Origin of the sequence: Streptomyces olivaceus (assembly GCF_000721235.1) — a bacterium.
Classification (GTDB): Bacteria; Actinomycetota; Actinomycetes; order Streptomycetales; family Streptomycetaceae; genus Streptomyces; species Streptomyces olivaceus.
Map to the genome: position 1 here is coordinate 1 of NZ_JOFH01000029.1, position 91,194 is coordinate 91,194.

The following is a 91,194-nucleotide window of genomic DNA, read 5'->3' on the forward strand; positions in this document are numbered from 1 at the left end:
CAATGGCTGCATACCTACAATCACCACCGCGGACACACCGCGCTGAAAGGGCAACCACCCGCCAGCCGCGTCCCCAACCTCACAGGGCAATACAGCTAGTCCGCGATTGCAACGCCGATGGGGCGGTCACCCGGATTCGGGTGACCGCCCCATCGGCGTTGCGTGGTGCGCCCCGCAAGGGGCGCGGGGAACTGCGCGACCAGCCACGGACGGCCCGCAGCCGCATACGGCCGCAGCCCGGACGAACGGTCCGCGCAGTCCCCGGCGCTACAAGCGGAGCGCTTACTTGCCCTTGGCGGCTTCCTTCAGCTTGGAGCCCGCGGAGACCTTGACGCTGTAGCCGGCCGGGATCTGGATCGGCTCGCCGGTCTGCGGGTTGCGGGCGGTGCGAGCGGCACGGTGGGTGCGCTCGAAGGTCAGGAAGCCGGGGATCGTGACCTTCTCGTCGCCCTTGGAAACGATGTCGCCGACAACCTCGGCGAACGCGGCCAGCACGGCGTCGGCGTCCTTGCGGGTCACCTCGGCGCGGTCGGCCAGCGCGGCCACCAGCTCACTGCGGTTCATGTTGTTACTCCCGTGTTCTTCTTGCCGTTGAGGCGTGCCACGCGGCGGAGCCGCATGATGGGCACAGCGATGCCGATGCTGCCAGGGACCTCTGACACTCCCCGGACCCGGGTCGGTCCTCAGACCCTCGCGCCCAGGGAGGCATCCTGCCTCCACCTGCGGCGGTAAAGCCAATCCGGCACCCCCAGGAGTCGTGAGAACACCCTTGGGAGTCACACGCCGAGAGGGCCTGAGCCTTGCGCCACACTAGAGGGCGATCCGAGGCCCGTCGTCCCGCGACGCGCCGGAGGAGCGGCCCGCCGTGGTGATCCTCACCACCACGCCACAGGCCGTCTTCCCCCGTACGCGGAACCTACGCCACCACTCCGGCGGCCTTCGCCGCCTCCCGCACGGCGCCCGCGACGGCACCGGCGACCTTGTCGTTGAAGACGCTCGGAATGATGTAGTTCGGGTTGATCTCGTCCTCGGTCACCACGTCCGCGAGGGCGTGCGCGGCGGCGAGCATCATCTCGGTGTTGACCGTGCGGGACTGGGCGTCCAGCAGGCCGCGGAAGACACCCGGGAAGACCAGCACGTTGTTGATCTGGTTGGGGAAGTCGCTGCGGCCGGTGGCGACGACCGCGGCCGTCTCGCGGGCCACGGCCGGGTCCACCTCGGGGTCCGGGTTCGCGAGCGCGAACACGATCGCACCGTCCGCCATGGCGGCCACGTCCGCGCCGTCCAGGACGTTCGGGGCGGAGACGCCGATGAACACGTCCGCGCCGTGCACGGCCTCCTTGAGGGTGCCGGTGAGGCCCTCGGGGTTGGTGTTGTCGGCGATCCAGCGCAGCGCGGACTCCGGCGCGGCGTCGACCAGGTCGGCGCGACCGGCGTGCACGACGCCGTGGATGTCGGCGACGACGGCGTTCTTCACACCGGCGGCGAGCAGCAGCTTGAGGATGGCCGTACCGGCCGCGCCGGCGCCGGACATGACGACCCGTACGTTCTCGATGCCCTTGCCCACCACGCGCAGGGCGTTGGTCAGGGCGGCGAGGACGACGATCGCGGTGCCGTGCTGGTCGTCGTGGAAGACGGGGATGTCGAGGGCCTCGCGCAGCCGGGCCTCGATCTCGAAGCAGCGCGGCGCGGAGATGTCCTCCAGGTTGATGCCGGCGAAGCCCGGGGCGATGGCCTTGACGATCTCGACGATCGCGTCGGTGTCCTGGGTGTCCAGGCAGATCGGCCAGGCGTCGATGCCGGCGAAGCGCTTGAACAGGGCCGCCTTGCCCTCCATCACCGGCAGCGCGGCCTTCGGACCGATGTTGCCGAGGCCCAGCACGGCGGAACCGTCCGTCACGACCGCAACGGAGTTGCGCTTGATGGTGAGGCGGCGGGCGTCCTCGGGGTTCTCGGCGATCGCCATGCAGACGCGGGCCACGCCGGGCGTGTAGACCATGGACAGGTCGTCGCGGTTGCGGATGGGGTGCTTGGACGCCATCTCGATCTTGCCGCCGAGGTGCATCAGGAAGGTACGGTCCGAGACCTTGCCCAGGCTGACGCCCTCTACGCCGCGCAGCTGTTCGACGATCTCGTCGGCGTGTGCGGTCGAGCCGGCCGCGATGGTGACGTCGATGCGGAGCTTGTCGTGGCCGGAGGCCGTGACGTCGAGGCCGGTGACCGAGCCTCCGGAGGATTCCACGGCCGTGGTGAGCTGCGATACGGCGGTTCCGCCCGCGGGCACCTCCAGCCTGACCGTCATCGAGTAGGAGACGCTGGGCGCCGTTGCCATGGCCGACTTCCTCTGCTTTCACCGTGTAACTGGGTTGTGCCGTCCGATCGTCGCACCTACCACCGAGTACGCGGTAGCCGCCCCGGATTGCGAACTTTATGTTCGCGCCCGCTTTCGGAAAACTTCTTCCACCATACGAGAAACGGCTTGTCGAGGGAAGAGGGCACCCGCCGAAAAGGGGCGTGCGTGCCGCGTTCCGGGGGATGTCGCGGGGGCGGTCCGGAGAGATACCTGCGGGACGGGAATTGCCTTGCGGGGATCGTTTGTTACCTTGGATGTGGCACCGGCTCGATCCAAGCCCCCGGGCCCAACCATCGTCGCTACGAGCGACCACTTGCCGCGAGGCGAGCATGGCGGGTCGGTGCCACTTGACTGATCGCGGGAGGCCCGCGCCGGACGACGGCGCGGGCCTCCCGTGCGTCCGCGGCGCCCCGGGGCTCGTGTCCCCACTCCCGCGGGTCCGCCCGCGGGACCGGGCCCGCAGGCGGCCCGCGGCTCGCCTCAGTCCCGCAGCAGGTCCGGCACTCCCCCGGCGTCCGGCTCGTCCCGCTCGCCGGAGACGACGGTGAGCTGCTGGGTGGCCCGGGTCAGGGCGACATACAGCACGCGCAGGCCCGCGGGCGACTCGTCGGCGATCTCGGCCGGGGAGACGACGACCGTGGCGTCGTACTCCAGGCCCTTGGCCTCCAGGCTGCCCAGCGCCACCACCCGGTCGCCGAGCCCGGCGAGCCGGCGCCGGAACTCCTCGCGCCGGTTCATGGCGACGACGACGCCGACGGTGCCGTCGACCAGGCCGAGGAGGCGGGCGGCCTCCGCACGGGCGGTGTCGGCCAGGGAGTCCCGGACGACGGCGAAGCGCGGCCGGACGCCGGTCGAGCGGACGGCGGACGGTGACCGCGAGCCGGGCATGGCGAGGGCGAGCACCTTCGCGGCCAGCTCGGCGATCTCGGCCGGGTTGCGGTAGTTCACGGTCAGCTCGAAGCGGCGCCGCGGGCGGGTGCCCAGGGCCTCGTCGCGGGCGGCGGCCGCCTCGTCGGGGTCGGACCAGGAGGACTGGGCCGGGTCGCCGACGACCGTCCAGGTGGCGTGCCGGCCGCGGCGGCCCACCATCCGCCACTGCATGGGCGTCAGGTCCTGGGCCTCGTCGACGATGACGTGCGCGTACTCGGTGCGTTCCTGGGCGAGGCGCTCGGCGCGCTCCCACTGGGTCTCCTCGCGCTGCGGCATCAGCTCCTCCAGGCCGGTGAGCTGGTCCAGCGGGTCCGCCTCGCGCCGCTTGCGGGGGCGGGCCGGGGTACCGACGATCGCCTGCAGCTCGTCGAGCAGGGCGACGTCGTGCACGGAGTACCCCGCGCGCCGCAGCGAACGGGCCACCTTGCGGACCTCCCCCGGGTTCAGGACGCGCCGGGCCCAGCGGCCGAGGCGCCGCTCGTCCGCCATGGCCGCCAGCACGGCCCCCGGGGTCAGCTCCGGCCACCAGGCGTCCAGGAACTCCGTGAAGGGGTCCTCGGCGCTGACGTCCTCGTCGAAGGAGGAGCGCAGCTCGGCGGCGAGCTCGGGGTCGGTGTGCCGGGCACCGGCGCCGGACTTCTCCCACAGGGCGTCCAGGAGCAGCCGGCGGGCGCGGGGGCGCAGCAGGTTGACGGGCGCGGTGCCGCCGAGGACGGTGCGGCGGATGCCGGCCAGTTCCTCGGCCTCCAGTTCGAGGCGGCGGCCGAAGGCGACGACCCTCAGCAGGGTCGGCGAGTCGGCGGGCTCCAGCGCCCCGCGCGCGGCCTTGCGCAGCACCGGCAGCATGCGGGACGAGCCCTTGACGCGGGCGGTCGCCGGGGAGTCGTACAGCGTGGCGCCCTCGCCCGCCGCGTCGTCGGCCAGCGAGCCGATCGCGCGGATGGCGACCTGCCCCTCCTCGCCGAGGGAGGGCAGCACGCCCTCGGTGTACGCCACGAGCAGCGGCGTCGGCGAGACGATGAGGATGCCGCCCGCGTACCGGCGCCGGTCCTGGTAGAGCAGGTACGCCGCCCGGTGCAGGGCGACGGCGGTCTTGCCGGTGCCGGGGCCGCCCTCGACGTACGTCACGGAGGCGGCGGGGGCGCGGATCACCCGGTCCTGCTCGGCCTGGATGGAGGCCACGATGTCCCGCATGGAGTGCGTACGGGCCTGTCCGAGGGCTGCCATCAGGGCGCCGTCACCGACGACGGCCAGCTCCTCGCCGTCCAGGCGGGCCGTGATCTCGGGCCGCATCAGGTCGTCCTCGACGCCGAGGACGCGCCGGCCCTTGGAGCGGATCACCCGGCGGCGTACGACGCGGCCCGGGTCGACCGGTGTGGACCGGTAGAAGGGGGCCGCGGCGGGGGCCCGCCAGTCGATGACCAGCGGGGCGTAGTCCGCGTCCAGGACGCCGATGCGGCCGATGTGCAGGGTCTCGGCGATCTCGGCGGTGCGGTCGGGCCCGAGGGCGCCCTCGGCGGGCTCGACCGCCGTGTACGCGCCGTCCGGGCCCTTCTTGCCGTCCTTGCCGAGGAGCAGGTCGATGCGGCCGAACAGGAAGTCCTCGAACTCGTTGTTCAGGCGGTTGAGGTGGATGCCGGCCCGGAAGACCTGCGCGTCGCGCTCGGCCAGGGCACCGGGCGTGCCGACGTGGCCGCGCTGGGCGGCGTCGTGCATGAGGAACTCCGCCTCGTGGATCTTCTCCTCGAGGCGGCGGTACACCCGGTCCAGGTGTGCCTGTTCCAGACCGATCTCCCGGTCCCGTACGGAGTCCTCGCGTACGGGGTCCTCCGGTCCGGAGTCGTGCACCGGGTCGACCGCTGAGTCCTGACGTGCCTGTGCGGCCACCTGGCCCCCTTCTGACGTGCTGGGCAGCCGTCAAAAATACGCGAAGGGGGCCGCGGAAGCCACGCCGCGACTACGCGTCCACCTCCACCAGCCGCTTGCCGTCGAAGGTCATGACCTCGAAGTGGGAGATCTGGTTGGGCTCGAAGGCGGCGCCGCCGTGCACGTAGAGCGGCTTCTTGGCCTTCTCCGTGGTGGCGTCCGGTATGCCGTACCCCCACTCCGGGACCGTCCAGGAGTTGAGGGTCTCCCGCTCGCCGTTCTTGCCGACGGCGACCAGGGAGCACTTCTGGGGGCCCTTGACGTTCTTCAGCTCCAGGACCGCCTCCGTGCCCCAGGCCTTCTTCTCCAGCGCCACGGTCGCGCTGACCTCGGTGGACGGGTCGGTGGCGGTGACCCGGTCGGGCATGGCGGCGAACGCCGACTCGGCGGGGGTGCCGGTCTGCTGCTGGGAGGCCTCGGTCTTCTTGCCGCCGCCGTCGTCGCTGCCGCCCGTGGTCGCCACGGCGGCGAAGGGGCCGCCGATGATCAGCGCGGCGGCGGTGCCCACCAGGTAGAAGTTGCGGCGGCGCTTGCCCGCGCGGCGCTCGGCGACCTCGTCCACCAGCTTCTCCGACAGGCGCGGGCTCGGCTTGGTGGTGAGCGACTCGGCGATCGCGGGTGTGCCGGTGCCCGGCAGGTCCGCGAGGGCGGCCATCATCGACTCCATGCCGGCCAGCTCGTCGAGTTGCTGGGCGCACCACTCGCAGGTGGCGAGGTGCGCCTCGAAGGCCGTCGCCTCCGCGTCGTCGAGGATCCCGAGGGCATAGGCGCCGACGGTCTCGTGCTCGTTCGGCGCCGGTGATCCCTGCATGGGGACAGAATTACCCGTATCCCCCGGACCGAATCCCTGAACTCCCCCGTAGCCGCTCATCACGCCGTCACCCCCCGCTCCTCCAGTGCCAGTTTCATCGAACGCAGGGCGTAGAACACCCGGGAGCGCACGGTGCCGCTGGGTATGCCCAGTGTCTGCGCCGCCTCATTGACGGTACGCCCCTTGAAGTACGTCTCGACGAGGACTTCCCGGTGGGCCGGGGTCAGGTCGTCGAGCGCGTCCGAAAGCGTCATCAGCCACAGCGCCTTGTCGATCTCGTCCTCCGCGGGGATGACCTCCAGCGGCGACGGATCGACCTCCTGCGGCCGGGCCTGCCGGCTGCGGTGGCCGTCGATGACGATGCGCCGGGCGACCGTCACCAGCCAGGGGCGTACCGATCCGGTCGCACGGTTGAGCTGACCGGCGTTCTTCCAGGCACGGATGAGCGTCTCCTGGACGACGTCCTCGGCGCGTTGCCGGTCCCCCGCGACCAGCCGCAGCACGTACGCCAGCAAGGGGCCGGCGTGCTCGCGGTAGAGCGCGCGCATCAGCTCCTCGTCGGGTTCCGAGGACGATTGGGACATGCGATGTCGGGCCCTGGCACCACGTTCACTGGCCACGACGGAATCCTTGCGCACGCCCACCTCCGGTGTCCGGGGGATCCCCCAGTTGGTCGCTCGCCCATTCGGTACGGGCGCGAAGTGCGGGGCGTTCAAAGTGAGATGACAGTTTTCTCGCGGACGGTTCACCGAGCGGGACATGGCGGCACATACCCGCCCCTACCTCTTCACGTTTTCCCCACACGGGGCGCGCCGCCGGTCCGCGGCGCGGTTCAGCGGGCGAGGGCCGCGCGGCGGCGGTGCCTGGCGACCCGCTCGCGGTTGCCGCAGATCTCGCTGGAGCACCAGCGGCGGCGCCGGCCGCGGGAGGTGTCCACGTACACGATGGGGCAGTTGTCGCCCGCGCACTGCCGCAGGCTCGCCCGCGCGACCGGGTCGGTGAGGAGGTCCACGGCGTCCCGGGCGAGGGCGCCGAGCAGCGCCGCGCACGGTGGCGGCCCGGTCAGCTCCCGCACCAGCGCGCCGTCCCGGCCGGGCACCGCGCGCGGGGCCGGGGGCGCGGCGCGGGCGAGGTCGTTGACGCGGGCGAGCGCGAGGTCGTACGGGCCGGTGTGCGGGGGCGGCCGGTCGCGCACCAACCGCCCGGTCGCGCACCGCAGTTCGCGGAAGGCGGTGAGCCAGGCCGGGTCGGCGTGGGCCAGCGGGGTGCCGGGCGGGACGAGGCCGGCGCCGGTGATCCAGGCGCGCAGCGCCGCCACGGAGTCGAGGCGTTCGACGGGATGGGTGGTGGCGAGGAGGTCCAGGCAGCTCCGCCCGGTGTCGAAGCGCAGCTCGTACGGGTCGGTGGTCGTGCCCGGTGCCAAGTTCGCCATGTTCCTGTCACCACCTGGGCTTGCCCGCGGCCGAGGGGGTACGCGGGCCGGGGTACGGGCTGGGAGGGGAGAACGGGTGGACCGCTCCCTCTACAGTGCCTGCCCGCTCCGACGCCCGGAACCCCTCGTACCGCTCCCGGGCCACTCCGGGCCACTCCGGGCCACTCCCGGGCCGCTCCCGGACTCAGCCGCCCGCGCCGCCGGCGCCCCCGGCCGTGTCGTCCGTGTCGGTGTACTTGGCGTCCGTCGCCGGGTCCAGGGCGAGGCGGTAGCCGCGTTTGACCACCGTCTGGATCAGCTTCGGCGCGCCGAGGGACGTGCGCAGGCGGGCCATCGCGGTCTCCACGGCGTGTTCGTCGCGGCCGGTGCCCGGCAGGGCGCGCAGCAGCTCCGCGCGGGGCACGACCCAGCCCGGCCGCCTGGCCAGCGCCCGCAGCAGGGACATGCCGGCGGGCGGCACGGCCCGAAGCTCCCCGTCGACGAGCACCGCGTGCCCCCGGATCTCCAGCCGGTACCCGGCGACCGGCAGGGCGCGGGCGCGGGCCGGGAGTTCCCGGCACAGCAGCTGGACGAGGGGGCCGAGCCGGAAGCGTTCGGGCTGGACCGTGTCGACGCCGCGGGCCTGCAGCGGCACCGCGGTGACCGGTCCGACGCAGGCGGGCAGCACGTCGTGGCCGAACGCGGCGAGCAGCTCGGGCAGCATGCCGCGCTCCTCGGCGCGGCCCAGCAGGGACACCGCGGCGGGCGCGCTGGTGAACGTCAGGGCGTCCACGCCCCGCGACACGGCGGCGTCCAGCATCCGGTCCACCGGGCCGATGTCCTCAGGCGGCAGCCACCGGTACACCGGCACACCCACGACCTCGGCGCCGCCCTGCCGCAGCGCCTCCACGAACCCCGGCAGCGGCTCACCGTGCAGCTGTACGGCGATCCGGCGGCCCTCGACGCCCTGCTCCAGGAGCCGGTCGAGCACCTCGGCCATGGACTCGGACGACGGCGACCAGCGCTCGGTCAGTCCGGCCGCCCGCACCGCGCCCTTGACCTTGGGCCCGCGCGCCAGCAGCTCCACCCCGCGCAGCCGCGCCAGGAGGTCGTCACCGAGCCCCCAGCCCTCGGCGGCCTCGATCCAGCCCCGGAACCCGATGGCGGTGGTGGCGACGACGACGTCCGGTGCCTGCTCGACGATCCGCTTGGTCGCGGCCATCAGCTCGCTGTCGTCGGCGAGCGGCACGATCCGCAGCGCGGGGGCGTGCAGGACGACGGCGCCGCGCCGCTGGAGCAGCGCGCCGAGTTCGTCGGCCCGCCGGGCGGCGGTCACGCCCACGGTGAACCCGGCCAGCGGCCCGTGGCCGGACGGCCGCCGTACGTCGTCCACACCGCCGTCCGCGCCGCCCGTGCCGTCCGCGCCCTTCACGCCGTCCACGTCGTCCATCGCTCGCCGCGCTCCGATCCGTTGGCACCCACGCGCACAGTCATGTGCACACAGGCCTGTGCACCGTCACGTGCCGACCGAGCCTGTCAACGGTGCGTGACAGGCTCGGTTCCGCATCATGTCACCCGTGTTACGTCACACCTCGGCGTGGCTGAGCTGCGCCTTCGGCTCCGCCCCTGCCGCCGGGCCCGCCGCCGGACGGGTGACCGGACGCCGAAGGTATACCGCCCACGTCACCGCGTAACACACGGCGTAGAAGACCAGGAAGGCGACGAAGGCGCCGGTGCCCGAGCCGAGGGAGAGGAAGGACTGCCGGAAGGCGAGGTTGATGGCGACGCCGCCGAGCGCGCCCGCCGCGCCGATCAGTCCCATGGACGCCCCGGAGAGCCGCCGCCCGTACGCCACGGCCGCCTCGCCGGTCAGGCCCTTGCCGAGCGCCTTGTTCTGGAAGATCCCGGGGATCATCTTGAACGTCGACCCGTTGCCGAGCCCGGTGAGCACGAACAGCACCACGAACGCCGCGACGAACAGCGCGAGCGACTCCGCCGTGCTCGCCGCGACGAGGACGGCGGTGGCGGCGGCCATGGCGACGAAGTTCCACAGCGTGATCCGCGCGCCGCCGTACCGGTCGGCGAGCCTGCCCCCCAGCGGCCGGATCAGCGAGCCGAGCAGCGGGCCGATGAAGGTCAGGTAGGCCGCCTGCAGCGGGGTCCGCCCGAACTGGGTGGTCAGCACCTGACCGAAGGCGAAGCTGTACCCGATGAACGAGCCGAACGTCCCGACGTACAGCACGGACATGATCCAGGTGTGGGCGTCGCGGGCGGCGTCCTTGGCGGCGCCGGTGTCGTTCTTCACGGAGGCCAGGTTGTCCATGAAGCGGGCGGCGAGGACGGCGGCCACCAGGATCAGCGGGATGTAGATGCCCAGCAGCACCCGCGGCCCGCCGTTGGCCCCGATGATCGCGAGTGCGGCCAGCTGGATGACCGGCACGCCGACGTTGCCGCCCCCGGCGTTCAGACCGAGCGCCCAGCCCTTCTTCCTGAGCGGGAAGAAGGCGTTGATGTTGGTCATGGAGGAGGCGAAGTTGCCGCCGCCGATGCCGGCCAGCAGCCCGACGAGGAGGAAGGTCGAGAAGGACGTCCCCGGCTCCATGACGGCGAAGGCCGCGACGGTCGGCACGAGCAGCAGCCCGGCGGAGACGATCGTCCAGTTCCGCCCGCCGAAGACGGCCACGGCGAAGGTGTACGGCACCCGCACGACCGCGCCGACCAGCGTCACCACCGAGGTCAGCAGGAACTTGTCGGCCGGCGTCAGCCCGTACTCGGGCCCCATGAAGAGCACCAGCACGGACCACAGCGTCCAGACCGAGAAGCCGATGTGCTCGGAGAGCACGGAGAAGAACAGGTTCCGCCGGGCGGTGCGCTCCCCCGTCTCCTTCCAGAAGGTCTCGTCCTCCGGATCCCAGTGCTCGATCCAGCGGCCGCCAGGGAAAGTCATGACGCCTCCACGGTGCTCCACAGCTCGGTCGTTCCGAAGGTCGTCCCGAAGGTAGGGAGGACGCGTTTCGGGCCGGTGGGGCTGTGGATGACCACGAGGGAACGTTGCTCTCACCCGGCACCGGCGCGGGATGAGAGGTCGCGCCGGTCAGCCCTGCGGGTACGGGGGCTGCTGCGGCTGCCAGTGCGGGTTCTGCTGGGGAGGGGGCTGCTGCGGGGCGTACGGCTGCTGGGCCTGCGGCGGGTACGGCGGCTGCGCCTGGGGCGCCGGGTACCCCTGCGGCTGCTGCGGGGCGTACGGCTGCTGCTGCGGGTACGGCTGGTGCGGCGGGGCGTACGCCCCCTGCGGCTGGGGAGCGTACGGGGCGGACGCCGGCGGCTGCGCGTATCCGGCGGGCGTCGGCGGCTGTCCGTATCCGCCGCCGGGTGCCGGCTGTGCGTACCCCCCGGGTGCCGCGTAACCGCCCGGTGCCGCGGCGCCGAACGGGTTGCCGTGGCCCGGGAACTGCCCGCCGGGCGGCAGGTACCGCACCCGCCCCGTCTCGTCGGCCGCCGCCACGAACCCGGCCGCCTGCAGACGGGCCGCGAACTTCTCGTTGCGCGCCCGTGTGACGAGGAACCCGACGCCCACGAGCACCATGACGACGACCCAGAAGATGCCGGCCATGACGAAGTCCTCGGACTCGCCTCCCGCGCGGACGCCGAGCACGGCGCAGCCGACGGTGGCGCCGAGTACGGCGAACCCCATCCGCTTCTGGGCGTTCTTGCCGGTGAGGTCGAAGTTGATCCGCGCCTTGAGCAGTTCGAAGGCGTCCGGCACGAGCGGCGGCAGCGAGACGCCGTCGCCCGCGTTCGGGTACTGCGCCCAGTTCTGCGCGGCCCGGCTCCGGGCCTGCGGGCTGGGATCGGGCACCAGCAGCATGGTGAGCGAGCCGTTGGTCCCGCCGCCCTGCCGCGCGTCGGCGTACTCGTACCCGAACTGCTGGGCCGTGAAGGCGAGTTTGGCGAGCTTCTTCACGGACGCCATCGGGCTGGTGAGCTGGACCGGCTCCCCGCTCGCCATCAGCCCCAGCATCTTCTGCGTCTGCCGCCTGCTCATCCCGCTGCTCCCCCCGACCGGCTCACGCCACCCTGTTCACGTACGCAACCGAGGCAGTCTCGCACGGCGCGGCGAGGGCCGTCAGCCCCGGTGCGCGGCACGGCTCCCGGGTTGTCCCCGCGCCGGGCGCTTCGTGCCGTTCGGCCACAGCCGCGGCCCGCGCTTCGCCGCGAGGTCCTCGATCCAGCCGACCGCGAGCACCGCCAGGGCGATGAGGGGCCAGACCAGGGCGAACATCCAGATCGTGTACGAGCTGTCGATGGCGTGCATACCCCGTTCGCTCTGCAGGAACGGGACCCGGTACAGCAGGTCGACGAACGGGACGGTCGCCATGATCAGCAGGTTGTGCCACAGGTAGATGGTGACCGCGCGGTTGTTGGAGAGCGTCACCAGCTTGTCCCACTTCGCCAGCCGGCCCGGGAGTTCCCGCCAGGACGGGGAGTACTGGAGCAGGATCACGACGAACCCGAACGACCAGGCGGCCTGGGCGAGCGGGATGTCGTTCAGGTCCCAGCCGTCGTCGCCCTGGTGGCCCGAGGCCCACCAGAGGCCGAAGGCCATCACGAGCGCCGCGCACGAGACGGAGACGTACCTCGGGACCTGCTTCAGCATGCCGTCGTGGTGGGCGAAGCCCAGGACCCAGCAGCCGCCGTAGACCGCGAAGTCACTGATCGCGTGGCCGGTCTCGCCGGGGATCGTCACCAGGCCGGTGCCGACGACCGCCGTGAGACCGAGCGGGGCGAGCAGCGTGGGCCAGGGCGCGCGGCGGAACGCCCACAGCAGCAGCGGTGAGGCGATGACGAACCACAGGTAGGCGCGCAGGTACCACAGCGGCCCCACCGCCTGGTCGGCCCAGGAGCCCTCCAGCCAGTCCAGCGGGGCGCCCGCCTCCCAGGGGTAGGGCGGCGCACCGATCGGCACGAGGTAGTTGAAGAGCTTGACCAGGCCCCAGGCGCCGCCGCCCTGGTCGGGGTCGTCGCCCGGATTCCAGCCGCCGGCGAACAGCAGCGTCAGCGCGAGCGCCGAGAACGCCCACACGGGCGGCAGCAGCCGCCGGACCCGGCCGCGGATGACGCTCCACGCGGGGCGCTTCAGCGAGCGTGCCATCAGCGAGCCCGCGAGCGCGAACATCACGCCCATCGACGGGAACAGGATCGAGAGCCAGGCCCAGCCGAAGAGGTGGTACACCACGACGCGGACCAGCGCGATCGACCGCAGCAGGTCCAGGTACCGGTCGCGGCCGGGCTTCCCGGCGGCCGGAGCGGGCCCGGCCGCCGGCCCGGCTCCGGGTCCGGCATCCGACACGGAGCTTTGTCCGGCTTCGGGCACGGGGCCCTGTCCGGCTTCGGGCACGGGGGCGGCCGTGCGCTGCTGGGGGAAGTCGTACGGCGCTCCCGCGCTCGCGCCCGGGGTGGGCGCGTAAGGGTGGCCGTACGGGCCGGCCGGCTCCGGGTCCGCGCCCGGTCCGGTCGTGTAACCGTGGGTCATGCCACGGGCCTCCGATCGTCGCTGCTCCGCGAGCGCTGGCGCGGCACGGAGCCGCCGGGCGCCTCGACGACACCGGTGCGCCGCAGCTTCTGCCAGCGCAGCCGGCCGCCGGTGAGCGCGGTGATCCAGGACTGGAGCAGCACCACGTACATGAGTTGGCGGTAGAGGATCTGCTGCAGGGGCAGCGAGATCAGATGGGTCATGCGTTCGCGGTCGAGGCGGAAGGCGTACGCCGCGCAGACCGCCTGGATGGCGAGGACGCCCAGCCACGCCACGACCGTCTTCTCGGTCGGCCCGAAGACGATGCCGTAGAGCAGGAACACGTCGATCAGCGGGGCCAGGAGCGGGGCCAGGACCATGAAGAGGGAGACGAAGGGCAGGCCCACGCGGCCGAAGCGGCCCGAGTGGCCCTTCTCGATCACCGCGCGGCGGTGCTTCCAGATGGCCTGCATGGTGCCGTACGACCAGCGGTAGCGCTGGGACCACAGCTGCTGGACGGTCTCGGGGGCCTCGGTCCAGGCGCGGGCGTTCTCGGCGTAGACCACGCGCCAGCCGGCCCGGTGCAGCGCCATGGTGACGTCGGTGTCCTCGGCGAGCGTGTCGTCGCTCATGCCGCCGATGGGCTCCAGGGCGGAGCGGCGGAAGGCGCCGACCGCGCCGGGGATGGTCGGCATGCAGCCGAGGACGTCGTACATCCGGCGGTCCAGGTTGAAGCCCATCACGTACTCGATGTGCTGCCAGGCACCGATGAGGCTGTCCTTGTTGCCGACCTTCGCGTTGCCGGCCACGGCGCCCACCTTCGGGTCGCCGAAGGGCTGGACGAGTTCCCGGACGGTGGACGGCTCGAAGACGGTGTCGCCGTCCATCATCACGATGATGTCGTGACGGGCGTTCGCCAGGCCGCGGTTGAGCGCCGCCGGCTTGCCCGCGTTGAGCTGGCGGATCACCCGGACGCCCGGCAGCCCCAGGCCCTCCACGATCCGGGCGGTGCCGTCGGTGGAACCGTCGTCGATGACGATCACCTCCACCGGATGGTCGCTCGCCACCAGCGAACGCACCGTGTTCTCGATGCACTTGGCCTCGTTGTACGCCGGGACGAGCACCGTCACCGGTTCGGTGACCGTCCGTCCCCAGCTGAAGCGCTTGCGGCGGACCCGGCGGGCATGGACGCCGGAGAGGAGCAGCATCAGGCCGAAGCGGCCGATGACCAGGGTACCGATCACCGCCAGGCCCACCACCAGGACGTCGGTGATCTTCTCCGAGGCCTGAACCAGGAAGACCCACGCCTTGCCCTTCCACAGTTCGGCGCCGGTCACCGGCGACATGGCGCTGGGCATCTCCAGGGCCTCGGTGAGGTTGTCGAACTCGTAGCCCTTCTCCTTCAGCCCCGGCAGGAACTCGTCCAGGGCCTGCACGGTCTGGTGGCGGTCGCCGCCGGAGTCGTGCATCAGGACGATGGCACCCTTGCCGCCGTGCGGCGTGGCGCGGCGGATGATCTCGCGGACGCCGGGCTTCTTCCAGTCCTCGCTGTCGGTGTTGTTGACGACGGTGATGTAACCGCGGCTGCCTATGTACTCGGTGACCGGCCAGGACTTGTTGTCCATGGCGTCGGCGAAGGAGGAGTACGGCGGACGGAACAGCGAGGTGCGGACACCGGCCGCGCCGGTGATCGCCAGCTGGTTCTGCGACAGCTCCCAGTCGATGCGCTTCGTGGACTGGAAGGACAGGTCGGGGTGGTTGAAGGTGTGCAGGCCCACCTCGTGGCCCTCGTCGACCATGCGCTTGACGAGGTCCGGGTAGCGGGAGGCCATGGTGCCGGTGACGAAGAAGACCGCGTGCGCGTCGTGCTTCTTCAGCACGTCGAGGACGCGCGGCGTCCAGGTCGGGTCCGGGCCGTCGTCGAAGGTGAGGACGAGCCGGTGGTCGGGCACGCTCAGGCCCTCGGTGCGGCCGCCGCGGACGTCGATGACCGGGCCGCCCTCGAGGATCTTCTCCGGCACCTTGTCGGTGGCGGCGGGCGGCTGGACGCGGTGGTCGGCCAGGATCTCGCTGTGCACGTAGCCGCGCAGCATGAGCATCGCCGCCAGGGCGACCAGGACGAGCAGCGGGAGCAGCAGGCGCAACGGCAGGCGTCGGCGGAGGCCGCCACGGGCGCTGCGCGCGGCCCCGTGACGGCGGGTGCGGGATGCCATCAGAGGGTGTTCTCCGGGGACAGGGAAAGGGACTGGTCGCTGACGCCGTTGGCGTTGGTGCCGCCCGCGCCGGCGTCGGTGCCGGTGGGGTCGCCGGTGGGCGCGGTCGGGTCGGTCGAGGCGTCGCCGTCGCCCGTGGGGGCGGACGGTCCGGTGGAGCCCGGCTGCTCCGACGACGACTGCCCCGGGTCGGGGTCGGTCCTGCCGGTGCCGGCGCTGCCGCCGGGGTCCGGGTCGGTGCCCCCGGCCGCCGGGGACTCGGGGCCGGTACTGGTACCGGGCTGCCCGGTGGCTCCGCCGGTCGCGCCGGACGTACCGGCCGCGGGGGTGTCGGAGCCCGGCGCGGTCGTCACGCCGGTGCTCGCGGAGGGGTCGTCGGCCGGCGCGGTGGCGGTGCCGGTGGCGGAGGGCTGCGCCGACTCCGAGGGCAGCGGGGTGGTGTCGACCTGGCCGGCCGGCTTGCCCTCCTCCTGACCGGGGACGGGCAGCCAGGGCGCGTCGGAGTTGCCGGAGAGCAGCGTGGAGACGATGACGACGGCGTAGACCGCGCAGGCGATGCCGACGAGGATGCCGAGGCGGCGGTAGAGGCGGCTGCGGCGGCCGGAGGAGTCGACGAAGACCGGGCCGTCGGAGGCCTCCGGGCCGGCCTTGCCCTTGCGGTGGCCGCTGTCGGCCCGGCGGATCACTCCGTCGCCCAGCTGGACGGCGTCGAGCTGGACCGTCACCTCGTGCGGGTCGTGGGTGTGGTCACCGGCGTCGGCGCCGGCGTCCTCGTTCGCGCCCGGGTCCTGCTGCCAGGGGTCGCGCAGGGGGGCGGTGCCGGGGCCGGCCGTGGGGATGACACGTGTGGGCGACGCCGAGGCGACCGGTGCGACCGGTGCGACCGAGGGGAGCACGTCCGTGCGGTCGCCCTCCGGGGGGACCGGGGGGACGTGAGAGTCCTGGGGGGCCTGACGGGTCTGACGGGTCTGACGGGTCTGACGGGTCTGACGGGTCTGACGGGCCAGGGAGACCTGGGGCAGTACGTCCGTACGGTCGGCGTCCGGAGCGGCGCTGACGCCGGTGGCGGCAACTGCGGCGGTCGCGGCGCTCCCGACGGAGGAGCCGGTCCCGGCCGGGAGTATCTCGGTGCGGTCGGTCGCGGCCGGGAGTACCTCGGTGCGGTCGCCTGCGGTCGGGGCGGCGTTCGGGACGCGGCCGTCCTGGCTCGGGACCGGCCGCGTCGGGGCGGACTGGCTCGGCGCGGGCCGGCCCGGGGCGGAATCGCGAGGTGCCGCCGTCCCGTTCGGGTCGCTTTGCTGCGGTATACGCCGACGCGAGGCATCCTGCCCCGGCTGCCGCGGTATGAACCGGTCCGCGGCGGCGCCCGGTTGGCCGGGTCGATCCGCCCCCGCACCGGCCCGGTCGGTCTGTCCCCACGTTATGCGGCCCCGGGCCATCGGGTCGGGAGCCGCGTGCCGGGGACGGGTCGCGTGGCCGGCGGACGCGGGGGTTCCGGTATCGACTGCTCCCCCGACGCCCCAGCCTGCCGCGTCGCGGTCGCCGCGAGGGTCGTGGTGGTCGCGGTCGTCGCCTATTCGGGAGCCGTGGGCTTCCGTCTCGTCCGCGTCGGGAACGGCGTGACGGCGCGTGGGACGACCCGGACTCCCGAACCACCCGGCGCCGTCCGCCCCGGACTCCGCCCCGGCACCGGTTCCGGAGGAGCCACCGGACGGCGTTCCGCTCATCGGGGGCTCCCCTGCGGGGAAGGCACGGGTCGCCGGGAACGCATCGGTGACGTCGGCATCCTGTCTTGCCTCCGGGAGATCACGAGCCCCGGACTCGGCTGCGAGCCACTCCGGTTGGGCGTCTTTTTGCCATTTCTTCACGCGCGCGCACTTCCCCCCACGGAACACTTCCGGGTGCGCATACGACTCCGAGCACCCGTCGGCCGAACCGCCCCTCACCTGGTTCGAGCGCCCCCTGTATCACACCGTGCTCAGGGAGAGAATGTAGCGCACGCGGAGGTTGTGTGGTGGCCGCGTGTCATTTGTGGACGGACATCACAGCCGCGTCGGTGGCCGGAATCCACCCCCCGGCGGGGAACCTGAGCCAGCTCTTTTCGGCCGCGACCTGGGAAGTCGCCAGGCGCAGCACCTCCAGGGCGGGATGCACCAGCCCCTTTCGCCAGACCAGGGAGACCGGCGACAGCGGCACGGGATCGACGAGCGGACGCACCACGGTGGAGGCCATGGCCGGAAAGCTCACCACGGCCAGGATCGGGTTGCGCGTCTTGTCCATGATCCGCTGGAACTCCTCCTCTCCGACCGCCAGCGGAAGGGGTGGCGCCACGTCGATGCCCCGTCCCTCGAACAGGCGATGCGCGAGGTCCGTCCACTCCGGCGTGCGCGGGTTGCCCGCCCCGGCGTACACCGTCTCACCGGCGAGTGCGGAGAGCGGCACCTCGGTGAGCCGGGCCAGCGGGTGGTCCTCGGGCAGTACGACCGCCATGGGTTCGTAGCGCACCGGCTGGTGGCGGAGCCCGGCCCGCAGCGCGGGGGCGAGCCCCGCGAACCGGCCGAGGGAGGCGTCGAGGCGGCCCGCGAGGAGTTCGGCGGCGGCGTGGGCCAGCCCGCTCTCGTACCGCGCCATCAGCTCCAGCTCGGGCGCGAGTTCGCGGGCCCGCTCCAGCACCAGGCGGCCGGTGACCAGTCCCGGGGAGTTGAGGTCGACCAGCAGGGGGCGGGCCTGCCCGAAGGCGGCCAGGAGGTCGTCCTGCGCCTGGAGGACGCCGCGGGCGTACGGCAGCAGGCGCTCGCCGTCGGCGGTGAGGGTCACCTGCCGGGTGGTCCGGAGGAACAACTCCGCGCCCAGTTCCCGCTCCAGGCGCCGCACGTCCCGGCTGAGCGCCTGCTGAGCGACGTACAGCCGGGCGGCGGCGCGGGTGAAGTGCAGGTCCTCGGCGACGGTGACGAAGGCGCGCAGGAGGCGGGGGTCGAGGTGGGCAGGCGCGGGCATCCGGCGAACTTACAACGCAGGTGTGTGAATGGCGAGGGAGCAGGTGTTGGACCCCTCGGCCGCTGCGGGAGGACGGTGAACGCATGCCGCAACCGATTCCCGCCCACTCCTCCCGCACCCCCAGCCGCTCCGCCCTCTCTGCTCCCTCCCGCCCCTCCCTGCCCTTCCGTCCCTCCCGGCCCTTGCCGACCCATGCGACGTCCACCCCGGCGCACACCCCGGTCCTCACCGTCACCGCCGACGCCCTGGTCGTCGCCGACTTCGGCCCCCGCACCCGGCGCCCGCGTCGGCCGCCCGGCCCGTACCGGCGGCTGCTCGCCACGCCCGGCGCGCGGGCGTTCACGGCAGGGAACCTCCTGGCCCGGCTCCCGGCGGGCATGTTCAGCGTCAGCGCGGTGGTGATGATCGCCGGCACCCGCGGCTCGTACGCCCTCGCGGGTGCCGTCACCGCCACCGGGCTGGCGGCGACGGCGCTGGCCGCTCCGTGGACCGCGCGGCTCGTGGACCGGTACGGCCAGGCCAGAGCGGCGCTGCCCGCCACCCTGGTCGCCGCCCTGGGCTCGCTCGCGCTGCTGCTGTGCGTGCGCTGGGACGCGCCCGCCTGGACCCTCTTCGCCGCGTACGCCGCCACCGCGACGACGCCCAACACCGGCGGCATGGCCCGCGCCCGCTGGGCGCACCTGCTGAAGGGCGACTCGGGGGCGCTGCACACCGCGAACTCCTTCGAGCAGGCCATGGACGAGCTCTGCTTCATGCTCGGGCCGGTCCTCGCGGCGTTCCTGTGCACGGGGCTGTTCCCAGAGGCGGGCACGCTCGTCGCCGTGGTGCTGCTGGTGACCGGCATGCTGCTGTTCACCGCGCAGCGCTCGACCGAGCCGCCGGCCCGGCCCCGGCCGAACGCGAAGGCACCTCTCAGGACTCCCGGCATCCCGGCGCTGCTGGTGGTGTGCCTGGCGACGGGCGGCGTGTTCGGTGCCACGGAGGTCGTCACGATCGCGTTCGCGGACGCACAGGGACACCGCGCGGTGGCCGGTGCGGTCCTCGCCCTCCAGGCGGCGGGTTCGTGTGCGGCGGGACTGCTGTACGGCGCGCTGAAGCCGGCCGGCCCGGCCGCCCGGCGACTGCCGTGGTGTGTCGCGGCGATGGCGGCCCTGCTGACGCTGCCCCTGCTCGCGGCGTCCCTCAGCGGCTCGCTGCCGCTGCTGGCGCTCACCCTGCTGGTCGCCGGGATGGCGACGGCCCCGACGATGGTGACCACGATGACGCTGGTCCAGCAGCGCACCCCGCGGGACCGGCTGAACGAGGGGATGACCCTGGCGGTGACCGGCCTGCTCGGCGGCATCGCCTGCGGCAGCGCGGCGGGCGGCTGGACCGTGGAGCACGTTTCCCCCGCGGCGGCCTACGCCATCCCGGTCACGGCGGCCGCGACAGCTCTGCTCCTCGCCCTGCCTTCCCCGCGGACGCCCCGGCACAGCCTCCGGGACGCCGCTCACCGGCACTGACCGGCACGGACCGCCCGGCGGACACGCACGCAGACCCCTTGGCGCGGCGGGCCTGGGGGTCCGGGCCTCCGGGGGTGCGGGTGGCGCAGCCCCCGCCTCGCGCGGCGCAGCCGCACAAAAACATCGAGGGCGACGTGGCTCGCGCTGTACGCGAGCACACGTCGCCCTCGACCTCGTGGAGATGGCGGGAATCGAACCCGCGTCCAACGGTGCGGAATCAGGGCTTCTCCGTGTGCAGTCCGCTTCGATTTTCTCAGCCCCGGAGATCACGCGGACAAGTCTCCGACGGGCTCAGTCACTGTTTGGTTTCCCTCTTCACCCCGTGACCGGGATCAAGGTTTAGTCCCCTAGCTGATGCCAGGATCCGGGTCGGGAACAGCCCCGGGCTGACACTCCCGTAGTAGGAGGCTCGCTCTGCTACCTGAGATCAGGCAGCGAGGGCGAAGGCCTGCTGGGAGGAATCGCGCTTGGTGTTGGCGATTATTTTTTTCGGCCTGTGGTTTACGAGATCATGGCCGCTTCCTCGACACGCTTCCCCTGCTTCGACAGCCGCTGTCGAAACCGATCATCCCCATGTTGATTTTTCAAACCCTCCGAGGAGGGTGCCTGCGCCTGCTGTGAGGCACAGGTGCCATCGTACGTGACCAACGCACGGACGTGCCAGCCTGTTCCCGCGGCCCGGCGCTCGGCTCAGGCCCGCTGCTTGCGGCGGATCGCGGAGATCGTCCGCTCCGCCTCGCGGCGGTCCTGCTTCTCCCTGAGCGTCTGGCGCTTGTCGTACTCCTTCTTGCCGCGCGCCAGCGCGATCTCGATCTTGGCTCGGCCGTCCTTGAAGTACAGGGCCAGCGGCACGATCGTGTGCCCGGTCTCCTGGGACTTCGCCTCCAGCTTGTCGATCTCCACGCGGTGCAGCAGCAGCTTCCGCTTGCGCCGGGCGCTGTGGTTGGTCCAGGTCCCCTGGCTGTACTCCGGCACGTGCACGTTGTGCAGCCACGCCTCGTGCCCGTCAAGCTGCACGAAGCCGTCGGCCAGCGACGCCCGCCCCTGGCGCAGCGACTTCACCTCGGTCCCGGACAGGACGAGACCCGCCTCGTAGGTGTCGAGGATCTGGTAGTCGTGCCGCGCCTTCTTGTTCTGCGCGATCAGCTTGCGCCCTTTTTCCTTAGCCATAGTGCGGTCCATTTTGGCACTACGGAGGGGTCCCGCGGAAAGCCGATTACGCGTACCGCGTGCCCGCGCCGACGCCCCCTAGCGTCCCAGTCCGCTCAGGACCGTCCGCGCCCGCTCCAGGGTGGCCGGGTCCGCCGGGTCGACCTCCAGGTCCGGCGTGATGCCCTTGCCGTCGACGCCGCGGCCGGAGGGCGTGCGGTAGTGGCCGACGGTCAGCTCGGCCACCGAGCCGCCGGGCAGCGTGCTCGGCATCTGGACCGAGCCCTTGCCGAAGGTGCGGGAGCCCAGGACCACCGCCCGGCCCCGGTCCTGGAGGGCACCGGTGAGCAGCTCGGCCGCGCTCATCGTGCCGCCGTCGACGAGCGCGACCAGGGGTCTGGCGGTGTCGCCGCCGGATGCGGCGTGCAGGGCCCGCTGGTCGCCGTCGACGTCGTACGTGGCGACCAGGCCGCCGTCGAGGAAGGCGGAGGCGGCCGTGACCGCCTCGGTGACCAGGCCGCCGGAGTTGCCGCGCAGGTCGAGGACGACGCCGGTGCCGGACGGCACCCGCGCGGCGGCCTCGCGCACCCGCGCGCCGACGCCCTTGGTGAAGGAGGCGACCCGGACGACGGTGACGCCGTCGGCGAGCGTGCGCACGGTCACGGAGTCCGCGGAGAGCCTGGCCCGGCGCACGGTCTCGGTCCACGCGCGCGTGCCGCGCTCCAGGCCGAGCCGGACGGCGGTGCCGGCGGGCGCGGACTCGGCGTCGCCGCGCAGTATGGAGACGACCTCGGTGACGGGCCGCCCGTCGACCTCCTCGCCGTCGACGCTGCGCAGCCGGTCGCCCTCGCGGATCCCGGCGTCGGCGGCCGGTGAGCCGGAACGCACCTCGGTCACCTCGATACCGCCGTCGCGCTCGCGGCGGGCGGAGATCCCGACGCCGGTGTACCGGCCGTCGAGGGCGTCCTCCAACTCCTCGTACTCGCCCCTGGAGTAGACGGCGCCCCACCGGTCGCCGCTGCGGCTGACGGCGCGCTCGGCGGCCTCCATCGGGGACTTGCCGTCGGCCATCGCCCGGGCGGCGGCCCGGGCCACGTCCTCGTGCCGGTCCGGGTCACCGGCCGGAGCGGCCGAACGGACCGGTTCCGGCTCGGACTTGCGGTCGGTCCCGGAGAACGATCCCGTGGCCGCGCCCGTGGCAAGGACGCTCGCGAACACCAAGGTCAGGGCGGCCCCGTGGCGTACGCGGCGGGGCTGACAGAACGGGTCACGGCCTGACATGCCGGTGAGTCTAGGACAACGCAAGGGGGCCGGACGGTCGCTTGACCGTTCGGCCCCCTTGGTATGTGTCACACCTTCAGGTACTTGCGCAACGCGAAGAACGCCGCCAACGCGGGCATCAGCAGACTCGTGGCCAGGATGAGCGGCAGCTTCGTCAAGACGGCGTCCCAGCCGATGAAGTTGATCAGGTTCAACTTCTCGGACAGGGCGAGTCCGTGGTCGATGATGAAGTATCTGGCGACCACAAGGAAGCCGCAGGCGACACCACCGCCGATGAGCCCGGCGACGGCCGCCTCCATGATGAACGGCGCCTGGATGTAGAAGCCGGAGGCGCCGACCAGGCGCATGATGCCGGTCTCGCGCCGCCGGCTGAACGCCGAGACGCGCACCGTGTTGACGATCAGCATCAGGGCGACGACCAGCATGAGCGCCATCACCGCGCGGGCGGCCCAGTTCATGCCGTTGAGGAGCCCGAAGAGGTTGTCCAGGATGCCCTTCTGGTCCTGCACGGACTGCACGCCCTCGCGGCCGTCGAAGGCGGTCGCGATGACCTGGTACTTCTCCGGGTCCGTCAGCTTGATCCGGTACGACTCCTGCATCTGGTCCGGCGTGAGGGAGCTGGCCAGCGGCGAGTCGCCGAACTGCTCCTTGTAGTGCTTGTACGCCTCGTCCTGCGACTCGTACGTGACCTTGTCGACGACGGCCATCTCGTCGAGGTCCGACATGACCTGCTTCTTCTGGTCCGCGGTCACCGCGCCCTTGGCGCAGTTGGGGTCGGACTCCGCGTCGCTCTTGTTGCAGAGGAAGACCGACACGTTGACCTTGTCGTACCAGTAGCCCTTCATGGTGTTGACCTGGTCGCTCATCAGCAGCGAACCACCGAACAGGGCCAGGGACAGGGCGACCGAGACGATGACCGCGAAGGTCATCGTCAGATTGCGGCGAAGACCGACACCGATCTCCGAGACTACGAACTGGGCGCGCATGGGCGTCTCGTTAAGCCTTTCGTTCCTCGTCGTCGCTGCTCGTCAGTGCTGGTAGCCGTAGACACCGCGGGTCTGGTCGCGGACGAGGCGGCCCTTTTCCAGCTCGATGACGCGCTTGCGCATCTGGTCCACGATGTTCTGGTCGTGGGTGGCCATGATCACGGTGGTGCCCGTCCGGTTGATGCGGTCGAGCAGCTTCATGATGCCGACGGAGGTCTGCGGGTCGAGGTTGCCGGTGGGCTCGTCGGCGATCAGCAGCTTGGGCCGGTTGACGAAGGCGCGCGCGATGGCGACGCGCTGCTGCTCACCGCCGGACAGCTCACCGGGCCTGCGGTCCTCCTTGCCGCCGAGTCCGACGAGGTCGAGCACCTGGGGCACGGACTTGCGGATCTCGCCGCGGGACTTGCCGATGACCTCCTGGGCGAAGGCGACGTTCTCGCCGACCGTCTTGTTCGGCAGCAGGCGGAAGTCCTGGAACACCGTCCCCAGCTGGCGCCGCATCTGCGGCACCTTCCAGTTGGACAGGCGGGCGAGGTCCTTGCCCAGGACGTGCACCTGCCCGTGGGTGCAGCGCTCCTCGCGCAGGATCAGCCGCAGGAAGGTGGACTTTCCGGAGCCGGAGGATCCCACGAGGAAGACGAACTCGCCCTTCTCGAGCTCCAGGGAGACATCCCTGAGTGCGGGGTGGCTCTGTTTGGGGTAGACCTTGGAGACGTTGTCGAATCGGATCACGGATGCACCACGGGTCGCCGGGGGTAGATGTGCGTGACCATACGCGAACCGGGGAGCCGACCGCAGTCACCGGTCGGGGTTGCGCATCAGTTGCGCGTTTTGTCCCCGCCTGGAGGGCGAGCGGGGCCCCACGGAACCTGGCACAGTGGAAGGGGGAACGTTCGCGTCGCCGCGGGCGTTGTTCATACGGAGCCGGTGGCAAGGAGGGCGAGCGCATGACGTACGACCGGTTGGTGTGCGCGAACTGTGCGGCGCCCGTCAGTGAGGGCCGGTGCCCGGTGTGCCGGGCGAACCGCGAGCGGATGCAGCAGGAGAGCTTCTTCGCCGGGCTGAATCCCGTGACGCTGGTCGCCCTGCTCGCGATGCTGGTCGCCGCGGTGGCCCTGCTGGCCCACCAGACCGCCTGAGGGCACCGGAAGCACCCACGAGACCGCCCGAGGGGCGGGAAGCGGCCTCCAGGGGCGCGGAGACGTGCCGTACGCGGCCGCCGAGGACGCCGAGGACACGGAGAGGGCCCGGAGCAGTCGCTCCGGGCCCTCTCGCTGCGTGCGCCGTGCGTACGCGGACGACTACCGTCAGGCAGCAGCCTGGCCGCGGCCGTTCATCATGCGCGGCAGCAGGCGGAAGCCGATGCCACCGGCGATCATCGTGGCGGCGCCGACCAGCAGGAACGTGGTCTCCGCGGCGCCGGTCTCGGCCAGCTCGTCACCGTTGCCCTGGGCGGCGGTGTCGGAGGCCGGGGCCTCTTCGCCGGTGTCGGTCAGGGCCGAGGAGCCCTCGTCCTGGGTGACGTTGTCGTTGCTGCCACCGTCGGGGGTGGTACCGCCGTCGCCGCCACCGGCGTTGCCGCCGCCGTTGCCGCCGTTGCCGTTACCGCCGGCGTTGCCGCTGCCGCCGTTGTCACCGGACCCGCCGTTGTCACCGGACCCGCCGTTGTCGCCGGACCCGCCGTTGTCACCGGACCCGCCGTTGTCACCGGAGCCGCCGTTGTCGCCGGAACCGCCGTCGCCGTTGCCACCGTTGTCACCGGAACCGCCGTTGTCGCCGGAACCGCCGTCGCCGTTGCCACCGTTGTCGCCGGAGCCGCCGTTGTCGCCGCCCTCGGACGTGCCCTCGGAGGCGCCGACCGAGGTGCCCTCGGACGTACCTTCAGAGGTGCCTTCGGAGGTGCCCTCGGACGTACCTTCCGAAGTACCTTCGGAGGTGCCCTCCGACGTGCCTTCAGAGGTGCCCTCGATCACGCCGGCGATGGAGCCGCCCTCGGTCGTGCCCTCGATCACGCCGGCGATGGAGCCCTCGGTGTCGCCCTCGGCGCCACCCTGGACGGTCACGCCGGTGCCTTCGTCGCCGACGTTCACGCCGATGTCGAGCGCCGAAGCGGCGCCCGCCGCGGTCAGGGAGGCGCCGGCGGCGATCACGGCGCCGGCCGCTATGCGCGCGACACGGATGCGCGTCTTCTTCGTCATGTAGTTGCTACCCCCAGTAGCCGATTGGTCGGTGAGGCGGCACTCGGGGGCCGTGATCGACGGGGGCGGCTGCAGGTGCTCAAGTCCCCCGGTTCACATGCGCCCCAGAAATACGCATGCCGCGCCTCACCCTTGCGAAAGTTCAAAGCAACGTCAAGGCCATTGCGTACGCGATGTCCGAGTACGGGACGTATGCCGGACACAAAGGGTGTGAGTGTGATGTAAAACCCAGACATCACCGGCGGAGCACGCCGGGGAACACGGGCAGAGGAAAGGCAACCGCCGCCGTACGGGCGGCAGTTGCCTTGTCGACAAAGCGGCGTCGTCGCGTGCTACTTCTCGCGCTGCTTGCGCCAGCGAATCCCGGCCTCCAGGAAACCGTCGATCTCGCCGTTGAACACGGACTCGGGGTTGCCCACCTCGTGTTCCGTGCGCAGGTCCTTGACCATCTGGTAGGGGTGCAGCACGTACGAACGCATCTGGTTGCCCCAGGAGTTGCCCCCGTCGCCCTTGAGGGCGTCCATCTTGGCCTGCTCCTCCTGGCGGCGCCGCTCCAGGAGCTTGGCCTGCAGGACGTTCATGGCCGTGGCCTTGTTCTGGATCTGGGAGCGCTCGTTCTGGCAGGAGACGACGATGCCGGTGGGGATGTGGGTGAGGCGCACGGCGGAGTCGGTGGTGTTGACGCCCTGGCCGCCGGGTCCCGAGGACCGGTAGACGTCCACGCGCAGCTCGGACTCGTCGATCTCGATGTGGTCGGTCTGCTCGACCACGGGGAGGACCTCGACGCCCGCGAAGGAGGTCTGTCGGCGCCCCTGGTTGTCGAAGGGCGAGATGCGCACGAGGCGGTGCGTGCCCTGCTCGACGGAGAGGGTGCCGTAGGCGTACGGCGACTGCACGGCGAAGGTCGTCGACTTGATGCCGGCCTCCTCCGCGTACGACGTCTCGTAGATCTCCGTCTTGTAGCCGCGCTGCTCGGCCCAGCGCAGGTACATGCGCTGGAGCTTCTCGGCGAAGTCGGCGGCGTCGACGCCACCCGCCTCGGCGCGGATGTTGACGAGCGCCTCACGCGCGTCGTACTCGCCCGAGAGCAGGGTGCGGACCTCCATCTCGTCGAGCGCCTTGCGGACGGCCGCGAGCTCGGACTCGGCCTCCGCGCGGGTGTCCGGGTCGTCCTCCTCCTCGGCCATCTCGAAGAGCACGCCGAGATCGTCGATCCGGCCGCGCAGGGCCTCGGCCTTCCTGACCTCGGCCTGGAGGTGCGAGAGCTTGCTGGTGATCTTCTGCGCCGCCTCCGGGTCGTCCCACAGGGAGGGCGCGGCCGCCTGCTCCTCGAGCACGGCGATGTCTGCCCTCATCCTTTCGAGGTCCAGGACGGCCTCGATCGACTCCATGGTCGAGGAGAGGGACTTCAGCTCTTCGGATACATCGACGACTGCCACGCATCCAGCGTAACGGCTCCGTCCACCGGTCTTCGTCCGCCCGTCGACCGCGCTTCGGACGCCGGGTCCACGGGAGCCGGACCCGCGGAGGCCGGGCGTCCGGCCGAGGCCCCGCGGGTCAGGGAGAGGCCGGTGCCGAGTTCCGCGTGTCCTGGGGGCCCGTGCCGTCCTCGTCGTCGCCCGCGGCCAGCCAGCTGCCGACGCCGACCGCCGCCACCAGGGCGACCGCGCCCGCGCCCAGGGCGAGCCGGCGGCGCCGCGCGGCGGCCCGGTTGCGGGCCGAGCCGGGGCGCGGGGCGCCGGACGCGCGCGGGGCGCGGGCCGTGCCGCGGGCACCGCCGGCCAGCTCGTCCGGGGCCGGTACCCGCATCGACGTGTGCGTGTCGCGATTGGAGTCGGCCGGCTTGGCGCCCGGCACCAACGGCACCGCTCCCCGGCGCCGTACCGGCTCCCGCGCGGGCTCGGCGGAGGCCGGGGACTCCTCGGGCGCGTCGTCCTCCTGCTCGGCGTCGGGCTCGTCCACCTCCAGCGGGCCCATGCCGGCCAGCATCGGCAGCAGCTCGCGCAGCCGGGCGCTCAGCTCGGAGGCGCGCAGCCGCGAGGCGGGTGCCTTGGCGAGGCACTGCACGAGCAGCTGCCACAGCTCGTCCGGGATGCCGGGCAGCGGGACGACCCGCTCGGTCACGTGGCGGCGCAGCACCGCGCCGGGATGTCCGCCGCCGAACGGCGTGAAGCCGGCCAGCAGCTCGTACAGCACCGTGGCCAGCGCGTAGATGTCGACCGCCGCGCGCGGGGGCAGCCCTTCGACGATCTCGGGGGCCAGGTAGTCCGGCGTGCCGATGATCTTGGTGGCGCGGGTGCGCCGCGGGGTGTCGATGAGCTTGGCCACCCCGAAGTCCGTGAGCAGGGCCGGGTGGGAGCCGCCGGGACCGAGCGGGCCCTGCATGTCGAGGAGCACGTTCTCGGGCTTGACGTCGCGGTGCACGATCCCGGCGGCGTGCGCGGCGGCCAGGCCGTCGGCGACGTCGGCGGCGACGGCCACCGCGGCCTCGGGTGCCAGGCGCCGCTCCCGGTCGAGGCGGGTACGCAGGTCGGTACCGCGGACCAGGTCCATGACCAGCGCGAGGTCGTTGCCGTCGACGACCAGGTCGCGGACGGAGACGACGTGCGGGTTCTCCAGGCCGAGCAGGGCGGTGCGCTCCTGCACGAAGCGCGAGACGAGCTCCTGGTCGGACGCCAGGTCCTCGCGCAGCAGCTTGATCGCGACCGGCCCCTCGGGACCCTCGCCCAGCCACACCGTGCCGGCGCTGCCCCGCCCGAGGATCTGGTGGGCGGTGTACCGGCTGCCGATCTTCCGTGCCAAGACTGCTCCTACCGACGCGTGTTGCGCCTTAAAGTACGCGCCCGAGGAGCCAACCTTCACCGCGGAGGCGGAAATCACCCTCCGGATGTCGACAAGTCGCCGGACTCGGCCTCAGCCGGAGCCGCCCACGTCCTTCATCCAGTCGGTCACGCTGGTGAACCAGTCGGACAGCTGGGCCCAGTAGCCCTTGCCGGTGCCGATCCAGTCCTGCAGCGGGCTCAGCTCCCAGATCAGCCAGCCGGCCACGAACAGGATGACGATGGTGACCAGGCAGCCCTTGAGGCAGCCGAGGCCCGGGATGCGCATCGGGTTGGCGCTGCGCTGCCGCGGCGGCCTGGGCTCGCGCCGGGGCGGCTGCGGCTCGGGCGCGGGCGGCGGCGCGTACCGCTGCGGCTGGGGCCGGGGCTGCTGCTGGGGCTGCGGAGTGGCGTACCGCTGCGGCTGTTGCTGCTGCCCGTAGCCGTAGCCGGACGGCGGGGCCTGCCGGGGCGGCTGCTGCGGCTGCTGCTGCGGGCGGGACACCTGCCGCTGGGGGCGGCGGCGCAGCGGGTCCTGGTTCGGGTCGAGGTACTGGACCTGCGTCTGTTCGTTGCGGTCGCGGGCGGCGCGCAGCTGGTTCTGCCAGGGGTGCGGGTCCTCGGGACCGCCCTGCTGCCCGTCCTGACCGGGCGCGCCCGGTCCGCCCGGCTGTCCCGGCGGCACCGGCGGCATGACGGCGGTCGGGTCGGCGGCGCCCCGCTGGTTGCCGGTCTGCGGCAGGACGCTGGTCGCGCCGTTGGGGTCGTAGCCGCCGCTCGGGTGCTGCGCGTTGTGCGGGAGTACCTGGGTGGGGTCGGCGGCTCCGGGCTCGCCGGGGACCTGCGCGGGCGCGGGGTCGGGGGCGAGCAGTGCGCCCACGTTCTCGGCGGCGCCGATCTGCGCGCTGCTCGCGTGCACGCCGATGCCCTCGGCGACGACGCGCAGGCCGTGCGCCAGGTTCTCGGCGCTGGGGCGGTCGTCCGGGTTCTTGCGCAGGCAGCGCTCGATGACCGTCCACAGCGGGTCGGGGACGGTGGAGGGGCGGCGCGGTTCGGCGCTCAGGTGCTGGTGCAGCACTTCGAGGGCGGAGCCGCCGCCGAACGGGGGACGGCCGGTGACCAGCTCGTACAGCAGGATGCCGGCGCCGTACACGTCGACGGCGGAGGTCTGCGGGCGGCCCTCGGCGGACTCGGGCGCGACGTACGCGGGCGTGCCGACGAACTCGTGGGTGCGGGTGAGACCGGGTGAGTCGGCGAGGCGGGCGATGCCGAAGTCGGTGAGCATCGGGTGCATCTCGCCGCCGGTCTGCTTCAGCAGGACGTTGGCCGGCTTCAGGTCGCGGTGGACCACGCCGTCGGTGTGGCTGGCCGCGAGGGCGTCCGCGATCTGGGCGGTGAGCAGCGCGGCGGCGACCGGGGTGAGCGGCCCGTTCTCCCGCAGGTAGCGGTGGAGGTCGGGGCCGTCGACGAGGTCCATGACCAGGGCCAGCAGCTCGCCCTCGACGACCAGGTCGCGGACCCGGACGATGTTGGGGTGGGTGAGCCGGAGCAGGACGGAGCGCTCGCGCAGGAAGCGCATCACGATGTCGGGGTCGCTCGCGAGCTCTTCCTTGAGGACCTTGATCGCGACGGTCTCGCCGGGCTGCCCGGCCACGGCCGCCTCGGCGCCCGCGGTCTCGCGCTGGCGGGCCCGCCAGACGGTGCCCGTGGCGCCGCGGCCGAGGGGCTCCTCGAGGAGGTACTTGCTGCCTACCGGCCGCACGTCATGCGCTCCTAGTTGCTTGCTGGCTGTTCGGACCCACTGTAGTGCCGGGCTCCCGGCACCGGGCTGCCGTCTCCGGACGGTTCCCGGGCAGGTTCGAAGGAAAGACGCTCGCCCCGGTCCCTTGGTTGCCGCTGCCCGGACGTGAACGATCTCAAGCAGACGACATTCGGTCATCCACAGGTCACCTGTCAGGCATTTTTGGGGTCAGAGCCGACCAATCAAGATCATTTGACGGCGGACGGCGGGCGCGCTGTCAGTGGCAGGTGCGAGGATGCGTGCAGTACTGGCCGACGTGCTCGTGTGGCGGTGGGGGAAGTCCGCGGTGGGGGACCGTGGTGCGGCTTCTGTCCCGGCGTGCGGGCGCCCGCGCGAAGGGACCGCTGACGGCGATGCAGATCCGGCTGACCGTCGTAGACCCGCTGGGCCCGCATGCCGCGGCGGGGGACCGCGCCGCGAGCTGCGACGTACTGGTCACCGCGCCGGCCGGCACCGCCCTGGCCGCGGTCGCCTCCGCCCTGGCCGCCGCGCTCCCCGGCGGCGAGGGCCAGCACTCCGGCCAGGTCGTGCTGTACGCGGGCGCGCAGCGGCTGGACGCGCAGCGCGGCATCCTGGGCGAGCCGCCGCTGATCGACGGCGCCGTGCTCAGTCTGGGCGCTCCCGGCGAGCCCGACGCGCACACCGAGCCGAGCGACGTACCGGCCCAGCTCCACGTGGTCGCCGGCCCCGACGCGGGCGGCGTCCACCTGCTGCACGGTGGCCAGATCCGCCTCGGCCGCTCCGCCGACGCCGACGTCGCGCTCGACGACCCGGACGTCTCCCGGATGCACTGCGCCGTGACCGTCGGCTCCGACGCCCGCGTCTCGGTCGCCGACCTCGGCTCCACCAACGGCACCACCCTGGACGGCGCCCGCGTGGGCGACCGTCCGGTCCGCTTCGCGCCGGGTGCGCTGCTGCGGATCGGCGAGTCGGCCCTGCGCCTCGTGCCGGTGCCTCCGGCGGCGGAGGTGCGGGTGACGACGGTGCCGGACGGGGAGGGACACGTACGGCTGTCCGGGGCGCGGGTGCCCCGGCCGGGCGGCGGGGACGGCGACACGGTGGCCCACGCGCGCGCGGCCGACGGGGCGGAGGGGCACACGCGCGAGGCGCCCGCCGCCCCCGCGACCGGGCGGGGTGGCGGTGGCGGTGGCGGTGGCGGTGGCGGTGGCGGTGACCAGGGGACGACTGCCGGGCCCGGCGGCCGGACCCACCACGCGTACGGCACCTCGGGGTACGCCACGGGCGCGGCACCCGCCGGCCCGCCCCAGGTCCCCGGCCAGGCCGGGGCACCCCGCATCGAGAGCCACGGCACGGGTCCCACGGCGGGACGGCCCCGCCAGGCCCCGGCCGCGGGCGAGACACACGGCGGGGGATACGACACCGGCGGCCTCGGCGCCGACGGACGAGGCGCGGGCGGACGGGGCGACGACGGCCGCGGCACGAGCGGACGGGGCGACGACGGCCGCGGCGCGGGCGGGCACGGCGGCCGGACACACGGCGGCGACGCCCCGGGCGCGTACGGTCCGGAATCCGCCGTACGCCCGGGCGGCGCGGACGCCGGTGGATACGGCGCGGGCCCGTCCGGCCCACGTGGCCCCCGGACGGGCACGCCCGCCGGGGGCGCTCACGGCGGGGCCCCGCACCACGGCGAGGCCCCGTACGGCGGGACCGTGTACGGCGGGGCAGCCGACGGTGTGCCGACCCGTGCGGACGGCACCGGGCGCAAAGGGACGCCGCTGCGCGGGACCGACGTACCGCCGGGTGTCCGCAGGCGGGGCGGGATAGGCGCCTGGGCGCGGCGGCTGACCGGGGGACGCCCGGACGCGCAGGACGCCGCCGCGGCCGGTGTGCACCCCTACGACCACGACGAGGCGCCGCCGGGACCGGCACCGTCCGGCGCCGCCGGTGCCTCGACCGCACCCGAGACCTGGCCGGACCCGGCGTCCCTCCTGCTGACGGCCCTGGGACCGGGGCCGCGGCTCTGGGAGCGCGGCCCGGGCCACCCGGAGGCGCTCACCGTGCGGCTCGGCACGGCCGACCGGGTGGCGCCCGGCGGCGACGCCCCGCTGCCGGCGGTCCCGGTGACCGCCGGGCTGCGCGAGGTCGGCGCGCTCGGGCTCGCGGGTCCGCGCGCGCGGCTCGCCGGGCTGGCCCGCTCGGTCGTGGCCCAGCTCGCCGCCCTGCACTCGGCCGACGTCCTGGAGATCGTCCTGATCAGTGCGGACCGTTCCAGGCCGCTCGCCGAGCGGTCCGCCGAGTGGTCCTGGCTGGGCTGGCTGCCGCAGGTGCGCCCGGGGCACGGCCAGGACTGCCGCCTGCTGCTCGCCCACGACCGCGAGCAGGCCGCAGCCCGCGCCCACGAACTGCTGCGCCGCCTGGAGGACCACCTGTCCGACGACGGCCGGACCGGTGCCACGCCTCTGTCCGGCCCGGCGGCAGCCGCCCCGCACCGGCCGGCCGCGTCCGGGCCCGGCGCGCGTCGGGCCGGTCCGGTGCCGGACGCGCACCCGGGCGCCACGGTCCCGCACGCGGACGCCACGGGTCCGGGCGACCAGGGCGGCATCGGCCACCGCCCCTCGTGGGCCCACCCGGACGCCGGCGCCGACCCGGCCGGCGGCTTCCCGGGGCCGTACACGGTGGTCGTGGTGGACGGCGACCCCGGCGGTGCCGACGTACGCGAGACGGTGGCGCGGCTGGCCCTGGAGGGCCCGCGGGCCGGTATCCACGTCGTCTGCCTCGCCGAGACGGCCGCCGCCTCCCCCACCTCCCCGGTGGCGCGGACGTACGAGGCGGCCTGCGCCGTGTCGCCGGTGTTCCGGGAGTGCGGTGCCGTGGCACTGCTCAGCGGCGACGTGGCGACGACCCTGCGCCTGCTGCGCGTCGCACGCACGGCCGGCGCCCCGGGCACCCCGCACGTCCCCGGCAACCCGGCCGCCGCGTCCGCCGGCCCGGTCGGGCACGGCACCCTCGCCACGGTCGACGCCGTCTCCCCCGCCTGGGCCGAACGGTTCGCCCGCGCGCTGGCGCCGTTGCGCACCGACACGGCCGCGGGCGGCGCACCCGGCGCGCGCGTGTCCGCCCCGCTCCCCCAGATGGCCCGCCTCCTCGACGAGCTGGGCCTCGCCCGCGCCACCCCCGCCTCGCTGATGGCCCGCTGGGCCGACGCGGGCGACGACCCGCAGGCCCTCGGCGGCCGCGCGCAGGCCGTCCTGGGCGCCGGAGCGCGCGGCCCCGTCGTGGCCGACCTCGCCGCGGAGGGACCGCACCTGCTGATCGAGGGCCCGCCGGGCAGCGGCCGCACCGAGCTGCTGCGGGCGCTGGTCGCCTCGCTCGCCTCCGCCGAGCGCCCCGACCGGCTCGGCATGGTCCTGATGGACGGCCGCGACGGCGTGAGCCCGGGCGCGAGCCACGGGGAAGGCCTGCGCGTCTGTACGGACGTACCGCACGTGACCACCCACCTCACCGGCAACGACCCGGTGCGCATGCGGGAATTCGCCCAGTCGCTGAGCGCCGAGCTGAAGCGGCGCGCCGAGTTGCTCGGCCGGTCGGACTTCGCCGAGTGGCACACGGGACGCGAGCTGTCCGGCCGGCTGGTCGCCCAGCGCACCCCCACGGCCGGCGCCCCCGGCCCGGCGGGCGCGACGGGGGACGGGGACATAGATTCCCCGCCCAGCTCGACCATGCGCCTGCGCCCGGGAGCGGCCCGGCGCCGGGCGTCGGCCGTACCGCCGCTCCCCCGCCTCGTCGTGGTCGTCGACGACCTGGACGCCCTCGTCACGCCGCCCCTCGGCTCCCCCGGGCGCCCCGCGGCGGGTTCGGTGATGCGGGCCCTCGAAGCCGTCGCGCGGGAGGGCGAGCGGCTCGGCGTCCACCTGGTCGCCGCCACCGCGCCCGGCGGCCGGACGGACCGGACGGAGCCCGCCCTGCGCGCGACCCTGCGCGTGCGCCTCGACGCCCCGGTGCCGGGCCCCGACGAACCGGCGCCCGGACGCGGCCGGTTGACCCGCCCGGACGGCGGCACCGCGCTCTTCCAGGGCGGCCGGGTCACGGGCCGCATCCCCCGCACGGCGACCCTGCGCCCCACGGTGGTCCCCCTGGAGTGGCACCGCATGGGCGACCCGCCCGCCCGCCGCCCGGTCCGCGAACTGGGCAACGGCCCGACGGACCTGGCCCTGCTGGCCAGCGCGTTGGAGCGGGCGGCACGGGAGGTGTCGGCGGCGGAGATGCCATCGCTGCTGTAGCACCGCGGGGGAACCCGGCCCGTCCGGCAGCACCGCGGCGAAATCCGGCCCGTCCGGCAGCACCGCGACGGAACCCCGCCCGTCCGGCAGCACCCCTGCGGAACCCGCCCCATCCGGCGTTCGCGGACGAGGCCGTCCAGGCCGCAGCGGGGTTCGACAGGGGGCGGCAGCCTCCGGGGCCGCCCGCGTCCACGCCGGTCGCCCGATCACGGTCACGACCCCGTCACGATCCCCCTGTTGACGGCGGACGCGCTCTTGCCGCCCTCACCCCCCTGGCGTACACCAGAGCGCACGGAAGAGCGCCGGACGTTCGACGACGAACGAAGAACGGGGCAGTGATGCGCACGAGCAGCACCAAGGGGACACGCAGCACACTCGGCAGGACCACCCGGGCCGCCGCCACCCTCGCCGCGGGAGCGCTCGCGCTCTCGCTCACCGCCTGCGGCGGCGGGGACGACGACAAGAGCGGGGACGACGGCAAGAACGGCGGCGACAAGCAGCAGCCCGCCTCCGTCACCCTCCCGAAGCTGGACGGCGAGAGCCTGGAGGTCGCCGCCGTCTGGACCGGTACCGAGCAGGAGAACTTCAAGAAGGTCCTCGCCGAGTTCGAGAAGCGCACCGGCGCCGAGGTGACCTTCGTGCCCGCCCAGGACCCCATCATCAACTTCCTCGGCTCGAAGGTCGCGGGCGGCGCCCCGCCGGACGTGGCGCTGCTCCCGCAGCCCGGAGCCATCAAGCAGGCCGTCGACAAGGGCTGGGCGAAGCCGCTGGGCGCCGAGGCGACCAAGGAGCTCGGCGAGAACTACTCGCAGGGCTGGCAGGACATCGGCACGGTCGACGGCAAGCCGTACGGCGTCTACTACAAGGCCGCCAACAAGTCGCTGATCTGGTACAACGCGCAGGTGTTCGCCAACGCGGGCGCCGAAGAGCCCAAGACCTGGGACGAGTTGCTGACCACCGCCCAGACGGTCTACGACTCCGGCGTCACACCGTTCTCGGTCGGCGGCGCGGAGGGCTGGACCCTCACCGACTGGTTCGAGAACGTCTACCTCTCGCAGGCGGGCCCGGAGAAGTACGACCAGTTGGCCAAGCACGAGATCAAGTGGACGGACCCGTCCGTCAAGGAGGCGCTCACCACGCTCGCCGGGATCTGGGGCAAGGCGGACTACGTCGCGGGCGGTCCGACCGGCGCGCTGCAGACCGACTTCCCGACCTCGGTGACGCAGACCTTCACCGGCGGCGACCAGCCCAAGGCGGGCATGGTCTTCGAGGGCGACTTCGCCCAGGTCAACATCGGCGAGACGGAGGCGGAGGTCGGCACGGACGCGAAGGCGTTCCCCTTCCCGGCCGTCGGCGACACCGCGCCGGTCGTCTCCGGCGGCGACGCGGCCGTGATCCTGGAGGACTCGAAGGCGGCGCAGGCGCTGGCCACCTGGCTCGCCTCGCCGGACGCGGCGTCGATCCAGGCGAAGCTGGGCGGTTTCCTCTCGCCCAACGGCGGCGTCGACTCGTCGGTGTACCCGAACGCGGTGCAGAAGAAGATCGCCGAGGCGCTGGTCTCGGCGGGCGACGACTTCCGCTTCGACATGTCGGACCAGGCCCCGCAGGCGTTCGGCGGCACCCCCGGCAAGGGCGAGTGGAAGGCGCTGCAGGACTTCCTGAAGAACCCGAAGGACGTCGCCGGCGCCCAGGAGAAGCTGGAGGCGGACGCGGCTGCCGCCTACGGAGGCTGACGCGGTGGCGTCGGCCGCGGCGGCGGGGACCTCACCGGGCCCCGCCGCCCCCAAGTCGCGCAGGAGCGTGACCGGCACCCGCAGGACCGTGGCGGCGCTGTTCCTGCTGCCCGCCCTGGTGCTGCTCGGCGCGCTCGTGGTCTACCCGATCGGGTACTCGCTGATCCGCAGCTTCTACGACCAGTCCGGCGACTCCTTCGCCGGATTCGACAACTACCGGGCGCTGTTCACGGACGACGGCATCCGCACCGCCCTGAAGAACAACGTCCTCTGGGTGGTGTTCGCGCCGACGGTCGCCACCGCGCTCGGTCTGATCTTCGCGGTGCTGACCGAACGCATCCGCTGGGGCACGGCGTTCAAGCTGGTCGTCTTCATGCCGATGGCGATCTCGATGCTGGCGGCCGGCATCATCTTCCGCCTGGTGTACGACCAGGACCCGGACAAGGGGGTCGCCAACGCGGTGTGGGTCGGGGTGCACGACACGTTCGCCGAGTCGTCCGCGTTCCCGAAGGCGCACCCGGGCCGGGAGTCGCCGCTGGAGCCGGCCGGCGGGGGCGCGTTCATCACGAAGCAGCCGGTCGGCCTCGGGGTGCCGGTCGCCCTGCCCCTCGTGGGCGTCGCCCCCGACCAGATGCCCGACTCCGCGGAGCGGGCGGCGCCCGCCGAGCCCGAGGACGGCAGGGTCACCGGCACCACCTGGCAGGACTTCACCCGCGGCAAGGGCTCCGGGACGCCGGGCGGCGTCGACGCGACCGAGCTGGGCTATGCCGGGATGCGGATCGAGGCCGTCAAGGACGGCGAGGTCGTCGCGTCGGCGGAGGCGGCCGGCGACGGCACGTTCACGCTGCCCGCCGAGGCGGACGGGGCGCTGCTCCGGCTGCCCGCCGCCAACTTCGAGGAGCCGTACAACGGGCTGAACTGGCTCGGTCCCTCCCTCGTCACCCCGGCGGTCATCGGGTCGTACGTATGGATGTGGGCGGGTTTCGCGATGGTGCTGATCGCGGCCGGTCTCGCCGGTGTGCCGCGGGAGCTGCTCGAGGCCGCCCGGGTCGACGGCGCCAACGAGTGGCAGGTCTTCAGACGGGTCACGGTGCCGCTGCTCGCCCCGGTCCTCGCGGTCGTGGTCGTCACCCTGATGATCAACGTGCTGAAGGTCTTCGACCTGGTCTTCATCATCGCGCCCGGCTCCTCCCAGGACGACGCGAACGTGCTCGCCCTGGAGCTGTACCGCAAGGGCTTCGCCTCCGACCAGCCGGGCATCGCCAGCGCCATCGCGGTGTTCCTGCTGCTCCTGGTGATCCCGGTGATGTGGTTCAACATAAGGCGACTGCGGCGGGAGGTACGGCGATGACGGCTGACGGGGTTGCCCCGGCCACCACCGCTCCACCGGAGCGCGAGAGTTCCCCCAGGGCGAGGCAGTCGCTCGGCTCCCGTCTCGCCGAGGCCGCGAGCGGCGGCCTGGTCCGGGTGTTCCTGCTGGTCGTGGGCCTGTTCTGGCTGGTCCCGACGATCGGGCTGCTGCTGTCCTCGCTGCGCACGCCCCAGGACGTGGCGGCGAGCGGCTGGTGGGAGGTCTTCACCAAGCCGTCCCAGCTGACCTTCCGGAGCTATGAGGAACTGCTGAAGAACGGGGACATCACCTCGTCCCTCCTCAACACCGTGGCGATCACGGTCCCGGCGACCGTCCTGGTCGTGATCATCGGTGCGCTGGCCGGGTACGCCTTCGCGTGGATGGACTTCCCGGGCCGCGACTGGTGGTTCCTGGCCGTGGTCGGTCTGCTCGTCGTCCCCGTGCAGGTCGCCCTGATCCCGATCGCCGAACTCTTCGGGAAGATCGGGCTGTTCGGTTCGGTCCTCGGCGTGATCCTGTTCCACGTCGGCTTCGGCCTGCCGTTCGCGGTGTTCCTGTTGCGGAACTTCTTCGCGGAGATCCCCCGGGAGCTGCTGGAGGCGGCGCGGCTGGACGGCGCCGGCGAACTGCGGCTGTTCGCACGGGTGGTGATGCCGCTCGGCGGGCCCGCGATCGCGAGTCTGGGCATCTTCCAGTTCCTGTGGGTGTGGAACGACATGCTGGTCGCGCTGATCTTCTCGGACTCCGGGAGCCAGCCGATCACGGTCGCGCTGCAGACGCAGATGCGCCAGTTCGGCAACAACATCGACGTACTGGCGCCGGGAGCCTTCATCTCGATGGTGATCCCGCTGGCCGTGTTCTTCGCGTTCCAACGGCAGTTCGTCTCCGGTGTGATGGCGGGCGCCGTCAAGTAGACGCCATGAAACCACTCTTGAGGGGGTGGGCCGGTCGCCGGCCCGCCCCCTCCTCCGTACGTGCACGTACGTGCACCGAATCCCCCCGAACGCCACGCGGAACGTAACCGAATCACTCCATTGGCCGTTGCCGGGCAGTAGGCCCGCGCCGACCGACCCATGGATGTCCCCGTGCCCAGGTTCAGTGTCATCGTCCCCGCGTACCAGGTGCAGGCGTATCTGCACGCGTGCCTGGAGTCGGTGCTGTCCCAGTCGTACCCGGACCTCGAACTGATCGTGGTCGACGACCGCTCGCCGGACGCCTGCGGCGCGATCGCCGACGAGTTCGCCGCCCTCGACCCGCGCGTCCGCGTCGTACACCTCTCGCGGAACCGGGGCCTGGGGCCCGCCCGCAACGCCGGCCTGGAGCGGGCCCGCGGTGACTACCTGGTCTTCCTGGACGGCGACGACACCCTGGCCCCGCACGCGCTGCGCGCGGTGGCCGACCGGCTCAAGGAGACCGGGGAGCCGGACGTCCTGGTCTACGACTACGCCCGCTCGTACCGGACCGGCGAGACCGTCCGCAACCGGGCCGCGGCGCACCTCACCGAGCAGGGCCCGGCACCGTTCCGGCTCGCGGACCGCCCGGGGCTGCTGAACCTGCTGATGGTGGCCTGGAACAAGGCGGTCCGGCGGGAGTTCGCCGAGCGCGCGGGCCTCGCCTTCCCGCCCGGCTACTACGAGGACACCCCGTGGACGTACCCGGTCCTGCTGTCCGCGCAGTCCGTCGCCACCCTGGACCGGGTCTGCGTCCACTACCGGCAGCGCCGCACCGGCAGCATCCTCGGCACGCCCAGCGAGCGGCACCTGGACGTCTTCGCGCAGTACGACCGGGTCTTCGCGTTCCTCGACGCGCATCCGGAGCACGCCCGCTGGCGGCCGGTGCTGTACCGCCGGATGGCCGACCACCTGGCGACGGTGTTCACCCGGCCCGACCGCCTCCCGCGTCCGCTGCGCGCCGAGTTCCTGCGCCGGGCCCGCGCCCACTGCCGCCGCTACCGGGTGCCGGGCGCCCCGGCCCCGCTGGCCGTCCGGCTGCGCCACGTCCTGCTCCGGCTGGGCCTGCGCCGCACCTGGGCGGCGCTCAGGCTGGCGTCGGCGCTGCGCCGCCGGTCGGCCCGGGGCGCGGCGGTCCCCTTGCGTGCCGTGCGCCGGGCGGCCCTGCGCCTGCACTACCGCGTCCAGCGCCTGCTGCCGCTGCGCCCGGACCGCGCCGTCTTCGCGGTGGCGGGCGGCCGGGGGTACGGCTGCAACCCGGGCGCGCTGGAGGAGGCGTTCCGGCGCCTCGCGCCGCACGTGCGCACGGCGTGGGCCGCCGAGCGCGTCCACCACCACACCGTCCCGCCCGCGACCCGCCGCCTGACCCCCGGCACGGCCGCCTACTGGACGGCCCTGGCCCGTTCCACGTACCTGGTGCACAACTCCGCCTTCGACGCGGGCCTGGTCAGGCGCCGGGGCCAGGTCCTGGTCCAGACGCAGGCCGGGACGCCCCTGGGCCGCATGGGCCTGGACCTCGTGGAGCGGCCGGCCGCCGCGGCCGGCGCCGACCTCGGGCGGCTGCTGCGCGAGACCGGCCGCTGGGACTACGTGGTCTGCGCCAACCGCCACTCCGCCCTCACCTGGGAACGCGTCCACCCCGGCGGCTGGACCGCCCTCGAGTACGGGCAGCCCCGCACCGACGTCTTCCAGCGGGCGAGGCCCGAGGACGTGGCCCGGCTGCGCGAGACCCTCGGCATCCCCAGGGGCACCGTCGCCGTCCTGTACGCGCCCGTGCACCGCGACTACCGGCGCACCCAGCGTGCCGTCCTGGACCTGGAGCGCCTCGTGCGCCGCCTCGGACCGCGCTTCACGGTGCTGGCGCTCGGCCTCCCCGGCGGCGGCGCCCCGCCCTCCGTCCGCGGGGACCGGCTCGACGCGGCCGGGGACCCGCTGCTCGGCGCCGGGGGCCGGCCCGCGGCGGACGCGGACCCGCTCTCCGGGGCCGGAATCCGCGTCACCCCGGCCGGGGGCCGGGTCGTCGACGTGGGCGGCCATCCGCACGTGGAGTCGCTCTGCCTGGCCTCGGACGTCCTGGTCACCGACTACTCCCCGCTGATGTTCGACTACGCGGGCCTGGACCGGCCGATCGTGCTGCACGCCGCCGAGCCGGAGGCGTACGAGGAGGCCCGCGGAACCTATGTCGACCTGGGCTCCTTCCCGCCGGGTCCGGTCGCCCGGGACGAGGACGAGCTGATCGGCGTCTTCGCCGGCGGCGACTGGCAGGGCGCCCGGTCGGCCCGGCTGCGGGCCGCCTTCCGGGAGCGCTTCTGCCCGTACGACGACGGGCGCGCCGCCGAGCGCGTCGTACGCCGCGTGGTGCTCGGCCAGACGCAACTGCCCCCGGTCGTACCGCTCGACGCACGCCGCCCGCCCGCCGCGGCCGTCGCCCGCTCCCCGCTGACGACGGTGCCCCGGTCCGGTGCCCCCGTACCTTCGGCGACGGCCTCTGACCGCTGCCCGTCCACCGGGAGTTAGCATGCCTGACAACTCATCGCGGCCCACTCCGGCCCGGCCGTCCACCGTGCGGCCGGCGGGGCGTCCGGGCCGTCGCCAGGGCCCGGCGGGGGGCTCCCGTCGGGCCAGGACAACGAGAGAAAGAGCAGTATGCCCCGCTTCAGTGTCATCGTCCCGTCCCATGGGGTCGCGGGGCGGCTCTCCCGGGCGCTGGACTCGATCCTCGCCCAGTCCTTCGGCGACTTCGAGCTGATCCCGGTCTGCGACGCCCCGGAGTCCACCGCGGCGGACGTCGCCCGGGAGCGCGCCGGGCGGGACCCGAGGGTGTCGCCCGTGTACTCCCCGCCGTCGGCCGGGCTGGCCGGGGCGCGCAACGCGGGCATGGCGGCGGCGACCGGCGCCTACCTGCTGTTCCTGGACGGCGACGACGTGCTCGTGCCGGGCGCGCTGACGGCCCTGGACGCCCGGCTGACGGACACCGGCGGCGTCGACGTCCTGTACTTCGAGTACGAGCGGATGCCCTGGTGGGAGGGCGAGGCGACCAACCCGGCCGCTCCGCTGCTGGCCAAGGCCCCGAAGGGCGCCTTCACCCCCGACCGCGCCCCCGCGCTGACCGGCGTGCAGCTGCCCGCGTGGAGCGCGGTGCACCGCCGTGCCTTCCTCGCCGAGCGGGACCTGGTCTTCCCCGACGGGCACTTCACGGACGTCGGCTTCGGCGCCCGGGTCGCGGCCCGCGCGGAGCGCGTCGCGGTGCTGCGCTCCGTCGTCGTACGGCACATGGCGCGGCGGCAGGGCAACCGGCTGAACCTGCCGGGCGCGCACCACGCGGAGCTGCTCGACCAGACCGAGCTGGCGCTCGCGGACGCCGCCGGGCTGGGGCTGCCGGCCGAGCGCCGCGGACCGCTGTTCGAGCAGCTGTTCGCCGCGGTCCTGAAGACGGCCACCGACCCGCGACGGCTCACCCGCGGGCAGCGCCGCGCCTTCTTCCGCCGGGCCAGCCGCCTCTACCGGCAGTACCGCCCCGCCGGTTTCCGGCCGCCGGGCGGGCGCGTCGGCGTGCAGTACCGGCTGCTGGCGTCCGGGTCCTACGCCGGTTTCCGCACCCTGCGCGCCGCCAACCGGGCCGCGGGCGGTGCCGTGGCCCGCGTGCCGCGCCCGCGGGGGCTGCGCACCCGCCTGCAGTACCGCCGCGAGCTGCGCCGCCCGCTGGACCCGAACCTCGTCGTGTACTGCGCCTACTGGGGCCGCGGGTACGCCTGCAACCCGGCCGCGGTCCACGCCAAGGCCCGCGAGCTGGCCCCGCACCTGAAGTCGGTGTTCCTCGTCGAGCGCGACCAGGCGCACACCGTGCCGGGGGACGTCGACCACGCCGTCATCGGCAGCCGGCGCTACTGGGAGGTGCTGGCCCGCGCCACGTACCTGGTGAACAACGCGAACTTCGCCGAGGGCGTCGTCAAGCGCCCCGGCAGCGTGCACCTGCAGACGCAGCACGGCACGCCGCTGAAGACGATGGGCGTCGACCAGTCGACGTACCCGGTGGTGGCGGCGGCCAGCGGCAGCTTCACCAAGCTGCTCGGCCGGGTGGACCGCTGGGACTACAACCTCTCCTCCAACCGCCACTCCACCCGCGCCTGGGAACGCGCCTACCCGGGCGGTTACGAGCACCTGGAGTACGGCTATCCGCGCAACGACGTCTACCACACGGCCACGGCCGAGGACGTCGCCCGCGTCCGGCGCGAGCTGGGCGTCCCGGAGGGCAAGACGGCGGTGCTGTACGCGCCCACGCACCGGGACTACGAGAGCGGCTTCGGCGCGGGCGCCCTGGACCTGGAGGCGTTCTGCGAGGCGGCCGGCGAGGACGTGGTGGTGCTGCTGCGCGCCCACTACTTCTACGACCGGGGCGGGAAGCGGGAGCGCACCGGCCGGATCATCGACGTGACCGCGCACCGCTCCTCGGAGGACGTGTGCCTGGCCGCCGACGCGCTGATCACGGACTACTCGTCGATCATGTTCGACTACGCCAACCTGGACCGGCCCATCGTCGTGTACGCCGACGACTGGGACGTCTACCGGGAGACCCGCGGCGTCTACTTCGACCTGATGGCGGCGCCGCCGGGACCGGTGGCGCGCACCCCGGAGGAACTGACCCGGGTCTTCGCCGAGGGCACGTACGCGGACGCGGAGTCGACCGCGCTGCGGGCGGCCTTCCGGGAACGTTTCTGCGAGTTCGACGACGGCCGGGCCGCCGAGCGCGTCGTGCGCCGGGTGCTGCTCGGCGAGCCGCCCGAGTCGCTGCCGCCCGTGGTCCCGCTCGCGGAGCGCGTCCCCGCCCCCGCCGCCACCCTCGTCAGGAGCTGACCCGCCGTGCCCCGCTTCAGCATCATCCTCCCCTGCTTCAAGGTGCAGGGCTTCCTCGGCGAGTGCCTCGACTCGGTCCTCGGCCAGTCCTTCCGGGACATCGAGGTCATCGCCGTGGACGACTGCTCGCCGGACGGCTCCGGCGCGATCCTCGACGAGTACGCCGCCCGCGACGACCGGGTGCGCGTGCTGCACCTGGAGGAGAACGCCGGCCTCGGCCGCGCCCGCAACGCGGGCATGCCGCACGCCACCGGCGACTACCTCTTCTTCCTCGACAGCGACGACACCCTCACCCCGGGCGCCCTCGCCGCCATGGCCGACCGGCTCGCGGAGGCGGAGGACCCGGACGTGCTGGTCTTCGACTACGCGCGCACCTACTGGTGGGGCGGCACCCGGCGCAACGCCCTGGCCCGCGTGCTGGCCGAGGCGGGCGACGGCACCTTCACGTCCGCCGAGTACCCGGAGATCCTCGACCTGCTGATGGTGGTGTGGAACAAGGTCTACCGGCGCGACTTCGTCGAGCGGGAGGGCTTCACCTTCCCGCCGGGCTACTACGAGGACACGCCCTGGACCTTCCCGGTCATGTTCAGCGCCGAGCGCGTCGCCACGCTGGCGCGGATCTGCCTGAACTACCGCCAGCGCCGCCAGGGCAACATCCTGTCCACCACCAGCCGCAAGCACTTCGACGTCCACGCGCAGTACGAGCGGGTCTTCGCGTTCCTGGACTCCCACCCGGACCTGGCCCGCTGGCGGCCCTTCCTGCACGCCAAGATGGGCGAGCACTGCCTGGACATCCTCTCCAAGCCGGACCGGCTGCCGCCGTCCGACAAGGAGGAGTTCTTCCGCCGTACCGCCGAGATGTTCCGCGCCTACCGGCCCGAGGGCGCCGAGACCCCGGCCGAGCTGCGCGTCCTGGAGCACGGCTACGGCGCCTACCGGCTGCGGCGGCGCTCGGGGCAGGCGTCCCGGGAGGTGCAGCGCCGCGGGAAGCAGGTGCGCGGGGCGGCCGGCACGCGGCTGCGCCGGGTGCGGACCGCGGTGAACACGCGCCGCCCGCTGGACCCGGACCTCGCGGTGTACTCGGCGTTCTCGCACCGGGGCGTGCTGGGCGACCCGGCCGCGATTTACCGCAAGGCCGCCGAGATCGCCCCGGGGCTGCGCGGCGTGTGGGTGGTGCGCGACGAGGAGACCGCGGCGCTGCTGCCGCCGGGCACCGAGCACGTGCTCCTGAACAGCCCGGAGTACCGCCGGGTGACGGAGCGGGCCACGTACTTCGTCAACAACGTCAACTGGCCCGGCGCCGTGGCCAAGCGCGAGGGCAGCGTCCACATCCACACCCACCAGGGCACCCCGCTCAAGTACATGGGCGCCGACCTCCTCGACCGCCGCGGCGCCCGGCAGAACCTGGACGTGCCGGGCATGCTGCGCCGCGCCGACCGCTGGGACCACAGCCTGGTCGCGGGCCGGTACGCGGAGCGGGTGTGGGAGCGGGCGTACCCCTGCCACTTCGCGTCCGCACGCACCGGCAGCCCGCGCAACGACGTGCTGGTGAACGCGGGCCCCGACGACGGCCGCCCGGTCCGCGCACGGCTCGGGATCCCCGAGGGCGACACCGTCGTGCTGTACGCGCCGACCCGCCGCGACTACCGCAGGGACGGGCTGGTCGAGCGGATCGACCTGGCCCGGCTCGCCGCCGGGCTGGGCGAGGGCCACACGCTGGTGGTCCGCATGCACCCGTCCCTCGCCGGCGGCCCGGTGCGCGGGCTCGGCCTGTCGGAGCTGCACCGGCGGGGCGTGGTGGTCGACGCGACGGAGGAGCCGGACGTGGCGGACCTGATGCTCGCCTCCGACGTGCTGGTCACCGACTACTCCGCCCTGATGTTCGACTACGTCCTCCTGGACCGGCCGGTCGTCCTGCACGCCGACGACTGGGACACCTACACGGCGAGCCGCGGCGCCTACTTCGACGTCACCCGGGAAGCACCCGGCCACGTCACGCGCACCCAGGGGGAGCTGGCGTCGCTGCTGGCCTCCGGCACGCACCGGGACGAGGAGTCGGCCCGGCTGCGGGCGGCGTTCCGGGAACGTTTCTGCGAGTACGAGGACGGCCGGGCCGCCGAGCGCGTCGTGCGGACGCTGATGCTGGGCGAGCCGATGCCCGAGCCGGAGCCCTCCGGCGTCCCCGGGGCGCGCGCGGTCACCACCGGGCAGGACCTGCTCTCGGCGACGTAGGACTGCCGGGGACTGCCGAAGACTGCCGGCCGGACGGTCGGTGCCGTACGGCGCGCCTTACGGCACCGACCGTCCGGCCACCGGGGAGCGGCTGACCGCGGCGGGAGGCTTCCGCCGCACGGGTGACATGGGTTGATGAGGGCGACCCGGCCGGGAACATACGCCAAATGTCCCGAATGCCCCGCCCCTCCTCTCCCACGTCGTGAGCGCCGACGTCCTCGTCCGCCGCCCGGTGCGCGGCGCGACGGCGCTGCGCGGCGGCCGCTCCTGGCGCCCCACCCCGTACCAGGTCGCGGGCTTCGCCTTCTTCCTGCTGATGACGCTGGCGTACTGGGCGGTGCCGCTGTGCTGCGACGCCGGCCAGCACGCGGCGGTCGTGGAGCGGCTGAAGGACGACCTGCTCCGTCCGCGCCACCCGATGGCCGACCTGCCGGGCGCGGGCAGCGCGTACTACTCGCCCTACGCCCTGGCGCAGGGCGTCTTCGCGCGGCTGACGGGGCTGGGCGGCTGGGAGGTGGTGCGGCTCGCCGGGCCGCTCAACCTGCTGGTCCTGCTGACCGGACTCGGCCGCTTCGTGCGGATGCTGACCGCGCGGCCGTGGGCGCCGGTGCTGGCGCTGGGCGCGATGACGCTGCTGTGGGGGACGGAACGGGCCTGGTGGAGCGGCTACCTCGGGCTGATGTCGATGACCGGCAACCTCGGCTACCCGTCGACGTTCGCGATCGGGCTCACCTTCTGGGCCTGGGCGCTGACCGGTTCGCGGGCCCGGGACGCGCGCCGGGTGCGGTACGTGGGCCCGAGCGGCCTGCGCGGGCTGCCCGGGTACGCGGGCCTGGGCGCGCTCTACGGCCTGATCCTGCTCGTCCACCCGATCACCTCGGCGGCGGCGGTGCTGGGCGCGGTGGCGCTGGTGGCCGGCTGGCAGCGCCACTGGCGCGGGCCGGTCGTCGGGCGGTGGGCGCTGACGGCCGCGACGGCGGTGGCGACGGGGGCGCTGTGGCCGTACTTCGACGTGTTCGCGCTGGCAGGCGACGGCAGCGTGGACGCGATGCACCGGGTGCTGTACCTGCGGCTGCCCGGGGAGTTCTGGCTGGCCCTGCTCGGCCTGCCGGCCCTGTGGGCGCGCGGGCGCCGCTCGCCGCGCGACCCGCTGGTGCTGATGTTCGCGCTGGACTGCGCGGTGGTGGCGTACGGCTGGTTCAGCGGCCACTACACCTACGGCCGGATCCTCGGACTCACCCTGGTGCCCCTGCAGTTCGCCCTGGCGGTGGAGCTGGCGGCGCCCCGCCCGTGGGGCCGGTGGCGCGGGGCGCTGGGCGGACTGGCGGCGGCGGGCGCGCTGCTCGGCCTCCTCACGGTCCACGCCGGGGCGGTGGTGCCGAGGGCGCTGGACCCGGTGGGCTTCGCACAGCCGCCCCAGTGGCCGGAGTACGCATGGGCGGCCCGGCACATCGGCCCCGGCGAGGTCGTGCTCACCGACGGCTACTACGCCGTGCGCACCGTCGCCGGGTACGGCCCGAACCTCGCGGCGCCCGCCTGGCCGGACGCCGCGCTGGACGAGCGGGACCGCAGGCGGCGGGTGGCCGACGTGCGGGCCTACCTCGCACCGGACTCGACCCGCGCCGAGCGCACCGCGGTCGTCCGCCGCTACCACGTCCGCTGGCTGCTGCTGACCCGCCTGCAGCGGGTGCCCGAGGAGGCGGTGGTGGTGGCGTGGAGCGACCGGACGGGCGAGGTGCTGGCGCGGGTCGGGGCGGCTCCGACTACTCGATGACGAGGTCGACCGGGATGTTGCCGCGGGTGGCGTTGGAGTAGGGGCAGACCTGGTGGGCCTGCTCGACGAGCCCCCGGCCGGTCTCCTTGTCGATGCCCTCGGGCAGCTCGACCCGGAGGGTGACGGCGAGCGCGAACCCTTCGCCCTGCTTGCCGATGCCGACCTCGGCGGTCACGGCCGCGTCGCTGACGTCGACCTTCGCCTGGCGGCCGACGACGCCGAGGGCGCTGCCGAAGCAGGCCGCGTACCCGGCGGCGAACAGCTGCTCGGGGTTGGTGCCCTCTCCGTTGCCGCCCATCTCGGTGGGGGCGCTGAGCGGCAGGTCGAGCTTGCCGTCGGAGGTGACGGCGCGGCCCTCGCGGCCGTGTGTGGCGGTGGCGGCGGCGGTGTAGAGCGCTTCCATGGGAACCGTCCCTTTCAGAGGGGGCTGCGTGCCTGACTCCACCAAGTAGAGCACACAACCAAGTAACCCACAACTAACAAGGGTTCAACTGAATAGCCCACAACTTAATGACGTACAAGAACCCTGCGGGTTACGCTGGGACGCATGACGACGCCCGCGACGGACTGGCTCCGCCTGGACCAGCAGATCTGCTTCTCCCTGAACGCCGCCTCGCGCGCCTTCGGCGGCGTCTACCGCGTGGTCCTCAAGGACCTCGGGATCACCTACCCCCAGTACCTGGTGATGCTGGTGCTGTGGGAGCACGGCGAACTGCCCGTGAAGAAGCTCGGCGAGCATCTGCGCCTCGACTCCGGCACGCTGTCGCCCCTGCTCAAGCGGCTGGAGGCGGCCGGTCTGGTCCGGCGGGAGCGCAGCGCGCGCGACGAGCGCTCGGTGGAGGTGCGGCCGACGCCCGAGGGCCTGGCGCTGCGCGAGCGGGCCGAGGAGGTGCCGCGCCGGATCGCCACGGCGACCGGGCTGGACTTCGCGGAGGTCCAGGACCTGCGCACCCGCCTCGACCGCCTCACGGCCGCTCTGGACGCGTACGGCACCGAACCGGCCTCCGCGCCGTCCTGACGGATGTGGCGCCCGGCGGGCGCCGGCGTGAAGGATCATGTCTACCCAGGACCACTGACGAGGGGACGGCCACCATGACCTGGCTGATCACCGGCGGCGCCGGATACATCGGGGCGCACGTCGTACGGGCGATGACGGCGGCGGGCGAGCAGGCGGTGGTCTACGACGACCTGGCCACCGGCATCGCCGACCGCGTGCCCGACGGCGTCCCGCTGGTGGTCGGCTCGGTCCTGGACGGCGAGCGGGTCGCCCGCGCCCTCAGCGACCACGCCGTCACCGGCGTCGTCCACCTCGCGGCGAAGAAGCAGGTCGGCGAGTCCGTGGACCTGCCGCTGCACTACTACCGGGAGAACGTCGAGGGCCTGCGCGTCCTGCTGGACGCGGTCACGAAGGCCGAGGTCCCGTCCTTCGTCTTCTCCTCCTCGGCCGCCGTGTACGGCATGCCCGACGTCGACCTGGTGACGGAGGAGACGCCGTGCGTGCCCATGTCGCCGTACGGCGAGACCAAGCTGGCCGGCGAGTGGCTGGTGCGGGCCACCGGCCGGGCCACGGGCCTGTCCACGGCCTCCCTGCGCTACTTCAACGTGGCGGGCGCGGCGAGCCCGCACCTCGCGGACACCGGCGTCCACAACCTCGTCCCGATGGTCTTCGAGAAGCTGACGGAGTCCGCGGCCCCGCGCATCTTCGGCGACGACTACGCGACGCCGGACGGCACCTGCGTCCGCGACTACATCCACGTCGTCGACCTGGCCGAGGCCCACGTCACCGCGGCCCGCGCCCTCCAGTCCTCCCCCGGACGCTCCCTCACCCTCAACATCGGCCGGGGCGAGGGCGTCTCCGTCCGGGAGATGATCGACCGCATCAACGCCCTCACCGGCTACGACCGGCCCCCGACGGTCACTCCCCGCCGCCCCGGCGACCCGGCCCGCGTCGTCGCCTCGGCCGACCGCGCCGCCGTCGAGCTGGGCTGGAAGGCCAAGTACGGCGTGGACGACATGATCACCTCGGCCTGGGCGGGCTGGGTACGCCTCCACCCGGAAGCGGCCCGCGACTAGGAGGTGCGTGCCGGGGCACGCGACCCCGGCCGGATCCACACGACGCCCCCTGGGGGTGCCGTCGCCTTCCCGTCACCCGGCCGGGGTGACCAGCTCGCGCACCCGGGCCGGGTCGGGATTGGTGTACACCCGGCCCGCCACCAGCACGGTGGGCACGGTCTCGTCGCCGCCGTCGGCCGCCCGCACCAGCGCCGCGCCCTCGCCGTCCCGCCAGATGTCGACCCAGTACATCCGCCGGGCCCGGTGCCCCAGCCGCATCCGCAACCGCAACCGCATGCAGAAGGCGCACCCCGGCCGCCAGAACACCACCGGCCGCCCGTCGACGGCACTGCGCCGCTGCGCCTCCACCGCGCCGATCGACCGCGGGAAGGCCAGCGGCGACATCACCCCGGCCAGCAGCACGAACACCCCCAGCGTCACCGCGGCCTCGAACGGGTTCCCGCCGGCGGCCGGAGCGGCCGCCGCGGCCCCGCCGACGACGAGCAGCAGGACCGGCAGGGTCCACACACGTCTCATATCCACAGCCTAGGGCGGTACCGGCCACGGCCGGCCCCGTTCCCGCAGGGGCCGGTCAGAGCGGCTGGACCGGCGGTCAATGCTTCTTGCATGTGTGACCGTGTTTCGCCCGCGGCGGTCCCGGTGCCGCGGGCGAATGTGCGGTGCCGCGGTCTGCCCGCCCTACTGCCCGGCCCCCAGCGAGTCCCGCAGGGCGAGGAAGCCGGCCCTCTCCTCCGCCACCACCGCGTGATGCTCCGCGTACACGTGGTCGAAGAGGTCGGTGGGCGCGGGATCGGGCATGGCGCGGACTCCCTCACGGACGTGCTGCGCCAACTTCTCGCCCTCCTCCGCCACTTCGGCGAAGAAGGCCTCGTCGGCCTGACCGGACCTGGTCAGGTACGCGTGCAGACGGTCGAGGGGGTCCTTGCTCTTCCACTCGGCGCGCTCGGCCTCGTCCCGGTATCGCGTCGGGTCGTCGGAGGTCGCGTGCGGCGCCATGCGATAGGTGAAGGCCTCGATCAGCATGGGGCCCTCGCCCCGCCGCGCCCGGTCGAGCGCGTACCGGGTCACGGCGAGGCAGGCCAGCACGTCGTTGCCGTCCACCCGGACCCCGGGGAAGCCCCATCCCTCCGACCTGCGGCTGATCGGGTAGGAGGTCTGCCGCGCCGTGGGCGTGGAGATCGCGTACTGGTTGTTCTGGCAGAAGAACACCACCGGCGCGTTGTTGACGGTGGCGAAGGTGAAGGCCTCCGCCACGTCCCCCTGGCTGGAGGCGCCGTCGCCGAAGTAGGAGAGGACCGCCGTGTCGGCGCCGTCCCGCATCACGCCCATCGCGTAGCCGGTGGCGTGCAGCAGCGGCGGACCGATCACCAGGGTGTACAGATGGAAGTTGTGCTCCTGCGGGTCCCAGCCCCCATTGCTCACTCCGCGGTACAGCCCGAGGAGTTGAAGGGGATCGACCCCGCGGGTCCAGGCGACACCGTGCTCCCGGTAACAGGGGAACACGTAGTCCTCGGGCCGGGTCGCCCGGCCCGAGCCGATCTGGGCGGCTTCTTGCCCCAGCAGCGAAGCCCACAGACCGAGTTCGCCCTGGCGCTGCAGCGACGTGGCCTCCGCGTCGAAGCGACGGGTCAGCGCCATGTCACGGTAGAGCCCCCGGAGTTCGCCGGAGCTGATGTCCAGAGCGTAGTCCGGGTGCTCGACCCGCTTTCCCTCGGGAGTAAGCAATTGAATCATTTCCGCCTGGGCGGGATTCTTTCCCACTTTTCGTCTCCACTGGTGTATGGGCTACTGAGGGGCGGGGGCGGGGCGAGGACCTCGTCCGGCGACTCCCGGTGTCCGTCCGGGAATTCTTCCGGACGGGCCGGCGGAAAGAGCGATGTTGACCGCGGCGGAGCGGGCGCGGCGGAGGTCCTTGTGCGGGCCGTCCTGGAGGTTCTGGTCCTGGGTGTAGGCGTGCACCGTGGTCATCAGGCCGTGCTCGACACCGAACCGCTCGTGCAGCACCTGGGCCATGGGGACCAGGCAGTTCGTCGTGCAGGAGGCGTTGGACACCACGTGGTGGACGGCCGGGTCGTAGCTCGTGTGGTTGATGCCGTACGCGAGGGTGATGCCCTCGTTCGCCGCCGGGGCGGAGATGAGGACCTTGCGCGCGCCCGCGTCGAGATGCGCGGCGGCCTTCCTGGCGTCGGTGAACCTGCCGGTGGACTCCACGACCACGTCAATGTCCAGCTCGCCCCACGGGAGCTTGCCCGGCTCACGCTCCGCCGCCGGGCGTTCGGAACGCCCCCCAGTCGGTGACCTCCGGGTCCTCCAGGGTCAGCGTCATCAGCAGCATCACCGGCGCGCTGGCAAGGAAGTGCACGGCGGTGCTGCTGCGGACGTCCGCGCCCTGGGCGAAACGCTTCTGGTAGACGGTGCCAGCGCTGAGACCGAGCAGGCCGACGAAGGACAGCACGATGGCGGTGACGGAGAAGTCCAGCGCTCCGGCGACGGCGAGCGCGACACCGGCCCCGCCGACGCCGAAGCCGAACCACTGCCGCCTGGTGATCTGCTCACCCAGCAGGAAGCCGGCCATCAACGCGATCAGTACGGGGTTGAAGCCCTGGATCAGCGCGACCAGGCCGCCCGGCAGTCCCTCGCTGATGGCCGTGTAGAAGGCACCGAACTGCACGGCCTGCATCAGCAGTCCGGTGACGACGACGTGCAGCAGCAGCCGGCCCTTCGGCCAGGGCGACTTGGACACCAGCGCCACTGCCATGAGGAGAAGGCCGGCGAGCGCGAAGCGGGAGAACGTCAGCAGCAGCGGCGGAGCGGCGTCGGTGCCGATCACCGCCGCGATGAAGGCGCTGCTCCACAGGACGACGAAGACGGCGGGGACGGCGGCGGAGCCCACCGGGGATGCCGCGGGCGCCTCTGGTGCCGGCGACGGGGGCACCTCCCCCTCCACGGTGTCGGTTGCAAGGTCGTCACGTTCCGGCACAGAAGTGGCCTCTCGCTTCAAGTAACCAGTTACAGGGGTTATCTGACGCACTGTATCGACGACACGAACAACTAGTCAATGCGGTTAGCCCTTACGCAAGACTAACCAGTTTGACCGGTTACTACGTGATGCCGCGAAGCCGTCGTCGCGGTTACCATGGCGAGATGGAGTTCGTATTCGTCAGCGGCAGCGCGTCCCTCGACTTCGTCGGCACGGTCAGGAGCCGGCGCGATGCTCCGCTGGACTCACTCACCACCCCGGGCGACCTGGCGGAGTGGACCGTCGCCTCCGGAATGCTGGACGCTCCGCCTCCGGTGACCGAGGCGGACCTGGCTTCGGCGGTGCGTCTGCGTGAGGCGATCCACCGTCTGATGCTCGCCTCGATCGGCGGTTCGCCCCTCCCGGCGGAGGACTGCGGCATCCTCAACCGCGCCACGGTCCGCGTCCCCGTGCGCCGGGAGTTGCAGCCCGACGGCACGCTCCTCAGGAGCGGCTCGGTCAGGGCCGTTCTGGCCACGCTGTCCCACGACGCCGTGGACCTGCTCACCCAATGGCCCACGCTGGTCAAGGAGTGCGCGGCACCCAACTGCACCCGGCTGTACGTGGACCGGTCACGCCGCTCCTCGCGCCGCTGGTGCGACATGATGCGCTGCGGCAACCGGGCCAAGGCCGCCACTCACCGCTCCCGGCACCACGTCTGACGCACGGCCGGCACCGGTCGCGCCCCGCCCTGCCGCCGGGGGCCGTGGAGCCGGCTCCTGCCGGCCCGCTGTCCACGGCACCCCGTGAACCGGGGAGCCGCGGCGACCACCGGAACCCGAACGTCCGACCCCCTCTCCTGGTCCACGTCAGGAGAGGGGGTCGGACGTTCAGGCCGCCTCGTTGTCCGGCCGCCGCGGACGCCCGCACCGAAGGAGGCCTTCCCCAGGGCCTTCGGGGACGGTCACAGGGCGACGAGCCCGGCCGCCGTCTCCCTGAAGCCGCACGCCTCGACGTAGAAGGCGCGCAGGTGGTCCTCGAAGTCGACGTGGAGCCACTCGCAGTGCGCGGCGCGGGCCTCCTCGGCGGCGAGCGCGACCAGCCGGGTGCCGACGCCGCGGGAGCGGCAGTGCCGGGCCACTACCGTGTCCAGGAGGAAGGCGTGGGCGCCGCCGTCCCAGGCGACGTTGACGAAGCCGACCAGCGAGCCGTCCTCCTCGGCGCATACCCAGCCGAGGCTGTGCCGCTCCAGCCGGGCCCGCCAGCCGGTCCCGTCGGCCGGGTGGCCGAAGCCTTCGGCGTGCAGCGCGTCGAGGTCGGTGTCGTCGAAGTCGGCCCGCCACCGGTACGTGATCGTCATCGTCCGATCGTAGGGTGGCGGGCTTCACCAGGAGTCGCATATCCGTGCGGGCCGTCTCCGGCACGGCTCACACTGCAGACATGGACCAAGAAGCCAGCACATACGACCTGTTACTCATCGGCGGTGGCTCCGGCGTCGGGAAGTCCACCGTCGGCCGGGAGGCGTCCGCGATGCTGCGGGACGCCGGGACCGCGCACTGCCTGATCGAGGGGGACGGCATGGACCGGATCCACCCCGCCCCGGACGGCGATCCGCACCGTACGGCGGTCACCGAGCGGAACATCGCGGCGGTGTGGGCCAACTACGCGGCGCTCGGGCAGCGCCGGCTGATCTACACCGACACCGTCAGCATCCTGGAGTCGCAGATGATCGGGCGGGCCATGGGCGGGGACGAGGTCAGGGTCACGTGCGTGCTGCTGACCGCCGAAGAGGCCACGGTGCGGCAGCGGCTCGCCGCGCGGGAGACCGGGGCGCGGCTCGGCGCCCGCATCGAACGGAGCCTGCGCACGGGGCACCGCCTGGCCCAGGAGGCTCCCGTCGGCACGGTACGCGTCCCGACGGACGGCCGGGCGGTGCAGGACGTCGCGGCCCAGGTGGTCCGGCTCGCGGCGTGGTGAGTGGCGTCGACGGTGGACGGGGACGGCGCCGGCGAAGAGGACGAAGAACAGGGCGGGTCACGTGGACGCCGGCAGGCGGGCACACGGCGCTCGACGCTCAGGCGGCGCGCTCCGCCGTCGCTCCGCCCAGCGCCAGGCGGTGGCCCCGACGCCATACCGCACGGGTGTTCAGCGTTGAGGAGAGCCGCGAGGTCGGGTCGCCGTCCACGAGCACCAGGTCCGCCGAGGCACCGGGTTCGATGCGCCCACGGTCGGTGAGACCGAACCGGTCGGCGGTACGCCTCGTCGCCGCGGTGAGCGCCTCGACGGGACTCAGCCCTGCGGCTTCGAGCAGCCGCAGTTCGTCGTGCAGGCTGGCACCGTGGGCGATGCCGGGAGCCCCGAGGTGGGCCGCGTCGGTACCGGCCAGGATCTCCACGCCGGCGGCGTGGAGCAGCCCGGCCGAGCGCAGGGCGGTGGGCAGGTGGGCGTTCCAGCCGAACTCGCGCCCCAGGTTGTCACGCCACTCCGCGTCCAGACGGGAGGCCACCCGCAGGTCGGCACCCAGGCGTGGACCGGCTCCGTCGGAGGCGCCGGAGGCGGCGACAGCCAAGGTGGAGATGACGAACATGCCCTGCTCGCGCATCCGGACGACCAGATCGTCGCTGATGACCTCGTCGTGGTGCAGGTGGGTCACGCCGTCCGCGCCCGCCTCGACGGCCACTCGTGTGGCCGCGGCGCCGAGAGCGTGGACCAGGGCCATCACCCCGCGCTCGTGAGCCGCCTCGACGACCGCGACGACGACGTCGTACGGCACCAGGGGCAGCGACGTACCGAACACGTCACCGTCCTCGACCATGATCTTGATGTAGTCCGCGCCCTCGGACAGGCGCCCGTCGACGAAGGCGGCCGCCTCGCCCGGCACGGTGGCGGTGGGCCACACCGGGTCGCCCAGGCCGCGTCGCAGCTGGTGCGGATGCCCGTCGGGATGGGCGAGGCCCCACGAGGCCGTGCGGACATCGGCCACGTCGAACTCGGCCCGTGCCTTTTTCCGCAAGGGCTCCATGGCGTCCGGCACCGACATCATGTCCAGCTCGGTCGTCACGCCGAACCTCAGGGCCGTGCGCAGACCGTCCTCGTCCGTGTGGGTGTGGGCGTCGATCAACCCCGGCAGCAGGGTCCCGCCGACGCCGTCGATCTTCTCCACACCTTCGGGGGCCTCATGGCCGACCTCGGCGATCGTGCCGTCCTCGACGACGACCACTGAGGCATCGGCCACGTGTGTTCCGGTGAAAACGCGGGTGTTCGTCACCGCGAACCGACTCATGTTTCCTCCACTGTCCGCTCGATGGCCGGTCAGGAGGGACCTGACCGACGGCATTCTCCGCACGACCGCGTCACGTCCGCCCCCATGGGCCTGGTTACGACATGTCCATGCCATGCCACGCCACGCACGGACCCACCCCGGATCGCGACACAGCGACACGGCGACATCGCGACACAGCGGCAGCGTGACATCACCGCGGACTGTATCGCTCAGTACAGAGAATGTGCGCCAGACTGTATCAGCAAGTACAAAGACTCTGTACTCCGAGTACAGAGAACGGAGGGGGCTCCATGGGACGCACACCGACCACCGCAAGAGGCCGCGCGACCCGGCGGCGCATCCTCGACGCGGCAGCGGCCCTCATCGAGCGGCGTGGCGTCGCGGCGGTGACGCTGGACGATGTCGAACACGCCGCAGGGGTGGGCCGCAGCCAGCTCTACCACTACTTCGACGGCCGGGACGACCTCGTCCGGTCCGTGGTTCACTCCACCGTGGACACGGTGCTGGCCGCACAGGAGCCGCTGCTCCTGGAGACCGACTCGCTGGCCGGCATCGACCGCTGGTTCGACGCGATCGTGGCCAACGGGACGCGGCAGGACGCTGTGGGAGGCTGTGCGATCGGTTCGCTGGCCGGCCAGCTCAGCGGCCAGGACGACCTCACCCGTCAGGCGTTCGTCGACGCGTTCGCGCGCTGGGAGGCCCCCCTCATCGCGGGCCTGCGCCGGATGCAGGAAGCGGGCGAACTGCGCCCGGACACGGACGTGACGGAGTTGGCCGACCTCACCATGGCCGCCGTGCAGGGTGGCCTCCTGCTGGCCCAGGTCCGCCGTTCGCCGGACCAGTTGCGCCTCGCCCTCCGCGGCGCGCGAGCGGCGTTGGAGGACGCGCTCACCAACGCCTGAACGGCACACCGGGTTGAGCCCCGGCAGCCCCCCTGCCTCTTCCGGCCCGCCCCGCGGTGACGACCGCCCCGCGTCAGAGCGCCTTCAGCCCCTCCGCAGTCGCCCGGGTCAGCGCGGCCAGGTAGCCCTTGGGCGGCTTGGGACCGCGGACGACCACAGAGCGCCAGTACAGCGGGCCCGAGATCAGGTCGAGCGCCAGGTCGGGGTCGAGGGAGGGGCTCAGTTCGCCGCGTTCCTTCGCCGCCGCGAGGATGCTGCTGGCCACGCCGTCCTGGCCCTCCCGCAGGGTCTTCTGCAGCGCCTCGGCGATGTCGGGATTGCGGGCCGCCTCCGCCTGGAGGTCGGGGATGATCTGCGAGGCCACCGGGTGGCGCAGGGCGCGCGACGTCACCTCGTAGAGCAGCCCGAGGTCGCCCTCCAGGGAGCCCGTGTCGGGTGCGGGCAGGCCCTGGACGGCGAGGGCCGAGACGATGTCGAGGACCAGGTGCAGCTTGGAGCGCCAGCGCCGGTAGACGGCGGTCTTGCCGACCCCCGCGCGGCGCGCGATGCCCTCGATCGACATCCGCGCGTAGCCCACCGCCGCCAGTTCCCCGAAGACCGCCGCCCGGATGGCCTCCGTCACGTCCTCGCGCAGCACCGCCGCCCCGGCGGGCGGCCGGCGGCGGCGCGGGCGCGGCTGCGGCTCGTCGGCGGCGTTGGTCGTCATGCGAGCCAAGCATAGGGCGTTACGACGAAACGGTTGCGTTCCGGCGTGACCACGGCCTACGCTCACGTCACGACGATACGGTCCCGTCCCGACGTAAGTGAACACGCACGGTCACCCAGGTGAACGACGGGCGTCGTACCTCCCCCATCTCTCCCGACACCTCTCCCGGCATCTCTCCCGATACCTCTCCCGATACCTCTCCCGGTACCTCTCCCGAGCGAAAGCAGCGGATGTGAGTCAGGTCCTCCACACACCGCCCCCGACCCCGCAGGCCCCGGCCGGCACCGTCCCCGCCAGCCACGACCTCGCGGCCCTCGCCGCCCGCCACGGCCTGTCGGTCAGCGGCGCCCGCCCCTCCCTGCGCGAGTACGTGCGCCAGCTGTGGGCGCGCCGGCACTTCATCGGCGCCTTCTCCACCGCCAAGCTGACCGCCCAGTACAGCCAGGCCAAGCTGGGCCAGGTCTGGCAGGTGATGACGCCCCTGCTCAACGCGGCGGTGTACTACTTCATCTTCGGCGTGCTGATGAACACCAAGCGCGGCGTGGAGGACTACGTCCCGTTCCTGGTCACCGGCGTGTTCGTGTGGACGTTCACCCAGAGCTCGATCATGGCGGGCACCCGGGCCATATCCGGCAACCTCGGCCTCGTCCGCGCCCTGCACTTCCCGCGCGCCGCGCTGCCGGTCTCCTTCTGCCTCCAGCAGCTCCAGCAGCTGCTGTTCTCCATGGCCGCCCTGGTCGTGATCCTGCTGGCGTTCGGCGTGCCGCCCGCCGTGTCCTGGGTGCTCGCCGTCCCGGCGCTGGTGCTCCAGTTCCTGTTCAACGCCGGGGTGGCGATGGTCATGGCGCGGGTCGGGTCCAAGATCCCCGACATGGCCCAGCTGATGCCTTTCCTGCTGCGCACCTGGATGTACGGCTCGGGCGTCATGTTCAGCATCCACCACATGACCGGCCCGGACAGCAACGTGCCGTCCTGGGTCGGCACGTTGCTCCAGGCCAACCCCGCCGCCGTCTACATCGACCTGATGCGGTTCGCGCTGATCGACAGCTTCGACGGGAGCATGCTCCCGGACCACGTCTGGGCGCTGGCCCTGGGCTGGGCACTGGTCGCCGGGATCGGCGGTTTCATCTACTTCTGGAAGGCCGAGGAGACATACGGTCGTGGCTGACACCCCCGCGCACAACACCTCCGCCGGCGGACCTTCCACCGGCAACGCCCCCGACGCCGGCGCTTCCGCCGCCGGCACCCCCGCCGAGCAGGTCCCCACCGTCGTCGTCGACGGCGTCGACATCGTCTACCGGGTCAACGGCACCGGGGCAGGCCGCGGCTCCGCGACCGCCGCCCTCAACCGCATCCTGCGCCGCAGGAAGAGCGAGAAGGCGGCCGGCGTACGCCGGGTGCACGCCGTGAAGAACGTGTCCTTCGTGGCGTACCGCGGCGAGGCGATCGGCCTGATCGGCACCAACGGTTCCGGCAAGTCGACGCTGCTGAAAGCGGTCGCCGGCCTCCTCCCCGTGGAGAACGGCCGCATCTACACCGACGGCCAGCCCTCCCTGCTCGGCGTCAACGCCGCCCTGATGAACGACCTCACCGGCGAGCGCAACGTGTACCTGGGCGGCCTCGCGATGGGCATGTCACGGACGCAGATCAAGGAGCGCTACCAGGAGATCGTCGACTTCTCCGGCATCAACGACAAGGGCGACTTCATCACCCTGCCGATGCGCACGTACTCCTCCGGCATGGCGGCCCGCCTGCGGTTCTCCATCGCCGCCGCCAAGGATCACGACGTCCTCCTCGTCGACGAGGCCCTGGCCACCGGCGACCGCTCCTTCCAGAAGCGGTCCGAGGAACGCATCCGGGAGCTGCGCAAGCACGCCGGCACGGTGTTCCTGGTCAGCCACAGCAACAAGTCGATCCGCGACACCTGCGACCGGGTGCTGTGGCTGGAGCGCGGCGAGCTGCGGATGGACGGGCCGACGGAGGACGTCCTGAAGGAGTACGAGAAGTTCACGGGCGGACCGGACAAGAAGGCGAAGGCGAAGCCCGCACCCAAGCCCGCGCCCAAGGCGGGGACGGCCGCGTGAGGGCCGACGTCCCCCGGGAGGCGTACCCGCGATTCACCCTTTTGCCCGACTAGTGCCACTATGACCGCATAGCAACCGACCCCCACAGGAGTACTCCGGGAGCGACGAAGGCAACGGCGAAGGAGTCCCCACGATGGCCGAAACGATGTCCGAGACGGCCCCCGACCTCAGCGTCGTCGTGCACGGTCCCAACGTCCAGGACCACCTGCCCGCCCTGCTGGACTCCCTGGACGCCCACCCCCTCACCGGCGTCGAGGTGATCGTCGCCGCCGTCGGGGACTGGGCGCGGGAGACGGCCGAGCGGCACGCCCCCGCCTTCACCGTGCTGCCCCTCCCGGAGGGGGCCGGCGACGCGGCGACCCGTTCGGCGGGGGCGGCCCGGGCGCGGGGCCGGTGGCTGCACTTCGTCCACGCCGCGGACGGCGTGCCCGTCGGCGCCCCGACCGCCGTCGCCCGGCACACCGGGGGCCTCCCCGGCACCGTGGACGTCCTGCTCCTCGACCACCTCCGCAGCACCTGGCACACCGTGGCCCGGCCCTCCCCCGACGGCCCCCGCCTCGCCCGCGCCGGCCGCGCCGACCTCGCCCTCGACGACCGGGCGGCCCTGCTCCGCCTGGCCCCGCTGCTCGGCAACCGCGTCGTACGGGCCGGCTTCTGGAGGGCGCACGAACGGCTGCTGACCACCGAGGACGAGCCGTTCGCCGCGTACGCCGCCCTGCTGCTCGCCGACCGCGTCGCCTGCCTGCCCCACCCCGCGTACGAGGACCGCCGGCTGCGCCCCGAGAGCCTCCCGCCCGTGCCGCCCGAGCAGCGCTACGCCCTGGTCGACCGCTACGAGACCCTCCTCGCCCTCGCCGCCGACCGGCCGGCCGTGCACGGCGTCCTGTACGACCTCATGGTCCGCGACTGCCTGCGCGCCTTCGCCCGCGCCCGGATGCCGGACGACGTGGCGCGGGAGTTCTTCCGCCGGGCGTCGGCGGCCACCCGGCGCCACCGCCCCGACGGCCACCGGCACCCGGCCGGACTCGAAGGCGTACGGCGCTCCCTGCTGGAGGAGGGCGCCTACGCGAAGTACCGCGCCCTCCAGCAGGCCAGCCACGCCCGCCGCGGGGTGCGGTCGGCGGCCCGCGCCGGACGGCGCCGGGCCGGGACACGGCTGGCCGCCCTGCGCTACCGCCGCGCCCTGACCCGGCCCGTCGACCCGCACCTCGCCGTCTTCTCCGCCTACTGGGCCCGCGGCGTCGCCTGCAACCCGGCCGCGATCGCCGCCCGGCTCGCCGAACTCGCCCCGGGCGTCCACCCGGTGTGGGTGGTCACCGCGGGCAACGCGGCCCTGCTGCCGCCCGGCACCGACCACGTCGTGCCCGGCACCCGCCGCTACTGGGAGGTGCTGGCCCGCGCCAAGTACCTCGTCAACAACGTCAACTTCCCGGACGCCGTGGTCAAACGGCCCGGCACGGTCCACCTCCAGACCCACCACGGCACCCCGCTCAAACGCATGGGCCTGGACCAGCTCCCCTACCCCGCCGCCGCCCACGGCCTGAACTTCCAGGCGCTGCTCGAACGCGTCGACAAATGGGACTTCAGCGTCTCGGCCAACAGCCACACGACCCGCATGTGGCAACGCGCCTACCCCTCCCGGCACATCTCCCTGGACCACGGCTACCCGCGCAACGACGTCTACTACACCGCTGGCGCCGCCGAGGTCCGCGCGGTCCGCGAGCGCCTCGGCATCGCGCCCGGCCGCCGCGCGATTCTCTACGCGCCCACCCACCGCGACTACGAGGCGGCCTGGAGCCCGCGCCTGGATCTCGCCGCCCTCGCCGACCGCCTCGGCGAGGAAACGGTCCTGCTGGTCCGCGCCCACTATTTCTACGAGAGCGCCTCCGCCTGGCCGGCCGCGCTGCGCCGCACCGGCCGCCTCGTCGACGTCTCCTCCTACGAACCCGTCGAGGACCTGTGCCTGGCCGCCGACGCGCTGGTCACCGACTACTCGTCGATCATGTTCGACTACGCCAACCTCGACCGCCCGATCGTGATCCACGCCGACGACTGGGAGACGTACCGCACCACCCGCGGCGTCTACTTCGACCTGATGGCCGAGGCACCCGGACCGGTCGCCCGCAGCCAGGCAGAACTGACCGAGATCCTCACCACGGACGCCTGGCACGACGAGCGCGCGGCCAAGGCACGCACCGCCTTCCGGCGCCGCTTCTGCGAGTACGACGACGGCCGCGCCGCCGAGCGCGTCGTCCGCCGCGTCTTCCTCGGCGAGGACGAACGGCTGCTGCCCCGCGTCCTGCCGGTCGACGAACGCACCCCGGCCCCGACCCCCGAGGAGGCCACCGCGTCATGAACACCGTCACGGGCCCGGCCGGGCGCACCCCGACGACCGCACCGCCCCCGCCCGCCCCCGACGTCACGGTCACGGTCATCGTCTACAACGACGCCGAACGCCTCCCCCGCGCCGTCGCCTCCGTACTGCGCCAGACCCACGCGAACGTCGAGGTCGTCATCAGCGACGACCACTCCACCGACGCGACCGAGGACGTGGCCCGCGAACTGGCCGCCCACGACCCCCGCGTGGTGTACCTGCGGCTGCCCGAGAACAGCGGCGGGTGCAGCGCCCCGCGCAACCGGGCCCTGGAGATCGCGCGGGCGCCGTACCTGATGTTCCTCGACAGCGACGACGAACTCCCCGAGCGCGCCGTCGAGATCCTGCTCGCCGCACACCGCGAACGCGACCTGGACTTCGCGATGGGCGCCGTGCACCGCATCCGCGTCGACGGCGGACGGCGCACCACCTGGATGCCGCACCTGGTGGCCGAGCGCCGCACCCTCGACGGCATCGAGGCCGACCCGCGGCTCCTCTTCGAGCACCTGTCGACCAGCAAGATGTACGCCCGCCGCTTCCTCGACCGGCACGGCCTGCGCTTCCCCGAGGGCATCCACTACGAGGACCAGCTCTTCTCGGCCCAGGCGTACTGCCTGGCCAAGACGTTCACCGTCGTCCCCGAGCCGGTCTACCGCTGGTACATCGCCCCGTACGCCGCCGCCGGGGCCGCCTCCATCTCCAACCAGCGGGACAAGCTGACCAACGTCCGCGACCGCGTCCGCGTCCAGTGCCTCATCGACGCGTTCCTGGCCGAGAGCGGGCACGAGTCGCTGCGCGAGGACAAGGACTTCAAGTTCCTCAAGCACGACTTCCGGATGTACGCCGGTGACCTGCCGTACCGGGACGACGCGTGGCTCGCGTCCTTCGCGGACCTCGTCAACCCCTACCTCGACACCCTCGCCGAGGGCGCATACGCCCGGCTGCCCCGCGCCGAGCGGGTCGTGCTCCGCCTGCTGCGCGACCGGCGCCTGTCCGACGTGCGCACCGCCGCCCGCGGCCTCGGCCACGCGGTGGCCCCGCGCCGGGTGACACCGGACGAGGCGGACGGCCGGCTCTACTGGGGCGCCGAGGTCCCGGCGACCCCCGAGGCCCGCCGCGAACTGGACCTCTCGGACCTGGAGTTGGACACCCGCCCGTTCTTCACCGCCCTGCTCCGGCACGAGATCACCGACGTCGCGCGCGGTCCCGGCGCCTCGGTCGACCTCACCGTCCGCACCTACGACCCGGCCCTGCGCCTCCCGGTCGGCCCCCGGCGCGCGGTGCTCCACCTCTCCCCGGGCCGCCGTCGCCTCACGGTGCCCTTCCGCCTCTCACCCGTGGGTCCCGGCCTCTTCGAGGGCCGCGTCCGCCTCGACCTGGGGGCGGCCCGCCTCCCCGTCCAGGGCTTCGAGGGCGTACGCCATCCCGTCCTCCGCCTCCGCCACGAGGGCCACACCCACACCGGCATCCTCCTGGCGCCCCCGGCCTTCCCGCCCCTCACGGCCCGCGTCCCCTACCGCGCCGGTACGACGCCCCACCGGGTCACGGTGTCCCCGGAGGGCCACACCCCGGGCCGCCTCCAGCTCACCTGGCACCCCACGGGCCCGACGTCCACACTCATCCGCCCGGCGCTACGCCGCCTCGCCACCCCCCGATCCCGCAGAGCAGCCCGCCTGGTATCGAACATCCTCCACTGACCCCCGGCCCCCCGACTGCGGGCAGTCGTGCCGCTGGGGCGGCACGGGTGGGCGCAGCGGCACCCCGCCAACGCGGGCGAGTGAAACCCACCCCGACGCCCGCTCGCACGCCGGGCGCCAGGCAAAGGTGCCCCGGACCACCCGGCCCGGGGCACCTCACGCAACCTCACACGACCTCACCCGGCGAAGCCGTCAGCCGTCAGCCGTCACCCATGCGTGCGCAGCAGCGTCCGCATGGTCCGCATGGCCACCGACAGGTTGGACAGGTCGAACGCCTCCGACCCCCGGATCTCCTCCAGCGTCGTCCGCGCCCGCCCGAGAATCGCCGCGTTCCTCTCCTCCCAGGCCTTGAACCGCTGCTCCGGCGTGGCCGACCCGTTGCCCACCGCCAGCACGTCGGCGGTCAGCGACGCGTGCGCCGCGTACAGGTCCTCGCGGATCGCCGCGCGGGCCATGGACTGCCAGCGGTCCGTGCGCGGCAGATCGCTGATCCGGTCCATGAGCTGGGTGACGCCGAGCCGGTCGGCGAGGTCGTAGTAGACCTCGGCGACGTCCAGCGGCTCCTTGCCCGTGCGGTCGGCCACCGACACGATGTCCAGCGTCGCGAAGGCGGAGGAGAACCCCGCCACCCGCGTGGCCGGCTCGTCCGGGACGCCGGCGGCGGTCAGCTCGTCGTAGATGTGCTGGTACCACTCCGCGTCCGCGCCGCGCAGCAGCTTCGGCAGCTGCGACCAGACCTGCTCGACCCGCTCGGCGAAGAAGTCGACCGTCTCGGCCAGCTCCAGCGGCTGCGGCCGGTTGTTGAGCAGCCACCGCGTGCCGCGCTCGACCAGGCGGCGCGAGTGCAGCCGGATCCGGGTCTGCACGGCGGCGTCGGCCTTGTTGTCCAGGGCCTCCACCGCGTCCCACACCGGGGAGGAGCGGAAGATCGCCCGGGCCACGGTCTGCGCCCGCACGATCTCCTCCAGCGAGGCGCCGGTCTCCTCGCGCATCCGGTGCAGATACGTCGTACCGCCCGTGTTGACCGTGTCGTTGACCAGGACGGTCGTCGTGATCTCGCGGCGCAGCGGGTGGCTGTCGACCTGCTCCAGGTACTGCTCGCGCAGCGCCTTCGGGAAGTAGGCGTGCAGCAGGCCCTTGAGGTACGGGTCGTCCGGCAGCGAGGTGTGCAGCAGCTCCTCGGCGACCGTGATCTTCGTGTACGCCAGCAGCACGGCCGTCTCCGGGCCGGTCAGGCCGTGCCCGGTGCTGAGCCGCTCGCGGATCTGGCGGTCCGTGGGCAGGAACTCCAGGGCCCGGTTGAGGTGGCCCTCCCTGACCAGGTGGCGCATGAAGCGCTGCTGGGCGTGGAGCATGTCCTTGGACTGGGCGAGCGCGTTGGCGATCGCGGTGTTCTGCGCGTAGTTGTTGCGCAGGACGAGCGCGCCGACCTCGTCGGTCATTTGGGCGAGCAGCTTGTTGCGCTGCTTGACGGTCATGTCGCCGTCCTTGACGAGACCGTTCAGCAGGATCTTGATGTTCACCTCGTGGTCGGAGGTGTCCACGCCCGCGCTGTTGTCGATGGCGTCGGTGTTGATCCGGCCGCCCTGCAGCGCGAACTCGATCCGGCCCAGCTGGGTCAGGCCCAGGTTGCCGCCCTCGCCGACGACCTGCACCCGCAGGTCCTTGCCGTCGACGCGGATGGCGTCGTTGGCCTTGTCGCCGACGTCGGCGTTGGACTCGGTGGAGGCCTTGACGTACGTGCCGATCCCGCCGTTCCACAGCAGGTCGACCGGGGAGCTGAGGATCGCCTTCATCAGCTCGGCCGGCGTCGTCTTGGTGACGCCGGGCTCGATGCCGAGGGCCTCGCGGATCTGCGCGTTGACCGGGATGGACTTGGCCGTGCGCGGGAAGACGCCGCCGCCCGCCGAGAGCAGTTCGGTGTTGTAGTCCGCCCACGACGAGCGCGGCAGCTCGAACAGCCGGCGGCGCTCGGCGTACGAGGTGGCCGCGTCCGGCACCGGGTCGATGAAGATGTGCCGGTGGTCGAAGGCGGCGACGAGGCGGATGTGCTCGCTGAGCAGCATGCCGTTGCCGAAGACGTCGCCGGACATGTCGCCGACGCCGACGACGGTGAAGTCCTGGCTCTGGGTGTCCACGCCCAGCTCCCGGAAGTGCCGCTTGACGGACTCCCAGGCGCCGCGGGCGGTGATGCCCATGCCCTTGTGGTCGTAGCCCGCGCTGCCGCCGGAGGCGAAGGCGTCGCCGAGCCAGAAGTTGTAGGACTCGGCGACCTCGTTGGCGATGTCGGAGAACTTGGCGGTGCCCTTGTCGGCGGCGACGACGAGGTAGGTGTCGTCCTCGTCGTGCCGGACGACGCCCTCGGGGTGGACGACCTCGCCGGCCACCATGTTGTCGGTGATGTCGAGCAGCGCCGAGATGAACGTCTTGTAGCTGGCGATGCCCTCGGCCATCCACGCGTCGCGGTCGACGCCCGGGTCGGGCAGCTGCTTGGCGACGAAGCCGCCCTTGGCGCCGACCGGCACGATGACGGTGTTCTTCACCATCTGCGCCTTGACGAGGCCGAGGATCTCGGTGCGGAAGTCCTCGCGGCGGTCCGACCAGCGCAGACCGCCGCGCGCGACCTTACCGAAGCGCAGGTGCACGCCTTCGACGCGCGGCGAGTACACCCAGATCTCGAACGCCGGGCGCGGCGCGGGCAGGTCGGGGATGGCCTGCGGGTCGAACTTCATGGAGACGTAGTCGTGCGGCCTGCCGCCGCTCGCCTCCTGGAAGAAGTTGGTCCGCAGCGTCGCCTTGATGACGGTGAGGAAGGACCGCAGGATCCGGTCCTCGTCGAGGCTCGCGACCTGGTCGAGGGCGGCGTCGACCTCTTCGAGCAGCGCGTCGACGATCTCGTGGCCGGCGCGCTGCCGCTCCGGGGCCATCCGGGCCTCGAACAGGTTGATGAGCAGCCGCGTGGTGTGGACGTTGTTGCGGAGGGTGTCCTCCATGTAGTCCTGGCTGAAGGTGGAGCCGGCCTGCCGCAGGTACTTGGCGTAGGCCCGCAGCACCATGGCCTCGCGCCAGTTCAGCCCGGCGCTGAGCACGAGGGCGTTGAAGCCGTCGTTCTCCGCCTTGCCGGTCCAGGTGGCGGCGAAGGCGTCCTGGACACGCTCGCGGGCGTCGTCGCCGAGGTAGTCGGCGCCGCCGGCCGGCGCCTTGGGCATGCGCAGGCCGAAGTCGTAGATCCAGGCCGTGGTGCGGTCCGCGCAGCGCAGCTCGTAGGGCCGCTCGTCGGTGACCTCGACGCCGAGCCGGCTGAGCACCGGAAGCACGGCCGACAGGGAGACCGAGCCGCCCTTCTGGTAGATCTTGAAACGCCGTTCCTCGGGCGCGGCGCCGACCGGCTCGTACAGGCTGAGCGCGAAGGTCTGCTCCTCGTCGAGCCGCTCCAGGTGGCCGAGGTCGGCGACCGCGGAGCGCGGGCCGTGGTCGGCCTTGTAGCCCTCGGGGAAGGCGCCGCCGTAGTGGCGCAGCAGCTCCGCGGCACGCTCCTCGCCGACCTCGGCGGTGAGTGCCTCGGCGAACCCGTCGGCCCAGGAACGGGCGGCCTCGACGAGGCGGGCCTCGATACGGTCCTTGTCGGCGTCGGACAGCTGCGGCAGCTCGGTGCCCTGCGGGACGCGGACCACGAAGTGCAGCCGGGACAGGATCGACTCGGTGTTCCACGCGGTGAAGTCGACGTTGGTGCCGCCGAGCTCCTCCTTGAGGATGTCGACGATCCGCAGCCGGACACCGGTGGTGTAGCGGTCGCGGGGGAGGTAGACGAGGGCCGAGTAGTAGCGCCCGTACTCGTCCTGGCGCAGGTAGAGCCGCAGGCGGCGGCGCTCCTGGAGGTAGAGCACGGAGGTCACGATCGGTTCGAGTTCCTCGACCGAGGTCTGGAACATGTCGTCGCGCGGGTACGTCTCCAGGATCTGCAGCAGGTCCCGGCCGTCGTGGCTGTTGGGCGAGAACCCGGCCCGGGCCAGCACCTGTTCCACCTTGCGCCGGATCACCGGCACCCGGCGGACGGACTCGGTGTAGGCGGCGGAGGAGAACAGGCCGAGGAAGCGCCGCTCGCCGACGACGTTACCGTTCTCGTCGAACTTCTTGACGCCGACGTAGTCCAGGTACGACGGCCGGTGCACGGTGGCCCGGCTGTTCGCCTTGGTCAGCACCAGGAGCCGGTGCTCGCGGGCCTTGGCCCGGGCGTCGGCGGGGAGCCGCTCGAAGGACGGGCTGACGGGGTGGCTCTCGTCGGCCGCGTGGTGCGGGTCGGAGCGCAGGACGCCGAGACCGGTGCCGGGGACGGCGGCGAGGGAGTCGTCCTCGCGCAGTTCGTACTCGCGGTAGCCGAGGAAGGTGAAGTGGTCGTCCGCCAGCCAGCGCAGCAGCTCGCGGGCCTCCTCCAGCTCCCGCGCGGGGAGGTCGTCCGGAGTGGCCTCGGTCCCCAGCTGCTCGGCGATGCGGACGGCCGCGTCCCGCATCTTGCCCCAGTCCTCGACGGCCTCGCGGGCGTCGTTCAGGACGCGCAGCAGGTCGGCGGTGATCTGCTTCAGGTCGCCGCGGTCGGTCTCGCGGTCGATCTCGACGTGGATCCAGGACTCGACGTGCGCGTCGTGCGGCAGGTCGGCGGTGGGCGGGCCGGGGAGCACCTCGGCCAGCTTGCCGGCGACGTCGCGCCGCACCACGATCTGCGGGTGGACGACGACGTGGATGCCGCGGCCCTGACGGGTCAGCTCGTTGGTCACGGAGTCGACGAGGAAGGGCATGTCGTCGGTGACCACCTCGACGACGGAGTGGCTGCAGGTCCAGCCGTTCTCCTCGACCGTCGGGGTGTGCACGCGGACGTTCGCCGTGCCCTGCGGGCGGTTCTCGGCCAGCCGGTAGTGCGAGACGGCGGCGCCGAAGACGTCGACCGGGTCGCGGTCGGCCAGGTCCTCCGGGGCGGTGTGCCGGTAGTAGCGGTGGAGGAACACGGGCAGGGACGCGTAGTCCGGGGCGCCGTCCGCGCCGTCGGGGCCGTCCGGGGTGCCCGGAGAGCCCTCGCCCGTCGTCCCAGTCGGTAGGTGCCCCCCGACCGGGCTGTTCTCAGCTACCCGCGCAGCCCTTTCGAGCAGCTCGGCCTTTGCTTCGTCCAGCTTGGTCTGCATTGTCCTCTGACTCCTGTCGCGCGCCGTTGCGTGACGTAGAAGGAAGTACGGTCTCCTGCCTTCCGGCACGACGTCGGGACCGGGGGTGTCCGGCCCTCTCCGACGCTATGCCGCAAGACGAGAGGAGCGGGGGCATATCAGCCAATGTCGCCGCACCGACCGGGTGTGACTTCGCTCTCGCCGTCACCGTCCGGGGGATGCGAGGCGCCGTACCGGGGGTCTCTTCCGCCCGGTCCCGCCCGCGAAGACCAGCGACCGCCACCCGGACACGGATGTCGTCCGTGCGCACCGGGCGCGGGGCGGAGGCACCAGTGCCCCCGCGAACTATCGCGCTGATCACGCGACAAGGCTATCCCCCTCCCCGGCCCGTCCGTCACGAGCCGCTTCTGTACAAAACCCGGCCCCCGACTTGGCCGTTCCGCACAGCTGCGGGCAGTGGCGTCCCTCACCGGAACCACCGCGCTACGACTTCACGCCCACCAACCGCTCGGCCACCCCCACCGCCTCCCCCAACGTGTCCACCACCGGCACCCCCACGTCCTCCAGACTGGCCCGACTGTGCGACCCGCCGGTGTAGAGCACCGCCCCCGCCCCCACACCCCGCGCCGCCACCGCGTCGTCCGCCGCGTCCCCGATCACGACGGTCCGGCCCGGCTCCACCCCCGCCTCCGCCAGCTCCGCGAGATGCCGCACCATGTGCTCCGCCTTGCTGCCCCCGGACGGCCCCGTCCGCCCGTCGACGCGTATGAAGTGCGTTTCGATCCCGAACGCGCGCACCAGCGGGACCAGCTCCTCGTGGCCGTACATGCTGAGGATCGACTGGCTCCGCCCCGCCGACCGCCAGCCCGCGAGCAGCTCGGCCACGCCGTCGGCCAGCCCGCACCGCCCCATCTGCGCGCTGTAGTGGCGCTGGAAGGTCGCGTCCATGACCTGCCACTCGGCGTCCGTCGGCAGCCGGCCCATCAGCCGCTCGTAGAACTTCGGCACCGGTACGCAGTACAGCGCCCGGTACTGCTCCAGCGTGATCGGCGTCAGCCCCAGCTCGGCGAAGGCCGCGTTCGTCGCCCCGATGATCGCGTCGTTGTCGTGGAACAGCGTGCCGTTCCAGTCCCAGACGATGTGCGCCCCTGTCTGCATCCCCATGCCCGAAAACGTACCCGCAGCCACTGACAGTCAGGGCACCGCCGGCGCCGACGACCCGTCAGCGCCGCGCACCCACCAGGTTCGGGATCTCCTGCGTGGCGTACCACAGCAGTTCGTGGTCCTCTGCCCCGCCCACCGTGAACTGCGCGTCGTCGTCCCCGCCGTCCGCCGCGGCGAGGGCGCCGGCCGCGGCGGTCACGTCGGTCTCCGCTTCGGCGGCGTCGACGTGCACCGCGGCCGCCTTGGCCAGCGGCAGCGGCCCGGCCACCCGCACCTCGCCCAGCGCCTGCGGATCGAGCCCCCGGTCCGGATCGACCGAGGCCGCGCCGTCGGACACGTCGGCGGCGACCACGACCCGGCGGCGCTCCGCACCGGCGTCGGCCGCCAGCAGCCGCAGCGAGGCCAGCGCGGCGCGGTTCAGGGCGGCGTACTCCAGCTCCTCGATGTCGTCCGACAGGTACCACTCGCGCAGCGCCGGTGTGACGGCGTAGGCGGTCAGCGGTCCGGGCGCCCCCAGCTCTCCCGTCCGGTGCGCCTCGGCGAGGGCGGACAGGGTGAGGGGGACGTAGACGCGCATGGGACCGCCGCTTCCGTGGTCGGGGACACCGCCGGGGTGCTCGGAGGCCGGCGGGAGGACCTTCAGGATACGTGCGGGTGTCCCCTTTCGAGTTCCCGGCACAGGGCCGGAGGCGTCCACCCCCGGCCCGGGATTCACCCGCCGCTCCCGCGCCGCCCCGGGCCGCCGACCGCCCCGGCCACCCTGATAGGTGAATTCTCCTGCCCCCTCACCCCGGCCGCGCCGCTCCTTGCCGTGCCGGGCCTTCACCCCGTACAAGGTCCTCGACCGCAAGTTACTGCCCGGTATTGCCAGTCCGGGCCGCCGCCGAAACGGGGATCTTCATGTACAAGGTCATGACCAGGGCCGCCAGTCGCCCCCTGCCCCTCGCGTACGCCCCCGCGGGCCCCGCGTCCCGCGCTCCCGGCGCCGCACCTCCGCGCCGCCCCGGCGGCGTCGTACGGACCGCGGCGCCCGGCGGCCGCCCGCCGGGCGCTCCGGGCAGGTCCCCGCGCGCCCGGACGCGGCCTGCCGACACCCGGCCGGCCACGGCCGGACCGGGCCGGCGGACCACCGGCGCACCCCGCGCGAGCGCGCCCGCGACGGACCTCGCCGCCGCGGAGGCACGGCAGGCCGCCCAGGACGCCCCGGGCACGCGCCTGAGGGCCTCTGACGCACGGCCGGCCCGTCCGGAGGGGCCGCCGACCGCAACGGCCCCGGCAGCGCCTCTCGTCCCCGCCCAGACACCTCGCCGCCCGGTTCCCCAGCTGAGCCCCACCGACCGGTTCGCCGAACTCCTCCTCCACGTGCTCAGCGGCCGGCGCCCCGTCCACTCGATGCTCCGCCACACCGTCGGCCGGGCCTACGACGACCTGGCCCACCTCGCCGAACGCGGCCCCCTGCGTACGCGCGGCGCCTCCCCCGTCGTCCGCGACATCGGCTGGTTCGAGCCGCGCGAGGGCGCGCTGGAGGTCTTCGCCCGCATCGGCGCGGGCGACCAGCTGCGCGCCATGGCCTTCCGCCTGGAGCAGGGCCGCGACCTGCGCTGGCGCTGCACGGCGGTCGAACTGGGCGGCCCGCGCAGCCCCCGCGCGGACGACGACTGACCGTCCCCGGCCCGCCGCTCACCCCCCGTTCCGCCGGGGCCGCCGGGGCCGTCGAGCAGGCCGAAGGGCCGGCCACCCGCAGGTGAACCGGCCCTTGCCCCACTCCGACGCGGTGCCCGCGGGCACCGCACCGTCACTTCTTGCGGCGGCGTCCGCCCTTGGCCTGCTTGCGGCGCTCCGCGCGCGTGAGACCGTCCGACTGCGCCTGCGCGGACTCGCCGTCGGTGAACTCGCCCTCGACGACACCGCCCTCGCCGTCCACGGTCGGCGCGGAGAAGTGCAGATCCCGTCGCTGCGGGGCGTCGAGCCCCTTGGCGCGGATCTCCGGACGGGCACCCGCCTGGGCCGGGACGGCGTCCTGGACGTCCTTCTCGAGCGACGGCGCCGCGTCCTCGACCGGGACCTCCTCGACCTGCTGCTCGACCTGGACCTCCAGGTTGAACAGGTAGCCGACGGACTCCTCCTTGATGCCCTCCATCATGGCCTGGAACATGTCGAAGCCCTCCCGCTGGTACTCGACCAGCGGGTCCTTCTGCGCCATCGCGCGCAGGCCGATGCCCTCCTGGAGGTAGTCCATCTCGTAGAGGTGCTCGCGCCACTTGCGGTCCAGGACCGAGAGCACGACCCGGCGCTCCAGCTCGCGCATGATCTCGGAGCCGAGCTGCGTCTCACGCGCCTCGTACTGCTCCTGGATGTCGTCCTTGATGGACTCCTCGATGTAGTCGGCGGTCAGCCCGGCCCGGTCGCCGGCCGCCTCCTCCAGCTCCTCCACGGTCACCTTGACCGGGTACAGCTGCTTGAAGGCGCCCCACAGCCGGTCGAGGTCCCAGTCCTCCGGGAAGCCCTCGGCGGTCTCGGCCTGCACGTAGGCGTCGATGGTGTCGTTCATGAAGTGCTGGATCTGCTCCTGCAGGTCCTCGCCCTCCAGGACGCGGCGCCGCTCGCCGTAGATGACCTCGCGCTGGCGGTTGAGGACCTCGTCGTACTTCAGGACGTTCTTGCGCGTCTCGAAGTTCTGGGTCTCGACCTGCGACTGCGCGGAGGCGATCGCGCGGGTGACCATCTTGTTCTCGATGGGCACGTCGTCCGGCACGTTCGCCATGGACATCACGCGCTCGACCATCTGGGCCTTGAACAGGCGCATGAGGTCGTCGCCCAGGGAGAGGTAGAAACGGCTCTCTCCGGGGTCGCCCTGCCGGCCGGAACGACCGCGCAGCTGGTTGTCGATGCGCCGCGACTCGTGCCGCTCGGTGCCCAGGACGTAGAGCCCGCCCAGGGACTTGACCTCTTCGAACTCGGCCTTGACCGCCTGCTCGGCCCGCTCCAGCGCGGCCGGCAGGGCCGCGGCCCACTCCTCGATGTGCTGCTCGGGGTCGAGGCCCCGCTGGCGCAGCTCCGCCTCGGCGAGGTCCTCGGGGTTGCCGCCGAGCTTGATGTCCGTACCACGGCCGGCCATGTTGGTGGCCACCGTCACGGAGCCCTTGCGACCCGCCTGGGCGACGATCGTCGCCTCCCGGTCGTGCTGCTTGGCGTTGAGCACCTCGTGCTGGACGCCGCGCTTGCTGAGCTGCTGCGAGAGGTACTCGGACTTCTCGACGGAGGTGGTGCCGACGAGGATCGGCTGGCCCTTGCGGTGCTTCTCCTCGATGTCGTCGACGACCGCGTCGAACTTGGCGACCTCGGTGCGGTAGATCAGGTCGGACTGGTCCTGGCGGACCATCGGCCGGTTGGTCGGGATGGGCACCACGCCGAGCTTGTAGATCTGGTGGAACTCGGCGGCCTCGGTCATCGCCGTACCGGTCATGCCGGACAGACCGGGCTGTTCCTTGTCGTTGTGGTCGTGGCGCTTGTAGAGGCGGAAGAAGTTCTGGAGGGTGATGGTGGCGAGCGTCTGGTTCTCGTCCTTGATGTCCACCCCTTCCTTCGCCTCGATCGCCTGGTGCATGCCCTCGTTGTAGCGGCGGCCGGCGAGGATACGGCCGGTGTGCTCGTCGACGATCATGACTTCGCCGTCCATGACGACGTAGTCCTTGTCCTTCTTGAAGAGCTCCTTGGCCTTGATGGCGTTGTTCAGGTAGCCGACCAGCGGGGTGTTCACCGACTCGTAGAGGTTGTCGATGCCCAGCCAGTCCTCGACCTTGGAGACGCCCGACTCGTGGATGGCGACGGTGCGCTTCTTCTCGTCGACCTCGTAGTCGCCGGTCTCCTCGATGCCCTTGAGGGTGTTGCCGGCCTCGCCCTTCTTCAGGCGGGTGACCAGCTTGGCGAAGTCGCCGTACCACTTGGTGGCCTGGTCGGCCGGGCCCGAGATGATCAGCGGCGTACGCGCCTCGTCCACGAGGATGGAGTCGACCTCGTCGACGATGGCGAAGTTGTGGCCGCGCTGGACGAGCTCGTCCTTGGACCACGCCATGTTGTCGCGCAGGTAGTCGAAGCCGAACTCGTTGTTCGTGCCGTAGGTGATGTCGCAGCCGTACATCTCGCGGCGCTGGGCCGGCGTCTGGTTGGCGAGGATGCAGCCGACGTTGAGGCCGAGGAACTTGTGGACGCGGCCCATCATCTCGGAGTCGCGCTCGGCGAGGTAGTCGTTGACCGTGACGATGTGCACGCCCTCGCCGGACAGGGCGTTGAGATAGGCCGGGAGCGTGCCGACGAGCGTCTTGCCCTCGCCGGTCTTCATCTCGGCCACGTAGCCCATGTGCAGGGCGGCGCCACCCATGATCTGCACGTCGTAGTGCCGCTGGCCGAGGACGCGCTTGGCGGCCTCGCGGACGGTGGCGAAGGCTTCGGGCAGCAGGTCGTCCAGGCTCTCACCGTCGGCGTACCGCTGCTTGTACTCGTCGGTGAGGGCCCTCAGCTCGGCGTCGGAGAGGTCAGCGAAGTCCTCTTCGATGGAGTTGACCTGGTCCGCGATGCGGTGCAGCTTGCGCAGGATCTTGCCTTCGCCTGCACGCATGATCTTCGAGAGGACGGACACGGGGGTTTGTCTCCTTGCCGGTCGGGCCTGGGACGGTCGGTTTCCTGTCACGGACTGAGCAACGGCCATCGTATGCGAGGACCCCACCGCCCCGGGAGGCCTGCCGCGACGGGGACCGTCCGCTCTGCGTCCAGCCTTGCATCCGGTCCCCGGTCCGCTGTCACCCGGTTCAACGTCCGGGCCCCGTGGATGGTGCCGCACCCCCCGGCGAATTGCACTAAAGGTGACCACCTGTTCACGCAGGGCAAAAAGTTGGCGTCCGCCGCGGGCCGCCGCGCAGAATCGGCCGATGGAACCCGTCACGCTGACCACCGACCGCCTCGTCCTGCGCACGGTCGGCCCCCAGGACACCGAGGCCGTGTACGCCGCCGCGCAGGATCCCGACATCCAGCGCTGGACGACGATCCCCTCGCCCTACCTCCTGGAGCACGCGCGGAACTTCGCCGAGCAGGCGGTCCCCGACGGCTGGGCGAACGACTCGATGTTCACCTTCGGCCTCTTCCTGCCCGACGGGGACCTGGCGGGCATGCTCGGCGTCACCATGATCTCCCTGGGCGTCGGCGAGATCGGGTTCTGGGGCACCAAGGAGCACCGCGGCCACGGCTACGTCACCGAGGCCGCGGTCGCCGTCTCCCGCTGGGCGTTCACCGAGCGGGCCGTCGACCGCCTGGAGTGGCGCGCGGAGGTCGGGAACACGGCCTCCCGCGCGGTGGCCCGGCGGGCGGGCTACACCATGGAGGGCACGTTGCGCTCCGCGATCAACAACAACGGCGTACGCCGCGACTGCTGGATCGCCTCCCTCCTCCCCTCGGACCTCACCCTCCCGTCCACGTCCCCGTACCTGCCGGCCCCGTAACACGCCCCCCGCCGCCGCGGGCAGTCATGCCGAACCGCTACTGCGGGCAGTGCGTGCCGCGCCGCTGCGGGCAGTCGTGCCGCTGGGGCGGCACGGGTGGGCGCAGCGGCACCCCGCCCGCGCCGGGCCTCGCGACCCACCCCCGGCCCACAGGCACGCCGGGTGCCACGTACAGAGACGTACAGGGACGTACAGCCACCTCCCCGCACCCACCTCCCCGCACCCACCCCCACTGTCAGACCCACCCCCTATCGTGCGGACGTATGACGACCCTCCCGCCCCCCGCCACGGAACTGTCCGCAGACGAGGCCCGCCGCCTGGCCCTCCGCGCACAGGGCTTCCTCGGCGCCCCCGACCGCCGCGCCGGCGTCCGCGGCGTCCTCCGTCACCTGGGCGCGGTGCAACTCGACACCATCTCGGTCCTGGCCCGCTCCCACGAGCTCATCCCGTACGCCCGCCTGGGCGCCGTCGGCCGCAGGACGGTCGAGGACGCCTACTGGAAGGACACCCACGCCTTCGAGTACTGGTCGCACGCCGCCTGCATCCTCCCCATCGAGGAGTGGCCCCACTTCGCCTTCCGCCGCCGCGCCTACCGCAACCGCCCGCACTGGAACCACCACCTCCCCGACGGCGACTACGACCGCGTCGTCAAGCAGCTCCGCGCCGAGGGCCCGCTCACCGCCACGGACCTGGGCGGCGCGAAGCGGACCAGCGAGTGGTGGGACTGGTCGGGCACCAAGGTCGCCGTCGAGCGCGCGCTCATGTACGGCGAGGTGGTGTGCGTCGAGCGCCGCGGCTGGAAGCGGGTGTACGACCTGGCCGAACGCGCCGTCCCGGCCGCGCTGCTGCACGACGACCTGGACGACACCGAGTGCCTGCGCCGCCTGGTCCGGCTGGCCGGCCAGTCACTGGGCGTCGGCACGCGCGCGGACATCGCGGACTACCACCGGCTCAAGGCCGAGCAGGTCGACGCCGTGATCGCCGATTCGGGTCTGGTGCCGGTCACCGTGCAGGGCTGGGGCCGTCCGGCCTGGGCCGACCCCGCGGCCCTGGAGACGACCCCGCGCGGCCGCCACCGCACCACGCTGCTCTCCCCGTTCGACTCCCTCGTCTGGGAGCGTGCGCGCACGGAGCGGATCTTCGGCTTCACCCACCGCCTGGAGGCGTATGTGCCCAAGCAGAAGCGGGTGCACGGCTACTTTGCGATGCCGGTGCTGGCGGGCGGACGGCTCGTCGGCCGGGTGGACCCGGCGCGTGAGGGCCGCACGCTCGTCGCCAGGCAGGTGACGCTGGACGGCCCCAAGGCCGCTCCCGCGGTGGCGCAGGCCCTGGTCGAGGCGGCGAGCTGGGTGGACTGCACGGATGTGCGCGTGGAGCGTGTCGACGCCCCGGACCTGCGCCGGCCCCTCACCGCGGAGCTGACCCGCCTGCTCGCCTGACCCGCTCTCCGGCCGGCTTACCGGATCTCGAGGATCTTCTCCCGCATCGCGTACACCACGGCCTCCATCCTGGAGTGCAGTTGGAGTTTCTCCAGGATGTTGCGGACGTGGTTCTTCACGGTGTTCTCGGAAATGAACAGTTCCTTGGCGATGTCCCGGTTGTTCATTCCGGTGGCGACGAGTTTGAGTACTTCCAGCTCGCGGTCGGTGAGCCGCGGCGCGGGCACCAGCCGGCGTTCGTCGGTCCGCTGGATCATCGACTTGAACTCGGTGAGGAGTTTCGACGCCATGGACGGACTGATCTGGGACTGCCCGTCGGCCACTGCGCGAATGGCGGTGGCCACCTCGTCCGTCGAGATCTCCTTGAGGAGGTATCCGGTCGCCCCCGCCTTGATCGCGTCGTAGAGGTCGGCCTCTTCGTCGCTTATCGTGAGCATGATGATCTTGGCACTGGGTGCCACCTCCTTGATGGAGGTGCACGCTTCGATCCCGCCGCGCTTGGGCATGCGCACATCCATCAGGACGATGTCCGGCAGCAGGTCTGCGGCCTTCTCCACGGCCTCGGCGCCGTCCCCGGCCTCGCCGATGACCTGGATGTCCTCCTCGGCCGCGAGCACGATCTCCAGACCGCGGCGGAAGAGGGCGTGGTCGTCCACGACCAGGACCCTGATCGGCTCCTCGCGCGGGACGCCCGTGTCCGGGCCCATGCCGGCGGCCCCGTCGTCGATCCCGTGGTCGACGCCCGCGACCCGCATCGGTCCGAAACTGTCCGCCATCGTTCCTCCCCTGAAGGCTGCGGCCCTTGGTCCTGAGCCATCGCCAACCCAGAGCAACGACCCACCGGTTGGGCCGTTGTCGCCATGATTCCATGCCCGGCCGACAGTGGGGTGCCCGAACGGGCGGCGATGGGGGTCGCACACCCTCGCGCACCGTCGCACACCGATGCCCCTGGGGGCGCACACACGCTCCAGGGGCACCGGTTCGCTGTCACCGACGGTGCGTCAGCCGCCGAGCGCATCGCCCGCGTCGGGGGCGTGCGCCTGGGTGACCATCGTGTCCGTGGTGAGGTGGATCACGCCGTAGTCGTAGGCGTGCCGCCGGTAGACGACGCTGGGCTCCTTCGTCTCGGCGTCGACGAACAGATAGAAGTCGTGCCCGACCAGCTCCATCTCGTAGAGCGCCTGGTCGAGGGACATCGGTGCGGCCACGTGGGTCTTCTCCCGGACGACGAGCGGGCCGTCGCCCTGGACCTCCAGCGAGCCGATCTTCTTGGTGGGTACGCCGTCCCGCTTCTCCTGCGGGACGACTTCGCCGTTCCCGTTGAGCGTCGCCGCGTCCGGTACGTGGTCGGCGACCTCCGCCGCCGAGATCCGGCGTGCGCCCCGGCGCGAGAAGCGCTTGTCGTGCTGCTTGCGCAGCCGTGCGCCGAGCTTCTCCGCCGCCAGGTCGAGCGCCGCGTAGGGGTCGCTCGCCGCCGCCTCCGCCCGAATCACCGGACCGCGGGAGCGGAGCGTGATCTCCACTCGGTCACAGCGGTCGGCCTGCCGGGGGTTCGGCTCCTTGGACACCTCGACGTCGAGGCTGATCACCTTGCCATCGAGCTTCTGGATCTTCTCCAGCTTCAGCTTCTCGGCCACGTGCTTCCGGAACCGCTCGGGCACCTCGGTCTTGCGGCCCTTGACGACGATGTCCACGCAGAACTCCGTTCCCGGATCGCTCCGCTTCGACGGCGGAGCATCTCCCTTTTGCACCAGGTTCCGGATCACCCGGAACCTCGGACTCGGTGACGTCCACCTCCTCCCCGGCGGGCGGGTTCTCCACTCCACCGGCGCGGGTGATGACGGTGAAAACCCGCAGCGCGGCATTCGGATTCGAGAGGTGTGGCCTGCGGCTTTGCCTCACAACCGAACATATCTCGCCCGGACGGATGTCGTCACCCTCTACCGCGGTGTACCTCCGTTCCAGTGAATTGACCCTCTCATTACCTGCAACGATGCAAGCTCTCAGTCAGTTCCGGTTTATTTTCGAAAGAATCCGGTGAGGCGGCGACCACTGCCGCACAGATCGCTTCACCTATCACCGCGCCGCCTCCGTTCGGGCCCGCCATTTCGGGTCCCGGCTTCCGTTCCTCTCTGCCTTCCCCCACCGCCGACGGATACACAGCCGATCTCGCCGTCCAGTACGTGCCGGGTCCCGCCCCCGACTCAGCCGGTCCGGCCCGGTCCGGCGGTCCGCCCCGGTCCGTGGCGGTTCCCGCACCGCCCGCCGTCGCCGCACGTACCGCACGTGCCGCCTCGGTCAGCGACGCCCCCGTCGTCATCAGGTCGTCGACCAGGACGACCGTCCCACCACCGCACAGCAGCCGGGCACCGCCCGGGACCACCGCCAGCGCCCCGGTGAGGTTGTCCAGCCGCTGCCGGGCGTCGAGCCCCGACTGGTCGGCCACGGCGTGCCGTTGCCGCAGCACGGCCGACACCCGGGCGGACACTCCGGTCCGCCGCAGCTCCCCCGCCGCGGCGAGAGCGATGCGCCGCGCCGGGTCGTGCCCGCGCGTCCGCACCGCCCGCCGCGCCGACGGCACCGGCACGAGCAGCGCCGGCACCGACACCGGCCCACGGCCCGGACCCGGGCCCGGTCCCGAGAAACCGTCCCCGTCGCCGGTGCCCGACTCCCGCAGGCCCGCCCGTACCGCTCCCGCCAGGGCCGCGCCGAGCGGCGCCGTCAGGGCCAGCATGCCCCGCTCCTTGTGGGCCAGCAGCGCGGCCCGTACCTCGTCCGCGTACGGCGCCGCCGCGTGCACCACCGGCAGCCCCGGTGGCTCCGGCACCGGCCGCACCCGACGCGGCGCGGCCCCGCCCAGCGCCGTACGGCACCGGGAACACAGCACCGCGCGGCCGTCCCCGCACCCGCCGCACTCGGCCGGCAGCACCAGGTCCGTGAGGTCCCGCCATCCCCTGCGCAATCCCCGCAATTCCAGCAATCCCCGCATGGCCACCACTGTGCCAAGGTCCGCGGAACCCTGCCGGGCCTGTGGAAAACCCTCACCGGCCGCCTGTGGAAAACCCGGGCGGCGAGCGCCTCAGCCCGGGTAGACCGGCGCCGTCCCCTCCGTCACCTTCTGCCACTGCAGTCCGGACGGCAGCCGCACGATCAGGTCCTCCGAGTACGCCACGAGCGGCAGCCGCTCGTCCTCGGTCGCGGCGATCTCCGCGACCCCCGTCAGGGCCGCCGGCACCGAGGCCTCCGGCGTCGAGCCGTCTACCTGCACGTACCCGATCTGCTGAACGCCGCCGCGTTCACGTCCGACCACCACGAGCCGGCTGTCCCCGGCCCACGACATGGCCGTGACCTCCTCCAGCTCGGGCGTCGCGGAACGCAGTTCGAGAACGGTGGCAGCCGCCTCCTCCCCGGGCCTGCCGTCCCGCTCGATGCGTCCGATGAGCAGCGACCGCTTGCCGCCCTTCTCCACGATCAGCGCGATCCGCACTCCGTCGGCCGCCGCCCGCACGGCCTGCACCCGGCCGTCCAGTCCCGGTGTCCGGACCTCCACCGGCTCGCCCGCGCCCGCCTTCAGCAGCAGCAGCCGCGGATCGGCGGGGTCCCGGTCGGCGATCCAGAGATCGCCCTGCGCGTCCCAGCTGGGCGGCGTCAGCCGGTCGTCCTCCGCCTCGCCCTCGCTGACCAGGACGGGCTCGCCGAGCGAACCGCCCGGCACCAGCGAAGCCACGTACAGCGACTTGTTGTCGAGGCCGATACCGGCGGCGCTGTGCTCGTCCCGCGCCACCGCGACCGCCCGCAGCGCCTTCTCGCCCTCGCCCAGCGGGCCCGGGACGGGTTCCGGACGGGTTCCGTTGCTGCCCGCCGCGATCCGCACCACGCTGTCGTCCTGGCCGACGAAGTACAGGTAGTCGGGCCGCTGCGCCGAACCGCGCGTGGCGACCGTCTCGGCCCGGTCCTCGGTGAGCGAGCACAACTTCTCGCCGCCCGAGCGGAGTTCGACGTCCTCCACCGCCGGAGTGAGGGCCTGCAGCGTGAAGAGGAGCTGTGCGGCCATCTCGTCGCACTTCTCCTGACCGACCCCCGCCGCCTTGTCGTTCAACGGCACCGTGAGCCTGCTGCGGTCGTCGGGCGCCAGCGAACCGGCGTTCTCCGCCAGCGCCGTACCGGTCGGGAAGCTGGACCTGACCACGGGACCGAGCAGGCTCGTGGGCCCGCTGATCAGGGAACGGACCACCTGCGTCATGGGATCGACGCGCCGGCGCACGTACACGGGATCGGCGACGGCCGCCGGCTGCGGGCTCGTCCCCTCGTCGGCGTCCGCCCGCACCACGGAGTTCGAGGCGAAGTAGTACCGGTTGACCGACATGTAGTTGCGCTGGAAGTCCGACTTGCCCATGACGACGCCCGGCGGCAGCGCGTCGATGCGCCACTGCCTGGTCTTGCCGTCCCGGGTGAGGTGCACCGGCTTGCGGTACGAGCCCTCGGCCGGCGAGTACGACTGCTGCCCGTCCACGGTGGCGACCTTCGTGCCGGTCAGGGTCACCGAGTAGTCGTTGGCGTCCTCGCGGCTGCCCGAGTGGTCGGACTCGGTTCCCGGCCCGCCCTCCAGCACCGTCGCCGACTCGTCCGGCTGCCAGTTCTTCGCGGCGTCACCGGTCAGATACCTGCGCGCCGTCTCGTAATGCGGATCGTCGCTGGTCAGCGCCTCCAGGAAGCCCTGCACGATGTCGGAGGGCGGGGCGTCGTCCTGCGGCGGCATCGCGAACACACGGACCTGAGGGTCCTGCCGGGGCGTGGACTCCACCCCCCGCAGGTCTCCGTCGTCGGGCATGGACGCGCAGCCCGCCACCAGTACGACGCCGCAGAGGGCGTACGCCAGCACGCGTGCCGGCCTGCGCCGACCGCCTCCCTCGCGGTCAGCGTCCACGAGATGCCTCCCCTTGCCTGCTCGTTTCCTGCGCCCCGGCGTCCGGACGGCTCGCCGCCTCCGGCGCGGGCCCGCCGTCCTGTCCCCGGGCTCCCGACACGTTCTTCGGCACCACGCGCGCGCCGTTGCCGGGGAGCGCCGTCGGATCGGCCGCGGGGGTCGCCGGGGCGGGCCTAGGAGGTATCGGTCCCCGCGCGGAGGGCGACTGCCCGGCCGACACCTGTGCCGGGGCACCGGCCGCCCGGTCCGCGCCGTTCACCGCACCCGCCTCGCCGAGGCCGGCGTCGTGGAGTTCCTGGTTGCGCCGCGAGTCCGTCGGCTCCAGCGGTATCGGCGAGCCCCTGAGCGGCTCGTCCGCGGTCCTGGGCAGCGTCAGCCGGAACTGCGAGCCGCCGCCCGGCTCGCCCCAGGCCTGCAGCCAGCCGCCGTGCAGCCGCGCGTCCTCCAGGGCGATCGAGAGGCCCAGTCCGGTGCCGCCGGTGGTACGCGCCCGTGCCGGGTCGGCCCGCCAGAAGCGGCTGAAGACCCGGGTGGCCTCGCCGGGCTTGAGTCCCACGCCGTAGTCGCGCACCGCCACGGCGACCGCGCCGCCGGCCACGGCGAGCTTGACGACCACGTCCCTGCCCTCGCCGTGCTCCACCGCGTTGACGACGAGGTTGCGCAGCACACGCTCCACTCGCCGCGCGTCCGCCTCGGCGACCACGGGCTGCTGGTCGCCCAGGACGCGTATCTGCGTGCCCTTGCGCTCGGCGAGCGGTTCGGCGCCGCTGACGACCCGCCGTACGACCTCCCTGAGGTCTATCGGCTCCGCCTCCAGGGCCGCGGCGCCCGCGTCGAAGCGGCTGATCTCCAGCAGGTCCGCGAGCAGCGTCTCGAACCGGTCGAGCTGGTCGGCGAGGAGTTCCGCCGACCGCGCGGTGACCGGGTCGAAGTCCACGCGCGCGTCGTGGATGACGTCGGCGGCCATCCGCACGGTCGTCAGCGGCGTCCGCAGCTCGTGCGACACGTCGGAGACGAACCTGCGCTGCATCCGCGACAGGTCCTCGAGCTGGCTGATCTTGAGCTGGAGGTTCTGCGCCATCTTGTTGAAGGCCTCGCCGAGCCTGGCGATGTCGTCCTCGCCGGTGACCTTCATCCGTTCCTGCAGGCGCCCGGCGGACAGCCGCTCGGCGATGCTCGCCGCCATCCGTACGGGCGTGACGACCTGGCGCACCACGAGCCACGCGATGGCCCCGACCAGCACGACGACGAAGAGCCCCGCCGTCGCCAGTGTGCCCCTGACCAGGCTGAGGGACTTCTCCTCCTGAGTGAGCGGGAAGAGGTAGTACAGCTGGTACGGCTCGCTGTTCGGGTCGTTGACCTGCTTGCCGATGACCAGGCCGGGCTCGGAGTCCTGGCCGGAGCTGTACTTGATACGGGTGTAGCTCTGGGCCGCCGCCGTACCGCCCTCGACCCTTGCCCGCAGTTCCTCGGGGACGCTGACGGCCCAGTCGACCGAACCGGAGGCGCGCGGGCCGCGTCCGCTGCCGCTCTCCCCGCCCATGGGGAGCGTGACGACGTCGAAGGCGCCCTGGCCGCCGCTGGAGAGCGACTTCACCAGTTCGCTCATCCACTGGATGACGTTCTGCGAGGGGCGCCCGTCGGCGGGGGCGTTGTCCTCGCCGTCGGCGCTCGCCGACTCCTCGGCCCTCTGCTTGGCCGCCGTGAAGCCACCGGTGGCCTGGCTCTGGGACGCCTTCACCTTGGCGTCCAGCAGGCCGTTGCGGACCTGTCCGATCACCACGAAGCCGAGCAGCAGCATCACGCCCAGCGACATCAGCAGGGTGGTGGCGACGACCTTGAGCTGGATGTTGCGCCGCCACAGCCGCATGACGGGCAGCAGCGGACGGCGCACCCAGCGCACGAAGAGGCGGAGCACCGGACTGCCCTGCACGCCGCCGTGCAGCAGCCCGCCCTCCAGCAGGCGGCCCCAGCGGGAGCCGGGCGGCTTGCGACCGGCAGCCGTGTGACCGGGGAGCTTGCGGCGGAGGGGCTCGTGGGCGACAGGCCGCCCGGCGCGGGCCCCGGACCCGGGCGCCGAAGCGGCACTGTCCCTGGCCATGTCAGCTCGGTCCGGCCTTGTAGCCGACTCCGCGGACGGTCACCACGATCTCCGGCTTCTCCGGGTCCTTCTCGACCTTGGAGCGCAGCCGCTGCACATGCACGTTGACCAGGCGGGTGTCGGCGGCGTGCCGGTAGCCCCAAACCTGCTCGAGGAGCACCTCCCGCGTGAACACCTGCCACGGCTTGCGGGCCAGCGCCACCAGCAGGTCGAACTCCAGCGGCGTCAGCGCGATCGACTGTCCGTCCCGCTTCACGGAGTGACCGGCCACGTCGATGACCAGGTCGCCTATGGCGAGCTGTTCCGGCGCCGGTTCCTCGGACCTCCTCAGGCGCGCCCGGATGCGGGCCACCAGCTCCTTCGGCTTGAACGGCTTCACGATGTAGTCATCGGCGCCCGACTCCAGGCCGACCACGACGTCGACGGTGTCGCTCTTCGCCGTCAGCATCACGATCGGCACACCCGACTCCGCCCTGATCAGGCGGCACACCTCGATGCCGTCCCGACCGGGCAGCATCAGGTCGAGCAGCACCAGATCGGGCTTGGTCTCCCGGAAGGCGGCCAGCGCCTTGTCGCCGTCGGCTACGAAAGACGGCTCAAAACCCTCACCACGCAGCACAATGCCGAGCATCTCGGCCAGTGCGGTGTCGTCGTCGACGACAAGGACTCGTCCCTTCATAAACGACATCATCCCATTAGCTAATCGTTACCTGGCGTGACCTGGCACACAGCTCCGCGAGGGCCTCGCCGGTCACGGGCGAAACCGCGCCCTCCTCGGTGACGATCGCCGTCACCAGCTCGGGCGGCGTCACGTCGAACGCCGGGTTGTACGCCTGGGTCCCCAGGGGTGCCACCGGAATCCCGCCTCCCGCTCCCGCCACCGGCACCTGCGGCGCCGTGACCTCGGTCACTTCATATCCGGGGCGCTGTTCCACCTCGATGGACGCCCCGTCCGGCGTGTCCGGGTCCACCGTCGTGACCGGAGCCACGACGATGAACGGCACATGGTGGTAGCGCGCGAGCACCGCGAGCGGATAGCTCCCCACCTTGTTCGCCACCGAACCGTCGGCCGCGATGCGGTCCGCGCCGACGAGTACCGCGTCCACCTCACCCGCCGCGAAGAGCGAACCCGCCGCGTTGTCGGTGAGCAAGGTGTACGCCATGTCGCTGCGGGCCGCCTCGTATGCCGTCAGGCGAGCACCTTGCAGCAAGGGACGCGTTTCGTCCACCCACAGGCGGCGCAGCCGACCCGCCCGGTGGGCCGCGAGCGCCACCGCGAAGGCGGTCCCCTCGCCGCCCGACACCAGCGAACCGGTGTTGCAGTGGGTCAGGACACGGTGCCCGCCGGCGGGCAGCAACTCGTCCAGCAGCCTCATTCCGTGCCCGGCCATCCGTGCGCTGGCCTCGGCGTCCTCCTGGTGCAGCGCACGGGCCGCGGCCAGCGCCGCGTCGGCCGCCCGGCGGGTGTCACCGGTCCTGGCCAGCGCCTCCTGGTGGGCGGCTCGTGCCCGGCGCACTCCCACGGCGAGATTCACCGCGGTGGGACGGGCTCCCTCCAGCGCTGCCGCCGCCTCGGCCACCTCGAAGCCCCGCACGGCGGCGAGCGCGACGCCGTAGGCGCCCGCGATGCCCAGCAGCGGCGCCCCGCGCACGGCGAGCGAACGGATGGCCTCCACGAGGGCGGCCGCGTCCGTGCAGACCAGTTCGACCTCCTCGGCCGGGAGCCTGGTCTGGTCCAGCAGCACCACCACCGGCCCCTCGGGAGGCTCCTCCCAGCGGAGCACCGCCGGTATCCCGGTCGGCAGCCTGTCCTCGCCGCTTCGCGCGTCTCGATCAGCCATGCGGTCAGTCTGCCCCCTGTCCGGCGGACAATTGAAGGTGCGCAGCCCATACCGTGCCTGGTCCGCTGCCGACCGCCCCATGACACGATGGCTGCCAACCTGCCGCCGCGCACGCGGACGGGCACCGTGAAGGAGCGACGATGAACGACACTCCGGGCTGGGCCTCGCCCGGATCCGCCCCGTCCGACGGGCGTGAGCCCGGCGCGTCCGGCCCCGCCGAGCCCGCCGACCGCCCCGCCGGTCCCGATCAGCCCGCGCAGCCCGCGGACCGGCCGGGTGCGGAACCCACGAGCCCCGGCACGAAGTGGTCCAAGGAGCAGCCGCCCCCCGGCCAGTGGTCCGCGCCCACCGGGCCCACCGCCCCGGGCCAGGCCCCGCCTCCCCCACCGCCCGGCCAGGGCTGGGGCGCCCCGCCCCCGGCCCCGCCCGGCGGCGGCCACCGCGGGCCGGGCGGGGGATGGGGAGGCTACGGCGCCCCCGGCGGACACGGCGGCTGGGGAGGCGGCTGGGGCGGTCCCCCGCCCGCGGCGAAGCCCGGAGTGATCCCGCTCCGCCCGCTCGGCGTCGGCGAGATCCTCGACGGCGCCGTCTCCACCATGCGCAGCTACTGGCGCACGGTCCTCGGCGTCTCCCTGACCGTCGCCGTCTTCACGGAGATCATCGTCGTGCTGCTCCAGGGCCTCGTCCTGGACAACACCAGCACCGAGGCCCTCAACGACCCGGACGCCACCCTGAGCGAACTCGGCGACGCCCTGACCGACACCACGGTCAACTCCGGTGTCGTCTTCCTGCTCTCCCTGATCGGCACCGTCCTGGCCACCGCGCTGCTGACCACCGTCACCAGCCGCGCCGTACTGGGCCGGCCGGTGACGACCGCCGAAGCCTGGCGGGACGCCCGGCCACAGGTACTGAAGCTCTTCGGCCTGATCATCCTGCTGCTGCTCATCGTCGCCGGCATCGTCACCGTCGCCATGGCACCCGGTCTCCTCGTCGCGGCCGCGGGAGCCGGCGGGCCCGGACTGGCCCTGACCGTCCTGGGCTTCCTCGGGGGCGGCGTGGTCACCGTGTGGCTCATGGTCCGCCTCTCGCTGGCGTCCCCCGCGCTGATGCTGGAGAAGCAGAGCATCAGGAAGGCCATGGGCCGCTCCGCGAAGCTGGTCCGCGGCTCCTGGTGGCGGGTGTTCGGCATTCAGCTGCTCGCCACGGTCATCGCCAACGTCGTCGCGTCGATCATCGTCATCCCCTTCACCTTCCTCGCGGCCACCCTCGGCGGCGACGGCGTCGGTGGGCTCCTGGAGGGCAGCGGCGACCTCGGCTGGACGTTCCTCGTCGTCAGCGGCATCGGCTCGGTGATCGGCTCCATGATCACTTTCCCGATCACGGCGGGCGTCACGGTGCTGCTCTACATCGACCAGCGCATCCGCCGCGAGGCCCTCGATCTCGATCTGGCCCGCGCCGCCGGCTCCCGGGGCCCCGGCGCTCCCGGCGCCGTCCCGGGGAGCTGATGCGGTGAGCGGGGCGGGGGGAGTTCTCACAGAGGTGCTGTCGCGCACCGCCGTACGCACCGTGTCGCGCACCGACGCCACCCTCGTACGGTCGTTGCCGCGCTCCGGCGACGAACCGCCGGTGACGATTCCGCGCGACCCCGCGCGGGAGGCGGCGCGACGCGAACTGTCGAAGCAGATGTACCACGAGAACGACCCGAGCTGGTTCCAGAAGGCGCTGGACGCCTTCTGGGAATGGATCGGCGAGCTGCTCGGCCGGGCGTCCGCAGCGGCACCCGGAGGAACGCTGGGCCTGGTCGTCATCGTCCTGGCCGTCGTGGCGGTGCTGGGCGCCCTGTGGTGGCGCCTGGGCACCCCGCGCCGCGGGCCGGCCACCGCGCCCGCCCTGTTCGACGAACGCCCCCGCAGCGCCGCCGAACATCGCGCCGCCGCACAGGCGCACGCCGCCCAGGGCCACTGGAACCAGGCCGTCCGGGAACGCATGCGGGCCGTCGTCCGCGCCCTGGAGGAACGCGCTCTGCTCGACGTCCGCCCCGGCCGCACCGCCGGCGAGGCGGCCACCGAGGCGGGCCGCGCCCTGCCCGCCCACCTCGGCCGACTCCGCACCGCGGCCCGCGACTTCGACGACGTGACGTACGGCGGCCGCCCCGGCACCGAACAGTCGTACCGAAGCCTCACCGAACTCGACCGCGACCTGGAGCGCAGCAAGCCGCGCCTGGCGAGCAGCACGGCCGCGGCCGGCGAGGACCGCGACAGCGGCCGGGGAGCCGCCGGATGACCACCGAGGCCACCGCGCCCACCACCTCGGCCTCGCCCACCGCCCACCAGGTGTGGACACGCGCGCGGGGCATCGCCCTCGCCCTCGTGGTGCTGCTCGTAGGGGCAGTCGTGATCGCCGCCGTCCGCTCCGACGCACGGCACGGCGAACTCGACCCCCGCTCCGCCGACCCCCGGGGCAGTCGCGCCGTCGCCGAACTCCTCGCCGACCGCGGCGTGTCCACGCGCGTGGTCACCACCGCCGACGAGGCCCGCTCGGCCGCCGGACCGGACACCACCCTGCTGGTCGCCGCCCCCGACCTGCTGACCGAGCGCCAGCAGAACGGGCTGCGCGCCGCGACCACCGGCTCCGGCGGCCGCACCGTCCTCGTCGCCCCCGGCGGCCCCGCGGTCGAACGCCTCGTCCCCGGCGTCACCGCCGACCCGGCACTCAGCTTCGACTCGACACTGTCCCCCGCCTGCGACCTGCCCGCCGCGCGGCGCGCGGGAGACGCCGACACGGGCGGCATCCGCTACAGCACCCACCTCGAAGCCGACACCTGCTACCCCGCCCGCCGCCTGGCCACCCTGCTCCGCGTCCCCGACACGTCCGAGCAAGCGGCCCAGGGAGACACCCCGGGCGACACCGTCGTCCTCGGCGCCCGCGACATCCTCGTCAACGACCATCTCGACGAGCAGGGCAACGCCTCGCTCGCCCTGCAACTGCTCGGCTCCCGCGACCACCTGGTCTGGTACCTCCCCTCGCTCTCCGACATCCCCGAACCGGACGACGAACGCAGCTTCTTCGACCTGCTTCCCTCCGGCTGGCTGTGGGGCGCCCTGCAACTCTTCGTCGCCGCCGGCCTCGCCGCCCTCTGGAGGGCACGCCGGCTCGGCCCCCTGGTCGCCGAGAAACTCCCCGTCGCGATCCGCGCCTCCGAAACCGCCGAAGGCCGCGCCCGCCTCTACCGCAAGGCGAACGCCCGCGACCGCGCCGCCGCCGCTCTCCGCTCCGCCACCCGCACCCGCCTCGCCCCCCTCGTAGGCGTCCCCGTCACTCAGGCACACTCGCCCGAAGCCCTGCTCCCCGCGCTCTCCGCCCACCTCCACGGCGACGCCCGGCCGCTCCAGCCCCTCCTCTTCGGCCCGCCGCCCGGCGACGACGCGGCCCTGATCGCCCTCGCCGACCAACTCGACGCCCTCGAAAGTGAGGTACGCCGTCCATGATGGACCCGACCACTGACAACGCCGGGCAGAGCGCGGACCCGGGCAACGCCCGCACCGCCCTCGAAGCCCTGCGCGCCGAGATCGCCAAGGCCGTGGTCGGCCAAGACGCCGCCGTGACCGGTCTCGTCGTGGCCCTCCTGTGCCGCGGCCACGTCCTCCTCGAAGGCGTCCCCGGAGTCGCCAAGACCCTCCTGGTCCGCGCCCTTGCCGCCGCCACCGAACTGGACACGAAGCGCGTCCAGTTCACCCCCGACCTGATGCCGAGCGACGTCACCGGCTCCCTCGTCTACGACAGCCGCACCGCCGAATTCTCCTTCCAGGCCGGCCCCGCCTTCACCAACCTGCTCCTCGCCGACGAGATCAACCGCACGCCACCGAAGACCCAGTCGTCCCTCCTCGAAGCCATGGAGGAACGCCAGGTCACGGTCGACGGCACGCCCCGCCCCCTGCCCGAGCCCTTCCTCGTCGCGGCCACCCAGAACCCGGTCGAGTACGAGGGCACCTACCCCCTCCCCGAAGCACAGCTGGACCGCTTCCTCCTCAAGCTCACGGTTCCGCTCCCGACCCGGCAGGACGAGATCGACGTCCTCACCCGCCACGCCTCCGGCTTCAACCCGCGCGACCTGCACACCGCCGGCGTACGCCCCGTCGCGAGCGCTGCCGACCTGGAGGCCGCCCGCGCCGAGGTCGGCAAGACGACCGTCTCCCCGGAGATCACCGCGTACGTCGTCGACCTCTGCCGTGCCACCCGCGAATCGCCGTCCCTCACCCTCGGCGCCTCGCCGCGCGGAGCGACGGCACTGCTCTCGACCGCCCGTGCGTGGGCCTGGCTCACGGGCCGCGACTACGTCACGCCCGACGACGTGAAGGCCCTCGCCCTGCCCACGCTCCGGCACCGTCTCCAGCTCCGCCCGGAGGCCGAGATGGAGGGTGTCACCACGGACTCCGTCATCAACGCGATCCTCGCCCACGTCCCGGTCCCCCGCTGATGGCATTCACCGGACGCGCCGCACTCATCGCGGCCCTCGGCTCCGTCCCGATCGGCATCTGGGACCCGGGCTGGACGGGCATCCTCGCCGTCAACGCTCCGCTCGCCGCGGCATGCGCCTGCGACTTCGCCCTGGCCGCCCCCGTACGGCGCCTGAGCCTCACCCGCTCCGGCGACACCTCCGCACGCCTGGGCGACACGGCCGACGTCACTCTGACGGTCAGCAACCCGTCCAACCGCCCCCTGCGGGCCCGCGTGCGCGACGCCTGGCCTCCCAGCAGCTGGCAACCCGGCACGGAGACGACAGCCTCCCGCCACAGCCTCAGGGTGCCCGCCGGGGAACGCCGCCGTGTCACGACCCGCCTACGGCCCACCCGGCGCGGCGACCGCCAGGCCGATCGCGTGACCATCCGGTCGTACGGCCCCCTGGGCCTCTTCACCCGCCAGGGCAGCCACCGGGTCCCCTGGACGGTACGCGTCCTGCCCCCCTTCACCAGCCGCAAGCACCTCCCCTCCAAACTGTCCCGCCTGCGCGAACTCGACGGCCGCACCAGCGTCCTCACCCGCGGCGAGGGCACGGAGTTCGACAGCCTGCGCGAGTACGTCCCCGGCGACGACACCCGCTCCATCGACTGGCGAGCCACCGCACGCCAGTCCACCGTGGCCATACGCACGTGGCGTCCGGAGCGCGACCGGCACATCCTGCTCGTCCTCGACACCGGCCGCACCTCGGCCGGCCGCGTGGGCGACGCTCCACGCCTCGACGCCTCGATGGACGCCGCCCTGCTCCTGGGTGCCCTGGCCTCGCGCGCAGGTGACCGTGTCGACCTCCTCGCCCACGACCGGCGCGTACGCGCCCTCGTGCAGGGCCGCTCCGCGGGTGACGTGCTGCCCTCGCTGGTGAACACGATGGCCGTGCTGGAGCCGGAACTGGTGGAGACCGACGCCCGTGCCCTCACCGCCACCGCTCTCAGGTCGGCGCCTCGCCGCTCTCTCGTAGTCCTGTTCACGACGCTGGACGCCGCTCCCATCGAGGAAGGCCTGCTGCCCGTCCTCCCACGACTGACCCGGCGCCACACGGTCCTTCTGGCCGCCGTGGCCGATCCGCACGTCGCGAAGATGGCAGAGGCCCGCGGCCACGCGGAGGCCGTCTACGAAGCCGCAGCGGCCGCGCAGGCCCAGTCGGAACGGCGTCGTACCGCCGACCAGCTCCGCCGCCACGGCGTGGTGGTCGTCGACGCGACCCCGGACGAACTGCCGCCGGCACTCGCCGACGCCTATCTGGAACTCAAGGCAGCAGGGCGCCTGTAGGAATGCCAGGAGGCCAAGCCGGGGGGCAAACTGCCCTTGAACGCAGAAAAGCCCCACACCGTTCCCGGTGCGGGGCTTTCCCAGCAATAATTGTTCGGCGGCGTCCTACTCTCCCACAGGGTCCCCCCTGCAGTACCATCGGCGCTGTAAGGCTTAGCTTCCGGGTTCGAAATGTAACCGGG

At 72.8% G+C, this 91,194-nt stretch carries 66 protein-coding genes, 1 rRNA gene, 1 other RNA gene and 1 pseudogene; 27 read left to right on the plus strand and 42 right to left on the minus strand.

What is annotated here, in order from left to right; all coding sequences use genetic code 11:
• Nucleotides 1-282 precede the first annotated feature (282 nt).
• The 13 genes from IG94_RS0128505 to IG94_RS0128565 form a co-directional block, all read right to left on the minus strand.
• Nucleotides 283-564, minus strand: coding sequence for an HU family DNA-binding protein (locus IG94_RS0128505; protein WP_003950507.1), 282 nt, complete (start codon nucleotides 562-564; stop codon nucleotides 283-285).
• A gap of 352 nt (nucleotides 565-916) precedes the next feature.
• Complete coding sequence (locus IG94_RS0128510) at nucleotides 917-2,332, minus strand: NAD-dependent malic enzyme (protein WP_031043384.1); 1,416 nt, start codon at nucleotides 2,330-2,332, stop codon at nucleotides 917-919.
• A 501-nt stretch (nucleotides 2,333-2,833) separates the two neighbouring features.
• Nucleotides 2,834-5,170, minus strand: coding sequence for a HelD family protein (locus IG94_RS0128515; protein ID WP_031043388.1), 2,337 nt, complete (start codon nucleotides 5,168-5,170; stop codon nucleotides 2,834-2,836).
• Between the two features lie 70 nt (nucleotides 5,171-5,240).
• Nucleotides 5,241-6,020 carry a zf-HC2 domain-containing protein gene (locus IG94_RS0128520; protein WP_031043390.1) on the minus strand — a complete coding sequence of 260 codons (780 nt, stop codon included), beginning with the start codon at nucleotides 6,018-6,020 and terminating at the stop codon, nucleotides 5,241-5,243.
• Between the two features lie 59 nt (nucleotides 6,021-6,079).
• The gene (locus IG94_RS0128525; RefSeq protein WP_007450155.1) at nucleotides 6,080-6,604 is read right to left on the minus strand and encodes a sigma-70 family RNA polymerase sigma factor; all 525 of its coding nucleotides are present in this window, start codon (nucleotides 6,602-6,604) and stop codon (nucleotides 6,080-6,082) included.
• Between the two features lie 248 nt (nucleotides 6,605-6,852).
• Complete coding sequence (locus tag IG94_RS0128530) at nucleotides 6,853-7,443, minus strand: CGNR zinc finger domain-containing protein (protein ID WP_031043397.1); 591 nt, start codon at nucleotides 7,441-7,443, stop codon at nucleotides 6,853-6,855.
• A 193-nt stretch (nucleotides 7,444-7,636) separates the two neighbouring features.
• Entirely contained in the window at nucleotides 7,637-8,881 is a 1,245-nt protein-coding gene (locus IG94_RS0128535; protein ID WP_107060715.1) for a uroporphyrinogen-III synthase, read from the minus strand.
• 135 nt (nucleotides 8,882-9,016) lie between these two features.
• The gene (locus tag IG94_RS0128540; RefSeq protein WP_031043402.1) at nucleotides 9,017-10,378 is read right to left on the minus strand and encodes an MFS transporter; all 1,362 of its coding nucleotides are present in this window, start codon (nucleotides 10,376-10,378) and stop codon (nucleotides 9,017-9,019) included.
• Nucleotides 10,379-10,525: 147 nt separating this feature from the next.
• Nucleotides 10,526-11,476, minus strand: coding sequence for a hypothetical protein (locus IG94_RS0128545; protein WP_031043405.1), 951 nt, complete (start codon nucleotides 11,474-11,476; stop codon nucleotides 10,526-10,528).
• 81 nt (nucleotides 11,477-11,557) lie between these two features.
• A complete protein-coding gene (locus IG94_RS0128550; RefSeq protein WP_031043408.1) occupies nucleotides 11,558-12,964 on the minus strand; it encodes an acyltransferase family protein in 1,407 nt (468 codons plus the stop codon).
• A complete protein-coding gene (locus IG94_RS0128555; RefSeq protein ID WP_031043412.1) occupies nucleotides 12,961-15,156 on the minus strand; it encodes a bifunctional polysaccharide deacetylase/glycosyltransferase family 2 protein in 2,196 nt (731 codons plus the stop codon). Before IG94_RS0128555 ends, IG94_RS0128550 begins: the two co-directional genes overlap by 4 nt.
• Nucleotides 15,156-16,052, minus strand: coding sequence for a hypothetical protein (locus IG94_RS0128560; protein ID WP_224326635.1), 897 nt, complete (start codon nucleotides 16,050-16,052; stop codon nucleotides 15,156-15,158). Before IG94_RS0128560 ends, IG94_RS0128555 begins: the two co-directional genes overlap by 1 nt.
• Nucleotides 16,053-17,181: 1,129 nt before the next feature.
• A complete protein-coding gene (locus tag IG94_RS0128565; protein ID WP_031043415.1) occupies nucleotides 17,182-18,153 on the minus strand; it encodes a LysR family transcriptional regulator in 972 nt (323 codons plus the stop codon).
• Nucleotides 18,154-18,236: 83 nt separating this feature from the next.
• Between IG94_RS0128565 and IG94_RS0128570 the strand changes: the two genes are divergently transcribed.
• Complete coding sequence (locus IG94_RS0128570) at nucleotides 18,237-19,655, plus strand: MFS transporter (protein ID WP_169752398.1); 1,419 nt, start codon at nucleotides 18,237-18,239, stop codon at nucleotides 19,653-19,655.
• Between the two features lie 173 nt (nucleotides 19,656-19,828).
• On the opposite strand, the gene ssrA is transcribed toward IG94_RS0128570, so the two are convergent.
• The 5 genes from ssrA to ftsE form a co-directional block, all read right to left on the minus strand.
• Nucleotides 19,829-20,228, minus strand: a transfer-messenger RNA (tmRNA) gene (ssrA, locus tag IG94_RS39990).
• Between the two features lie 117 nt (nucleotides 20,229-20,345).
• Complete coding sequence (gene smpB / locus IG94_RS0128575) at nucleotides 20,346-20,825, minus strand: SsrA-binding protein SmpB (RefSeq protein ID WP_031043421.1); 480 nt, start codon at nucleotides 20,823-20,825, stop codon at nucleotides 20,346-20,348.
• 78 nt (nucleotides 20,826-20,903) lie between these two features.
• On the minus strand, nucleotides 20,904-22,085 hold the full coding sequence (locus IG94_RS0128580; RefSeq protein ID WP_211269699.1) for a S41 family peptidase: 1,182 nt from the start codon (nucleotides 22,083-22,085) through the stop codon (nucleotides 20,904-20,906).
• Between the two features lie 68 nt (nucleotides 22,086-22,153).
• A complete protein-coding gene (ftsX, locus tag IG94_RS0128585; protein WP_031043430.1) occupies nucleotides 22,154-23,071 on the minus strand; it encodes a permease-like cell division protein FtsX in 918 nt (305 codons plus the stop codon).
• Nucleotides 23,072-23,113: 42 nt separating this feature from the next.
• Nucleotides 23,114-23,803, minus strand: coding sequence for a cell division ATP-binding protein FtsE (gene ftsE, locus IG94_RS0128590; protein ID WP_031043433.1), 690 nt, complete (start codon nucleotides 23,801-23,803; stop codon nucleotides 23,114-23,116).
• A 215-nt stretch (nucleotides 23,804-24,018) separates the two neighbouring features.
• Here ftsE and IG94_RS0128595 point away from each other — a divergent pair, with 215 nt between their 5' ends.
• Nucleotides 24,019-24,210: a hypothetical protein gene (locus tag IG94_RS0128595; RefSeq protein ID WP_031043437.1), complete on the plus strand. Its 192-nt coding sequence runs from the start codon at nucleotides 24,019-24,021 to the stop codon at nucleotides 24,208-24,210.
• Nucleotides 24,211-24,378: 168 nt separating this feature from the next.
• Here the strand turns inward: IG94_RS0128595 and IG94_RS0128600 are convergent, their stop codons facing one another.
• The 4 genes from IG94_RS0128600 to IG94_RS0128615 form a co-directional block, all read right to left on the minus strand.
• The gene (locus IG94_RS0128600; RefSeq protein WP_031043439.1) at nucleotides 24,379-25,269 is read right to left on the minus strand and encodes a hypothetical protein; all 891 of its coding nucleotides are present in this window, start codon (nucleotides 25,267-25,269) and stop codon (nucleotides 24,379-24,381) included.
• A gap of 332 nt (nucleotides 25,270-25,601) precedes the next feature.
• On the minus strand, nucleotides 25,602-26,708 hold the full coding sequence (prfB, locus tag IG94_RS0128605) for a peptide chain release factor 2 (RefSeq protein ID WP_031043441.1): 1,107 nt from the start codon (nucleotides 26,706-26,708) through the stop codon (nucleotides 25,602-25,604).
• 118 nt (nucleotides 26,709-26,826) lie between these two features.
• On the minus strand, nucleotides 26,827-28,071 hold the full coding sequence (locus IG94_RS0128610) for a serine/threonine-protein kinase (RefSeq protein ID WP_031043446.1): 1,245 nt from the start codon (nucleotides 28,069-28,071) through the stop codon (nucleotides 26,827-26,829).
• A 111-nt stretch (nucleotides 28,072-28,182) separates the two neighbouring features.
• Nucleotides 28,183-29,850 (minus strand): serine/threonine-protein kinase, encoded by a 1,668-nt coding sequence (locus tag IG94_RS0128615; protein ID WP_031043448.1) that lies wholly within the window; start codon nucleotides 29,848-29,850, stop codon nucleotides 28,183-28,185.
• A gap of 392 nt (nucleotides 29,851-30,242) precedes the next feature.
• Between IG94_RS0128615 and IG94_RS0128620 the strand changes: the two genes are divergently transcribed.
• The 8 genes from IG94_RS0128620 to IG94_RS0128655 all read left to right on the plus strand — a co-directional run bounded on the left by IG94_RS0128620 (nucleotide 30,243) and on the right by IG94_RS0128655 (nucleotide 47,024).
• On the plus strand, nucleotides 30,243-34,130 hold the full coding sequence (locus IG94_RS0128620) for an FHA domain-containing protein (RefSeq protein WP_031043451.1): 3,888 nt from the start codon (nucleotides 30,243-30,245) through the stop codon (nucleotides 34,128-34,130).
• A gap of 338 nt (nucleotides 34,131-34,468) precedes the next feature.
• Nucleotides 34,469-35,863 carry an ABC transporter substrate-binding protein gene (locus IG94_RS0128625; RefSeq protein WP_031043454.1) on the plus strand — a complete coding sequence of 465 codons (1,395 nt, stop codon included), beginning with the start codon at nucleotides 34,469-34,471 and terminating at the stop codon, nucleotides 35,861-35,863.
• 67 nt (nucleotides 35,864-35,930) lie between these two features.
• Nucleotides 35,931-37,214, plus strand: coding sequence for a carbohydrate ABC transporter permease (locus tag IG94_RS0128630; protein WP_031043458.1), 1,284 nt, complete (start codon nucleotides 35,931-35,933; stop codon nucleotides 37,212-37,214).
• Complete coding sequence (locus IG94_RS0128635; RefSeq protein WP_031043459.1) at nucleotides 37,211-38,128, plus strand: carbohydrate ABC transporter permease; 918 nt, start codon at nucleotides 37,211-37,213, stop codon at nucleotides 38,126-38,128. Before IG94_RS0128630 ends, IG94_RS0128635 begins: the two co-directional genes overlap by 4 nt.
• A gap of 171 nt (nucleotides 38,129-38,299) precedes the next feature.
• The gene (locus tag IG94_RS38925; protein WP_043484799.1) at nucleotides 38,300-40,681 is read left to right on the plus strand and encodes a bifunctional glycosyltransferase/CDP-glycerol:glycerophosphate glycerophosphotransferase; all 2,382 of its coding nucleotides are present in this window, start codon (nucleotides 38,300-38,302) and stop codon (nucleotides 40,679-40,681) included.
• Between the two features lie 129 nt (nucleotides 40,682-40,810).
• Entirely contained in the window at nucleotides 40,811-43,018 is a 2,208-nt protein-coding gene (locus IG94_RS0128645; protein WP_031043465.1) for a CDP-glycerol glycerophosphotransferase family protein, read from the plus strand.
• 6 nt (nucleotides 43,019-43,024) lie between these two features.
• Complete coding sequence (locus IG94_RS0128650) at nucleotides 43,025-45,250, plus strand: bifunctional glycosyltransferase/CDP-glycerol:glycerophosphate glycerophosphotransferase (protein ID WP_031043469.1); 2,226 nt, start codon at nucleotides 43,025-43,027, stop codon at nucleotides 45,248-45,250.
• A gap of 202 nt (nucleotides 45,251-45,452) precedes the next feature.
• Entirely contained in the window at nucleotides 45,453-47,024 is a 1,572-nt protein-coding gene (locus IG94_RS0128655; RefSeq protein ID WP_031043472.1) for a hypothetical protein, read from the plus strand.
• On the opposite strand, the gene IG94_RS0128660 is transcribed toward IG94_RS0128655, so the two are convergent.
• Nucleotides 47,014-47,427, minus strand: coding sequence for an organic hydroperoxide resistance protein (locus tag IG94_RS0128660; RefSeq protein ID WP_031043475.1), 414 nt, complete (start codon nucleotides 47,425-47,427; stop codon nucleotides 47,014-47,016). The two genes, IG94_RS0128655 and IG94_RS0128660, sit on opposite strands and share 11 nt — an antisense overlap.
• 144 nt (nucleotides 47,428-47,571) lie before the next feature.
• Here IG94_RS0128660 and IG94_RS0128665 point away from each other — a divergent pair, with 144 nt between their 5' ends.
• Complete coding sequence (locus IG94_RS0128665; RefSeq protein ID WP_031043478.1) at nucleotides 47,572-48,042, plus strand: MarR family winged helix-turn-helix transcriptional regulator; 471 nt, start codon at nucleotides 47,572-47,574, stop codon at nucleotides 48,040-48,042.
• Nucleotides 48,043-48,116: 74 nt separating this feature from the next.
• Nucleotides 48,117-49,097: a UDP-glucose 4-epimerase GalE gene (galE, locus tag IG94_RS0128670; protein ID WP_031043483.1), complete on the plus strand. Its 981-nt coding sequence runs from the start codon at nucleotides 48,117-48,119 to the stop codon at nucleotides 49,095-49,097.
• A gap of 72 nt (nucleotides 49,098-49,169) precedes the next feature.
• Here galE and IG94_RS0128675 read toward each other — a convergent pair whose 3' ends face one another.
• The 4 genes and pseudogenes from IG94_RS0128675 to IG94_RS0128690 form a co-directional block, all read right to left on the minus strand.
• Nucleotides 49,170-49,613 (minus strand): thioredoxin domain-containing protein, encoded by a 444-nt coding sequence (locus tag IG94_RS0128675; protein ID WP_031043486.1) that lies wholly within the window; start codon nucleotides 49,611-49,613, stop codon nucleotides 49,170-49,172.
• Between the two features lie 162 nt (nucleotides 49,614-49,775).
• Complete coding sequence (gene pdhA / locus IG94_RS0128680) at nucleotides 49,776-50,879, minus strand: pyruvate dehydrogenase (acetyl-transferring) E1 component subunit alpha (protein ID WP_052410904.1); 1,104 nt, start codon at nucleotides 50,877-50,879, stop codon at nucleotides 49,776-49,778.
• 93 nt (nucleotides 50,880-50,972) lie between these two features.
• Nucleotides 50,973-51,365 (minus strand): annotated as a pseudogene (locus tag IG94_RS0128685) (type I glyceraldehyde-3-phosphate dehydrogenase); the annotation flags it as partial.
• Entirely contained in the window at nucleotides 51,352-52,128 is a 777-nt protein-coding gene (locus tag IG94_RS0128690) for an EamA family transporter (protein WP_107060716.1), read from the minus strand. The pseudogene IG94_RS0128685 and the gene IG94_RS0128690, both read right to left, overlap by 14 nt.
• Nucleotides 52,129-52,241: 113 nt before the next feature.
• Here IG94_RS0128690 and IG94_RS0128695 point away from each other — a divergent pair, with 113 nt between their 5' ends.
• Nucleotides 52,242-52,778, plus strand: a complete 537-nt coding sequence (locus tag IG94_RS0128695) for a CGNR zinc finger domain-containing protein (RefSeq protein WP_031043495.1) — start codon at nucleotides 52,242-52,244, stop codon at nucleotides 52,776-52,778.
• Nucleotides 52,779-53,020: 242 nt separating this feature from the next.
• On the opposite strand, the gene IG94_RS0128700 is transcribed toward IG94_RS0128695, so the two are convergent.
• Nucleotides 53,021-53,416 carry a GNAT family N-acetyltransferase gene (locus tag IG94_RS0128700; RefSeq protein WP_031043497.1) on the minus strand — a complete coding sequence of 132 codons (396 nt, stop codon included), beginning with the start codon at nucleotides 53,414-53,416 and terminating at the stop codon, nucleotides 53,021-53,023.
• 80 nt (nucleotides 53,417-53,496) lie between these two features.
• On the opposite strand from IG94_RS0128700, the gene IG94_RS0128705 reads away from it, so the two are divergent.
• Complete coding sequence (locus IG94_RS0128705) at nucleotides 53,497-54,033, plus strand: DEAD/DEAH box helicase family protein (protein WP_031043499.1); 537 nt, start codon at nucleotides 53,497-53,499, stop codon at nucleotides 54,031-54,033.
• Between the two features lie 97 nt (nucleotides 54,034-54,130).
• On the opposite strand, the gene IG94_RS0128710 is transcribed toward IG94_RS0128705, so the two are convergent.
• Nucleotides 54,131-55,291 (minus strand): amidohydrolase family protein, encoded by a 1,161-nt coding sequence (locus tag IG94_RS0128710; protein WP_157852329.1) that lies wholly within the window; start codon nucleotides 55,289-55,291, stop codon nucleotides 54,131-54,133.
• A gap of 338 nt (nucleotides 55,292-55,629) precedes the next feature.
• On the opposite strand from IG94_RS0128710, the gene IG94_RS0128715 reads away from it, so the two are divergent.
• The gene (locus IG94_RS0128715) at nucleotides 55,630-56,241 is read left to right on the plus strand and encodes a TetR/AcrR family transcriptional regulator (protein WP_037768552.1); all 612 of its coding nucleotides are present in this window, start codon (nucleotides 55,630-55,632) and stop codon (nucleotides 56,239-56,241) included.
• Between the two features lie 73 nt (nucleotides 56,242-56,314).
• Here IG94_RS0128715 and IG94_RS0128720 read toward each other — a convergent pair whose 3' ends face one another.
• Nucleotides 56,315-56,947 (minus strand): TetR/AcrR family transcriptional regulator, encoded by a 633-nt coding sequence (locus tag IG94_RS0128720; protein ID WP_031043508.1) that lies wholly within the window; start codon nucleotides 56,945-56,947, stop codon nucleotides 56,315-56,317.
• 232 nt (nucleotides 56,948-57,179) lie between these two features.
• On the opposite strand from IG94_RS0128720, the gene IG94_RS0128725 reads away from it, so the two are divergent.
• The 4 genes from IG94_RS0128725 (at nucleotide 57,180) to IG94_RS0128740 (ending at nucleotide 63,102) form a co-directional block, all read left to right on the plus strand.
• Nucleotides 57,180-58,115 (plus strand): ABC transporter permease, encoded by a 936-nt coding sequence (locus tag IG94_RS0128725; RefSeq protein WP_031043511.1) that lies wholly within the window; start codon nucleotides 57,180-57,182, stop codon nucleotides 58,113-58,115.
• A 121-nt stretch (nucleotides 58,116-58,236) separates the two neighbouring features.
• Nucleotides 58,237-59,031 carry an ABC transporter ATP-binding protein gene (locus IG94_RS0128730; protein ID WP_063763417.1) on the plus strand — a complete coding sequence of 265 codons (795 nt, stop codon included), beginning with the start codon at nucleotides 58,237-58,239 and terminating at the stop codon, nucleotides 59,029-59,031.
• A gap of 133 nt (nucleotides 59,032-59,164) precedes the next feature.
• Nucleotides 59,165-61,387, plus strand: a complete 2,223-nt coding sequence (locus IG94_RS0128735) for a bifunctional glycosyltransferase/CDP-glycerol:glycerophosphate glycerophosphotransferase (protein WP_031043518.1) — start codon at nucleotides 59,165-59,167, stop codon at nucleotides 61,385-61,387.
• The gene (locus IG94_RS0128740) at nucleotides 61,384-63,102 is read left to right on the plus strand and encodes a glycosyltransferase family 2 protein (protein ID WP_031043521.1); all 1,719 of its coding nucleotides are present in this window, start codon (nucleotides 61,384-61,386) and stop codon (nucleotides 63,100-63,102) included. Before IG94_RS0128735 ends, IG94_RS0128740 begins: the two co-directional genes overlap by 4 nt.
• Nucleotides 63,103-63,308: 206 nt before the next feature.
• Here the strand turns inward: IG94_RS0128740 and IG94_RS0128745 are convergent, their stop codons facing one another.
• The 3 genes from IG94_RS0128745 to IG94_RS0128755 form a co-directional block, all read right to left on the minus strand.
• Complete coding sequence (locus IG94_RS0128745; protein ID WP_031043524.1) at nucleotides 63,309-68,279, minus strand: NAD-glutamate dehydrogenase; 4,971 nt, start codon at nucleotides 68,277-68,279, stop codon at nucleotides 63,309-63,311.
• A gap of 462 nt (nucleotides 68,280-68,741) precedes the next feature.
• Complete coding sequence (locus IG94_RS0128750; protein WP_031043528.1) at nucleotides 68,742-69,422, minus strand: HAD family hydrolase; 681 nt, start codon at nucleotides 69,420-69,422, stop codon at nucleotides 68,742-68,744.
• A gap of 58 nt (nucleotides 69,423-69,480) precedes the next feature.
• A complete protein-coding gene (locus IG94_RS0128755; RefSeq protein ID WP_031043533.1) occupies nucleotides 69,481-69,999 on the minus strand; it encodes a DUF6912 family protein in 519 nt (172 codons plus the stop codon).
• Between the two features lie 323 nt (nucleotides 70,000-70,322).
• Between IG94_RS0128755 and IG94_RS0128760 the strand changes: the two genes are divergently transcribed.
• Nucleotides 70,323-71,084: an Rv3235 family protein gene (locus IG94_RS0128760; RefSeq protein ID WP_031043536.1), complete on the plus strand. Its 762-nt coding sequence runs from the start codon at nucleotides 70,323-70,325 to the stop codon at nucleotides 71,082-71,084.
• Between the two features lie 133 nt (nucleotides 71,085-71,217).
• Here IG94_RS0128760 and secA read toward each other — a convergent pair whose 3' ends face one another.
• Nucleotides 71,218-74,061, minus strand: a complete 2,844-nt coding sequence (secA, locus tag IG94_RS0128765; RefSeq protein WP_031043539.1) for a preprotein translocase subunit SecA — start codon at nucleotides 74,059-74,061, stop codon at nucleotides 71,218-71,220.
• A gap of 289 nt (nucleotides 74,062-74,350) precedes the next feature.
• Here secA and IG94_RS0128770 point away from each other — a divergent pair, with 289 nt between their 5' ends.
• Together IG94_RS0128770 and IG94_RS0128775 are read left to right on the plus strand one after the other, a co-directional pair.
• Nucleotides 74,351-74,917: a GNAT family N-acetyltransferase gene (locus IG94_RS0128770; protein ID WP_031043541.1), complete on the plus strand. Its 567-nt coding sequence runs from the start codon at nucleotides 74,351-74,353 to the stop codon at nucleotides 74,915-74,917.
• 263 nt (nucleotides 74,918-75,180) lie between these two features.
• On the plus strand, nucleotides 75,181-76,356 hold the full coding sequence (locus IG94_RS0128775; protein ID WP_031043544.1) for a winged helix-turn-helix domain-containing protein: 1,176 nt from the start codon (nucleotides 75,181-75,183) through the stop codon (nucleotides 76,354-76,356).
• A 17-nt stretch (nucleotides 76,357-76,373) separates the two neighbouring features.
• On the opposite strand, the gene IG94_RS0128780 is transcribed toward IG94_RS0128775, so the two are convergent.
• The 7 genes from IG94_RS0128780 to mtnA form a co-directional block, all read right to left on the minus strand.
• Nucleotides 76,374-77,132 carry a response regulator gene (locus tag IG94_RS0128780; protein WP_031043546.1) on the minus strand — a complete coding sequence of 253 codons (759 nt, stop codon included), beginning with the start codon at nucleotides 77,130-77,132 and terminating at the stop codon, nucleotides 76,374-76,376.
• Between the two features lie 225 nt (nucleotides 77,133-77,357).
• The gene (hpf, locus tag IG94_RS0128785; protein WP_031043549.1) at nucleotides 77,358-78,050 is read right to left on the minus strand and encodes a ribosome hibernation-promoting factor, HPF/YfiA family; all 693 of its coding nucleotides are present in this window, start codon (nucleotides 78,048-78,050) and stop codon (nucleotides 77,358-77,360) included.
• A gap of 287 nt (nucleotides 78,051-78,337) precedes the next feature.
• Nucleotides 78,338-79,318 (minus strand): ComF family protein, encoded by a 981-nt coding sequence (locus IG94_RS0128790; protein WP_052410908.1) that lies wholly within the window; start codon nucleotides 79,316-79,318, stop codon nucleotides 78,338-78,340.
• 117 nt (nucleotides 79,319-79,435) lie between these two features.
• Nucleotides 79,436-81,283: an LpqB family beta-propeller domain-containing protein gene (locus tag IG94_RS0128795; protein WP_031043559.1), complete on the minus strand. Its 1,848-nt coding sequence runs from the start codon at nucleotides 81,281-81,283 to the stop codon at nucleotides 79,436-79,438.
• On the minus strand, nucleotides 81,273-83,384 hold the full coding sequence (gene mtrB, locus IG94_RS0128800) for an MtrAB system histidine kinase MtrB (protein WP_031043562.1): 2,112 nt from the start codon (nucleotides 83,382-83,384) through the stop codon (nucleotides 81,273-81,275). The genes IG94_RS0128795 and mtrB overlap by 11 nt, the downstream gene beginning before the upstream one ends.
• 1 nt (nucleotide 83,385) lies before the next feature.
• On the minus strand, nucleotides 83,386-84,075 hold the full coding sequence (gene mtrA, locus IG94_RS0128805; protein ID WP_003975799.1) for a two-component system response regulator MtrA: 690 nt from the start codon (nucleotides 84,073-84,075) through the stop codon (nucleotides 83,386-83,388).
• 4 nt (nucleotides 84,076-84,079) lie between these two features.
• Entirely contained in the window at nucleotides 84,080-85,225 is a 1,146-nt protein-coding gene (gene mtnA, locus IG94_RS0128810) for an S-methyl-5-thioribose-1-phosphate isomerase (protein WP_031043566.1), read from the minus strand.
• 140 nt (nucleotides 85,226-85,365) lie between these two features.
• Between mtnA and IG94_RS0128815 the strand changes: the two genes are divergently transcribed.
• The 5 genes from IG94_RS0128815 to IG94_RS0128835 are packed head-to-tail and all read left to right on the plus strand — an operon-like array spanning nucleotide 85,366 to nucleotide 91,012.
• Nucleotides 85,366-86,730 carry a DUF7847 domain-containing protein gene (locus tag IG94_RS0128815; protein ID WP_031043569.1) on the plus strand — a complete coding sequence of 455 codons (1,365 nt, stop codon included), beginning with the start codon at nucleotides 85,366-85,368 and terminating at the stop codon, nucleotides 86,728-86,730.
• Nucleotides 86,731-86,734: 4 nt separating this feature from the next.
• Nucleotides 86,735-87,508: a DUF4129 domain-containing protein gene (locus IG94_RS0128820; RefSeq protein WP_031043571.1), complete on the plus strand. Its 774-nt coding sequence runs from the start codon at nucleotides 86,735-86,737 to the stop codon at nucleotides 87,506-87,508.
• Nucleotides 87,505-88,713, plus strand: a complete 1,209-nt coding sequence (locus IG94_RS0128825; protein ID WP_031043576.1) for a DUF4350 domain-containing protein — start codon at nucleotides 87,505-87,507, stop codon at nucleotides 88,711-88,713. The genes IG94_RS0128820 and IG94_RS0128825 overlap by 4 nt, the downstream gene beginning before the upstream one ends.
• Complete coding sequence (locus tag IG94_RS0128830) at nucleotides 88,713-89,702, plus strand: AAA family ATPase (RefSeq protein WP_031043588.1); 990 nt, start codon at nucleotides 88,713-88,715, stop codon at nucleotides 89,700-89,702. The genes IG94_RS0128825 and IG94_RS0128830 overlap by 1 nt, the downstream gene beginning before the upstream one ends.
• Nucleotides 89,702-91,012, plus strand: coding sequence for a DUF58 domain-containing protein (locus IG94_RS0128835; protein ID WP_031043592.1), 1,311 nt, complete (start codon nucleotides 89,702-89,704; stop codon nucleotides 91,010-91,012). Before IG94_RS0128830 ends, IG94_RS0128835 begins: the two co-directional genes overlap by 1 nt.
• A 92-nt stretch (nucleotides 91,013-91,104) precedes the next feature.
• Here the strand turns inward: IG94_RS0128835 and rrf are convergent.
• Nucleotides 91,105-91,194: ribosomal RNA gene (gene rrf, locus IG94_RS39750) — 5S ribosomal RNA — on the minus strand; the annotation flags it as partial.

What these genes read in the sequence shown, in the direction of transcription:
- IG94_RS0128505 (WP_003950507.1), bottom strand. Translation starts at nt 564, where the DNA reads ATGAACCGCAGTGAGCTGGTGGCCGCGCTGGCCGACCGCGCCGAGGTG.
- IG94_RS0128510 (WP_031043384.1), bottom strand. Translation starts at nt 2,332, where the DNA reads ATGGCAACGGCGCCCAGCGTCTCCTACTCGATGACGGTCAGGCTGGAG.
- IG94_RS0128520 (WP_031043390.1), bottom strand. Translation starts at nt 6,020, where the DNA reads ATGCAGGGATCACCGGCGCCGAACGAGCACGAGACCGTCGGCGCCTAT.
- IG94_RS0128525 (WP_007450155.1), bottom strand. Translation starts at nt 6,604, where the DNA reads ATGTCCCAATCGTCCTCGGAACCCGACGAGGAGCTGATGCGCGCGCTC.
- IG94_RS0128535 (WP_107060715.1), bottom strand. Translation starts at nt 8,881, where the DNA reads ATGGACGACGTGGACGGCGTGAAGGGCGCGGACGGCACGGGCGGCGCG.
- IG94_RS0128540 (WP_031043402.1), bottom strand. Translation starts at nt 10,378, where the DNA reads ATGACTTTCCCTGGCGGCCGCTGGATCGAGCACTGGGATCCGGAGGAC.
- IG94_RS0128545 (WP_031043405.1), bottom strand. Translation starts at nt 11,476, where the DNA reads ATGAGCAGGCGGCAGACGCAGAAGATGCTGGGGCTGATGGCGAGCGGG.
- IG94_RS0128550 (WP_031043408.1), bottom strand. Translation starts at nt 12,964, where the DNA reads ATGACCCACGGTTACACGACCGGACCGGGCGCGGACCCGGAGCCGGCC.
- IG94_RS0128555 (WP_031043412.1), bottom strand. Translation starts at nt 15,156, where the DNA reads ATGGCATCCCGCACCCGCCGTCACGGGGCCGCGCGCAGCGCCCGTGGC.
- IG94_RS0128565 (WP_031043415.1), bottom strand. Translation starts at nt 18,153, where the DNA reads ATGCCCGCGCCTGCCCACCTCGACCCCCGCCTCCTGCGCGCCTTCGTC.
- IG94_RS0128570 (WP_169752398.1), top strand. Translation starts at nt 18,237, where the DNA reads ATGCCGCAACCGATTCCCGCCCACTCCTCCCGCACCCCCAGCCGCTCC.
- smpB (WP_031043421.1), bottom strand. Translation starts at nt 20,825, where the DNA reads ATGGCTAAGGAAAAAGGGCGCAAGCTGATCGCGCAGAACAAGAAGGCG.
- IG94_RS0128580 (WP_211269699.1), bottom strand. Translation starts at nt 22,085, where the DNA reads ATGTCAGGCCGTGACCCGTTCTGTCAGCCCCGCCGCGTACGCCACGGG.
- ftsX (WP_031043430.1), bottom strand. Translation starts at nt 23,071, where the DNA reads ATGCGCGCCCAGTTCGTAGTCTCGGAGATCGGTGTCGGTCTTCGCCGC.
- IG94_RS0128595 (WP_031043437.1), top strand. Translation starts at nt 24,019, where the DNA reads ATGACGTACGACCGGTTGGTGTGCGCGAACTGTGCGGCGCCCGTCAGT.
- IG94_RS0128600 (WP_031043439.1), bottom strand. Translation starts at nt 25,269, where the DNA reads ATGACGAAGAAGACGCGCATCCGTGTCGCGCGCATAGCGGCCGGCGCC.
- IG94_RS0128620 (WP_031043451.1), top strand. Translation starts at nt 30,243, where the DNA reads ATGCAGATCCGGCTGACCGTCGTAGACCCGCTGGGCCCGCATGCCGCG.
- IG94_RS0128625 (WP_031043454.1), top strand. Translation starts at nt 34,469, where the DNA reads ATGCGCACGAGCAGCACCAAGGGGACACGCAGCACACTCGGCAGGACC.
- IG94_RS0128635 (WP_031043459.1), top strand. Translation starts at nt 37,211, where the DNA reads ATGACGGCTGACGGGGTTGCCCCGGCCACCACCGCTCCACCGGAGCGC.
- IG94_RS0128645 (WP_031043465.1), top strand. Translation starts at nt 40,811, where the DNA reads ATGCCCCGCTTCAGTGTCATCGTCCCGTCCCATGGGGTCGCGGGGCGG.
- IG94_RS0128660 (WP_031043475.1), bottom strand. Translation starts at nt 47,427, where the DNA reads ATGGAAGCGCTCTACACCGCCGCCGCCACCGCCACACACGGCCGCGAG.
- IG94_RS0128665 (WP_031043478.1), top strand. Translation starts at nt 47,572, where the DNA reads ATGACGACGCCCGCGACGGACTGGCTCCGCCTGGACCAGCAGATCTGC.
- galE (WP_031043483.1), top strand. Translation starts at nt 48,117, where the DNA reads ATGACCTGGCTGATCACCGGCGGCGCCGGATACATCGGGGCGCACGTC.
- IG94_RS0128675 (WP_031043486.1), bottom strand. Translation starts at nt 49,613, where the DNA reads ATGAGACGTGTGTGGACCCTGCCGGTCCTGCTGCTCGTCGTCGGCGGG.
- IG94_RS0128695 (WP_031043495.1), top strand. Translation starts at nt 52,242, where the DNA reads ATGGAGTTCGTATTCGTCAGCGGCAGCGCGTCCCTCGACTTCGTCGGC.
- IG94_RS0128700 (WP_031043497.1), bottom strand. Translation starts at nt 53,416, where the DNA reads ATGACGATCACGTACCGGTGGCGGGCCGACTTCGACGACACCGACCTC.
- IG94_RS0128705 (WP_031043499.1), top strand. Translation starts at nt 53,497, where the DNA reads ATGGACCAAGAAGCCAGCACATACGACCTGTTACTCATCGGCGGTGGC.
- IG94_RS0128715 (WP_037768552.1), top strand. Translation starts at nt 55,630, where the DNA reads ATGGGACGCACACCGACCACCGCAAGAGGCCGCGCGACCCGGCGGCGC.
- IG94_RS0128720 (WP_031043508.1), bottom strand. Translation starts at nt 56,947, where the DNA reads ATGACGACCAACGCCGCCGACGAGCCGCAGCCGCGCCCGCGCCGCCGC.
- IG94_RS0128735 (WP_031043518.1), top strand. Translation starts at nt 59,165, where the DNA reads ATGGCCGAAACGATGTCCGAGACGGCCCCCGACCTCAGCGTCGTCGTG.
- IG94_RS0128740 (WP_031043521.1), top strand. Translation starts at nt 61,384, where the DNA reads ATGAACACCGTCACGGGCCCGGCCGGGCGCACCCCGACGACCGCACCG.
- IG94_RS0128745 (WP_031043524.1), bottom strand. Translation starts at nt 68,279, where the DNA reads ATGCAGACCAAGCTGGACGAAGCAAAGGCCGAGCTGCTCGAAAGGGCT.
- IG94_RS0128750 (WP_031043528.1), bottom strand. Translation starts at nt 69,422, where the DNA reads ATGGGGATGCAGACAGGGGCGCACATCGTCTGGGACTGGAACGGCACG.
- IG94_RS0128755 (WP_031043533.1), bottom strand. Translation starts at nt 69,999, where the DNA reads ATGCGCGTCTACGTCCCCCTCACCCTGTCCGCCCTCGCCGAGGCGCAC.
- IG94_RS0128760 (WP_031043536.1), top strand. Translation starts at nt 70,323, where the DNA reads ATGTACAAGGTCATGACCAGGGCCGCCAGTCGCCCCCTGCCCCTCGCG.
- IG94_RS0128770 (WP_031043541.1), top strand. Translation starts at nt 74,351, where the DNA reads ATGGAACCCGTCACGCTGACCACCGACCGCCTCGTCCTGCGCACGGTC.
- IG94_RS0128775 (WP_031043544.1), top strand. Translation starts at nt 75,181, where the DNA reads ATGACGACCCTCCCGCCCCCCGCCACGGAACTGTCCGCAGACGAGGCC.
- IG94_RS0128780 (WP_031043546.1), bottom strand. Translation starts at nt 77,132, where the DNA reads ATGGCGGACAGTTTCGGACCGATGCGGGTCGCGGGCGTCGACCACGGG.
- mtrB (WP_031043562.1), bottom strand. Translation starts at nt 83,384, where the DNA reads ATGGCCAGGGACAGTGCCGCTTCGGCGCCCGGGTCCGGGGCCCGCGCC.
- mtrA (WP_003975799.1), bottom strand. Translation starts at nt 84,075, where the DNA reads ATGATGTCGTTTATGAAGGGACGAGTCCTTGTCGTCGACGACGACACC.
- mtnA (WP_031043566.1), bottom strand. Translation starts at nt 85,225, where the DNA reads ATGGCTGATCGAGACGCGCGAAGCGGCGAGGACAGGCTGCCGACCGGG.
- IG94_RS0128815 (WP_031043569.1), top strand. Translation starts at nt 85,366, where the DNA reads ATGAACGACACTCCGGGCTGGGCCTCGCCCGGATCCGCCCCGTCCGAC.
- IG94_RS0128825 (WP_031043576.1), top strand. Translation starts at nt 87,505, where the DNA reads ATGACCACCGAGGCCACCGCGCCCACCACCTCGGCCTCGCCCACCGCC.
- IG94_RS0128830 (WP_031043588.1), top strand. Translation starts at nt 88,713, where the DNA reads ATGGACCCGACCACTGACAACGCCGGGCAGAGCGCGGACCCGGGCAAC.
- IG94_RS0128835 (WP_031043592.1), top strand. Translation starts at nt 89,702, where the DNA reads ATGGCATTCACCGGACGCGCCGCACTCATCGCGGCCCTCGGCTCCGTC.